Raw genomic sequence first — 87,803 nt, 5'->3', positions numbered from 1 at the left:
GGTAGTTGATCCCGACGCGTTTGCAGGCTTCGGCGCTGCTCAGGCCCTGATCCATGAGCCGGAAGTATTCCTCCCGCTCACGGACCAGGATCTTGCGGCCCTGAGCCTTGCCCCGGTTCTCCCGGATCTTGAAGTCCATCGCACCCCACCAGCTGGGGTGTTGCGACGACCACTAGAACCCAAGGATCATGGTCCGGGGCCTTTGACGTCCACCTCGACCACAGCCGGCGCCTGATCGGTCAGCGCACCCGCGCGTCAACCGTCACCCTGCTCGATGTCCAGATGGATCGGACCCCGAAGAACGGGGCTGGGCCGGTACGGAGGTGGGTCGGCGACCAGCCTGGGGCGGTCGAGCCGGCGTACCAGCTCGGTCAGCGCGATCTGGGTTTCCAGGCGGGCCAGTGGGCCGCCGAAGCACAGGTGGATGCCGCTGCCGAAGCCGAGGTGCTGGTTGTCACGCCGGTCGGGGTCGAAGCGGTCGGGATCGTGGAAGCGCTTCGGATCGCGGCTGCCCGAGGCCAACATGAGCATGATCTGCGAACCTTTGGGGATGACGGTGTCGCCGACGGTGATGTCGCTGTACGCCGCTCGCCAGGGAATGATGTGCACGGGGGGCTCGTAGCGCAGCAGTTCCTCGACGAGCGGCACGACGAGGTCCGGTTCGTCGCGCAGTCGCTGCAGCACCTGCGGGTGGCGCAGCAGCGTCAGCATTCCGTTGGTGATGAGGTTGACGGTGGTCTCATGGCCGGCGATGAGCAGGAGTTTGGCGGTGGCGACGATTTCGGCGTCGGCCATCCGACCGTCGGGCCCGTCATCGTTGGCCAGCCGGCCCAACAGACCCTCGCCCGGCCGGCCGTGGCGCTGTTCCACCAGGCCGCCGAGGCATTGGCGCAAATCCTTGCGGGCCTGTACACCCTTCTCCAGTTTCTCCTTCGGGTCGGTCTTGGGGTCGTAGTCGACCGAGTTCATGATGTCGTTCACCCAGAGGTGGAACCTCGGCTCGTCCTCGCGTGGCACGCCGAGCAAGTGACAGGTCACGGTTACGGGGAGCGGGAAGGCGAAATCGTCGACGACGTCGATCCGCTCCTTGCCCGCGAAACCGTCGATCAGGCTGCTGACCGTGGCGGTCAGGTCGCCTTCCATGCCGGTCACCAGCCCCGGGGTGTGCGGGGGGCCGAAGTGACGCATCGCCATACGCCGCAGGCGATCGTGCTCGGGCGGGTCCATGTGGATGAACGACGACGGGGCCCCTCCCTCGACCGAGGGCATCGGACACGACAGATTGCGCACGTCGGAGCTCAGATGCGGGTCATTCAGTATGTCCGTGATCTCACGGTAGGTGCTGACGACGTAGCTGCCGTCCTCCTGCCGAGCCACCGGCGTCCTGCGCAACTCGGCATACAGCGGGTACGGGTCGGCCCGGGCGGAGTAGTCGAAGATCCGTTGCAGCGTGCCGGGCGTCTCGGTCGTGGTCACCTGGCCTTCCTCCTGTCGATGCCGGTGCACGGCCGTGACGCGGCGCCCACCCGGGTCATGGCCCGTGACGACCACGGTGGCGCCCTGGGCGAGCAGGGCGGGGCCGGGGAAGTCGACGGGCACCGGTTTCATGTCGGCCGGCTGATCCGGCGTGGGGCAGGGCGGCGGGAAAGGTGCGGCCGTCTCGATCAACCGTCGGTAGTGGTCCAGCCACTTGGCGTTGTCGAAGCTCACGGCAGCCGTGACGCGGCCCCGATAGCCATATGCGGTGACGAAACGGTGGTCGTCCAGCGAGCCCTGGGTGACGGCCACCTCGTCGGCGAAGGTCGGCACGCCGACGGACTTGATGTTGACGCCGAACTGGATCGACCAGAACAGCGGGACGGACAGGTGGGGCCAGCGGTCCGCCTGGGCGCTGACCATGTTGTGTGCGGCGACCTCTGCCTGCTCCACGGCGTTGGCCCAGTGCTCCAGTGAGATGAGCCGGTATTCGTAGATGGGGTTCGGGCAACGTGCCACGTCTCCCGCGGCGAAGACGTCGTCGGTGGCGCGGCCATTGAGGTCGAGGGCGCGGCAGCCCGTGTCGCAGGTGATTCCCCACACGCCCGCCGCCAGTCCCGACTCCCGCAGCCACTCGGTGTTGCGGATGCTCCCGAGTGCCACCACCGCCACATCGGCGTCGACCGTACTGCCGTCGTCGAAGTGAGCACGGCGAAACCGTCCCCGCGCGTCGCCCTCAAGCCGGGCGACCTTGACACCGCAACGCAGGTCGACGCCGTGAGCGCGCTGCATGTCCGCCGCTACCTCACCGATCACGGCACCCAGCGCCCCGACCAGCGGGGCCGCCCCGAGTTCGGCGACGGTCACCGGGATGTCCCGCTCGCGGCAGATGGAGGCGATCTCGGAGCCGGTGAATCCCGCACCGATGACCAGAACGCGGGAAGGCCCGGCAGCGAGGGCCCGGTGCAGGCTCTCGGCATGCTCGCGGGTACGTACGACGAACACTCCGTCCAGGGCCGCCTCGGACTCGACGAACCACGGCCGTGCCCGTACGCCGGTAGAGATCAACACCCGGTCGAAGGGAACCTCGCGGCCGTCGGCGAGTCGCACGTGGTTCGTCGCGAGGTCCAGCCCGCTGGCGGGCACGCCCAGCAGCCACTCCGCATCGATGCAACGACGGCGGGGCAAAGCGGTGCCCCCGGCCGGCACCCACCCGGTCAGTAGCTGCTTGGACAGGGGAGGCCGGTCGTAGGGCTCGCCCAGCTCGTCGCCGATCATGGTCAGCGATCCGGTGAAGCCCTCGTCTCGCAGCGCCTCCGCGGCCCGCAGTCCGGCCAGCGACGCCCCTACGACCACGATGCGGCCATCGCGCTTGAACGCCTGCAGGTTGTCGGCACCGGTCATGACGGCGACGCCTCCGCCGGTGCGTGCCGCGCCTCCGGCTGGTCGACCAGGATCGCCTGGACCGGGCGGACCGCAGCGGCGCGTAGCACCTGGTCGCGCTGGGCGTCGTCGGGGTTCGGGTCGTACATGAGCGCTTCCTCACCGTGCATCCGGAACGCCTCCGGAGCCAGGAACGCGCACGGGGAAAGAATTGATCATCGCGGCTGAGGCGATCGGCGCCTGGCTAGGGACGTATCCGTGGTTGCGGCCGCATGGTGGTTACGTAAGCGGCGCTCGTTTGGATTGCCGTCTCGACGCAAACCGTGTGGCCCGGTGCGCCGGAATGCCGTCGACAACTGCCGTCAGCTCAGCAGCAGGTCAGGGCGTTGATCTCCCAGCCCGGGCAGAGCCGCCGCATCGTGGCGGTCGTCCGGTCAAGGTCCGCCGTGTCGACCTGGCGCAGCAGCGCCGGTACGTCGCCGTCGGCAAGTCAGGCCGCACGGAGCAGGCCGTGACCGCTAGTAGGCATTGGGCGACGGCGCAGGTTCCCGGCGGTGCTCCAGCCACGTGCGGCCTAGGTCATCCCAGATCGTCTGATAGCGATCGAAGACCTCTCCAAGTTGATCAAATGTGAGATCGTCGACGGCTGTCGATGCCGCGAGGTATTCCAGGTCATCGGCAAGCCGCTGGAACCGGTACTGCGCTTCCTCCATCAGAACCCACCGGGAGCGCCAGTTGAAGAACGGTTCGACGGCTCCCAGCAACGTCACCAGCGCCACAAACGGGAGGGCCAGATCGGCCCGCGCGTTGAGGCTTTGCAGGCCCAGAATGACGGTGGACGCTGCGGACAGCCCAAGCGTCAGCATCTTGGTCACGGAAGCGCCTCGGCGAAACCATTGCTTCTTGCGGTGGGCGTAATCGTTGCCCTGACGAATCTTGCTCAGCAAGAGAGCGGCTGTCTCCGTCGGGCTGAGACCGACGGGTAGGTCAGTGTCCGGCTGCACTCCGCCCCCAAAGCTCTGTCGCCATGTTCTCGCCCCCCGGGCAGACGTTGCGCCGGCACCGAGCGGTTCCCCGTCGAGGGTGTCTGAAGCCTGCTCAAGCAACTCGGCGACCGTTCCCGGTCGTACCGTCGATGTTGTCCGCCAGAGGGGACACGCAGCCGGCGTTGTCGTCGGTGTTCAGACAGCAGGGCCTGGCCTCCGCGTCGACGCGGCCCCCGGGAACACCAGAAACGCGGCCTCGACGACTCGCCCGGTGGCGTCGGTCGCGACGCGGGTGATCGCGAGGACACCCACGGCAGAGGGGAGCCGTACGACCTCGGCAGGCGACTGCGGAGGAGGCGTCACTCCTGGGCATCCAGAAGGCCGGGCTCGTCACGCACATCCGGCGGACGTACCACAGCGACCAGGGGCGGCCTGTGGAAACGGCGGACATCGTCGTGCCCGCCGCCCACTGCGAGATCGTGTTACGAGACCCCGATCAACCGCCGGCGGACAGTCGATGGCGAGCCCGCCCCCGTGCCAAGGGTCCGGTCGCGGGCGTGCCCGTTCAATGCCCGATCGATCCCCCGCGCCGGGCCGTCCCTGGGCCGTGCGAGAGTGCCGAGGCCGATCTTTGACGACCGACGGCGACAGGTGAGGTAGCGGCGCCTGCCAAGAAATGCCAGGTCAGAGCCACCAAACCAAACGGGTTAACACCCAAGGCTGGCGGTCAGGCAAGATGGGGTGTATCTGCCCACTGCCAGATTTCAAGCTGCCGGACGGTTTCTCTTGGCTGAGTTCATTTACACCATGCGCAAGGCGCGCAAAGCGCACGGCGACAAGGTGATTCTCGACGATGTCACCCTGAGCTTCCTGCCGGGTGCCAAGATCGGCGTCGTCGGCCCGAACGGTGCCGGTAAGTCGACCGTGCTGAAGATCATGGCTGGTCTGGAGCAGCCGTCCAACGGTGACGCCTTCCTCTCGCCCGGCTACAGCGTTGGCATCCTCCTCCAGGAGCCCCCGCTGAACGAGGAGAAGAACGTCCTGGAGAACGTCCAGGAGGGCGTCGCCGAGGTCAAGGGCAAGCTCGACCGGTTCAACGAGATCGCCGAGCTCATGGCGACCGACTACTCGGACGCGCTGCTCGACGAGATGGGCAAGCTCCAGGAGGAGCTCGACCACGCCAACGCCTGGGACCTCGACGCCCAGCTGGAGCAGGCCATGGACGCCCTGGGCTGCCCGCCCGGCGACTGGGCCGTCACCAACCTCTCCGGCGGTGAGCGCCGCCGCGTCGCCCTGTGCAAGCTCCTGCTCGAGCAGCCCGACCTGCTGCTCCTCGACGAGCCCACCAACCACCTCGACGCCGAGTCGGTGAACTGGCTGGAGCAGCACCTCGCCAAGTACGCGGGCACCGTCGTGGCGATCACCCACGACCGGTACTTCCTGGACAACGTCGCCGAGTGGATCCTCGAGCTCGACCGCGGCCGCGCCTACCCGTACGAGGGCAACTACTCCACGTACCTGGAGACCAAGGCCACCCGCCTCAAGGTCGAGGGCCAGAAGGACGCCAAGCGGCAGAAGCGCCTCAAGGAAGAGCTGGAGTGGGTGCGCTCCAACGCCAAGGGGCGCCAGGCCAAGTCCAAGGCCCGTCTCGCGCGGTACGAGGAGATGGCGGCCGAGGCGGACAAGATGCGGAAGCTGGACTTCGAGGAGATCCAGATCCCGCCGGGCCCGCGTCTGGGCAACGTCGTGGTCGAGGTGAACGACCTGCACAAGGGCTTCGGCGAGAAGATCCTCGTCGAGGGCCTGTCCTTCACCCTGCCGCGCAACGGCATCGTCGGCGTCATCGGCCCGAACGGCGCCGGCAAGACCACCCTGTTCAAGATGATCCAGGGCCTGGAGACGCCGGACGCCGGTGACATCAAGGTCGGCGAGACCGTCAAGATCTCCTACGTCGACCAGGGCCGCTCCAACATCGACCCCAAGAAGACGCTGTGGGAGGTCGTGTCCGACGGGCTCGACTACATCAACGTCGGCCAGGTCGAGATGCCCTCGCGCGCCTATGTCTCCGCCTTCGGCTTCAAGGGCCCGGACCAGCAGAAGCCGGCCGGTATCCTCTCCGGTGGTGAGCGCAACCGTCTCAACCTGGCGCTGACCCTGAAGCAGGGCGGCAACCTGCTGCTCCTCGACGAGCCGACCAACGACCTCGACGTCGAGACCCTGTCGAGCCTCGAGAACGCGCTGCTCGAGTTCCCGGGCTGCGCCGTGGTCGTCTCCCACGACCGGTGGTTCCTCGACCGTGTCGCCACGCACATCCTCGCCTACGAGGGTGAGTCCCGGTGGTTCTGGTTCGAGGGCAACTTCGAGTCGTACGAGAAGAACAAGATCGAGCGGCTCGGACCGGACGCCGCACGTCCGCACCGCGCCACCTACAAGAAGCTGACCCGGGGCTGATCTTGCGGCACATCTACCACTGCCCGCTGCGCTGGGCCGACATGGACGCGTACGGCCACGTCAACAACGTGGTGTTCCTCCGCTACCTGGAGGAAGCCCGTATCGACTTCCTGTTCCGCCCGGAGAAGGACTTCAAGCAGGGGTCCGTGGTGGCGCGCCACGAGATCGACTACAAGCGGCAGCTCGTCCACCGGCACGCGCCGGTGGTCATCGAGCTGTGGGTCACGGAGATCAGGGCGGCGTCCTTCACCCTCACCTACGAGGTGAAGGACGACGACCTGGTCTATGTCCGGGCGTCCACGGTGATCGTGCCGTTCGACTTCCAGGCGCAGCGGCCGCGCCGGATCACTGCGCAGGAGCGGGAGTTCCTCCAGGAGTACATGGACGACAAGACCGCCGTCAGCGAGGAGGAGGCCGTCGCCGCATGACGGTGCTCCACCTCGCCGACGAGGGGGAAGCGGCGGACCTCGCGGCCTTCCTCTCCCGGCTGCTCCACTACGACCGCGGAGCGGCGGTACGCCTCCAGGCGGCGGGGAAGGCGCTCGCCGTGTTCGGGCGGCCGCCGTCCTTCGAGGTGCTGGCGATCCGCGCGGTGCGGCTGGCGAAGCCGTACGAGAACGGGCTCGACGCCAGGCTCGACGTGACCGTGTCCGCCGGTGAGTTCCTGGAGTCCGTGGACGAGTCGGCGGCCACGGCCGCCGTCCCGGCCGCGGTGACCGGGCCGCCGTGGGCGGGAGTCCTTCCGCCGCGCGGCGGCTGGCGCGCCGAGCCGGGGCTGCCGGCACCGGACGCCCTGCGTGCCATGGTCGGCGCGGCCGTCGCCGAATTCCGGTCCCGTACGCAGGAGTTGGCGCCGGAGCGGCGTACGCGGATCGAGCTCGACCGGATCGGGCGGGACATCTGGTCCCGCACGGTCGGCGAGACCCCTCTGCCGGTGCGGGCCGTGCACGCGGCCCAGTCGCTGGGATTCCTGCGGACGTCCACCCCGTCGGGCAGCGCGCACGCGACCGGCGAGCCGCCGCTGGGGCTTTTCTCCTCCGGCGCGTGGCTGAGGCTGCGCACGCCCTACGGTTCGATCGCCGTACGCAGGGCGGGACTCGGCGCGCTGGACGTCAGCGTCCGCTGACCGGCGCTCACCCCGCGCTCGGTTCGGGCCGGTGATCATTCGCTGTCGTCCGGCCACACCCCGATGTGGTCCGGGAGTGGCGCAGGGCGGCGTCGCCGATCGCGTCCGAGTACCCGGTGAGGGTCGCCAGGACCGCCGTGGTCAGCAGGACGGTGACAGCGCGGCCGCGAGCAGCAGGCGGTGTGCCCGTGCGCGTGAGAGGACGAACCCCGTCACCCTGCCCCGTGTGTCCGGACTTCCAGACCTTCCGGCGATGCTGGCCGAGGGGACCGCCCGGGAGTAAGGGCTTGAGAACCGGACTTGACCGGATCATGACCGGATTCCGGCGTCCCAAGACCGGAATCCGACGCTCAGTCGACGGTGAGGATCGCCGTGCTCACCGTCGTGCTCACCGCCATGCTTACCGCCGTGCTCACGGCTCTGCTCACGGCCGGGCTCATTCCGGGGTGTTCACCATCGAGGCCGCCGCGTACGTCAGGTAGTTCCACAGCGTCTGCTCGTGCTCCTCGGACAGGCCGAGCTCCTCGACGGCCACCCTCATGTGCTTCAGCCAGGCGTCGTGCGCGGCCCGGTCGACCGTGAAGGGGGCGTGGCGCATGCGCAGGCGGGGGTGGCCGCGGTTGTCGCTGTAGGTCGTGGGGCCGCCCCAGTACTGCATCAGGAACAGGGCCAGCCGTTCCTCGGCCGGGCCCAGGTCCTCCTCCGGGTACATCGGCCGCAGGAACGGGTCCTCGGCCACTCCCTCGTAGAAACGGTGGACCAGCCGGCGGAAGGTCTCCTCCCCGCCGACCTGCTCGTAGAAGGTCTGCTCCTGAAGCGTGCCGCGCCGAATCTCTTTCACCCGTACATGGTCTCAGACCGGGAGACCCAGGACTCAGGGCTTAGGACCGGTGGCCGTCCGCCGTGCTCGCCTCCCGTCGTCCAGCGCCGCACAGTGGACCCATGGGCGCGCATGCTCCCGGCAGGGACCTGGACGAGATCGCCGCCTCGGCGCGGGCGGCGCTGGTGCGGGAGATCGACGCGAGCGGCGCCTGGGACGAGGACCCGGTGTGGCGGGAGGCCTTCCAGCAGGTGCCGCGGCACCTCTTCGTGCCGTACTACTACATCGGCGTCCTGGGCGGCTATGAGCGCTGCTGGGGCGAGAGCCCCGATCCGGGGGAGCGCGAGCGCTGGGTGCGCGGTGCCTACGCGGACAGCCCGCTGGCCACGCGGGTGCGCGACGGCGAGCTGGTCTCGTCCAGCAGCCAGCCCTCGCTGATGGCGGACATGCTGGCCGCGCTGCGGGTGCGGGACGGCGACCGGGTCCTGGAGATCGGCACGGGCACCGGCTACAACGCGGCCCTGCTCGCCCACCGGCTCGGCGACGACGACCTCGTCACCACCGTCGACCTGGATCCGGAGATCACCGAGTCGGCCCGGCAGCACCTGGCGGCGGCCGGGTACCACCCGGTGGTGGTCACCGGCGACGGAGCGCGCGGAGTCGCGGAACGCGCCCCCTTCGACCGGATCATCGCCACCTGCACCGTGCCGACGGTCCCGCGTGCCTGGCTCGCCCAGTGCGGCCCCGGCGCCCGGATCCTGGCACCGCTGTCCACCGGTCTGATCACGCTGACCGTGCGGGACGCCGGGCACGCCGAGGGCCGCTTCCTGCACACGCCCGCCTACTTCGTGCCGCTGCGCGGCGAGCACAGGTCAGAGGCGGAGCCGCCGCCCCTGGCCGGAGTGCCGCGCCGGGCCCGGGGACACGAGCTGTTCCGGTTCCTGCTGGCCCTGACCCGGGATGCCCTGGAGCCGCGGGAGGCGTACGAGCTCTGGGACCACGAGGGCATGCCGGAGCGCGAGCGCTACGGCATCACGGTCGGCACCGAGCGCGAGTGGGCATGGCTGGACGACCCCGAGGGGCCGTACGCCTGGCCCCTCCCGGACTGACCGGCGCTCAGCCGCGCCGGATCGTGATCGTCGTCCAGGCGCCCACGTGCACCCGGTCCCCGTCCTGCAGCGGCACCGGCACGAAGGGCTGGATCGGCTCCTCCGAGCCGTTGACCGTCGTACCGTTCGTCGAGTTCTGGTCGACGATGGCCCAGGTGCCGTCCGGCTGCTGGACCAGGACCGCGTGCTGGTGCGAGACGCCCGGGTCCTCCGGCGGCACCGCCAGGTCGATGTCGGGGGTGTCGCCGGTGGAGTGCCGGCGGCGGCCGATGGTGACCTGGTTGCCGGTGAGCGTGCGCTGCTGCTCGGGCGAGTACGCGGGCAGATTGAGACCCGTGGCCTCCGGCCCCGAGCGCTGCATCATCGCCATGAAGTACTCGCGGTCCGGGCCGATGGTCGCGGTCCAGGTGACCGGTCCCTGCGGAGCCTGCGGGAAGGCGGGGCCGGACGGCGCCTGGGTGGAACCGGGCTGGGGGTAGCCGGGCTGCGGATAGCCGTAGCCACCGCCCTGGCCGGCCGGACCCGAGGGGCCGGTGGACGGCGGAGAGATGACCCAGTCGTCGTCACCGCCGCCGAAGGACGGACCGCCGGCCGGCGCACGGCCGGTCTCCTGCGGGAAGGCCGGGGGAGCGGGCGGGCCGGGCTGCTGGAAGGCCTGCGGAGGGCCACCCGCCGTGGCACCGGGACCCGGGGGCGGCGGAACCGGCCGCGAGGGGTCGCCGCCGAAGGCGCCGGGAGCACCAGGAGGTCCGGGAGGACCGGACGGACCGGAGGGCTCACGGCCGAAGGGCGGCGGACCGCCCGGAGCCTGGCCCCCGCCGAAGTCCGGCCGGCCGGAGGGACCCTGCCCGCCGCCGAACGCCGAGGGACCGGGACCGGCGGGGCCGCGTTCGCCACCGAAGGGCGGCGGACCGCCCTGGCCGCGTTCGCCGCCGAACGGCGTCGGCCCCGACGGCTCGCTGCCGAACGGCGGGATCGGCTCGGCGGGACGATTCATCTGCGAGGGGCGCGAGCCCTGGTACTCGTACGAGTCACCGCCGCCGTAGGACTGGCCGGGCGGCGGCTGGAAACGCGGGGCCGCCGGGCCGGGCCCGCCCGGGCGCGGGGCGGCCGGGGTGTACGAGGTGGCCGTGTTGGTGAGGAAGTTCCACCGGCACTCCTCGCAGAACGGCGCACCGCCCTCGCGGGGCGTGCGGCACTGCGGGCAGAGCTCCGGCTCCAGGTCCGGCACGGCGGACAGGTTCGGTCGGCCCCCGGGCCGACCGCCGGGACCGCCCGGAGGCGGCGGCGGGAAGCCGTACCCGCCGCCGGCCGGCGGCGGCGGGGGCGGGGGCGGAGGTACGGCACCGGCCATGCGGTGACCGCAGACCTCGCACCAGTCGTCGGAACCCGACTGGTGTCCGTTCGGGCAGGTCGGCATGTCGGCGCTTCCCCCTCTCTGTCAGGATCTTCCTGAGCTCGCTCTAGGTCACTTCTTTACACGAACAGTCTTTGTGGACCGGGTCTCGAGGGTCATCTCGTCGGCCTCCGCGACCTTCGCCTTCAGTCGCACAGTACCCGTCGCGGCATCGACCACGTCCACCACCTTCGCAAGCAGTTTCGCAGTATCGGCGTTCCCGGAGGCGCTCGCGAGCTGAACGGCCCGGCCCAGTTTGGCCGTTGCTCCGTCCATATCTCCCGCTTTGCGAAGATCCAGCCCTTGCTGGATGACCTGTGCCAGTTCGGCCTGGCCGGTGTAGTGGGCGACCTGGGGGTTGATCGAGGTGGACGCGACCATGTCGTCGGTCCACACGGCCCTCACCAGACCCTGGGCGCCGAGGTTCTGCACGGTTCCGTCGGGCTGCGGTACGACCAGGGACACCCGGGCGGCCAGCATCTCCTGGCCGAGACCGGCCGAGGGGACCTCGACACAGATGTGGTAGTCACGGGACTCGTCTCCCCAGGAACCGGTCGGGTAGTCCCCGGCGCGCGGGCCCGCCTCCGTGCGACGGTCCGTCAACTCCACCACCGTCGGCGCCACTTGCTTGACGAACTTGATGGCCGTGCCGACCGGCGTCCACAAGCGCAGGGCGACGTCCGCGACCTCCTTGCCCATCGCCGTCTCCATCATCTGCGTGAAGTCCGCAGCGAGGCCCGTCGGATCGGCGACGATGTCGGCGGTGCCGAGCAGGGCGGAGGCGATTCCTGTGACTTCTTTCACTTCCCAGTCGGTGCCCACGCCCCGGGCGTCACAGGTGAAGCGTCCGGCGCAGGAGTCGAGCGCGGCGCGCAGGTCCTCGGGCGACTCGTGCTCGTTGCGGCCGTCGGTGAGCAGGATGCCGTGCCGGATGGCGACGTCCGCCGAGGACAGCAGGCGGTCGGCGAGCCGCAGCCAGGTGCCGATGGCCGTGCCGCCGCCGGCGCTGAGCTTGCGCAGCGCCTGCTTGGCCTGGTCGCGGGTGGTGGCGTCGGCGACGGCGAGCCGTCCGTTGCCGGGGTAGACCTCCTTGGCGACGTGCGTGCCGCCGATCACCGCGAAGTGCACGCCGTCGCGCAGGGTGTCGATCGCGGCGGCCGTGGCGTCGCGGGCGTTGCGCATCTTGGTCGGCGGGTAGTCCATTGAGCCCGAGCAGTCGACCATGATCGCCACGGCCGCGGACGGCCCCTGCCCGGACGAGTACAGGTGCGGCGCGCCGACCGCGCTGCCGACGGTGCCGCCGCCCGTCGCCGTCACGGTGGCGATCGCGTTGACCTCGCGGCCGCCCTCCGGCAGGTACTCGTTCTGGTACACGTCCATCGAGAACTGCGGCACGTTCGATTTCGAGAAATTGGCCATGACTGCTCTGAATCCCCCTCTGACCCCACGGGTTGCGTGGGTGACGACTGTATGCGGACCGGTCCCCTCCGGTCCGCTCAGGGTTCCCCGTATGTGGCTGTTGGGTCCGTATGCGGCCTCAGGCCGATCCTGCCCCCTGCGGCGGCACGGGGAACGGGAGGACGGCCACTGTTACGTTGTCGTGGCCCCCGCCGTCCAGCGCGTGCCCGACCAGGACCCGGGCGCTGTGCAGCGGACGGGTGGCCGCGTCCGGCGGGATGGCCTCGGACATCTCCTCCGCCGTCTCCGCGTAGTTCCACAGACCGTCGGTGCAGACCACCACCACACCCGGCCGGTCCGGCTTGAAGGCCGCGGTGTGCGGCTCCAGTTCGTAGGCGTCCGCGCCGAGCCAGCCGGTGATCGCGTGGGCGCGCTCGTCGGCGTACGCCTCCGCCTCGCTCATCAGGCCCGCGGCGACCATCTGCGCGGCCCAGGAGTCGTCCTCGGTGAGCCGGGCCGGGGGCGAACTGCGGTCCACGGGCACCCAGTAGGCGCGGCTGTCGCCGACCCAGCCGACGATCAGCAGGCCGGAGGTGACCACCGCGCCGACGATCGTGCACGCCGGGGCGTTCTGGTGCGGGGCGTGCTCACGGGCCGTCGCGGGCTCCTCGGCCAGCGCGTTGACCGCGTGCGAGGCCGCGACGATCGCCTCGTGCATCGCCTGCTGCGGATGCGTACCGCGCGGCAGGGCGGCCAGCAGCGACTCGCCGGCCGCCTGCGACGCGGCGAGCGAGGCGTCGTCGGGGCGGGTCGCCGAGGACACGCCGTCGCAGACGATCGCGACGGCCGCGGGCGTGCCGTCCGGCAGCGCGGTGTGGCCGACGGCGAAGGCGTCCTCGTTGCGGTGGTGGCGCAGCCCGCGGTCGCTGACCGCGGCGACCGGGCCGGACTCCTGCTCCATGTGGTCGCGTTCGCGCGGCTGCGCGTGCCCGCAGTTCTCGCAGTAGCCGTCGCTGTCGACCCGGCCCGCCCGGCAGGCCACGCACACCTTGCTCTCCCCGGCCGCCGCGAGGTCGGCGGCCACCCGCGGGTCCGGCGCCTGCAGCGGGTACTCCTCGGGCTCCGGCGGCCGGTCGAACCGCACGCCCGAGGCCGGGGACACGGGGGAGCCCGACGCGGGCGGCAGCGGGGAGCCGCCCGAGTCGGTCCCCGGGAGGTCCGTCGGCAGGTGCACCGCCGCCGGTGTGTCGGAGCCGGACGGCTCGGGCGCGACGGGCCAGGGCATACCGTCCGCGGACGCGCCGGCGCCGTTCATGGTGAGCGTCGGGTGGTCCTGCGGCGGCGCGGGCACCACCGACAGGTCGTACCCGCACGCACCGCAGAAACGGTCACCCGACTCAAGCGGCTCCGCGCAGCTCGGGCACTTCGACGGTGCGGCCTGCTGGGGCATCTGCGACATCAACTACACCCACGTCCGGGGGCGGTAACGGTTGGCCCGTTCCACCAGGTCGATCCTCTCCTCGCCGCCGGGCGCGAGCCGGGCCAGCGTGCGGTACGAGCGCTCCAGGCCGAAGCGCAGGCCCCGCTCGTCCAGGCCGCTGCCGAGCAGCACCCGTCCGCCGGCGGCCGGCTGTGCACCCTGGCCACCGGAGAGTATCCAGTCGAGCGCGCTGCCGAGCACCTCCGCCGACAACTGCTCGCGCCGTGCCGGGTCCAGCCCGTATGCGTCCAGGGCCTCCACCTGCTTGGCGGCGGCGGTCAGGTCCTCCAGGAACGGTGTGTCCCCGGCGGTCGCCGTGCGCCCGCGCAGCCGCGCCCGTACGGCGGCCACCCGCGCGGCGGTGTAGTGGATCGAGGACTCCGGGACCGACTCGAGCGTCCGTACGGCGCTGCGGCGGTCGCCCGCCGCGAGCTGGACGCGGGCCAGGCCGAACGCCGCGCTCACATAGCTCGGGTCGGTCGACCACACCAGCCGGTAGTACTCCGCGGCGTTGTCCAGCTGGCCGAGCACCTCCGCGCACAGGGCGAGCGCCAGCTTGGGCGCCGCCTCGCCCGGGAAGGCGTCGTAGATCGCGTCGAAGGCGAGTGCGGCGGCCTCGAAGTCACCGGTGACCAGCGAGGTCACGCCCCGGTACCACACCACCCGCCAGTCGTCGGGCTGTTCGTCCTCCAGCTTCGCCAGGGACATCAGCGCGGCCTCGGAGTCGTCGTTCTCCAGCCGGGCACGGATCTGCCGCAGCCGCGTCTCGACGGTCTGCTGCGGAGCCGCGGCCAGCGCGCCGAGCAGCTCGCCCGGCGCGGAGGTCATCAGACCCGCCAGGAAGCCGGCGTTGGGGTCCGAGGGGTCCACCAGCGGAACGGGCAGCGCCAGGGCGGCGGCAGGGGTGGCCACCGGCTTGACGAGGCCGGGGGCGCCGTTCGGGGACGCCGGGGCCGGGGCGGCGGAGGCCGCCTGCTTTCCGGACGGCACCGCTCTCGCCCCCAGCCGTGACACCTCGCCGTCCAGCTTCGGGAACAACTCCGTGTCGGTGACCTTGAGTTCGGGCCCGAACAGCGTCGACAGCGCGGGCCGCGCCCGCCCCGTCTGGAGCGACACGACCTCTCGCAGCACGCCCGTCAGCTGCTCGGACATCTCCTGGGCGGAGGCGAACCGGCGCGCCGGGTCGGGGTCGGTGGCGCGGACCAGCAGCCGGTAGAAGGACTCGTACTGGCGGAAGACCTCGATGTTGTCGGGGTCCGGCAGGGAGTCCACGAAGACGTTCGTGTAGCCCTGGAAGTCGAAGGTCAGCACGGCCAGGGTGCGGCCGACCGTGTAGAGGTCGCTCGCCACCGACGGGCCGGCCTCCGCGACCTCCGGCGCCTGATAGCCGACCGTGCCGTAGATGGCCGACTCGTCGTCGTCCATCCTGCGCACCGCGCCCATGTCGATCAGCTTGAGCTGGTCCTCGGTCTGGATCGCGTTGTCCACCTTGAAGTCGCAGTACAGCAGGTTGCGGCTGTGCAGATGGCCGAGTGCCTCCAAGGCCTCGATGCCGTACGCGCACGCCTGCTCCACCGGCAGCGGATCCCGCCGTCCGTCCGGTGTGCGGCGCGCGTTGGCGATCTCCTTCAGCGACTTGCCGCCGACGTACTCCATGACGATGTAGCCGTCGAGCGAGCCGGTGCGCTGGTCCAGGTGCTCCACGAAGTTGTAGATCCGCACGATGTTGGCGTGCTCGATCTCCGCGAGGAAGCGCCGCTCGGAGATCGCCGCCGCCATCGCGTCCTGGTCACCGGTGTCCAGCAGGCCCTTGAGCACCACCCAGCGGTCGGAGACCGCCCGGTCCACCGCGAGGTAGATCCAGCCCAGGCCGCCGTGCGCCAGACAGCCCACGACCTCGTACTGGCCGTGCACTATGTCGCCGGACCTCAGCTTCGGGACGAACGAGTACGGGTTCCCGCACTTGGTGCAGAAGCCCTCCGTACGGCCCTCCCGGTCACCTCGCGCCCGCCCCACCGGCGCCCCGCAGTCCGAGCGCGAGCAGAACCGCTTCCGCTCGGGCACCTCGGGGTTCTCCAGCACCATCGCGCGCGGGTCGGGCCGCGGCACCTGGGGCACCGACACCAGCCCGGCGCCCAGCCGGGCGCGCCCGGACGACCCGGAGGCGGAGCCGGAGCTGCGCACCGACACCGAGCGGCCGGTGGACCTGCCCGACACCGAGCGCGACAGCCGCCCCGACACCGAACGCCGCGACTTCGACGACTGCGACGACGTACGCGAACTGCGGGCGCTGGAGCGCGAACCGGCGCTGCCCGCCGAGCCCTTGCCGCTGCCGCTGATCCCGGTGGGCGGCGAACCGACCATCCCTTCCCCAAGCTCTCGGCTTCGCTCGAGCAGGGGAGACCCCAATGCAGAGACGACCGGAGCCAGACCGCACGTGTCGCAGTACAGCTCACCGCCGCCCACGTCATCGTACGTTCCCTCGCAGCCCGGCCGCTGACATGTCTGTCCTGCCTGACTCATGGCTGGCTACTCCCCCTCCGGTCCTGAGGTCCGCCCTGTCCCGGCACCCGCGGGGCGCCCAGCAGTTCGGCCGCCGCGTGCTGATAACGCAGTACGGCCTGTTCGGCCACGCGCAGGTCGCACGGCGCGCTCCACAGCATGCGGCGTGCCGCGTCGTACCGCTCGACAAGGAACGGATCCTCCGCGAGTCCGTGCCGGGCGACCTTCGCCTTGTACGCGTCGAGACGGCCGCGCAGCTCGGCGCGGACCGCCAGCGGCGCGGTGACCGCGGTCAACGACTCGCGGGCGCGCAGCAGTTCGTCCTCCGCCTTCTGCTCCAGGGACTCAAGGAGCGGGGACAGACGGTGCCACTGGGCCTGTCTGCGGTACTCGGCGGCGGTCGCCAGCTGCTCCTGCAGCACGGTCGGCGGCCCGCTGACGACCGGCACCTCCGTGGCGGCGATCTTCGCGAGGACCTCGCCGCGCGCGGTGCGCGCCTCGGCGAGCGTGCGGTCCGCGCGGGAGAGCACGTCCCGCAGTTTCACCAGGCGCTGCTCCGCGTCCTGCCGGACCGTCAGCACGGCGTCGATCTCCCGCCGTACCTCCTCCAGGGCCTGCGCCTCACGGTCGTACACGGTCGTGTCCGGCCGGCCGCCGCCCGGTGCCGAACTGCCCGGCGCCGGCACCCAGAAGGCGAGGGGGTCGGAGACGACCTCCTCGCGCAGCTTCGTCAGCGTGCGCGTGATCCGCTCCAGGTCGTCGCCGGACGGGTGCTCGCCGGGGCGCACACCGACGGAGTGCGCGAGCTTGCGGGTGCGCTGGAGCTCCGCGGCCAGTAAATCGATGCGGGCGGGCAGTGCCGACCACACCGCGTCGGCGGCCACGACCATGTCCAGTGAGCTCGCGTACAGCTCGTTCATCCGTTCCACGAGCGCCGCCAGCGTGAACTGCTGGCTGAGCCTGCCCGCCGCGGACAGCAGCGTCGGCGCGTTCGCCGTCGCCGTGGCGCTGCCCGCGACCGTGACGGACTCGCCGCGCAGCAGCTCGGTCAGCTCCGCCAGGTCCTCGCGGCTGGACCAGCGGCGCCGGGCACGGATCTCCCGGGCGTTGCGCAGCGCACCCGCGTACGCGTCGAAGTACGCCCACAGCAGGGTGATCGACGCCTCCGCGGCCGTCCAGCGCTCCTTGGTCGTGCCAGTGAGCTCGGCGCCTTCGAGGAGTCTGCGGCCCGCGTGGTCCTGCAGGGCGAGCAGCGAGCTCTCGATCGCCTCGTGCTCCGCGCCGAGCCGCGCCAGCGCACGGTCCACCTCGTCCCGGTCCATCACCGGCCCGGCGGGGTCCGTGACGCCCATCGATCACCTCTCGCTGCTGTGTGGGGTCTGTGTCGGCCTATGTGTTCACGATCCGTTCGACCGAAGGTCTTCCCGAAGATCGCCCGGGTGACGCCCGGTCAGCTCTTGCGCTGGTATTCCGGCGCGGGTGGCTTCGACGGCGTCGCGTCCTCCCCCAGTGTCGCCGACAGCCACTTGTCGTACGACGCCTGCCAGCCGCTCGCGCGGTAGCCCACCAGGATCTGATTGACCCGGCGTACCAGATCGTCGGCGTCCTTCTTCATCGCCACGCCGTAGTACTCGGTGGTGAAGGCCGAGCCCTTCAGGGCGACCGTCGGGTCCTGGGCGGCCTGGCTCGCGGCCAGCGCGCCGTCGGTGACCACGGCGTCTACCTCGCCCAGCTGCAGCCGCACCAGGCAGTCGAGCTGGTTGGGGACGTTGTGGTCGATGTCGGCCGAGGAGACCAGCTTGCCGGACTTGCGGTCCGCGTCCAGCTTGCCGAACGCCGTGGACCCCGACGCCGTGCAGATCCGCTTGCCCGCCAGCGACTTGTCGTAGCCCGTGATGGGCGAGGACTTGGGCGCCAGGACCGTCTGGCCCGTCTTGAAGTACGGTGCTGAGAAGGCGACCTGGTCCAGACGGTCGCAGTTGATGGTCATCGTGCGGACGACCATGTCGACCCGGCCGTCCTGGATCGCCGGGATGCGCTGGCTGGTCGGGATCGCCTTGAACTGGACCGCCTTCGGGTCGCCGAGGATGTCCTGGGCGATCCGGTGGACCAGGTCGATGTCGAAGCCCTCCAGCTCCGCGTCCTTGTTGTTCGGGTTGCGGTAGCCCCAGTGGTAGCTGTTCTGGTCGACGCCGACGATCAGCTTCCGCTTCGCGCCCTGGCGGGCCTTGATCGCGTCGATGGTGGGGCCGTCCGCGCCGGACGGGGACAGCGTCTGCTTCTGGGCCTCCGAGTCCTTGCAGCCGTCCGCCCGCGCCTGGGTGCCGGTGGCCACGCCCTGGCCGCCGAGGCCCGCGGCGCCGCCCCCGTCGCCGTGGGTCTGGGTCAGCGGCAGCAGCAGGGCGAACGCCAGCGCCACCGCGCAGACGACCGCCATCGCGCCCACTCCGCCCCAGCCGCGCAGGGAGGCCCGCGCACGGCGAAAGAAGCCCTTGCGTGCGTTCATCGTCATGCCCCCTTTCACCGGTACTCCGAAAGCCTGCGCCCGATGCCCAGCAGCGCGCCCGCCGCGCCCAGGACGGCCAGGACGGCCGCACCGATGGGCAGTCCGGTCATCGCGTCCCGGCCGTCACCGGCCGACTGCCCGAACTCGGTCTGCTCGTGCGCGATCGCGGTCTTCAGGTTGTCGTCGACACTGTCGAAGCATTCGCCGGTGGCGCCCTTGGCGCCGATCACCTTGTCCAGCGCCTGCTGGTAGTTGCCGTTCTCGTCCTCGGTACGGGCCGAGGTGTGGCGCTGCTTCCACACCGTCATATTGCCCTCGGCCGCCTTGACCGGCTTGCTCCCCGCCTGGTCGTCGGCGAGCCGCTCCGCCTCGGTCAGCCCCTTGCCCAGGGCCTTCATGTCCTTGTCGAAGTCGTAGTAGAACGCGTCGTACGTCGTGTCGCCGACCGTGATCGTCTCGGCGCCGCGGGCCACCAGGCTCAGGTTCTCGTTGCCCCGGGCCTTGAGGGAGGCGATCCGGGCGTCGTGCAGCACGTTCAGCGAGCGGACGCCGTGGTCGTAGGAGTCGTTCAGGCCCGCGCGGGCGACGCTGTGGCCGACGACCAGCCAGAGCAGGACCACCGTGGCGAACGCCGTGGCGCCGACCAGGCCGTGGTTCAGCACACGGTTGGTGCGCCGGTAGTTGCGGTGCTGGGCCCAGGCGAGCGCGGCGAGGACGAGGACGCCGAGGGCGATCGCCGCCCACGGGTAGGGGGTGGCGTTCCCGTAGTCGGACCTGAGCTTGTCGTTCTCCTTCTTGTAGAGGTCCTCCGCCGCCGGGAGCATCTCGCTTTGCATCTTGTCGTTGGCGTAGCGCAGATAGGCGCCGCCGACCGGGTAGCCCTGCCGGTTGTAGGTACGGGCCCGCTCGACCAGCCCCTTGTACTCCGGGAGGAGCTTGTTGAGCCTGGATATCGCGGCCTCGGAGGGCGAGCCCGGGTCGGAGGCGGCGGCCGCCGTGACCAGCTTGGCGGCGGCCGTGCTGATGTCCTTCTCGTACCGGTCGCGGGAGGCGGCCGTCTCCTGACCGCCCGCCAGGAAGCCGCTGGACGCCGCCGTGTTGGCGTCCGCGAGGGAGCGGTAGATGTCGGCCGCGTCCGAGCTGAGCGGCTGGCTGCTGTGCAGCACGTCGTCGGCGGCGGCCGCGCGGTCGGTCGTCTGCCAGGCGGTGACCGCGCCGAACGCGACGACCAGGAGGGCCAGTACGGCACCGATGAGGCGCAGCCGGCCGGGTTCCGTGGTCGCCGCGGCGCGCAGCCGCTCGGCGCTCTCGGCGAACGCCGTACGACGGGGCTGCCCCGGCCGGCCCGCGGGCGCGGAGGGTCGGGGCTGGGGCGGGACGGCCGGCATGGCGGGCATGCCGGAACCCGGTGCTGGTGGTGCCGTGCTGCTTTTCGGCGGGTGTGTCACTGTTGACCTCCCCCATGGTCATCGTTCGCCGCCAGTATCGCCGCCCGGACCGACATTCCGCACCGGCCTTCACTGGATCTTGATCGGATCGCAGTCCAGTCGACTTGCGGCGCGGTGCGGTGTCTGCACCACCCTCTGCCCATGAATACGCTGCGGGAATCTGTTCGGTTCCCTGGTGCGGGCCGCCCGGCTCAGGACTCCCAGTGGGCCCGCGCCCGCTCCTGCGCCTGCGCGCCCCCGCCGACCCGGTCCAGGCCCAGCAGCGCCGCCCCCAGCACCGGGCTCGCCGTGACCACGCGGGCCACCGCCTTCGGTGCCCGTGCCGACAGCAGGTCCCGGATGCCGTCGTCGAGTTGGGGGTGGCCGGCGGTGAGGACACCCCCGCCCAGCAGCACGGGGGTCTCCTCGTCCAGCAGGTCGAGCCGGGTCAGGGCCACGGTGGCCATGGTCACCACCTCCCCGGCCAGGCGGGCCACGACCGAGCGCGCGACGGCGTCACCGCGCGCGGCCGTCTCGAACAGCACCGGCGTCAACTCGTGGCGCCGCGCGTGCCCGACGTGCTCGAGGTGCAGGGCCTCGATGAGCGCGTACATCGAGTCGAGCCCGAAGTGAGCCGGAAGGGTCCGCGTCAGTTCCGTCGGGCCCCCGCGCCCGTCCTCCGCGCGGGCCGCGTGCCACAGCGCCTCCTCGGCCAGCCCCCAGCCGCCGCCCCAGTCGCCGGAGATGCGGCCGAGGGCCGGGAAGCGGGCGGTGCGCCCGTCGGGGCGCATGCCGACGCAGTTGATGCCCGCGCCGCAGACCACCGCCACACCACGCGGCTCGGCCACGCCCGCCCGCAGGATCGCGAACGTGTCGTTGCGGACCTCCACCGACTCGCCCCACCCGCGCGCGTGCAACGCGGTCGCCAGCTGTTCCTCCTCCACGGGCAGATCGGCGTTCGCGAGACACGCGGAGACATGGGAGACGGAGGTGACCCCGGCGTCGGCGTACGCGCGCGTGACCGCGGCGGCCAGTTCGTCCACCGCCGTCTCCACTCCCACCGCGGGCGGCCGGAACCCGCCGCCGCGTGCCGTGGCCAGGACTTCCCCGTCCCTCGTCACCACCGCGACGTCGGTCTTGCTGTTGCCCGCGTCGATGGCGAGGACACTTGCGGTCAGGCCCACGCGAGGTGCTCCCGGTTGTGCGCGACGAGTCGGTCGGTCAGGTCTTCGGCGTACTCGTACTGGCCGATCAGCGGATGGGACAGCAGTGCCTTGAAGACCCGGTCCCGCCCTCCGCGCAGCGCCGCCTCCAGGGCCAGCTCCTCGTAGGCCGCCACGTTCGCCACCAGGCCGGCGAACAGCGGGTCCACCGCGGGCACCGGCAGCGGGACGGGCCCCTTCGGGCCGACCGCCGCCTGCACCTCGATCACCGCGTCGTCCGGCAGGAAGGGCAGCGTGCCCCCGTTGTACGTGTTCACCACCTGGTACGGGCTGCCGGCGCCGCCCAGCAGTGACGCGGCCAGGTCCACGGCGGCCTCCGAGTAGTAGGCGCCGCCCCGCTTGGCGAGCAGCTCCGGCTTCTCGTCCAGGGCCGGATCGCCGTACATCCGCAGCAGTTCGCGTTCCATGGCGGCCACTTCCGCCGCCCGGGAGGGCTTGGTGCGCAGCTCGCGCACCACCGCGTCGTGGGCGTAGTAGTAGCGCAGGTAGTACGAGGGGACCACACCCAGGCGGTCCAGGAGCGGGCGGGGCAGCCGCAGGTCGTCGGCGACGGCGTCGCCGTGTTCGGCCAGCAGTTTCGGCAGGACGTTCTCGCCCTCGGGGCCGCCGAGCCGTACGCCCGTCTCCCAGGTGAGGTGGTTGAGGCCGACGTGGTCCAGATGGACGTCGGACGCCGCCACGCCGAGCAGTGCGGCGAACTTCCGCTGGAAGCCGATCGCCACGTTGCACAGCCCGACCGCCCGGTGCCCGGCCTGGAGCAGCGCACGTGTGACGATCCCCACCGGGTTGGTGAAGTCGATGATCCAGGCGCGCGGGTTGGCGCGCCGGACCCGCTCGGCGATGCCGAGGACGACGGGCACCGTCCGCAGCGCCTTGGCGAGGCCGCCCGCGCCGGTGGTCTCCTGGCCGATGCAGCCGCACTCCAGGGGCCAGGTCTCGTCCTGGTCCCGGGCCGCCTGCCCGCCGACGCGGAGCTGGAGCAGCACCGCGTCGGCGCCGTCGACACCCGCGTCCAGGTCGGACGTGGTGACGATCCGGCCCGGGTGGCCCTGCTTGGCGAAGATCCGGCGGGCCAGGCCGCCGACCAGCTCCAGGCGTTCGGCGGCCGGGTCCACCAGCACCAGTTCCTCGATGGGCAGGGTGTCCCGCAACCGGGCGAAGCCGTCGATGAGTTCGGGGGTGTAGGTCGAGCCTCCGCCGACCACGGTGAGTTTCATACGGGGTTAGCCCTTCACTCCGGTGAGCGTGACACCTTCGACAAACGCCTTCTGGGCGAAGAAGAACACGAGGATCACGGGGGCCATGACCAGCACCGTCGCGGCCATGGTGAGGTTCCAGTCGGTGTGGTGCGCGCCCTTGAACGACTCCAGGCCGTAGCTCAGCGTCCAGGCGCCCGGGTTCTCGGACGCGTAGATCTGTGGGCCGAAGTAGTCGTTCCAGGCGTAGAAGAACTGGAAGAGCGCGACGGCTGCGATGCCGGGCTTCGCCATGGGCAGGACGACCTTCAGCAAGGTCCGCAGGTCGCCGCAGCCGTCCACCCTGGCCGCGTCCAGATACTCGTTGGGGATGGTCATCAGGAACTGGCGCAGCAGGAAGATGGAGAACGCGTCGCCGAACGCCATCGGGATCATCAGCGGCCACAGCGTGCCGGACAGATCGAGCTGCTTCGCCCAGAACAGGTACATCGGGATGATGATCACCTGCGGTGGCAGCATCATCATCGAGATCACCAGCATGAGTGACAGGTTGCGGCCCCGAAAGCGGAACTTGGCGAGCGCGTACGCCACCGGGACGGACGACACGACCGTCAGGACGGTGCCCAGGCCGGCGTAGATCAGGGTGTTCTTCCACCAGGTCAGAAAGCCCGGGGTGTCGAACACCTTTTTGTAGTTGCCCCACTCCCAGGTGTGCGGGATCAGATCCCGGCTCAGGGCCTGGCTGTCGCTCATCAGCGAGGTCAGGAAGACGAACACGAAGGGCAGGGTGAAGAAGAGGGCGGCGGCGAGCCCGAGGGAGTGGACCGCGATCCACTCCAGGAGCGCCCTGCGGCGGGCGGTGCGCTCGGCGGGCGACACGGCTGGCCGCAGTTCCACCGGCTTGTCCAGTACCTGGGCCATGGTCAGTCACCTGCCTGGATGAGACCGCCCCGGCGCCGCATCAGGAGCGCGGTGAACGCCATCGACAGGGCGAAGAGGACGAGGGCGACGACGCACGCGGAGCCGTAGTCGAAGCGCTGGAAGCCGAGGTTGTAGACGAGCTGCGGGAGGGTGAGCGTGGACTTCTCCGGATAGCCGGGCTCGAACTGTGTGCCCGCGCCCTGGATCACCCCGGAGGCGACCTTTCCCGCGATCAGTGGCTGCGTGTAGTACTGCATCGTCTGGATCACTCCGGTGACGACCGCGAACATCACGATGGGGGAGATGTTCGGCAGCGTGACGTACCGGAAGCGCTGCCAGGCCGACGCGCCGTCCAGCTCGGCCGCCTCGTACTGCTCCGTCGGCACGTCGAGCAGCGCGGCCATGAAGATGACCATGAGGTCGCCGACGCCCCACAGGGCCAGCAGGGTGAGGGCCGGCTTGGACCAGGCCGGGTCGTTGAACCAGCCCGGCGCCGGCACGCCGATCTTCTCCAGGATGGAGTTGACCGGGCCCGTACCGGGGTTGAGCAGGAAGGCGAAGGCCATCGTGGCCGCGACCGGCGGGGCGAGGTAGGGCAGGTAGAAGAGGGTGCGGAAGACGCCCGTACCCGTCTTGATCTTTGTGATGAGCATGCCGACACCGAGTCCGAAGACGACCCGGAGGGTGACCATCACGAGGACCAGCCACAACGTGTTGCGCAGGGCGGGCCAGAAGAGGGGGTAGTGCTCGAAGACGTACGTCCAGTTCTTCGTTCCGCTCCACGTCGGCGGTTTGAAACCGTCGTAGTGCATGAACGAGAAATACACCGTCGAGATCAGCGGATACGCGAAGAACACCGCGAAGCCGATCAGCCAGGGCGACATGAAGGCGACCGTCCGAAGCGTCGCCCGGCGGCGCTTCGACGCGAGAGTGATGGCGCTCATCACTTCGCCTGGGCGATGTCCGTGTCGATCTGCGCGGCCGTCTTCTTCAGCCCCGCCTTCAGATCGGTGACCTTTCCGCTCTCGTAGTCGTATCCGAACTGCTGGATCGTCACCAGGTACACACCGCCGTTGATCGAGGCGGGAGTCGTCGTCGAATTCGGGTTCCCGGCGATGTCCAGGAACGTCTTGAACCGCGGGTCGTACTTCAGCTTCGGCGACTTCAGCGCGGCCAGTGTGGACGGCACGTTGTGGATGGCGTTGGAGAAGCCCACCACCGCGTCCGTGTCGGTGGTCATGTACTTGACCAACTCCCAGGCCGCGTTCTGCTTCTTGCTGGTGGCGGCGATGCCCGCGATGGTGCCGGTGATGTAGCCCTTGCCGTACTGGTCCGCCTGGTCGTCGGGGACGGGCAGCGGCGCGACGCCGATCTCGAACTTCGGCTTGGCCTCCTCGGCCATGCCCAGGCGCCACTCGCCGTCGAGCTGCATGGCGACCTGGCCGGTGTGGAAGGGGTGCTTGGCACCCCATTCGTCGCCGAGGGTGGAGCGGAACTTCTCCAGCTTCTGGAAGCCGCCGAGGTCGTCGACGAGCTTCTTCTGAAGCTTGAAACCGGCCTCGAACGCCGGGTCCTTGGCGAGGTCCGACTTTCCGCGGCTGTCGAAGTACGTGGGGGAGAACTGGGCGAAGTAGTGCTCCGTGGTGGATTCCCAGCCGTGGTAGTTCGGCATGAATCCGAGCTGCTTGTAGCTGTCGCCCTGGGTGATCGTCAGCTTCTTGGCATCGGCCTCGAATTCGGACCAGGTCTTCGGCGGGCCGGCGATGCCCGCCTTCTTGAACGCCGTCTTGTTGTAGTAGAGCCCGTACGCGTCACCCAGCAGCGGCACCGAGCAGCGATTGCCGTCGAACTGGGTGTACTCGTTCATCGCCTTCGGGAAGGTCGTCTCCGGGTCGATGCCCGACTTCTTGAAGAACGGGTTCAGATCGACCAGGGCGCCCGACGAGCAGAACTTGCCGACGTTGTTGGTGGTGAAGGAGGAGATGACGTCGGGGGCCCGGTCGCCGCCGGTGCGCAGCGCCTGGTTGATCTTGTCGTCGGTCATATTGCCGACGACATTCACATGGATGTTGGGGTGGACCTTCTCGAAGCCGGCGATCAGCGCCTTGATCCCGGCCACCTCGTTCGGCGCGCTCCAGGCGTGCCAGAAGTTGATGGTGGTGTCCTTGGAGGCGTCGTCATCGGCGCCGGAACTCGACTGGCCGGTACAGGCGGTGGTGAGCAGGACGGCGGAGGCGGTGAGGGCAAAAGCCGCCTTTCGGGCGACTTCGGGTATGGCTGTGGGCATGGCGAGGTCTCCCAGGGACGGGGCGTGGGTGAGAGGTGGAAGGGGAGGGGGGAGGGAGGTGCGGGGGCTCAGTGCGAGGTGTCGAAGACCTCGTCGCGGGTGGTCGCCAGCGCGGTCTCCAGAGCGCCGCGCAGCACGGGGTGTTCACGGACGTCGCCGACGACGAGCCGCGGACGGGGCGCGGCCAGCTCCTCCAACTCGGCCTGGACGAGAGCGCGCAGCACCTCGCCGCCTGCGCTGAGGGCGGCGCCGCTGAGGATGACGAGTTCGGGGTCGAGGACGGAGACGAGCGAGGCGAGGCCGGTGGCGAGCCGGGTCGCGTACGTCCGCAGCAGCTCGCGGTGGGGGCCGGTGGTGTGGTCGGCGGCCCGCGCCACGAGTTCGGCGGCGGCCTCCGCGTGCGGGCCCGTCGGCAGGTCCTCGATGCCGAGTTCCCGGGCCAGCCGGGGCACGGCCTGCGAACCGGCCAGCTCCTGGTAGCCGCCGCTGTTGGCCTTGGCCACCTGGCGCACCAGGGGAGTGCCCGGCACCGGCAGGAAGCCGACCTCGCCGGCGCCGCCGGTCCAGCCGCGGTGCAGCCGTCCGCCGAGGACCAGGGCGGCGCCGAGGCCCTCCTGGTTCCACAGGAGCACGAAGTCCGCGTGGCCCCGGGCCGCGCCCAGCCGCTGCTCGGCTATGGCGACGAGGTTCACGTCGTTCTCGTACTCGACCGGCATCGGCAGCGCGGCGGCGAGTTCGTCGAGCAGTGTGGGGGAGTGCCAGCCGGGCAGGTGGGAGGCGTAGCGCAGCCGGCCGGTGTTGGGGTCGAAGGCGCCGGGTGTGCCGATGACCAGCCGGTGGACGTCGGCCCGGGCCAGCCCCGCGGCCTTCACCGCGCCGTCCAGGGCGTCGGTGACCTGCTGGACGACGGGATGGGCGGGGCGCCGCCCCGGGGTCGGGAGTTCGTACTCGCCCACCGTGCGCCCGGTGATGTCGGCGACGGCGGCGCGGATGCGGCCGGGGGTGACGTCGAGCCCGGCGGCGTATGCGGCGGCCGGGTTGACCGAGTACAGCTGCGCGCTGGGGCCGGGCCGGCCCTCGCTGGTGCCGGTGGCCCGGACCAGTCCCGCCGACTCCAGGCGGGCCAGCAGCTGGGAGGCGGTCGGCTTGGAGAGGCCGGTGAGCTTTCCGATCCGGGTGCGCGACAGCGGGCCGTGCTCCAGCAGCAGGTCCAGTGCGGCGCGGTCGTTCATGGCGCGCAGGACGCGCGGGGTGCCCGGCGTGCCGGCGGTTCCAGCCATGGGGGTCGACACCTGCCTTTCCGACTGCCCAGCTTCCCAGTGACCTGGGCGGGAAGTCCACCCGGTGATCGTCGGACGGGGTACGCCGGCGATCACCGTTGATCACTGTTAAGAAAGTTTCCTATTGGGTGGGAGGAACGTAAGCCCAGGACGAAGGGGGCGTCAATAGACACCGCCCCCGAGGCAACAGACTCGTTACCTCGGGGGGCGGCGGGGGTGGCGGTGACCGGAGTGCCGGCCGGTGGTCCTGCGGCTAGTTCACCTTGACGTAGTCACCGGCGGCCTTCGCGGCGCCGGTGGTGGCCGTGCCCGCGAAGACATAGCGGAAGTAGCCGCTCTTCGACGCCTTCACCGTGGTGGACAGGGCCCCCGCGGTGCCGGAGGTCACCGTCCTGACGTCCTTGTAGGTGCTGGTGCCCGCGGCCCGGAACTGCAGGACGGCCTGCTGTCCCGTGTACCCGGAGTACTTGCCGGTCTCCCAGTCGGCCCGGGTCAGGCTGCCCTTGACCGTCAGGGTCTTGCCCTGCACCGCAGGCTCCGGAGTGGCGTTGACGGTCAGCTTCGCCGCGCGCTGCACCTTGGCGGTGGCCAGGTTGCCCCACATGGCCACCTCGGTCTCGGAGCTGAGGAAGTCGTCCGAGACCGTGCCGTCGGCGTGGGCGTACAGACCCGCCGCCTTCCAGGTGGTGGCGTCCGCGGCCTCGTACAGGGACTCCTGCGGGTCGACCGGGATCTGCTCGGAGCAGCTCTCGGTGACCGTGGTCTCCGTGGTGGCCGTCGTCGTGCAGCTGGGCATGATCTCGGGGTCCAGCTCGTTGGCGAGCGACCTCAGCGTGCCCCGGTAGAGGATGACCGCGGCGAAGGTCTTCCTGTTGTCGATGACCAGGTCGGCGGGCCGGGTCAGGGTGTACGTCACCGGCACGGTCACCGTCTTGCCGGTGCCGACGACGATCGCCTTGCCCTTGTTCACGGTCAGGTCGGAGAAGACCAGGTTCGGTGTCGCCGCCGACGCGGCGGGCGCGGCCAGGCCGGTCAGGGCCAGGGCACCGGACAGGGCGGCGCCTATGGCGAGCTTTCTCATGTATCCCCACATTCGAGAACGGGCCCCCGGGCGGCGTCGCGCTCCAGAACAAGGGCCCGTCGTGAGGGCGACCCTAGATGATCACCAGGTGCGAAGGAAACGCGATCGCCCTGTGAAGACCGTTTGAATCCAGGCGCCTGCCCCGGTTGATCACGACTGCGTCACGAACTCGGTCCTTGCTGGTCAGAGGGCTTACAGTCACAGCTTCCGCCGCTTTGATCCGCTTGCTCGGACAGACGGGTCCGACACGGAACGAGTGGAACGACGACACATGGCCCACCCGGGACGGCTCCTGCCGGCGCTCTGGCTGACCGCCCTCGCGCACTCCGTGCCCCTGATGCTGCTGCAAGCCCTGATGGGCTTCGTCGACGACGGGATCTCCTGGTCGACCGCGGCCGAGGCCGCCTCCTCCCTGCCGGTCTTCGCGGTCCTCTCGTTCGGCTATGCAGTCTGCCGGGCCCGCGCCTTGACGCGCAGGGCGCGGGGCACCGGGATCCCGGTCACCGCGGACGCCCTGAGGGACACCCAGTCGCACACCTTCCAAGGGGTCCCGTTCCCTCTCATACGGGCCGAACTTGCCGCGGCCGAGCGGGCGTTCGCCGTCCTGGGCGCGGATGCCGGGAACCCGGTACGACTGCGCTGGCGCCCGTTCCGCTCCCGGATGTCCGTACAGGCCTCGGTGACCTTCGACGAGGCCTCCGGCGACACCCGGCTGCAGGTGTCCGCCGGCGACGAACTGCCCCTGCTGCACCAGGGCGCCGCCTTCGTCGCGCTGTGCCAGATGGTCCGGTCGGCCACGCTCATGGACGCGGCGGGGAAGGCGAGGGGGAGAGCGGCATGACACGACGTCACGCGTGGGCGGCGCTGGCCCTGGTGTGCGCGGTCGTCCCGGCGGCGGCTTGTACGGCGACGTCCGGGAAGCCGAAGCCGAAGGCGAAGGTCTCCGCGTCCGCCTCCGCGCCGTCCTGCCGGGGCGGAACCATTCGGTGGTCCTCGGTGCACCGGGAGATCCGGCTGGCGGAGGTCTCCCCGGTCGTGAAGGTCCGCAAGAGCGACGGCGAGATCACGTTCCACCCCGTGCTCGTGCGCAACGTCGTGCCCCGGGTCGACACGAGCGACGGCAGCGTGCCCGCGCACCGTGTCCTCGCCGCCCTCGCCAAGCACCTCAAGTGGTGGGGCACCGAGGAACTGGCGGCTCCGGGGGAGGAGTCGGCCGACCGGGAACGTCACCCCGTCGAGTCCGACTTCCTCGGGCGCGGCGGGCGCTTCGTCGAGGCCGAGGGGATCCAGGTCGTCGAGGCGAGCTTCACCGCCGACTGCCCCGGCCATGACGTCTACGGCAGCGTGACGACGTGGTTCGGCAGCTACGGCTCCTCCCTGGCCTGCGGAGTGGACCCCGGCGACGAGGCCTGGGTCCGGGAGGCGTACCGGCTGACGTGCGGGGGCGCTTGGACCCGCTCAGCCCTTGAGGAACCGGGCGGTGTCGGGAGTGGGGTAGGGAGCCGGGAGGGGGAGTGGCTCGCCCAGGCCCACTTTGGCCTCGTCGCGGTAGTACGCCTTGGTGGGGTCGTCGCCGCGCACGACGGGAGCGGTGTAGCAGTGGGCCGACTTGGTGTTGCGGTTTACCAGGATGTACACGGGGATGCCTGCGGCAGCGTAGGTGCGCAGCTTGGGGCCGGTGCCCGACCAATGGTTGGTCGAGGTCAGATCGGTTCCGCGCTCATCGCTCGATCTCCTTGTCGCGCTGGTGCCAGGCTAAGCCCGCCCCGGGTGCCCCGGCAGAACGATGGGGCACCCAGCGCCCTCACGGCGCCGGATGCCCCGGTCGTTCACTCGAACAAGCGTGCTGAAACCGTTCCCCGGCCTCCGCCCCCTACTTCGCCGGAGGCACCGCCCGCTGCGGAGCGATGGCTGTCGCCGCCATCGACTGCGGGGAGTCCGCGTTGGAGAACACCGACGGTGCCGCGACCACCGCCGTCGGGTCGGGGGCCTCTTCCTCCATCAGGGCCGTCGCGCCGCCCACGATGCGGATCTGCGCCGCGTCGAAGGCACGCTTGATGCGCCAGCGGAGCTCGCGCTCGACGGTCACCGACTTGCCGGGCATGGTCTTGGCCGAGACACGGACCACCATCGAGTCGATCAGGACGGAATCCAGGCCCAGGACCTCGATCGGACCCCACAGGAGCTCGTTCCAGGGCTCCTCCTTGCTCATCTTCTCGGCGACCTCGTCGAGGGTGGCCTTCACCCGGTCCAGGTCCTCGGCGGACCTCACCGTCACGTCCACGCCGGCCGTCGCCCAGCCCTGGGACAGGTTGCCGATGCGCTTGACCTCGCCGTTGCGGACGTACCAGATCTCGCCGTTGGCGCCGCGCAGCTTGGTCACCCGCAGGCCGACCTCGATGACCTCGCCCGAGGCGACGCCCGCGTCGATCTGGTCGCCGACGCCGTACTGGTCCTCGAGGATCATGAACACGCCGGAGAGGAAGTCGGTGACCAGGTTGCGGGCACCGAAACCGATCGCCACACCGGCCACACCGGCGGACGCCAGCAGCGGGGCCAGGTTGATCTGGAAGGTGGACAGGATCATCAGCGCGGCCGTGCCGAGGATCAGGAACGAGGCGACCGACCTGAGCACCGAGCCGATCGCCTGCGAGCGCTGACGGCGGCGCTCGACGTTGACCAGCAGACCGCCCAGAGTCGTGCCGTCGGCCGACCCGACGGTCCGGTTCATCCGGTCGATCAGCTTGGTGATCGCCCGCAGCACGACCTTTCTCAGCACCGCCGCGATCACCAGGATCAGCAGGACCCTGAGCCCGATGGCGAGCCACGTCGACCAGTTCTGCTCGACCCAGCCGGCGGCGTTGGTCGCGCTCTCCTGGGCGTCCTGGAGCGTGGGAACCGCCGGGGTCGTCGACCCGCTGGGAGTCGGCGACGGCGACGAACCGGCGGCCAGTAGGACGGCGGGCAAGGACACGGCAGGTACCTCCAGGTGCTGCACTGCCCCGTCCGAAACGGCGGTCAAGGTCGTCAAGGTCGTCAAGGTCACGGAAAGGTCACCGGACGGGCAGAGCCACCACACTAACGGGGCATCGTGTGTGCGACCGCCGCTTACGAAAAGGAGAGACCGTGCTCACCTGCGCTTGAACAGGCCTTGATCCTGGGGATGAAGCAGGTGTGGTCGAAAACACTCCCAGCCCGTTACCGGGACATGGTGGCGCTTCCACCAGGCATGAGGGGAGACTGACTGCAGATCGTCCCGGCGCGAGCCACGCGCCGCCGACGCCCAAGGAGGCACCCGTGCCGCATGTCCTGGTCCTCAACGCGTCGTACGAGCCCCTTGGCGTCGTACCGCTCCGCCGCGCGCTCGTCCTCGTCCTCGAGAACAAGGCAGTCTGTCTCGAGGAGTCCGGCGCCTTCATGCACAGCGCAACCGTCACAGTCCCCGCACCCAGCGTGGTCCGGCTCAAGCGATTCGTACGGGTTCCCTACCGGGGGCCCGTTCCTCTCACCCGGCGGGCGCTGTTCGCCCGTGACGGGGGCCGGTGCATGTACTGCGGTGGCGTCGCAACCAGCGTCGACCACGTCATCCCGCGCAGTCGCGGGGGCAAACACGTCTGGGACAACGTGGTGGCGTCCTGCCGCCGCTGCAACCACGTGAAGGCCGACCGGCATCTCTTCGAGATCGGCTGGCGCCTGCGCCACAAGCCGGCTCCACCCACCGGCCTGGCCTGGCGCATCATCGGCACCGGCCATAGGGACCCGCGCTGGCTGCCGTACTTGCAGCCGTACGGCGCGGACGACGCCATGGCCCGGATCGACGGCATTTCCGCCTGACGACCCGGGCCTTCGCGCACCCGGGGCACGCGCGTGCTCCGGTCCCGGGGGTCCCCTGTGCCCCCGGGGCCGGACACCTGTCCGGCGATCATGCGTAGCGCAGCTGCACGGGGTGCGCCGAGCGGCGCAGCAGCGGGAGCGAGGTGGCCGCCGCCAGCAGACAGCACGCGTAGACGCCCACCGGGACCAGCAGCGCGGCGTACGGCACGGCCTGGGTGACGTATTCGTCTGCCAGCGAGCCGTACCAGATGCCGATGGCCATGCCGCCCGCGCCCGCCAGCGCGACCGCGGGGGCCAGCGGCAGTGCGGTCTCCAGGAGCAGCGCCCGGCCGAGCACCGCCCGCGGCACCCCGGCGGCGACCTGAGCGGCCAGGCCCCGGCGGCGGTCGGCCAGTGACTCGGCGGTGCCGACGGCGAGGCCGGACAGGGTGATCGCGAGGGCGACGAGGATCGCCGCGCCCGTCAGGTCGAGGCCCGTCGTGTAGAAGGACATGCGCATGCCGAGGTGGTCCTCGCGTGCCATGCCGTGCAGATCGGCGAGGAACGCCTGGCGGACGCCGACGAAGCCCGTGCCGACGATCGTGACCAGCAGCACCGCCGCATGCGTACGGGCCGCCGCCCACGGGTCGTCGCGCAGCCGTTCCGCCGCGATCAGCGTGGCCGCGGAACGGGCCCGGCCCGCCAGCAGCCGTCCGACCAGCCCGGCCGTGCCCCCGGCCAGCCACACCGTGCCCGCGCCGACCACGAGGACCAGACCGAACGCCGTCAGCGGGACCTGCCCGCGGTCCCGGCTGGATGTGTTCATGACGGCCCACAGCGCCAGCAGCAGCACGACCAGCACCCCGCCCACGAACAGGAACCCCGGCCCCCGCCCGCTGCTCGGCCGCACCCTGCGCACCCACCCGAGGGGCGAGGCCACCACCCGGCGCAGTGCCAGCACACCGGCCGCGGCGCCCAGCACCGGCACACCGAGGGCGACCAGCGCCATTCCGGCCCAGGTGACGGCGCTCGGGCTGTCCCACAGGCCCAGCAGGACCGGGATGGTGACAGCGGTGGAGAGGGCCGAGCCCAGCAGACAGGCCGGCCCCGTCTCCAGCGCGGCGATCCGGCGCACCTGGGCCGGAGTGGCCCCCGCGAGCCGCAGACCGGCCAGCCGCCGGTCGCGGTGGACGGCGCCGATCCGGGCGCACTGGCCGAGGAAGCCCAGCACCGGCACCAGCAGGAGCAGCAGACTGACGATCACGCCCGAGCGCTCACCGGGGTTGTCCAGCAGACCGCTGCCGAAGGAAACCCGGTGGTATCCGCGCACCGAGGCCAGCGCCACGGCCGCGAGGGCGAACCCGGTGGCGAGCGCCGCCCCCACCGCGGTGAGCGCGAGCCGCCACCACTCACGCCGGTCGGACCCCCGGGTCAGCTGCCAGGCGAGACGGGCGTCGGCGGCGATCACGCGGCCACCTCCAGCGGTGCCACGGTGCCGTCGCTCAGCCGCACCTCGCGGTCCGCGTACGCCGCGACCTGGGCGTCGTGCGTGATCAGCAGCACCGCTGTGCCCGACTCGCGGGCCGTGTGCGCCAGGGACGTCATCACCTGCTCGCTCGCCAGCGAGTCCAGCGCCCCCGTCGGCTCGTCCGCGAAGACCACCTTCGGGTCCGTCACCAGCGCCCGGGCCAGCGCGACCCGTTGCGCCTGGCCGCCGCTCATCTCCCCCGGCCGCAGTTCCTCCTGCCCGCGCACCCCGAACCGCTCCAGCCACTCGCCCGCCCGCGCCCGCGCCTCCGTGCGCGCCACTCCGGCCAGCATCAGCGGCAGCGCCACGTTGTCGGCGGCGGTCAGCTCCGGGATCAGCTGCCCGAACTGGAAGACCACGCCGAAGTCGGAGCGCCGCAGTTCGCTCAGCCGCTTCTCCGGCAGCTGGTCGAGGCGCAGTCCGGCGTAGGCCACCGACCCCTGGTCCGGGCGGACGATGCCCGCCAGGCAGTGCAGCAGTGTGGACTTGCCGCTGCCGCTGGCTCCGGTCACCGCGAGGATCTCGCCGGCGTGCAGCTCGACCGAGGCGCCGCGCAGCGCTCGCGTCCTGCCGTGTGCCTTGACGAGGTCCCGGCCCGCCAGAAGCGGCGCCGAAGCGTCCCCCTTGTTGCTCATGCTGCGTCGACCTCCGCGGTCAGAGTGGTCAGCCGGGCCGCCGTGGTGTTCATCCAGCGGAGGTCGGCGTCGAGGTGGTTGAGGGCGTAGTCCGCCGAGAGAACGGTCGCCAGATCGGCGGTCCCGGCGGTCTTGAGGGTCGTCAGTTCCCGCATCCGCTCCATGTGCGCGGCGCGCTGGGCGCGGAGGTAGGCGGCCGGGTCGCCGCCCGCGAGGATCGACACGACGACCTTGGCGAAGATCTCGTTCGCCACGAAGGGCGCCGGCGGGGCGATCTCGCGGGCCCACCGGGCCAGTTCGTGCGAACCGGAGTCCGTCGAGCGGTACAGCGTCCGCTCCGGTCCGCCGTCGGCGTCGGTGCCGTCGACCTCCGCGAGACCGTCGCGTACCAGGCGCTGCAAGGTCGTGTAGACCTGCCCATAGGCCAGCGGGCGAGCCTGCGGGAAGCGTTCGTCGTGGCGTCGCTTGAGGTCGTAGCCATGGCTCGGCCCCGCCTCGAGCAGCCCCAGAAGGATGTGCCGGGTGCTCATGGAGATCAGTATGCACTGGATACATGTACTGAGTGAATAGTGGGGCGCCCGTCCGACGCCCATCCGCACTCCACCGGCTGTCGAGAGTGCGTTCCCGCCCGCTGGGTAGGCCTGCCCGTATCCGGCAGACGCCGGTGTCCGACGTACCGAGAAGGAGGCCCCCGTGGCCGCACCGGCTCACATCCCGCTCCCGGCCCAGTTCAAACCCGTGGCGGAGCCGTCCGCCGAACCCGAGGACCCCCACTTCTGTGTCTTCAGCGCGGAGGGCGCCTTCGCCGAGGCCCCGCTGACCAGCGAGCCTCCGCTGCCCGACGCCGAGCCCCTCACCAGCGAGCCGCCCCTCGCCGACGCCGCCCCGCTGACCAGCGAGTCCGACGCGACCGCGGACTGCTACCGCCCGGGGTCGTAGATGACCGCGCCCGGGCCCCCCGACGAGGAGCTGTCCCGGCTCGCCGGCCTGCACGGCGTCGCCACCTCCTACAGCCCGTCCCCGGACCGCACGGTCGCCGCGTCCGCCACCGCCGTCGTCGCCGCCCTGGCCGCGCTCGGTGTCGACGCGAGCACCCCGGAGGCCGCCAGCTCCGCACTCGCCGCCCGCGAGAGCGAACTGCGCGAGCGGCTGCTGCCGCCCACGGTGGTTCACTGGACCGACACCCCCGGCGAAGGCCCCGCCGCCCTCGCCACGCTCCCGCCCGGCACCCGGCTGCGCATCGAGACCGAACACGGCGAGACCCTCACCTCCGCCGAGCCGCTCCCGGCCGGCGTCCACCGGGTGATGGCCACCGCCCCCGACGGACGTACCGCCGAGACCCATCTGATCGTCGCCCCGGCCCGGCTGCCCTCGCCCCCCGGACGCTCGTACGGACTCCTCGTCCAGCTCTACTCGCTCCTGTCCCGGCGCTCCTGGGGCATGGGCGACCTCGGCGACCTGGCCGAGCTGGCCGCCTGGGCCGGACGCACCGCCGGTGCCGGATTCGTGCAGGTCAACCCGTTGCACGCGGCCGTACTCGGCGCCCCCACCGACCCCTCGCCCTACCGGCCCTCCTCGCGCCGCTTCCCCGACCCGGTGCATCTGCGGGTGGAGAGCGTCCCCGAATTCGCGTACGTCACCGACCACGAGCGGGTCCACGCCCTGCTGGAGCGGGCGCAACGGCTGCGCGCCGCGGTACTGGACAAGGGCGCGCTGATCGACCGGGACGCGGTGTGGGAGCTCAAGCGGAAGGCGCTGGAGCTGGTGCGGGACGTGCCCCTGGGGCCCGGACGGCAGGCCGACTACGCCGACTTCCTCGCCCGGGAGGGGCAGGCGCTGGAGGACCACGCCACCTGGTGCGCGCTCGCCGAGGTGCACGGCTCCGACTGGCACCGCTGGCCCGCCGGCCTGCGCGACCCCCGCTCGCCCGCGGTCGCCCGCGCCCGCACCGAGCTGATGGACCGCGTCGACTTCCACTCCTGGCTCGCCTGGCTCACCGACGCCCAGCTCACCGCCGCCCAGCGCGCCGCCCGCGAGGCGGGCATGCCGGTCGGGATCGTGCACGACCTGGCGGTCGGCGTGCACCCCGCGGGCGCCGACGCCTGGGCACAGCAGGAGTACTTCGCCGCCGGGATGTCGGTGGGCGCCCCGCCCGACGCCTTCAACGCCCACGGCCAGGACTGGGGCCTGCCGCCCTGGCGACCGGACCGCCTGGCCGCCACCGGCCATGCCCCCTACCGCCGCCTCCTGCGCGCCCTGTTCCGCTACGCCGGCGCCCTGCGCATCGACCACGTCATGGGCCTGTTCCGGCTGTGGTGGGTGCCCCAGGGACAGCCACCGACCGAGGGCACCTACGTCCGTTACGACGCCGAGGCCATGCTCGCCCTCCTCGCCCTGGAGGCCTCCCGGGCCGGAGCCGTGGTGATCGGTGAGGACCTCGGCACCGTGGAGCCGGGAGTGCGCGAGACGCTCGAGCGGCGCGGGGTGCTCGGTACGTCCGTGCTCTGGTTCGAACGGGACTGGGAGGGCGAGGGGCACCCCCTGCCGCCCGCCCGCTGGCGCGCCGACTGCCTGGCCACCGCCACCACCCACGACCTGCCGTCCACCGCCGCCCGCCTCACCGGCGAGCACGTCGAACTGCGTGACCGACTCGGCCTGTTGACCCAACCGCTGGAAGAGGAACGCGCGGCGGCCGCAGCGGACACCGCGGAGTGGCTGGCCCTGCTCACCCGACTCGGCCTGCTCCAGGGCACGGCCGGAGGCCACTCGCCCGCCACCGAGGAGGCGGAGATCCAGGCCGTCCACCGCTTTCTGCTGCGCACACCCGCCCGCATGATCGGCGTCTGGCTCCCGGACGGCGTCGGCGACCGCCGCCCGCAGAACCTCCCCGGCACCTGGGACCAGTACCCGAACTGGCGCCTGCCCATCGCCGACACCGAGGGCCGCCCGGTGAGCCTGGAGGAGCTGACCGCCTCACCACGGCTGCACGCGCTCCTCGAGGTGCTGCGGGAGGGGCGGTGAAAGCGGGCACCGGGAGGGGTGGCGAAGAAGGGCACGAAGCCCGCGCGCCCGCGTACGGCACCCCCGGGCGCGCGCCCTGTTCAGGCGTTCGCTACTTTTGCACTGTGGACAAGAAGAACGCCCTGCGCGCCGGCGCCCTGGCCGCCGGTACGACGCTGATGATGCTGCTCATGTCGTCCCCCGCGCTCGCGCTCGCCCGCGACGACGGCGACGACCCCGGCCAGGGCCTGAGCGTCGTCGAGACGCTGGCCCTCTATGTCGTGGCCCCGATCGTCCTGTTCGTCGTCATCACCGGTCTGGTGATGATCCTGGACAAGTCCAAGATCCGCGTGACCAAGCCCGGGGCGAAGGCCTGAGCCAAAGCTGACCTGCACGCCGAGGGCGCCGTCCTCCCGCCACGTTCGCGGTGAGGCCGGCGCCCTCGGCGTGTCCGCGCCCGTCCCTCAGGGGCTGGGCGCCGTGAGGTACCGCTGCACCGTCGGCGCGAGCCACGCCACGATCTCCTCGCGGGCCAGCGCCACGGCCGGCGGCAGGCGCAGCACATAGCGGGTGAGCGCCAGCCCGAGCAACTGCGCGGCGCACAGCGCGGCCCGCGCCGGGACCTGCTCGGGGTCGGGACACACCTGCCGGGCCACCGGCAGCAACTGGTCGCGGAAGATGCCCTGCAAGCGCTCGGCCCCCGCCTGATTGGTGGCGCCGACCCGCAGTACCGCCGTGAGCTCCTCGTTCTCCTCCCACAGTGCGAGGAAATGGCCCACGAGAGCCCGGCCGACGTCGTCGCGCGGCACCGCCGCCAGGTCGGGGAGCCGCAGATCGAGCGCGACGGCCGCCGCGAAGAGGCCGTCCTTGTTGCCGTAGTACCGCATCACCATCGACGGGTCGATGTGCGCGTCCTTGGCGATCGCGCGGATGGTGGCCCGCTCGTAGCCGTCGGCGGCGAAGCGCTCGCGGGCGGCGGCGAGGATGGCGTTGCGGGTGGCCTCGGAGCGGCGCGCTCCGCTGGGGGAGCCGGAGGCGGAGCCCGTGGGGCCCGAGTCGGAGCCCGCGGGGCCGGAGCCGGCGGGACCGAAGTTGCTCACAGTCATGTCAACGATCGTAGGCCTACAGTCGTGGGCCAACAAGCGTAGGCCGGTAAGCGTGCGCCACAAACATGCGCCAACAAACGTATGCCAACAAGCGTATGCCAACAGATGCGTGCCAACAGATGCGTGCCAACAGATGCGTGCCAACAGATGCGTGCCAACGGATGTGTGCCAACAGATGTGTGCCAACAAGTGTTGACGCCCCCGCGCCCCGACCGTAGTGTTGCCAACAAGTGTTGACCAACGAACGTTGACCAACAGGTGTTGGCACTCCAGGAGGCGCCCCATGAACGGCACGACCAGCACGACCGGCACCACCCGCAGCCCGCTCCCCGTCATCGTCGTGGGCTCCGGCCCCACCGGCCTCCTCCTGGCCGGCGACCTCGCCGCCGCGGGCGTTCCCGTCACGCTCCTCGAAAGGCGCCCGCACAAAATCAGCAACCTCTCCCGGGCCTTCGTCCTGCACGCCCGCACCCTGGAGCAGCTCGACGCCCGCGGCCTCGCCGACGACCTGGAGGCCGTCGGGCAGCCTCTCGACCGGCTCCGCCTCTTCGGCCGCCTCACCATCGACCTCGACACGCTCCCCTCCCGCTTCAACCACCTGCTCGTCCTCCCGCAGTACGAGGTGGAGAAGGCGCTGGAGCGGCGTGCGGTGGAGGCGGGGGTGGACTTCCGCTATGAGACCGAGCTGACCGGGCTGGTCCAGGACGCGGACGGCGTCACGGTCGAGGTCCGCGGACCCGGCGGCGAGCCCGGTAGCCTGCGGGCCGCCTATGCCGTCGGCGCCGACGGCATGCGCAGCGCCGTGCGCGACGCGATCGGGCTGCCCTTCCCCGGCCGATCGGTTATCCGCTCCGTCGTCCTCGCCGACGTCCTGCTCGCCGAGAAGCCGGACAACCTGCTCACCGTGAACACCGTCGGTGATGCCTTCGCCTTCATCGCCCCCTTCGGCGACGGCTACTACCGTGTCATCGGCTGGCACCGCCGCCGCAACGTCGCCGACAGCGCGCCCCTCGGCCTCGAGGAGGTCAAGGAGATCACCCGGCTCGCCCTCGGCCGTGACTTCGGGATGCACGACGCCCGCTGGATGTCCCGCTTCCACAGCGACGAGCGCCAGGCCCCCGCCTACCGGGTCGGCCGGGTCTTCCTGGCCGGCGACGCCGCGCATGTGCACACCCCGGCCGGCGGCCAGGGCATGAACACCGGCCTGCAGGACGCGGCCAACCTGGGCTGGAAGCTCGCCGCCGTCGTGGGCGGACACGCGGACGAGGCGCTGCTCGACACCTACCAGGCCGAGCGGCACCCCGTCGGCAGGGCGGTGCTCCGCAGCAGTGGCGGCATCGTGCGCCTCGCCATGGCCAAGCGTCCCTGGACGCTGGCGCTGCGTGCCGCCCTCACCACCTTCTTGAACACCGTCGGCCCGGCAGGCCGCAAGGCAACGGGGCAGATCACCGGCATCGGCTTCCGCTACCCGGCTCCCCGGGGCGCCCACCGCCTCACCGGCACCCGCGTCCCGGACGTCGCCCTCGCCGACGGCCGCCGGCTCTACGAGGCCCTGCGCGGCGGGCGGTTCGTGCTGATCACCGCGGAGGCGTACGAGGACGGGCGGGACCGTGCGGACCGGCTGGCCGTGGCGCGCTGGGCGAGCGACCGGCGTACGGCCTTGCTGGTGCGCCCCGACGGATACGTCGCCTGGGCGGCCGACTCCGCCGACCCGGCGGCGGTCGGGGCGGCGCTCGCCGCCCACGTGGGCTGAACTAGGGCCGGGTGGTCCCGGCGGTCCCCGCGAGCAGTTCCCGCAGCAGGTCGGCCAGTTGGCCGGCCTGTTCGCCGTTCAGGGCGGACAGCGCGTCCGACTGTTCCGCGAGGCCGGCGCCGACCGCCTCGTCGATGAGCCGCAGCCCTTCGTCGGTCAGCGTCACCTGGAGACCGCGCCGGTCGTGCGGGTCGGGGGAGCGGCGCAGCAGCCCGGCCCGTTCCAGTTTGTCGAGGCGTCCGGTCATCCCGCCCGTGGTGAGCATCAGCGTGGCCGAGAGCTGGCGCGGGGACAGGGTGTAGGGCTCGCCGGACCGGCGCAGGGTGGCCAGCACGTCGAACTCGCCGCGTGAGATCCCGAACCGCGAGTACGCCTTCTCCATCCGGTCGCCCATCGCGCGCGAGAGCCGGAAGATCCGGCCGAAGACCTCCATCGCGGCGGTGTCGAGGTCGGGGCGCACGGCCGCCCACTGGTCGATGATCGTGTCGACGGGGTCCCTGTGCTGAGGCATGGGCAGAGTATCCGCCGGGTTACGGTCGCACGCAAGAAACTGGCTTGACGCTAAGTAGCTTGGCGCTAAGCTACTTAGCGTCGACCTACTCTGAAGGGGTCACCACGGCCATGAACCGCTCCGCCCTCATAGCCCTCACCGCCCTCGCCCCCGTCTCCTGGGGCACCACCTACGCGGTCACCACCGAGTTCCTGCCGCCCGACCGCCCCCTGTTCACCGGCCTCATGCGGGCGCTCCCCGCGGGGCTGCTCCTCCTCGCGCTCGCCCGAGTGCTGCCGCGGGGCGCCTGGTGGTGGAAGGCCGCGGTCCTCGGCGCGCTGAACATCGGCGCCTTCTTCCCGCTCCTCTTCCTGTCGGCGTACCGGCTGCCCGGCGGCATGGCGGCCGTCGTCGGTTCGGTCGGCCCGCTGTTCGTCGTCGGCCTCTCGGCGCCGCTGCTCGGGCAGCGGCCGACCGCGCGCACCCTGCTCACCGGCGTCGTGGCCGCGTTCGGTGTCAGCCTGGTCGTGCTCAGGGCGGCCGGCGCGCTCGACCCCGTGGGCGTGCTCGCGGCCCTCGCCTCCACCGCCTCGATGTCCACCGGCACCGTCCTGACCAAGCGCTGGGGTCGTCCCGACGGCGTCGGCCCCCTCGCCCTGACCGGCTGGCAGCTCACCGCGGGCGGCCTGCTCATCGCCCCGCTCGCGCTCCTCGTCGAGGGTGCCCCGCCCGCCCTGGACGGCCGGGCCGTCGGCGGCTACCTCTATCTCGCCATGGCGAACACGGCGGTCGCGTACTGGCTCTGGTTCCGCGGCATCGGCCGCCTCACCGCGACCCAGGTCACCTTCCTCGGCCCGCTGTCCCCGCTCACGGCGGCCGTCACCGGCTGGGCGGCGCTCGGTGAGACGCTGACGCCGGTGCAACTCGCGGGCATGGCGCTGGCCTTCGGGGCGACGGCGGCGGGTCAGCTGGGAGCGCGGCCCGCGCCCGTATCCGCGTCGCCGGTGCGACGGTCGTTCAGTTCTCCTGAGAAGAATGCCCGGAAAGATTCGATGGACGTGACAGATCCGTCCTTGCGACGGTAGAGCCACCGCGATCACCCGACAGCGAAGGGACCTCCGTGGCCGCCGTTCTCTCCAGGGCTCTCCCGGCACTCCCGAAGGGCATCGCCCTCGCCACGGTCGTCTGGTCCGGAAGCTTCGTCACGTCCCGCGCCCTGCACGACAGCGTGCCGCCCGTTCAACAGGCCTTCTGGCGCTGGCTGGTGGCCCTCGCGGCGGTAGCCCCCTTCGGCGCCCGACCGGCCTGGCGGCAACGGGAGGTGATCCGGCGCCACCCGGGCTTCGTGCTCCTCGCCGGCGAGCCTGGGCGTGGCGCTGGTACCGCGCCTGGCCGCCGTGCGCAGGGACGGGGTGACCATGCGGAGGCGGGCGCCGACCGCGGCAAGGAAACGCGACCGCGGCAAGGAAAGGGGCGCCCGGTGAAGCATCGGGCGCCCCCAGGACCGTACGGACGACGGCTACGACGGCTACGACGCCGCCGCGTCCGCCGCCTGTGCCTTCAGGGCCCGCTCGACGCCCGAGCGGGACTCCGAGACGAGGCGGCGCAGGGCCGCGTTGGGCTCGGCCGACGCCAGCCAGGAGTCCGTCCTGGCGAGGGTCTCCTGGGACACCTGGATCGACGGGTAGAGGCCGATCGCGATCTGCTGGGCGATCTCGTGCGAACGGGAGTCCCAGACGTCCTTGAGGACCTCGAAGAACTTCTCCGTGTACGGCGCCAGCAGCTCGCGCTGGTCGGTCTGGACGAAGCCGCCGATCACGGCCTCCTGCACGGCGTTCGGGAGCTTGTCGGACTCGATGACCGACGCCCACGCCTCCTCCTTGGCCTCGGGCGTCGGGCGGGCCGCGCGCGAGGTGGCCGCGTGCCGCTCACCGGCCGCGGTCTTGTCCCGCTCGTACTCGCCCGCGATCTCCGTCTCGTCGAAGCGCCCGACCGCGGCGAGGCGCTCCACGAACGCCCAGCGCAGCTCCGTGTCGACGACCAGACCCTCGATGGTCTGGGTGCCGTCCAGCAGGCCCTCCAGGAGGTCCAGCTGCTCCGGCGTACGGGCGGTCGCGGCGAACGCCCGGGCCCAGGCCAGCTGGTGGTCGCTGCCCGGCGCGGCGGAGCGCAGATGGGCCAGCGTGGCGTCCGTCCAGCGGGTGAGCAGGGCCTCGCGGGCGGCCGGGTCGGCGTACAGCTCGATGGCCAGCTTCACCTGGCGCTGCAGCGACTGCACGACGCCGATGTCCGACTCCTTGCCGATGCCCGACAGCACCAGACTGAGGTAGTCGCGGGTGGCGAGCTCGGCGTCGCGGGTCATGTCCCAGGCGGACGCCCAGCACAGGGCGCGCGGCATGGAGGACTCGAAGTCGCCGAGGTGCTCGGTCACGAAGGCCAGGGACTGCTCGTCCAGGCGGACCTTCGCGTACGACAGGTCGTCGTCGTTGAGCAGGACCACGTCCGGGCGACGCGTGCCGACCAGCTGTGGCACGGGGGTCAGCTCGCCGTCCACGTCCAGCTCGATGCGGTCCCCGCGGACCAGCTTGCCGCCGTCGCCGTCGAGCGCGTACAGGCCGACCGCGACCCGGTGCGGGCGCAGGGTCGGCTCGCCCTTGGCGCCGGCGGGCAGGGCCGGGGCCTCCTGGCGGATGGCGAAGGAGGTGATGACGCCGTCGGCGTCCGTCTCGATCTCCGGGCGCAGGATGTTGATGCCGGCCGTCTCCAGCCACTTCTTCGACCAGGTCTTCAGATCGCGCCCGGAGGTCTCCTCCAGCGCGCCCAGCAGGTCGGACAGACGCGTGTTGCCGAACGCGTGAGCCTTGAAGTAGGCCTGCACGCCCTTGAAGAACTCGTCCATGCCGACGTACGCGACGAGCTGCTTCAGGACGGACGCGCCCTTGGCGTAAGTGATGCCGTCGAAGTTGACGAGGACGTCGTCGAGGTCGTTGATCTCGGCCATGATCGGGTGGGTGGACGGCAGCTGGTCCTGACGGTAGGCCCATGTCTTCATGGAGTTCGCGAACGTCGTCCACGCGTGCGGCCAGCGCGAGCCGGGGGCGTAGGCCTGGCAGGCGATGGAGGTGTAGGTGGCGAACGACTCGTTCAGCCACAGGTCGTTCCACCACTCCATGGTGACCAGGTCGCCGAACCACATGTGGGCCAGCTCGTGCAGGATCGTCTCCGCGCGGACCTCGTACGCCGCGTCGGTCACCTTGGACCGGAAGACGTACTGGTCGCGGATGGTCACCGCGCCCGCGTTCTCCATCGCGCCCGCGTTGAACTCCGGCACGAAGAGCTGGTCGTACTTCTTGAACGGGTACGCGTAGTCGAACTTCTCCTGGAACCAGTCGAAGCCCTGCCGGGTCACCTCGAAGATCGCGTCCGAGTCGAGGAACTCGGCGAGCGAGGGACGGCAGTAGATGCCGAGCGGCACGCTCTGTCCGTCCTTCTCGTACACGCTGTGCACCGAGTGGTACGGCCCGACGATCAGCGCGGTGATGTACGACGAGATGCGCGGCGTCGGCTCGAAGACCCAGAGGTCGTCCGTGGGCTCCGGCGTGGGCGAGTTGGAAATGACCGTCCAGCCAGTCGGTGCCTTCACCGTGAACTGGAAGGTGGCCTTGAGGTCCGGCTGCTCGAAGGAGGCGAAGACCCGGCGGGCGTCGGGCACCTCGAACTGGGTGTAGAGGTAGGCCTGCTCGTCGACCGGGTCGACGAAGCGGTGCAGGCCCTCGCCGGTGTTGGTGTACGCGCAGTCGGCGACGACACGGAGGACGTTGCGGCCCTCCAGGAGGCCCGGCAGGGCGATCCGCGAGTCGTTGAAGACCTGGTCGGGGTCGAGCGGGTCGCCGTTGAGGGTCACCTCGTGGACCGTCGGGGCCACCAGGTCGATGAAGGACTCGGCACCGTTTTCGGTGACGTCGAAGCGCACCGTGGTCACGGACCTGTAGGTGCCGCCCTCCTGCGCGCCGGAGAGGTCGAGATCGATCTCGTACGAGTCAACGGTCAGCAGCTTCGCCCGCTGCTGCGCCTCATCGCGAGTCAGGTTTGTGCCAGGCACGCGGTCATCTCCTCGTTATGTGTGGGTTGCGCCATCCTTCCATGGGACCCGCGCGGAACGCGATGTCCGGATCCCGCCGGTCGGCCGGGCCCGATCGCGCCGGCCTGGGCACATGACGACGTACACCGCACGACCCATCGACCCGCCGGTCCTGAAGGAGCTGCGCTCCACTGACGATGCGGGACGCGAGATGGTTCCCGTGACGGACGAGGAGGGTGGTGCGCCGCTGCGCCGCTGCGCCGCTGCCTGCGCCGCAGCGTCCCTGGATGGGGGTCCCCCCCGCTCGAACGAAGTTGAGAGCTTGGGGGAGGATCGCTCTCGTCTCCTACGCGCCCGTACGCCGCTGGGCCGCCCGGACCGGCGCCGAGCCGGGCGCCTACGACGAGCGGGGTCCCGTCTTCATCCATGCCGCCGGCTGGTCGGGCACCCCGGTGACTTCGAGCCGGCCTTCACGGAGGCCTTCGCCGACCCCGAGGTGGCGCTCGTCCACGTACGGGCCTGGAGTACGGGTGCTTCCTGTACGAGGTGCGGCGGCCGGTAAGGCCCCGGGCAGGCGGAAGGGCGGCCACGCGATCGTGGCCGCCCCGTGCGCGCGGGTTGCCGCGCGTTACTTCGCGGCGAGCTCCGCCGCCACCAGCTCCGCGATCTGGACGGCGTTCAGGGCCGCGCCCTTGCGGAGGTTGTCGTTGGAGATGAACAGGGCCAGGCCGTGCTCGACGGTCTCGTCGCGGCGGATGCGGCCGACGTACGAGGGGTCCTTGCCGGCCGCCTGGAGGGGCGTGGGGATGTCGGTGAGGACGACACCCGGCGCGTCGGCGAGCAGCTCGGCCGCCCGCTCCGGGGAGATCGGGCGGGCGAAACGGGCGTTGACCTGCAGGGAGTGGCCGGAGAACACCGGGACGCGCACACAGGTGCCGGAGACCTTGAGGGCCGGGATCTCCAGGATCTTGCGGGACTCGTTGCGGAGCTTCTGCTCCTCGTCGGTCTCGTTCAGGCCGTCGTCGACGAGGTTGCCCGCGAGGGGGAGCACGTTGAAGGCGATGGGGCGCTTGTAGACGCCCGGCTCCGGGAAGTCGACCGCCTCGCCGTCGTGGGTCAGCTTGTCCGCGTCGGCGATCACCTTCTGCGCCTGCCCGTGGAGCTCCGCCACGCCCGCGAGCCCGGACCCGGACACCGCCTGGTAGGTGGCGACGACCAGCGCCTCCAGGCCCGCCTCGGCGTGAAGCGGCTTCAGCACCGGCATCGCGGCCATCGTGGTGCAGTTCGGGTTGGCGATGATGCCCTTGGGGCGGTCGGCGATCGCGTGCGGGTTCACCTCGGAGACCACCAGCGGAACGTCGGGGTCCTTGCGCCACGCGGAGGAGTTGTCGATCACCACGGCACCCTGGGAGGCGACCTTCTCGGCCAGCGCCTTGGAGGTCGCGCCGCCCGCCGAGAAGATGACGATGTCGAGGCCGGTGTAGTCGGCTGTCGCCGCGTCCTCCACCGTCACGCCGTCGAGGACGGTGCCGGCCGACCGGGCCGAGGCGAACAGCCGCAGCTCGTCCACCGGGAAGTTCCGCTCCGTGAGGATCCTGCGCATGACCGTGCCGACCTGACCGGTGGCTCCGACGATTCCGACCCTCACTGCGACTCCTTCACATGGCTTGCTGGTGCCCCCTGCGTGGCCGGGGCCTTTCCATCATGCGTCTCACCCCGGCCCGTGTGTCCAATCCTTTGCCCGAGGAATGGGACGGGTCTCACGTCAGCCGCGCAGCTCGATGCTCCACTTGCCGGACGTCCTGATCTGGAGGAATCCTCCCGGAACGCGCTGCAGACCGGAAGCCGTGCTGATCCGGCGCATCGGTTCCAGGCGTTCGTCCAGCTCCCAGAGCACCACCAGGTCCAGCATCCCGCGCGGCTCGTGCCTGACCATCACCTCGGCCTCGGGCCCGGTGTGACGTACGACTCCATAGCCCTGGCCCTCCACGAGCTTGCCGAGCACCGGGACGGAGGCCGGGTCCGCGGTCTCGATCCGCCAGCCGGTGTCGACGCTCGCGGCGAAGACATGCACGTAGCAGTACCCGGCCGCCGAGACCCACACCGGTCCGACGGCCGGGCGGCGCCGCCCCACGCTGTCGGCCGAGATCCGCATCTGCCCGTCGCTCTGCAGGGTGCGGGTCTCCAGCGACTCGGTGTCGGAGGTGGTGCGGCGCAGACCGAGCAGCGCGGGCGGGCCGTCGTAGCGGAACACCGCGCTGCCACGGCCCTCCGCAGCGCCGGTGAGCGGCGGGACCTGTTCGATCGGCAGCAGGCGCAGGCTCCAGTCGCCCCCGTCCTCCACCTTCAGCCGCACCTCCGGCTCGCCCTTGCGGAAGAGCACGGTGCGGCCGTGCCCGCCGTGCCGGGAGCCCTCCAGGACCGTCTCCTCGTCGTCGTACTCGTCGAGCAGCTTGACCCGGTACGACCCGAACGTGCCGGCGTCGGTGAAGTCGTACTCCAGCAGCGCCGGACGTCCGGGGGCCGGGTTGGCGAGGGTGACGGTCCGGTCGCCGCGGCCCGTCCAGGCACCGGCGGCCTGCGCGGCGGCTCCGTCGAACACGGGGAGCGGCCGGGCGGTGAGCTGCCAGGGGCCGTCGGCCTCCAGGAGCAGCAGTAGAGGGCCGTCGGGCAGGGGCACGGTCTGGCGGAACGGGTCGGTGTCGTTGACCAGCAGGTCGTACTCGTCGGGCCTGCCGAGATGCCGGGCCTCCAGGCACTTCAGCCCGAAGTAGCCGCCGCCGTCCTCGTCGCCCGCGAAGTCGACGTCCAGGTCGGCCGCCGGGCCGGCGTAGGCGATGACCTCCGGGCCGTATCCGCTCAGCGGGCCCTGGCCGATCCGGCGGGCCACCGACAGCGGCTGTACGGACACCGTCCAGTCGTGGTCGGCCTCCACCCGCAGCCGCAGCGGGCGGTCCGCCGGGGGCAGCACGAGGGCGCGGCCGCGGAAGTCGCGCAGGGTGCTGTTGTAGAGGAACTCGTCGTCCTTGTTGCGGCGGTTCAGGGTGTGCATCCCGAAGTAGCCGTCGCCGTCGTGCCAGGCCTCCACGATCACCGGGCCCGGCGGCAGGGGCGCGTCCACGGAGACGACGCCGTTGCCGCGGCCGCGCTGGACGTACGGGGGGAACTCGGGGCCGAAGGAGCGGGGGACGGCGTCCTGCGGCGCGGCGGGGGAGGGCCGGGCCGGTACGGCGGCCGGGGGCGCGGCCGGGACGGGCGGCGCCGGAGGGACCGTGGGCGGCGGGGGCACCGGTGCCGGGGCCACGGTCGGGACCGAGGCCGGTGCGGGGGCCGGAGTCTGCTCCTCCACCGCGATCCCGAAGTCCGTCGCCAGCCCCGCGAGCCCGGAGGCGTACCCCTGCCCCACCGCCCGGAACTTCCACTCCCCGTTGCGCCGGTAGAACTCCCCGAGCACGAACGCCGTCTCGCTCGACGCGTCGGTGACCGCGTAGTGCACCACCAGCGCGCCGTCCGCCGTGAGCGCCTGCACATACAGCCCGGGCACCTGTCCGAACACCCCGCCGTCGCAGGAGCCCGCGATCAGCACCCGCTGGATCTCCGGCTCGACGCGGGGCAGGTCCACCTCCAGCCACTCGGTGAGCATCCCCTCGCCCTCGCCCGCCCCCGTGTGCCGTACCGCCCCGGAGGGGTGCGCGGGCTGGTTGTAGAACACGAGGTCGGCGTCGCCGCGGACCTTGCCCGCCGCGTCGAGCAGCAGGGCCGACGCGTCCACGACCGGTGTCCCGGGAGCGCTCCGTCGGCAGACCGCGACCCGCAACGGACCTGCGGGGACAGGGGTGTTGGCGCCTTTGGTGATGTGCGTCATGGAGTTCATGGTGACAGTGGGGACGGTGTGAAGTCGATGCGCCGGAGACGAGTGGATCAAGTGGAGGAGCGGGGTCCGGAAGATCGCGGAAAATCGCTCCGAACGTTTCGGCCCGCCGCGGCGTCATAGGGGAAACGCGGCGAGGGGAGGGGTGGCTGTGCTGCGCAGAAAGGCCCGCCGTGGCCAGGGCGCGGATCACGGAGGGGACGATCCGCTGGACGCGGCCCAGGAACGCCGGGTGCGGGCGGTGCTCGCGCTGGGCGGGGTGCCTCAGGCGGACCTGCTGGACGGGGTCCAGCAGGTCCGCCTTCGGCTGCTGGAGCGGGCCGCGAAGGGCGAGGAGGCGCCGCGGGACGTCTCGGCCTGGGCGGCGGTCGTCGCCTCCAACCTCGCCATGGACTGGCATCGCGCCAAGCGCCGCCAGGAACGGCTCGGCGAGCGGCTGGCCTCGCTGCGGCAGGGCGACCACCCTTCCGGCGAGGACACCAGCGTGCTCTCCCTCGCGGTCGCCCAGGGACTGGACAACCTGCCCGACAGCCAGCGCCAGGTCGTCGTCCTGCGCTTCTATGCCGACCTGCCGGTGCGCGGGATAGCCGAGGAGCTCGGCATCCCCGAGGGCACGGTCAAGAGCAGGCTGCACACGGCGGTACGGGCCCTGCGCGCCCGCCTGCACGAGGACGAGGTGGTGTGACGTGACCGCCGAACACGACAAATACGACGACGGCGACGTCGGCATGGACGCGTTGATGGCCGTCCTGATGGACCGGCCGCTGCCGGACGGGGCCCGCGCCGACGCCGCGCTCATGGCCGAACACCGGGCGGCGGTGGCCGACGTGGCGCTGCTGCGGGAGCAACTCGGCGTCATCGGGGACGCGCTGGCGGAGCCCGGCGAGGCACGGAAGCCGGTTCCGGCGCCGATGGCACGTGCGCCGCGTACCCCGCGGCCCCGCGCCGCCCGTTTCGCCTTCGGCGCCTTCGCGGTGGTGGCCGTCGTGGCCGTGCTGTCGGGGATGGCCTGGCTGCTGACCCAGACGGGGAACGGCATGGTCCACGGGGCCAGTGACAGCGCCGGGGCCAAGTCCGACAACAGCGGCGGCGACGCGAAGGGGGCCTACACGGCCTGCGCCCGCCTTGTCGTCGAGGGCGACGTGACGTCCGCCGAGCGGGTGCCCGGCACCGGGAAGAGCCGGGTCACCCTGCGGGTGACCCACTACTACAAGCCGGCGAAGGGCAAGGCCGAGCTCACCTTCCTGACGGACGAGGCGATCGACCCGGCTCCCCGCGGGGGCGAGCACGTCCTGGCCGGCTTCCTGGACAACGCCTCCTCGCCGGACCTGTGGGTGAGCGGCAAGCAGGAGGTCGCGGACCAGCGGGCGGTGATCCTCCGGGAGCTGGCCCTGCCGACACCGGCGTCGGCGGCGGCCGGCACCTGCGGCTGACGGGTCATACGCGAGGGCGGGCGCCCACCAGGACGCCCGCCCCCATGTTCCGAAACGGTGTTACGGAGTGACCTTCTCGATCTTCACGCTGCCCACGCCCGCGATCGTGCCGCGCGCGTTGACCAGCTGGACCTGGCCGAAGAACTCGCGTCCCTCCGGGGCCACCGCGGCCGCCGTGACCTGACCGGTCACCGTGGCCGAGTCACCCGTGCCGAGCTTCACCGGCGCCGAGCCGTCGACGGTGACGGAGCCGAGCGCGGAGGAGAAGAACACGTCCCGGTAGTCGTAGTCGGTCGAGCCCGACGGGACCGAGTAGCCCACGACCTCGATGGTGTAGGTGCCGGCGGCCGGTGAGGCAATGGAGACCGCCTCCTCGGAGTCGCCGTCCGCGGACTGCGCGACCTGCTTGCCGCTCGCGTCGTACACCGTCAGGTCGAGGTCGGCCGCGGTGTCGGAGACACCGCCGATGGCCACGTCCAGCGACTTGGCGCCCTCGGGCACGGTCACCGTGGTGGTCCGGGTCTCGCCCTCCTTGATCGACGGCCGGGCCGTCTTCGAGGAGCCGAGCGGGCCGCCGACGAGCTTGCCGTCCAGGGCCGCGTACTTGTTGGTCACCTTCCAGGAGACGGCGGCCGGGGTGCCGACCTTGGCCTCGGGCACGGTCACGGTCTCCGGGTCGAAGGCCGCGCCGAGGACGCTGACGTCCAGCTTGTACGGGTTGTCGAGCAGCGGCGACGTCCGGCGCGACTCGACCTCGATCTCCCAGACGCCGGCCTGCGGGTCCGCGTACGAGCGCACGTCGGGCTTGCAGCCGTTGCCGTTCAGGTAGTTGTTGTAGCAGAAAGGCGTCGAGGTGTTGTCGACCGGAACGCCGTACGGGTGGATCGCGATGAACCGCGTCTGGCTCTTGTCCTTCAGGCCGCTCATCGCGACCTCGAGGGACTTGGCGCCCGCCGGGACGTTCAGGAAGTACGACTGGCTGCTGTTGCGCTGCACCGAACTCGACGCGGAGTAGGTGTAGCCGACCGGGGTCGACACGACGACCGTGGTGAGGATCTGCTTGTCGACGCCTTCGGTCCTCGGGTCGTCGACCTCCAGGATCGCGCTCTTGATGCCCGCGGACCTCGGGGCCGCCTGGACCTTGACGGTCACCGGCTGGTTCAGCGGCAGCTTCACCATGTCGTCGCCGACGATCCGGAAGGTGTCACCGGCGTTGTTCACGAAGTTCAGCTCGTGCCACAGTGCCCGGTCCGGGCCGGAGGTACGGGTGATGGTGACGTCGTACGTCTTCTTCTGCCCGGCCTTCAGACCGCCCTCGCGGTCGTACAGGCCCGTGCCGAAGCCCGGCGTCTTCAGGGCGAAGTCGATCGCGGTGTCGACGGGCGCCTTGACCGTGTATTCGTGGGCGGTCGCCTCGTCGCGGATCGCGTCCCACGCGTCCACGATGTCGATGCGACCCGAGCCCTCCTCGTACGCCTGGACCCCATGAGGGTGATGTCCTTCTGCTTGGCGGCGCTCAGCAGCAGCGCGCTCGCGCCCGCCGCCTGCGGGGACGCCATCGAGGTGCCCTGGAGCATCGAGTAGCCGGCCGGCAGCGAGTACCCCGCCTCGGCGACCGGGGAGCCCGGCAGCCAGGTCTGGGTCGTATTGATCGCGGCGCCGGGCGCGACCAGGGTCGGCGTGAAGCCGCCGTCCTCGCGCGGGCCGCGGGAGGAGAAGGGCAGCAGCGCGTACTTCTTCTCCACGGCGGAGCCGTAGTTGGCGGCCCAGGTCTCCCTTGAGATGCCCGCGCCGACCGAGATGACCTTGTCGGCCAGGCCGGGGTCGCCGATGGTGTTGGCGCCGGGGCCGGAGTTGCCCGCGGAGATGACCAGCTGGACGCCGTAGGTGTCGATGAGGCGCGTGTAGAGCTCGGCGCGCGCGTTGTTGCCGTCGTTGAGCGCCGGGAGACCGCCGATGGACATGTTGACGATGTCGACGCCGCGGTTGGCGACGAGGTCGATCATGCCCTCGGTGAGCGCGACGTTGGTGCAGCCGCCGGTCCAGGTGCAGGCACGGGAGGAGACGATCTTCGCGCCGGGCGCGGCGCCGTTCATCCTCCCGCCGAACAGGCCGTTGGCCGAGGTGATGCCGGCGACGTGGGTGCCGTGCTCGGACTCGATGACACCGATGTTGACGAAGTCGGCCTTCTTGCCGACCCAGGACCCGCCGTACGGGTCCATCGGCACGTCCTTGCGGATCTGCACGACGAACGGCTGCCGCTCGACCACGTCGGTGGCCGGGTTGTCGGTGCCGAAGTAGCCGATCTGGTAGCCGTCCTTGTACGGCTTCATCGGCGTGTCGTCGGAGAAGTCGTAGTTGTTGTTCAGGTCGACGGTGACCGTGCCCGCCGCCGCGTCGTACAGAACGCCCCAGGAGTCGGTGGTGTCGCCGTCCCGGTTGGCGTCGCCCGCCGCGTCACCGCCGGTGGTGTACGACTCCTTGAAGGTGCTGATCTGGTACGACCCCGCGGGCGCCGTCCAGGTCCTGCCGCCGTAGGTGAAGCTCGGCCCGGACACGGACGTCACCATCGGACGCCAGGTCTGGTCGCTGTCGACGATCGGGTCGGTCGCCGTCACCCAGTCGACGATCTTCCGCTCGCCGGTGGTGGTCTTCTGCAGCGCCGGGTGGCCGAGGTCGACACCGGAGTCGAGGATGCCGATGGTGATGCCGCGGCCGTCCGCCTTCGGGTGCTCCTTGACGAAGTCGACGGCGCCGGTCTCGAAGGACGGGTTGTACGGGTTCTCGGCCGGGGTGTTCTTGCCCGGTGCCGGGTAAGTGGCCGCGGTCCCCGTGCTCCCCGCGCCCTTGGCGGTGTCCGCGCTCGGCGCCGGGTCGTCGAGCTGGATCTCCTGGCGCAGATCGATGGCGTGCACCGAGGACAGCTTCGCGGCGGCGGCGATCGCCGCGTCCGCCCGGCCGGTCGGGACGGTGGCGCGGACATAGCCGAGCTTGTCGTAAGTACGGCCCACCGAGCCGCCCTTGACCGCGTCCAGCTCCTGGGCGACCTGTTCGGTCCTGCCCGGGGCGGTCGCGATCATCATCGTGACGTTCTTGTCCCCGGCGGCCTTGGCCTCGGCGAGCAGGTCGGCGTCGTCCGAACCCAACTTGTCGTGGGCCGACTTGACGCCGGGGTCGGCGGCCGCGGGCGGTGCGTCGGCGGAGAAGGCCATGGGTATCGGCCCTGCCGCGGAGAGAGCGGCCACCACGCCCACGGCCACGGCTGTGCGAGCCAGGCGTCTCGGGCCGGGTATGGGTTCGCGCTCGGGGGTGTGAGTCATCGGCATCCCTTGTAGGTGGAGACTTCCGTGCCGGACGAGCGCACAGCTTTACCCAAGGGACACAACTTTGGGGAGCGTTGACCGAATCGAAATTTATGTATGGGGAAAACCCGCTATCGGATTTGGGGGGTTGAGTCCCGAATCGATCAGGTTTCCTTGGAGCGGGCGTAATGGCGGGACGCCTTGGCGCGGTTGCCGCACGCGGCCATGGAGCACCAGCGCCGGGTGCCGTTCCTCGACGTGTCGAAGAAGTGCAGGACGCACGACTCATGGGCGCAGCCACGGATCCGGTCGGGGGCGGTGGCGAGCAGCTCCAGGTAGTTGCGGGCGGCGAGCCAGGCCGGCCCCCAGGCGGGATCACCGAACTCTGCCCGCTCGCCCGGCCCCCCGGCAGTGAGCGTGGGCCGGATCCGGCCGTGCGCGAGGACCGCGTCGACGAGCGGTGCCCCTTCCTCGGGTGACCCGTCCACCACGGCCTTCAGCGCGTCCCGCGCCTGGAGAAGGTGGCGCAGCACCTCCGCGTCGGAGGCGTACTCGCCCGCCAGGCCGTTGCTCGCGAGCCAGACCGCCAGCCCCTCGGTGTCCGTGAGCAGGTCCTGGGTGACGCCCTCCCGGCTCCACCGCGTGTTGAGCAGATCGAGCGAGAGCGGCTCGCCGGTGAGCGGACGGGGGTCGGACGTGGCGGACATCGGGCACTCACTCCTTCTCTGCTAACCGCTCAAGAGTACGTGACCGGTTGACGCTCTCGATTCTAACCTTTAATGTCAATGAAAGAGGTTAGATAATTCGAAGGGGAGAGCCATGACCTTGAGCACCGGCCACATCGGCCTGAACGTCACCGATCTCGACCGCTCGCTCGCCTTCTACCGGGACGTCCTGGGCTTCACCCTGCTCGCGGAGGGCAAGGAGGACGACCGCCGGTACGCGTTCCTGGGCGACGGCGGCGACAGCCCCGTGCTCACCCTCTGGCAGCAGGCCCAGGCGCCGTACGACGGCGGCCGGGCCGGCCTGCACCACCTCGCCTTCACGGCCGACTCGATCCAGCGGGTCGAGCGGTACGAGGCGGCGCTGCGCGCGCACGGCGTGGACTTCGCCCACGAGGGCGTCGTGGCCCACCGCGAGGGCGCGGCCTCGGGCGGGATCTTCTTCCACGACCCGGACGGCACCCGCCTGGAGATCTCCGTGCCGGACGGCGCCGAAGGTGCCCCGGCTCCCAACGCCGCCGCCCCGACCTGCGGATTCTTCTGATCATGGGGGTCTATCACCTCGGCTCCCGCGCCGTGCAGGACCGCGTCGGCGTGCGCGGGGCGGCCGACCACGTGGGCCGCGCCATCGGCGAGGGCATCAAACCGGTGGCCGCCGCCTTCCTGGAACTCCAGCCGCTGCTGATCGCGGGCGCGGCGGACCCCGCGACCGGCCGGGTCTGGGCCTCGCCCCTGGCCGGCACCCCGGGGTTCGTCCGGGCCACGGGCTCCCGGCAGATCTCTGTCGCGGGCGGGCCACCCCCGGCCGACCCGCTCGCGACGGCCCTCGCCGCGCCGGGCACCGCCGTCGGCACCATCGCGCTCGACCCGCGCACCCGCCGCCGCATGCGCCTGAACGGCCGGCTCCGGCCCACGGCCAGGGGGTTCGCGATCGAGGCGGACCGGGTGTTCTCCAACTGCCCCAAGTACCTGCAGAAGAGGGACACCTACGAGATCACCGGCCGCACACCCGGCCCGCCCGTCCGCACGGACGAACTGACGCCCGCCCAGGCCGGGTTCGTCACGGCCGCCGACACCTTCTTCATCGCCACCGTGCACCCCGCCGGCGCCGACGTCAGCCACCGCGGCGGCAACCCCGGCTTCGTGAGCGCCGATTCGCCCAGCGAACTGAGCTGGCGCGACTACCCCGGCAACTCCATGTTCCTCACCCTCGGCAACCTGACGGCCGACCCGCGCGCCGGGCTGTTGTTCCTGGACTGGACTTCGGGCACGACGCTCCAGCTCACGGGCGCCGCACGCACGGAGTTCGGCGCCGACGGGGAGCGGATGGTCCGCTTCACCATCATTGAGGCCGTGGAGACCCCGGCGGGCGTGCCGCTGCGCTGGTCCGCCCCCGAATACTCACCTGCCAATCCGGAGCGGGCGCGTTAACGTCCCCCCGTGCGCGAGAAGTTGAGGGTGGCGGCCTACGCCGTGTGCGTCCGCGACGGACAGATCCTGCTCGCCCGCTCCCCGGCCTTCGACGGAACCCCCGAGTGGGTGCTGCCGGGCGGCGGCATGGAGCACGGCGAGGACCCCTACGACACCGTCCGCCGGGAGGTGGCCGAGGAGACCGGCTATCGCATCGAGGTGACCGGTCTCCTCGGCGTGGACTCCTCCCGCCATGTGCGCGGGCGCCAGGGACTGCGTTCCGCCACGGACCACCACGGCGTACGGATCATCTACGAGGGCGAGGTCGTCGGCGGCGAACTCCGCAACGAGATCGGCGGCTCCACCGACCTGGCTGCCTGGCAGCACCTGTCCGCGGTGCCCGGACTCACCCGGGTGCGCCTGGTCGACATCGCCCTGCGTCTGTGGCGCGAGCGACCGGCCGCGGGACGAGTGGAATCCGGCTGACGGAGAGTCGGCCAAGGCTTCGCCGGCCGCGGGCCCGGGGACCGTCCCCTACCCCGAGAGATGAACACTGAGTGACCGCCCTCGGGCCACCCGAAATCCACTCCATGACCGCCCCCGTACGCCGAGATCCACGTACGGTGATCGGCGCTGCCCGTTGCCGCCTCGTTCACGCGCAGGTCATCCCCGCTGCCAACGATCCAAAGTGAGCGGGATGTTCGCGACAGCGATCGCCCGCGACCACAGCCGACGCGTTCGCACTCGGGGAGATCGCGCCATGTCGCGCATACGCTCTGTCGCCACCTCCGCGCTGGGGGTAAACCGCCGTACCGTCCTCGCCGCCGCCGGAGCGGTGTCCGTCTCCGCGGGCATCGGCTACGCCCTGCGCCCCACCGACAGCCAGGCCGCCACCACGTCCCAGGCACCGGTCGCCTCCCTCCCCCAGTCTCGGCTTCGCTCGACCGGGGGAACCCCCATGGCCCCGGCGGCCGCCCTCGCCCCCTACACCAAGGGCACCACCCTCGCCACGGTCGCCGCGCCCCGCACCAGCTCCGGATACCGCCGCCTGGGCGACGGCGCCGGCTGGAAGCGCGTCGTGCGCAGCGAGCTCGCCGCCCCCAAGTCCGGCCGCGCGGGCCGCCGTACGCCCCTCGCCGCCTTCGTACAGTTCACCGATCTGCACCTGATGGACGTCCAGCACCCGCTGCGGCTGGAGTTCCTGCGCTCCACGGACCCGCACGCCTGGCGCCCGCAGGAGGCGCTGACCGTGCAGGGCGCCATCTCGCTCGTCGAGCGGGTCAACGCGCTGCGGGGCGCCCCCGTCACCGGCTCCCCGCTGCACTTCGTCATGACCACCGGCGACAACACCGACAACAACGCCCACTCCGAACTGGAGTGGTTCATGAAGGTCATGAGCGGCGGCCGCATCACCCCCGACTCCGGTGACCCGCGGCACTACGAGGGCGTCCAGAACAGCGGTCTCAAGCTGTACTGGCAGCCGGACTCCACGCTCCGCGACGGCGACAAGGCGCTCGGATTCCCGCACCTCAAGGGTTTCTTGGCGGCCGCCGTCCGGGAGGTCCGCAGTCCCGGTCTCAACCTGCCCTGGTACTCCACCGTCGGCAACCACGACGCGCTGCCCCTCGGCTGCTACGGCTCCCACGGCGACCCCTACCTCGCCGAGGCGGCCATCGGCGGCAAGAAGCTGATGAACGTGTCCGCCGCCGACGCCAAGAAGCTCCAGGACGCCATCAAGAACGCGAAGGACCCCAAGGGCGTCGGCTACCGCGACTTCCTCAAGGCCCACGCGCGGTCCATGCACTCGGTCACTCCGGACGAGAAGCGCGCCCCGTACACCCCCGCCGACTATCTCAAGGCCCATCTGGACCCGGCCTACCAGGGCATCGGACCGGTCGGCCACGGCTACTCCTCCGCCAACCTGGACGCGGGCACCCAGTACTACGCCTTCCGCATCGCCGACGACGTGATCGGTATCAGCCTCGACACCACCGACGCAGGCGGCCACTACGAAGGCTCCGTCGGCACCGCCCAGCTGAAGTGGCTGGACAAGACGCTGCGGGACAACAAGGACTCGTACGCCATCGTCTTCAGCCACCACACCAGCAAGACGATGACCAACACCCGCCCGGACCCGGCCCACCCCGGCGAGCGCCGGCACAACGGAGCCGAGGTGGTGTCCCTCCTCAGCGGCCACGCCAACGTGCTGGCCTGGGTGAACGGTCACATCCACAAGAACGTCGTCACCCCGCACTCCGCGTCCGGCGGCCGCTCCTTCTGGGAGATCTCCACCGCCTCGCACGTCGACTATCCGCAGCTCGCCCGGGTGATCGAGCTGGTCGACAACAAGGACGGCACGCTGTCGATCTTCACCACGCTCATCGAGTCGGCCGCCCCCCACCGGACGAACTTCGCCGACCTCAGCCAGACGGGCCTGGCCGCCCTCTACCGCGAGCTCTCCTTCAACGCCCCCGGCGCCAGCAAGACCCTCGCGGGCGACGCGAACGACCGGAACACGGAGCTGGTGCTGAAGAAGGGCTGAAAGTCACTCAACCGGTTCCTCGGCAGGCAACCCGCCCCGATCTGCGCGTGTCCCTCCCCCCGACCGAGCTCGACGGCGAAGTTGGGGGAAGACATGTCCGTACGTACGACGCTGGTGGGCGCCACGACCCTGGTCCTGTCGGCCGCGCTGGCAGGACCGGCCCTGGCGGCCGGCCCCGCCAGAGCCACCGCCGAGCACTCCGCCACCCGCCGGGCCATCGAGGCGGCGGTCGGGGCGGGCGTGCCCGGCGTGACCGCGACCGCCAAGGACGCCCGCGGCACCTGGTCGGCCACGGCCGGCGTCGGCAACCTCCGCACGGGCGCCCCGCGCTCGTCGGACGACCGTTACCGCGTGGGCAGCATCACCAAGACCTTCGTGGCGACGGTCCTCCTCCAGCTGGAGGCCGAGGGTCGGCTGTCCCTGGACGACACGGTGGAGAAGTGGCTGCCGGGCGTGGTGCGCGGCCACGGCCACGACGGCCGCCGGATCACGATCCGCCGGCTCCTCAACCACACCAGCGGCATCTTCAGCTACACGGCGGACGACGACTTCGGCCGCACCTATTTCCTGGCGGACGGCTTCTTCGAGCACCGCTACGACACGCTCACCCCCGCCCAGCTCGTCGCTGTCGCGATGAAGCACGAGCCGGACTTCGCGCCGGGCACCTCCTGGAACTACTCGAACACCAACTATGTGCTCGCGGGAATGGTGATCAAGAGCGTCACGGGCCACTCGTACGCCCACGAGATCACCCATCGCATCATCGGCCCGCTGCACCTGAGGGCGACCTCCGTGCCCGGCACCCGGGCCACGGTCCCGCACCCCAGCAGCCGCGCCTACTCCAAGCTCGCGGAGACGACCACGGGCCCGACGTACGACGTCACGAAGCTGAACCCCTCCCTGGCGTCGTCGGCGGGCGAGATGATCTCGGACTCCGCCGACCTCGACCGCTTCTACCGTGCCCTCCTGCGCGGCGACCTGCTCCCGCCGCAGCAGCTGAAGGAGATGAAGACCACGGTGAAGATCGAGGGCGCCCCGAACACCGGCTACGGCCTCGGCCTCATGGACCGCACCCTCTCCTGCGGAGTCCACGTCTGGGGCCACGACGGCGGAATCCACGGTTCCACGTCCTCCGCGGTGACCACGGCCGACGGCCGGCACACCCTGGCGTTCAACTTCAACGGCGACTGGACGGGGGACAGCGACGCGGTGCTCGAGGGCGAGTTCTGCGGACGGTGAGCCACCTCCCGCCACGGTGAGTCGCGTCATCGAGAGGACCCGGAGACGAGACACGGCGTTCATCTGTACGAAACGTCCGTACCGCCTCATATCGGCTAACCCGCTGTTCACGGGGATGGCTCGATTTTGTGCAAGGCGGGTGGTCGTGTGCGCGAGAGGCACGGACTGCGTGTGCTGTCTGTCTACGAGGGTTTCTTCTCCGGCGGTGCCCGGATCGTCCACAGTGATGTCGTCCTCGGACTGGTCGAGGGCGGTCAGCAGCGCCACCAGGTGCTGAGCGTCCACGGTGAGGTGCACCGCGAGGCCACCCGCCAGCGCATGGAGGACGACGCCTGTTACCGGTCGCTCACGGCGGGTGGTATCGGGGTCACGTCACTCGGGCGCAGTGCCGGGCTGGTCGACGGCGCCGTCGCCGCGGACGTTTTCACCGGGCCCGAGCTGGCCGAAACGGCTCGGGCCATGGCCGGGGCCGACGTGATCCTGTCCCTGAAGGAGCAGCCGCTCGCCCTCCTGAACCAGGCCGGGCTGCCGCGCCGGCCGGTCGTGGTCTGTCTGCACCGGTCCGACCCCGAGAACCAGGGCCCGGCTCTGGACGAGCTGAAGGCCGCCATCGCGGACGGCACGGTCGTGGCGTGTGTGTGCTGCGCCGAGTCGACGCGGGACGCCTACCGGGCCGCCGGGATTCCCGGTGAGCTGCTGCACGTCATTCCCAACGGGGTGGACCTGCTGCGGTTCCGGCCCGACGCGGCGGTGCGGGCGGCGTTCCGGGCCTCGCTCGGGATCCCGGGGGAGGCGCCCGTGGTCGTCTTCGCCGCCCGGTACGCCACGATGAAGAACGTTCCCCTCTTCCTGCGTGCCGCGCGCGAGTGGCTGGCGCGCGAGGGCGGCGGGCACGTGGTCATGTGCGGCGCCGGAATGACGGACGACACCCCGGCGCTCTGGGCGGACATCGCGATCGCCTTCGGGGACGACGAGCCGGCCCTGCGCGGACGTCTGCACCTGCTCGGGGTGCGCCGGGACATGGAAGCGGTGTACGCCGGGGCCGATGTCGTCGCCCTCACCTCGATGTCCGGGGAGGCGGCCCCGCTGTGCCTCATCGAGGGCATGATGTGCGGTGCCGTCCCGGTGACGACCGACGTCGGCGACAGCGCCTCGATCGTGGCCGGACACGGCTTCGTCACCCCGCCGGACCCGGGCGCCATCGCCCTGGCCTGGTCCGGTGCGATCGCCGGCCGCGCCGACTTCGCACCGGCGCTGGCGCGGAGCCGGGAGCGGTTCAGCCGCACGCGGATGATCGCGGCGTACGCCGCACTGCTCGACGGGGTCCACACTCAGGGCGCGGTCGCGTCTCCGGGTGCCGGGCTGTGAAGGTCGCCGCGCAGCACGCTGTAGGAGACGCCGTCCCGCCAGTGCCCGTCGCGGAACACGATGCTGCGTAGGATCCCCTCGCGGGTGAAGCCGGCCTTCTCCAGCGCGCGCTGCTCCGCGATGTTCTCCAGCTCGGTGTCCGCCTCGATCCTGATCACAGGGGTGTGCGCGAACAGGTAGTGGACCAGGAGCCGTTGGGCCCGGGTGCCGACTCCGCGGCCGCAGGCGTGCGGCGCCAGCTGGATCCCCATGTTCCAGCAGTACGAGGCGGGCCCGGTGACCGCCTTCCGCCAGGCCACGAACCCGAGCCGGTCCGCGCCGCTCGCCACCATCAACTGCCCGCCGTCGTCCCCCAGCAGCCCGTTCTCCGCCCACCGCCGTCTGAAGCGCCCGGGATCCGACCAGCCGTACCACTGAAAGGGACCGGTGGCCCCGGGGTCCACCAGAAACTGCTCCAGCATCGGCAGATCGTCCTCACGGACGGGACGCAGCATCACGGTTTCATCGGTCACCACAGCCACCCTACGGGCAGCGACCGCCCCAGGCCCTCCGCACAACGAGGAGGGGCCCCGGCAGTTGGCCGGCGGCCCCTCTTCTCCCCTCCTGTTGCCCCCGGTCCGTCCCTATCGGGGCAGTACCAGGACATACGCGGCCGGTTCGCGGTCTCCCGCTGCCATCAGGGCCGTCCGCACCACTGCCGCCTGCTGTTCCAGGGAGTGCCTGAGCTTCCTGGGGGTGATGTGGACGACCGTGATGCCCAGGCGCTCCAGGTGCTCACGCTTGCGGGCGTACTCCGACCACAGGGCGTCGTCCTCCTGGTGCGGGGCCCGGGTGTCCAGTTCCACCGCGACCGCCTGCTCCGGCCAGTACGCGTCCAGGCCGCCGAGACGGGGGCCGCCCGGGAGCCTCAGGTCCACGTTCCAGACCGGGTCGGGGAGGCCGTACTCGCGCACCATCCGGTACAGGTGGTCCTCCGCGAGCGCCCTGCCCTCGGCCACGAGCGAGTCCACCGCGTCCACCACGTGCGGCCGGCTCAGCAGCTTCGCCTGGGTCAGCTCCCGTACCACCGCGGCCGGTTCGCAGTGACCGGCGCGTACCGCCTCGGTCAGCAGCCGGCGTACGGCGCCCCCCTCGGTCAGTTCCGCCACCGCGTCGGCCAGGGCGCGCGCGACCGGGGCGACCGGGAGCCCGGTGACCTGGCGGGGGGCGGGCAGATCCGGGGTGCGCAGGATGCGGACGTAGCCCGTCGTGCGCAGCCGGCGCAGCCGCGGGACCAGCACGTCGATGCGGTCCAGGGAGGTGAGCGGGGGAGCGGCGGCGAAGCCGTACAGGGCCAGGGCCGCCAGGCCCGTGATCACCGCCTCCTGGTACACCGGGCGGTGCGGTTCGTCCGCGCTCGGCTGGGACGGCACCCCCGGCATCCCCGCCGCCGACTCGCGCGCCGCGTACAGCAGCGCCGCGTGCAGGCGCTCCTCGCTGGTGGCCGGACCGGGGTGGAGCAGGACGATGCCGGGGAGGAGCTGCCGCCAGGGGCCGCCGGGGCGGCACTGCTCGTTGAGTTCGGCCGTCGAGATGCCGTGGGCGCGCAGACGGGCCGTCGACATCACCCGGCGGTGCACCTCGGAGAGGCGGCGTACGGGGCGGGGGGAGAGCGGGGTGTTGTGGGTCATGCCGTCGAGATTCCCGCGCCTCGTCCGCCCCTTAACCGTTGTTACACGCCCGTCGAAAAATGCGGACAAGACGGTACTAAAGGACGAGTGTTCGGGTGCCGAATAGGCACGGAAAACCCCTGGTCCGTTCGGGGGTGGACCAGGGGTTACGGCTGTTATTGCCTGAATTCCGTAACGGTCACGGACGGGCCGGGCTTTGGCCAGAGGTCGCCGCGTCGCACGCCTGTCCACGCAGCGCCCGAGCGAGGTCGTCCCGTGCCTCGACCACCAGTCGGCGCAGCGCGGGGGCCGCGTCCCGGTGGGCGTCCAGCCATGCGTCCGTCGCGTCCAGCGTCTCCGGAGAGTCCTGGAGGGACGGGAACAGGCCCCGGACCACGTCCATGCCGATCTGGATCGACCGGTCCGTCCACACCCGCTCGATCGCGGCGAAGTACTTCTCCGTGTACGGCGCCGTCAGCTCCCGCTGCGACGGCTGCGCGAAGCCCGCGATCGTCGCCTCGACCAGCGCGTTGGACAGCGCGTCCGACTCCACCACCTGCGCCCACGCCTGTGCCTTCACCGCGGCCGAGGGGCGGCCGGCGAGGCAGCGGACCTGGTGGCGTCTGCCGGAGGCGGTGTCGTCGCGGGCCAGCTCGGCCGCCAGGGCCGACTCGTCCGCGACCCCGTGGGCCGCGAGCGGCTCCAGGAACGCCCAGCGCAGCTCCTGGTCCACCTCCAGCCCGTCGATCTTGGCCGTGCCCTCCAGCAGACCCTGGAGCAGCCGGAGGTCCGCCTCGCCCGACGCGACCGTCGCGAAGAACCGCGCCCACGCCAGCTGATGCTCACTGCCCGGCTCGGCCTGCCGCAGCTCCGCGAGCGCCCCGTCCGCCAGCAGGCGCTCGCCCGTGGTCCGCCACTCGGGCACCGCGTAGTGCACCAGCGCCGAGTTCGCCCATGCGTGCAGCATCTGCAGGACGCCGATGTCCGACTCGCCGGCCGCGTGACGGAGCACCAGGTCCACGAAGTCCCGGGCCGGCAGCAGCGCGTCCCGCGTCATGTTCCACAGCGCCGACCAGCACAGTGCCCGGGCCAGCGGATCGGTCACCGTTCCCAGGTGGTCGCGCAGGGTGGAGAGCGAGGTCTCGTCCAGCCGGATCTTGCAGTACGTCAGGTCGTCGTCGTTGACCAGGACGAGCTCCGGGGCCTCGGCGCCCGCCAGTTCAGGCACGACCGTGCGCGCACCCTCGACGTCCGCCTCCACGCGCGCGTACCGCTCCAGCGCCCCCTGCGGCGTGCGGCGGTACAGGCCCACCGCGACCCGGTGCGGACGCAGCTCGGGATGCACCGCCGGGGCGATCACGGCGGCCTCCTGGAGCACCGCGAGCTCGGCCACCCGGCCCTCCGCGTCCAGCAGCACCTGCGGGGTCAGCGAGTTGACCCCGGCCGTCTGGAGCCAGGAGCGGGCCCAGGCTGCCATGTCCCGGCCGCTCGTCTCCTCCAGCACCGACAGCAGGTCGCCCAGGCGCGTGTTGCCGTAAGCGTTCCGCTTGAAGTAGCGCCGCGCGCCCTCCAGGAACGCGTCCTGGCCGACGTACGCCACCAGCTGCTTCAGCACCGAGGCGCCCTTGGCGTAGGTGATGCCGTCGAAGTTCAGCTTGGCGTCCTGCAGGTCGCGGATGTCCGCGGTGATCGGGTGGGTGGAGGGCAGCTGGTCCGCGCGGTACGCCCAGGCCTTGCGGCGGTTGGCGAAGGTGGTCCAGCCGTTGGCGAAGCGGGTCGCGCCGACCATCGAGAACGTGCCCATGAAATCGGCGAAGGACTCCTTGAGCCACAGGTCGTCCCACCACTGCATGGTGACCAGGTCGCCGAACCACATGTGCGCCATCTCGTGCAGGACGACGTTGGCCCGCGCCTCGTACGAGGCCTGTGTCACCTTCCCGCGGAAGATGTACTCCTCGCGGAAGGTCACCAGACCCGGGTTCTCCATCGCGCCCAGGTTGTACTCGGGCACGAACGCCTGGTCGTACTTCCCGAAGGGGTACGGGTAGTCGAAGTGGTCGTGGAAGAAGTCCAGGCCCTGCTTGGTGATCAGGAAGACGTCGTCGGCCTCGAAGTAGGGCGCGAGGCCCTTGCGGCACATGGCGCCGAGGGGGACCTCCAGACGCGTGCCGTCCTCGAAGACCCGCTCGTAGGAGTCGGTCACATAGTGGTACGGGCCCGCCACCACGCAGGTGATGTACGTCGAGATCGGCTTCGTCTCCGCGAAACGCCAGACCCCGTCGGTGAGTTCGCCCTCGCCGTTGCTCCACACCCTCCAGCCCTCCGGGGCGCGCACCTCGAAGCGGAACGGGGCCTTGAGGTCCGGCTGCTCGAAGTTCGCGAAGACACGGCGGGCGTCGGCCGGCTCGTACTGGGTGTAGAGGTAGACCTCGCCGTCCTCGGGGTCGACGAAGCGGTGCATGCCCTCACCGGTGCGGGAGTAGGCACACCGGGCGTCGACGATCAGCTCGTTCTCGTCGGCCAGATCCTCCAGGGCGATCCGGGAGCCGTCGAAGACCTCGCTCGGGTCGAGGTCCTTGCCGTTGAGCGAGACGGCGGTCACGCTCGGGGCGATCAGGTCCGCGAAGCTCGACGCGCCCGGCTCGTTGCAGCGGAAGCGGATCGTGGTGACCGAGCGGAAGGTGCGCGGTTCGCCGTCCCCTTCGCCGACGGCGGAGCGCAGGTCGAGGGACACCTCGTACCCCTCGACCGACAGCAGGGCGGCCCGCTCCCGGGCCTCGTCGCGGGACAGGTTCTCACCGGGCACGGGTGCACTCCCTCGTGGTCGCGTGCAAGGACGGCTTGCCGAAGACGGCTGAACAGGACCGATCCTGCCATGTGCCCCTGACAGGGGGCAGCAGGGAATGGCCGGGTGGACCGGCACGTTCTCACGGGAATACGGGTAAGCGTTCCCCTTGAGGAGAGACATGTCGGAGAAGACCCCCGTCGACTTCTGGTTCGACCCGGTGTGCCCCTGGGCCTGGATGACCTCCCGCTGGGTCCTGGAGGTGGAGAAGGTCCGCGACGTAGAGGTCCGCTGGCATGTGATGAGCCTGTCGGTGCTCAACGAGGACAGGCTGGACGAGCTGCCGGAGGACTATGCCGAGAACATGCGGCCCGGCGGCAAGACCTGGTGGCCCGTCCGGGTGGTGATCGCCGCCCAGCAGCTGCACGGCGACGACGTGGTCGGCAGGCTCTACACCGCGCTCGGCACCCGCTTCCACAACGAGGGCCTCGGGGTGAACCGCGACAGCATCGCCGCCGCCCTCGCCGACGCGAACCTGCCCGCAGACCTGATCGAGTACGGCGACAAGGACACCTACGACGCCGAGCTGCGCGCCTCCCACAAGGAAGGCATCGACAAGGTCGGCCAGGAGGTCGGAACCCCGGTCATCTCCGTCCCCGGCCCCGCCGGCGAGGAGATCGCCTTCTTCGGCCCGGTCGTCACGCCCGCCCCCCAGGGCGAGGAGGCCGCCCGCCTCTGGGACGGCACCCTCGCGGTCGCCTCCGTCCCCGGCTTCTACGAGATCAAGCGGACCCGCACCAAGGGCCCGGACTTCAGCAACCTCTGATCCTCACGCCGGCTCGGGAGGGGGGAAGTGTCCGCCGTCGTTCCACTTCGGCTTGCGCTGGTAACGACGGCACCCCTCCCGGGTGCAGCGGATGTACGCCTCCGGCGCGAAGTCCGGCTTCTCCTGCGGACGTACTTCTTCTCCTCCTCGGTGAGGTCACGGAACGCCTGAAGGGGCCCGCCGCAGCTCGGGCACCGCTTGAACTCCATCTGTGCTCCCTACAGCCGTGCTCCCCGCGACCGGGCCAGCCGCGCCAGGTGCTCCTCGTACCCCTTCGCGTAGTACGCGGCCCGGCCCGGGTCCGGTTCGACGACCGCCGCCGGGCCGGTCCAGGCGGCGGTGTCGAGGGTGATCCCGTACCGTTCCGCCGCCGCGAGGACCGCCCCCCGGGCGCCCACCTCGCCCTCCACGACCCGCAGCGGGCGGCCCAGCACATCCGCGAGCAGACGCATCCACGCGGGACTGCGGGTGCCCCCGCCGCACACCGCCAGCGTGCCCGTCAGACCCGCCGCCGCCAGACAGTGCCGGGCCGCGTAGCCGATGCCCTCGCAGGTCGCGCGGATCAGATCGGCGGGCGTCGACTCCAGGGAGACCCCGGCGAGTTCGGCGCGCAGACCGGGGTCGACGAAGGGGGCGCGCTCGCCGGACGGCGCGAAGTACGGGAGCACCCGGACGCCGTGAGCACCGGGCGGGGTCTCGGCCAGCAACGCGTCCACCTCGTCGTGCCGGACGCGCGTCGTGGACAGCACCCAGTCCAGGGCCGCCGTGCCCACCATCGCGGGCATGGCGCGCAGCCAGTGCCCGGGGCGGTCGGTGGAGATGTACAGACCGGCCGGCTCGCCGGTCAGATCCAGCTCGGCGGTGGCCACCAGGGCGGCCAGACAGGTGCCGACGATCAGCAGGCCGTCGCCGGGGGCGGTGACTCCGGCGCCCAGCGCGCAGGCGGGCAGATCGTACGGGCCGTTCGCCAGCCGGGTGCCGGGCGGCAGGCCCGTGCCGCGGGCTCGAGCCGTCGCCACCGGATCGCTGATCGCGGGCAGCAGGCCCCGGCGGTGGGGCAGGCCCAGGAGCTCGACGACCCGGTTGTCGTACGACCGGGTGCGCGGGTCCAGGAACGGCATCGAGGCGTCCGAAACGTCCGTCGTGGCCCGTGCCCCGCCCGTCAGCCGCTGGAAGACCATGTCCTTGCAGTAGACGGCCGCGGCCGCCGCGTCCAGGGACTTCGGCTCGTAGCGGTCGAGCCAGGCCAGCAGCGGGCCGGGGCAGCCCGGGAACATGGCACTGCCGGTCCGCCGGAACACCGTCTCGAAGGTGCCGTCCGCCAGCCACTGGTCCAGCAGTTCGTGCGCCCGGCCGTCCATCCAGGAGGCCGCGGCCCGCACCGGGCGCCCCTCCCCGTCGACCAGCCACACCCCGTCGCCCTGCCCGGTGAGCCCCGCCAGCTCCACCGGCTCCGGCACCCGCGCCGTCAGACCGTCCAGCACCGCGACGACCGCCGCGTACACCTCCTCCATGTCCTGCTCGACCGAGCCCTCGTGCAGATCGAGCCCCACCGGCCGTGCCTCGACGGCAAGTTCACGTCCGCCGCCGTCGAACGCGGCGGCCTTCACCAAGGACGTGCCCACATCTATTCCCACGTACATGTGCCACTCTCCTCAGCTGCGAGGTGTTCAGGTCAGACAGTGCGTCAACGGCTCGCCGCGCACCCAGCGCCCCACCTCCGCGGCCGCGATCCGAGCGGCCTTCTCCGCCACCGCGCGGCTGGCACCGCCCAGGTGTGGGGTGAGGACCACGCGTCCGGCGAGGGCGACCAGCCGTGAGCCCGGCGGCAGCGGCTCATGGGCGTAGGTGTCCAGGGCGGCCGCCGACAGCCGGCCCGCCTCCAGCGCGTCGCACAGCGCTTCCTCGTCCAGCAGCGGACCGCGGGCCGCGTTCACCAGCACCGCGCCGGGCGGCAGCAGCGCCAGCTCACGGGCGCCGATCAGGCCGCGTGTCTCGGGCGTGAGCCGGGCGTGCAGGGTGAGCACCCGGGAGCGGCGCAGAAGTTCGTCGAGGGAGGCGACGCGCAGGCCGTGGATCTCACCGCGCACATACGGGTCGTACACCATCACCCGCGCCCCGAACGCGCACAGCGCCCGGGCCACGCGACTGCCCACCGCCCCGTAGCCGACCAGGCCGACCGGCAGGTCCTCCAGCTCCAGGCCGCTGTGCTCATAGGTGTAGTAGGCGGCCCCGGCCCAGCTCCCCTCCCCGGCGAGGAGCCCGTGCACCTGCGGGATGCGGCGCAGGGCCGCCAGCAGCAGGCCGACGGTGAACTCGGCGGTGGCGGCGGCATTGCGGCCGGGCGCGAAGCACACCCGCACGTCGTGCCGCTTCGCCGCGTCCAGGTTGACGTTGACCGGGCCGCCCCGGCACACGACGACCAGCCGCAGCTCCGGGCAGGCGGCCAGGACGCGCTCCGTCACCGGGCCCATCTGGGTGACCAGCACCCGAGCGCCCGCGAGCGCGTCGATCAGCTCGTCCTCGGCGTCGCTCGCCTCCGTCACCTCGGCCACCGGGCCGAAGGGTTCGAGCGGCCAGCCGAGGGTCAGTTCCCGTACCTCACAGGGGTGTTCGCGCAGGACCGCCTCCCTGATCAGCGACGGCAGGACGAAGTGGTCGCCGGCGGCCACGACACGCACGCTGGTCCCGAAGGTCATCGCAGGGAGTCTCCCGTCTCGGCGTCGAAGACATGGGTGAGCCCGGCCGCCACCCGGACGTGCTCGTCGTGCGCCAGGCGCACCTCGGGGCCGGTGAGGACGACCAGGGGGCGCTCCACCCCGGCGAGGACGACAGTGGCGATGCCCGATTCGAGCAGCGGCTCGTGGGCCACGACCCGGGCGGGCACGCCCTTCGTGCCCGTGATCTCCAGGTCCTCGGGGCGTATCCCGAGCACCACTTCCCGGCCCGCCGCGACCTTCACCGCCAGCGGCATCCGCACGGCGGCCGACAGGCGGGCGTGGCCGTCGGCCGTGGCGAGGGCGGGCAGCAGGTTGATCGCGGGCTCGCCCACGAAGTCCGCGACGAACGTGTTGGCGGGGCTGTCGTAGATCTCGTACGGCGTGCCCAGCTGCTGGACCACGCCGTCCCTCATCACCGCGATCCGGTCGGCGAGGGAGAGGGCCTCCTCCTGGTCGTGCGTGACCAGGATGGTGGTGTGGCCCAGGTCGCGCTGGATGCGCTTGAGTTCACGGCGGGTGGTGTCGCGCTGGGCCGCGTCCAGATGGGACAGCGGCTCGTCGAGCAGGAGCACGTCCGGTTCGCGGATCAACGCCCGGGCCAGACAGACGCGCTGCTTCTGCCCGCTGGACAGACCGGCCGGACGGGCGTCGAGGATGCCGGTGAGCTCGACCCGCTCGGCGATCTCGGTGACCTTGCGTGCCACGTCACCCCGTGCGCCCCTGCGGCGGGCCTTCAGCCCGAACGCCAGGTTCTCCGCGACCGTCAGCGGCGGATACAGCGCGTAGTTCTCGAACGCCACCCCGATGTTGCGGGCCTGCGCGGGGCGGGCGATCACCGACGCACCACCGACCAGGATGTCCCCGCCGGTCACCGTCTCCAGGCCCGCGATCATCCGCAGGGTGGTGGACTTGCCGCAGCCGGAGGGACCGAGCAGCCCGAGCAGCTCCCCGGAGCTCAGCGAGAGATCGATCCCGCGCACCGCGTCCACGGCCGGGTGCCCCCGGGACCGGTAGGTCTTGCGCAGCTCACGTAACTCCAGCGCGGTCATCGTCCTCCTTCGGGTTCGTCGCGCACACCTCGTAGGGCACCTTGTGTTCGTCCAGGTCGCGCAGCGCCTGCGGCGACGCCCCGTCGTCGACCAGGAGCAGGTCGAAGCGGGAGAGGGGAGCGACCCGGTGCAGGGCGACCCGGCCCAGCTTGGTGTGGTCGACCAGCAGGACGTTGCGGGCGGCCGAGTCGAGCATCGCCCGCTTCACCGAGACGATGTGCTGCTCCTGGTGGTAGGCGTACCCCCCGTGCACGGCCGAGGTCGACGCGAAGCACACGTCCACCCGCAGTTGCTGCACCGCCTCCACGCAGGACACCCCGAGGAAGGAGGAGTGCAGCGGGTCGTAGTCGCCGCCCAGCGCCATCAGATGGATGCCCCGCTGGCCGGACAGAAGGTTGATCGCCTCGAGAAAGTTGGTGACGACCGTGAGCGGGGTGATCTCGCCGAGCCGGAGCCTGCGCGCCATCTCCAGGGTGGAGGTGGAGTCGTCGAGGAGGATCGCCATCCCGGGCTCTATCGACCGCAGCGCATGCTCGGCGACGGCGGCCTTCTGCGCCCGCATCGTCTTCAGCCGGTACTGCACATTGGACTCGAACACCCCGGACGGCTGGGCGGTCACCCCGCCCCGGAACTTCCGCACGATGCCCTGCCGTTCGAGTTCGTCGAGGTCGCGGTGGATGGTCATCAGGCTCACCCCGAAACGCTCGGCGAGCTCGGCCGCGGTCGCCGAGCCGTCGGCCAGTACGAGTTCGGCCATGGCGGCCTGCCGGGCCGCGGGCCCCTGCTGCTGTGCACTGCTGCTGCTCATCGCGCGCTCTTCCCGATCCGTCGTCCCGGGCCCGTGGGCCCGTCGGCCTCGAACAGCAGCAGGTTCTCAGGCCGGACGGTGAGCCGTACCGGATCGTCGGGACGCAGTTGCGCGGCCGCGCTCCGGGGCGCGACGAGCGACAGGTGCTGCCCGCCGAGCCGTACGGTGACCTCGACGGCCCGCCCGAGCACCTCGGTGACATAGACGGTGCCGGTGAGCTCGTGCCCCTCTCCGCCCAGCGCGATGTCCCGGGGGCGCACGCCGACCAGCACGTCGGCGCCCACCGGAGCACGCTCCCGCAGCGGCAGCCCGACCTTTCCGTCCGCCGACCGGAAAGCCCCGTCGGCCGTCACCGTCCCCGGCAGCAGATTGATCCGGGGCCGGCCGAAGGCCCGTGCGACCTCCGTGTCGCAGGGCCGGTACCAGATGTCCTCCCGGGTGCCCGTCTGCACGATCCGCCCGTCACGGATCACCCCGATCCGGTCCCCGAGCGCCAGCGCCTCGACGGAGTCGTGGGTGACGTACAGCGTGGTCGTGCGCCGCACCGCGCCGATCGCCTTCAGCTCGGCCCGCATCTGCTGGCGCAGTTTGGCGTCGAGGTGGGAGAGGGGCTCGTCGAGGAGGAAGGCGCGGGCCGGGCGGACCAGCACCCGGCCCAGGGCGACGCGCTGCCGCTGCCCGTTCGACAACTGGCCCACCGGACGGTCCAGCAGAGCGCCGATGCCGAGGAGCTCGGCCACGGCGCCGACCCGCTCGCGTGCCTCGGCGGCGGGCAGCCGGTGCCGGGGCGAGCGCAGCGGCGAGACCAGGTTGTCGTACGCCGAGCGGTGCGGATAGAGCGCATAGCTCTCGAAGCACATGGCCACGCCACGGTCGTACGGTTCCACCCCGCGCATGTCCCTGCCGTCGATCTCGACCGTGCCGGAGTCGGGCGGTTCGAGGCCGGCGACGGTCTTCAGCGTCGTCGTCTTGCCCGCGCCCGACGGACCCAGGAGGCAGAAGAACTCGCCTTCTCGCACGGCGAGTTCGAGTCCGTCGAGCGCGGTGACCTTGCCGTATGCCTTGCGCACTCCCCGCAGTCCGATCACCGTGCTCATGACTTCACCGCCCCGAAGGACAGCCCCCGCACCAGATACCGCTGGATGGTGAGGGCGAGCAGCAGCGGCGGTACGACGGACACCAGCGCGGCCGCGGCCGTGAGGTTGTACTTGGGCCGGTCGCCGCCCAGGAAGGACAGCGCGCCCACGGTCACGGTCTGGGCCTCGTTGGAGGTGAGGATGAGCGGGAAGACGAAGTTGTTCCAGGCGAAGATGAAGGCCAGCAGCGACACGGCCGCGATGCCGGGCTTGACCAGCGGCAGCGCCACCTTGAAGAAGGCCTGTTTGCGTGTGTAGCCGTCGAGCAGCGCCGCCTGCTCCAGCTCCGGGGTGAGATCGGCGAAGTACGACCGCATGATCCATACGATCAGCGGCAGGGTGACCAATTGCAGCACCCACACCATGCCGACGTAGGTGTCGAACAGCCCCAGCTTCTGGTACAGCACGAACAGCGGGATGATCACGGTGAGTTCGGGCGCGAACCGGAACGACAGCAGGGTGAACATCAGGTTCTCGGAGCCCTTGAACCGCCAGCGCGCCGAGGCGTACGCGGCCGGCAGCCCGACGACGAGGGACAGCGCGACCGCGCCCAGCGAGACGACCAGGCTGTTGACGAAGAAGCGGGTGAAGGGGATGCCCTCGCTGTCCCCGAGCACCGTCCGGTAGGAGCCGAGGGTCGGGGTGAAGGAGAAGTACGTGCTGAAGAGCTGGTTCGCGGGCTTCAGGGAGAGGATCACCATCCAGGCGACGGGGAAGAGCGCGAAGACGAAGTAGAGGATGAGGGCCGCGTCGGCCAGCCATCCCGCCCAGCGGTGCTTCACCTGGCCGCCACCTCCGCCGCCTTCCGCTGGATCCGGCCCAGATGGCGCACCAGCACCATGGCCGCCAGATACACCACGGCCCACAGCACGATCGTGTAGCTGATCCCGAAGCTGTAGCGCTGGAAGCGGATCGCCTCCAGATAGGCGCGGATCTGGAGGACGACGGTGGAGTCACCGGGGCCGCCCTCGGTGAGGGTGTAGATGATGTCGAACACCTTCAGCGAGTCCATGAACCGGAAGATCACCGCGACCAGCACATACGGCCACAGCATCGGCAGGGTCAGCCGCCGGAAGGTGTACCACCGGCCCGCGCCGTCCACGGCCGCCGCCTCGAAGGGGGAGGCGGGCAGCGACCGCAGTCCGGCGAGGGCGAGGATCGCCACGAACGGGGTGTAGACCCAGACGTCCACGACGATCGACGACAGCAGCGCACCCGTCGGGGTGTCGGTCCACTGGACCCCACCGAGACCGAAGGGTTTCAGCAGGTGGTTGACCACCCCGACGGACGGCTGGAGCATCAGTTTCCACATGATCGCCGCGATCACCGGGGCGATCATCAGGGGCAGGATCAGGATCTTCTCCAGGATGCGGCCGACGAGCGAGGAGCGGTGCAGCAGGAGGGCGACGGCGACCCCGAGCACGGTCTCGACGGCGGCCGCGCCGACCGCGTACAGCACCGTCACCCATGCCGAGTTCCAGAAGGCTTCCTGGGTGAAGACCGTCTCGTAGTTGTGGAACCGGACCATGTCCGGCTGCGGCTTGCTCGCCGAGAAGTCGAACAGCGTGTAGTACAGCCCGAGCCCGAAGGGATAGAGGATCCCGCAGGTCAGCAGCAGCGCGGGGACGATCAGGAGGTACGGGCGCAGGGTGAGCCGGAGGGGCGCGCCGGTGGCGAGGGCGCGAGCGCGCGGGCCCATCGCCGCTCAGCCCACCTTCGAGGCGAGGTCGCTCGCCAGCCCGTTGAGGACGGACTTGGCGTTCTTGCCGCCGTAGATCTCCTGGAGGGCCGCGGCCCAGCTGGTGGTGGCGTCGAAGAACTGGGCCTGCGGGGTGAACTGGATCTTCGTCTGGTCGACGACCGTCTCGAAGGTCTCGATGAAGCCGGGCAGATGCTTCATCTTGTCCTTGTAGGCGCCGTCCTGGCTGATGGACTTCCGCACCGGGTCGATGTGGTTGTACGTGATCGCCGCCTTGCGCAGGTGCTCCTTGCCCGTGGCCCACTGCAGGAACAGCCAAGCGGCGCTCTTCCGCTTGCTCTTGGCGTTCATGCCGAGCGACCAGATCCACATGTTGGTGGCCAGCGACCCGTCCGGACCCTTCGGGCCGGGGTGGAAGGCGATCTTCCCGGAGGCGGGGCCGGCGCCCTTCACGGCCTGGAAGTAGGCGGCCGTGTCCGCGTCGAACAGCATCCCGGCCTTCTTCGCGCCCAAGTCGCTCGAGCACTGGTACCACGTGTACGACGTCCAGGACGGCGGCCCGCCCTGCTTGACCATGCCCGCCCAGTCCTGGGTGAACGCAACGGCCTCCGGAGTGTTCATGGCGGGTGTGAGCTTCTCGCCCGAGACCGTGAAGTCGTGGAGGCCGTTGCGGGCGTACATGGTCATGAAGCCGGGGTGGATGGTGGCCCAGCTGCGCGAGCCGCGCACGGCGATCCCGTACATCCCGTCGAAACCGGCCCCCGGCGCCTTCCTCTTGATCACCCCGGCGAGTTCGCGCAGCTCGTCGAAGGTCTCGGCGGGTCTGAGCCCCAGCTTTCCGAACACCTCGGTGTTGTAGGCGACGACGTTCGTCTCCCAGCCCCACGGCAGCGCGTACTGGCCGCCCCGCCCGAGCGGGGCGCCCGCCTTCAGCGACCACTGGTCGGCCTGGAGGAGGTTGGGGAAGAAGTCGCTCTGGTCCCATTCCGCCCCGGTGGCCGACGAGTTGCGCATCCACGGGCCGAGGTCCTCCAGCCAGCCCGGCGGCCCGTACTGCCACACCATGTACGCGCCGAGCATGAAGACGTCGTACGCGGCACGCCCGCTGGAGAGGTCGACGGTGAGCTTGTCGAAGTAGTTGTCCTCGGGGAAGACGTCGTACTCGACCTTGATGCCCGTCTTCGCGGTGAACGACTTCAGGTCGGCGATCAGGGCGTCCGTGTAGGGATGCTTGTTGAGCAGCGCCTTCACGGTCTTGCCCCGCTCCCGCTGCCAGTCGAACGAACCGGTGACGTCGTCGGCGGCGGAGCCGTCGCCCTTCTTGTCGTCGCTGCCGCCGAATCCGGCACCGCAGGCCGTGAGCAGCGGCGCCGCGGTGGCGGCCGCGCCGAGGACGAGGAAGCGTCGGCGGTCGTGCACGTGCCTGTCCATCCGTGACCTCCGTGGGGGTCGGGGCCGGTCGGGTTAACACGTCGAATCGACTCGCTAACAGAGGGTGTAACGGCCGGGGAGGGGCGTCAATCCCTCGTGCAGGACGAAATATCGGTGCAGAGTGGGAAGTTCACAGCTCGCATCGCGATATGTGGGAGGTCCGGATGGGGTCCGAGGGCGCTGCATGGCTGGGGATCGACCTGGGGACACAGGGCGTCCGCGCGCTGCTCGTCACCGCCGACGGCAGGGTCCTGGGCAGTGGCTCGGCCGTGCTGCGCGGGCGGCGGGAAGGGGTACGGCACGAGCAGGATCCCGGAGAGTGGTGGGACGGGGTGTGCATCGCCTCCCGGGGCGCGTTGCGGGGCGGGCACCGGGTGGGCGGGGTCGCGGTGTGCGGCACCTCGGGGACCGTGCTGCTGACGGATGCGAAGGGACGGCCGCTCGGCGCCGGGCTGATGTACGACGACGGGCGGGCGGGGGCTCAGGCGGCGCGGCTGCGGGAGGCGGGGCTCGCGGTGCAGGACACCTGGGCGCTGCCGAAGGCGCTGTGGCTGCTCGCCGCGCACGGCTCCGGGCGGGTCACCCACCAGCCGGACGTGGTCAACGCACGTCTGGTCGGGCATACGGTCCCCACCGATTCCAGCCATGCGCTCAAGACGGCGTACGACGTCGAATGCAGCGTCTGGCCGGACGGCACCGGCGTTCCGGCGGACGCGCTGCCCGGCGTCGTCCGGCCCGGCACCCGTCTGGGCGAGGTCTGTCCCTCCGCCGCCGAGGCCACCGGCATCCCGGCCGGTACCCCCGTCATCGCCGGCATGACCGACGGCTGCGCGGCACAGATCGCGTCGGGCGCGCTGAGCGAGGGTGCCTGGAACTCGGTGCTCGGTACGACGCTCGTCCTGAAGGGCGCCTCCTCGGTCCCCGTCCGTGACGAGGCGGGGGTGGTCTACAACCACCGCGCACCGGACGGGAGCTGGCTGCCCGGGGGCGCGTCGAGCGTCGGTGCCGGAGCGCTGGCGGCCCGCTTCCCGGACGCCGACCCGGTCGCGCTGGACGCCGCGGCCGCCGCGTTCGAGCCGTCGGGCGCGCTCGCGTACCCCCTGGTGTCGCGGGGCGAACGCTTTCCCTTCCGGGCCCCCGACGCCACCCCGCTCCTGCTGGGCGAGCCGGTGTCGGACGCCGACCACTGGGCCGCACTCCTCCAGGGGGTGGCCATGACCGAACGCCTCTGTCTGGACTATCTGCACCACCTCGGCGCCCCGCTCGACGGCCCCCTCGCCCTCACCGGCGGAGCGGCCCGCAGCGCCTACTGGAACCAGTTGCGCGCCGACGTCCTGGGCCGCCCGGCCCGCGTACCCGAACAGACCGAACCGGCCCTGGGAATGGCCGCGTTGGCCGCCCATGGCACGGGCGCGGCCCGCAGCCTCGCGGACGCCGCCTGCCGCATGGTCCGCATCCGTACCGTCGTCGAACCCCGCCCCGACCGCACGGCCCGCTTCACCGAGCCCTACGTCCGGCTCCTGGACGCGCTGGAGTCGAGGGGCTGGCTGCCCGCACCGGTCGCGGCGCATGCGCGGGGCCGCGTCGACCCGGATACTTCGCAGTCATGAGCACCACCCTTCTCCTCGCCCGTCACGGCCAGACCGTCTGGCACGCCGAGAACCGCTACGCCGGGGTGAGCGACGTCGCCCTCACCGACACCGGGCGGGAACAGGCCGAGAGGCTGGGCCGGTGGGCCGCCGCGCACCCGGTCGACGCGATCTGGACCTCGACCGTCTCCCGGGCGATCGTCACCGCCGAGCCCGCCTGCCGTGCCCTGGGACTCACCGCGCGGCGCGAACCCGACCTGCGGGAGTGCGACTTCGGGGTGCTGGAGGGCCGTACCCTCGCCGAGCTCGCCGCCGAGGACCCGGATGCCGCGGAGGCCTTCCGCGCCGATCCGGTGGCCCATCCCTTCCCCGGCGCCGAGGACCCCCGCTGCGCCGCGGCCCGGGGCACCGCCGCCCTGCGCCGTATCGCCGCCGCCCACCCCGGCGGGCGCGTCCTCGTCGTCGCCCACAACACCCTGCTGCGGCTGGTGCTGTGCTCGCTGCTGGGCATTCCGCCGGCCCGGTACCGCCGGGTCTTCCCGCAGCTGCGCAACGCGGCGGTCAGCGAGATCCGCATCGACGGGGAGTCCACGGCCCTGCTGTCGCTCAACATTCCCTGCCCCTGAACAGGACCGGCCCGCGAGTCACGTCCTCGCGGGGCCGGTCCCTTCCTCCGCCTGCCGACGTGAAGGGTGAGAAGACGATCACGAGGCAGGGCGTCTCAGGGTGCCAGGAGCAGGACGTCGGCGCGGGACCTCGCGGCCGCGTACCGCCTGGCCACGTCCTGCCAGTTCACCACCCGCCACATCGCCTCGACGAAGTCCGCCTTCTGGTTGCGGTACTGGAGGTAGAAGGCGTGCTCCCAGGCGTCGAAGACCAGGATCGGGGTCGATCCCTGGCCGGCGTTGCCCTGGTGGTCGTAGACCTGCTCGACGATCAGCCGCCCGCTGAGCGGCTCGTACGCGAGGACACCCCAGCCCGAGCCCTGCGTGGTGGCCGCCGCCCTGGACAGCTGGGCCTTGAAGCCGGCGAAGGAACCGAACGACTCGGTGATCGCGTCCGCCAGCTCGCCCACGCCGTCCTGCGCGAGAGGTTCGCCGCCGCCGTCGCCCGTCATGTTGTGCCAGTAGATCGAGTGCAGGATGTGGCCGGAGAGATGGAAGGCCAGGTTCTTCTCCAGGCCGTTGACCGAGCCCCACTGTTCCTTGTCCCGTGCCTCGGCGAGCTGCTCCAGCGCGTCGTTGGCGCCCTTCACATACGCCGCGTGGTGCCTGTCGTGGTGCAGCTCGATGATCTCGGGGCTGATCACGGGGGCGAGCGCGGAGTAGTCGTACGGGAGTTCGGGCAGCGTGTAGACGGGCATGGGTGGTGGTCCCCTCCGAGGCTCTTATTGCGAACTACTTGCAACTACACGCTAGCAACAAAAAGACCCCCGCGGGTGCACCGTGGGGGTCTTTCGGGCGTGTGGCGAGCGGACGCGATCGTCAGGCCCTGGCGCGCACCTTCTGCCAGGCGTAGCCCACGACCGCCAGAACCAGCGTCATCCCGCCGGTCGAGTACAGCTGCACGCGCGTGTCCGGCTCACGGGCCATCAGGACGAAGATCGCCACCATGCCCGCCAGCGCCACCCAGGTCAGCACCGGGAACGCCCACATCCGCACGACCAGCTTCTCCGGGGCCTCGCGCTCCACACGGCGGCGCAGCAGCAGCTGGGAGACCGCGATGAACATCCAGACGACGAGGATGACCGCGCCGATCATGTTCAGCAGCCAGGGGAAGACGTCGTTCGGCCGCCAGTAGCTGAGCAGCACGCACACGAAACCGAACACGCACGAGGTGAGGACCGCGACGCGGGGCACGCCGCCGGACACCCTGGCCAGCGCCTTCGGGCCCTGGCCGCGCGCCACCAGCGAGTAGGCGATGCGCGAGGAGCCGTAGATGTTGGCATTCATGGCGGACAGCAGGGCGACCAGGACGACCACGTTCATCAGCCGGCCGGCGCCGGGGATGCCGAGGTGGTCCAGGGCGGCGACGTACGGGCCGTTCTCGACGACCTCCTCGGAGTCCCACGGGACCAGGGTGACGATGACCGCCATGGAGCCGATGTAGAACAGCGCGATGCGCCACATCGCGGTGCGCACGGCGCTCGCCACGCCCCGCACCGGGTTCTCCGACTCGGCGGCCGCGATGGTGACCGTCTCCAGACCGCCGTAGGCGAAGACCGAGGCCAGCAGGCCGATGACCATGCCCTCGCTGCCGTGCGGGAGGAAGTCCGTCAGGTTCGAGGTACCGGGCGAGTCCGTGCCCGGCAGCACCCCGGCGATGGCCAGCCCGCCGAGGATCAGGAACAGGCTGATCGCGCCGACCTTCAGCGCGGCGAACCAGAACTCGAACTCGCCGAAGTTCTTCACCGCGGCCAGGTTCGCGCCGCAGAAGACCACCATGAACAGCGCCACCCACGCCCACTCGGGCGTGCCGGGCAGCCAGCCCGTGACGATGTGCGCGGCGCCGATGCCCTCAAGTCCGACCGCCGTGCACAGCAGCACCCAGAACGACCAGCCCGCGGCGAAGCCGGCCCACGGACCGATCGCCCGCTCGGCGTGCGCGGAGAAGGAGCCCGACGACGGGTAGGCGGCCGACATCTCGCCGAGCATCCGCATCACGAGCATCACCAGGAGGCCGGAGACGGCATAGGCGACGACGATCGACGGTCCGGCGGCGGCGATGCCCGCGCCGGAGCCGACGAACAGACCGGCGCCGATCACCCCGCCGAGGGCGATCATCGACAGATGGCGCTGCTTGAGGCCGTGGGAGAGGGCGGCGCCGTCGCGCTGTTCTTGCGGCGGCGTCTCGACAGTGGTGCTGCTGGGCATGGATGCGGCTCGTTCATTGCAATGGATGGGCAAAAACGCCCACAGTCTGGGCGGCCTCTCCGCTCAGCCGGAGAGGCCGCCCAATATCCGGACATGCCCGCTACGTCACGTGGTGGACCGGTTACGCGGCGACGCTCGTGTAGTGCGTGGCGTCCCCGGCGATCGAGTAGCTCTCCTTGCCCTCGATGCCGACCGGGACGTCACCGGCGACGGTCACCCGGTGCAGGCGGCGCGGCTGCCCGTCGTAGTTGTCGATGGCGTAGTGCTGGGTGATGCGGTTGTCGAACAGCACCAGCTGGTTCTGCGACCAGCGCCACCGCAGCACGTTCTCCGGGCGGGTGACGTACGACTGGAGGAGATCGAGGATCCTGCGGGACTCGCTCACCGACAGGCCGACGACACGCTGCGCGAACCCGCCGATGAACAGCCCGCGCTCACCGGTCAGCGGGTGGACGCGGACGACCGGGTGCGCGGTGCGGTACTTGATGGACGTGAACTCGGCACGCTGGGCGGCCAGCTCCTCGTCGATCTCCTCGTCCGGCACCGCGTAGTCGTAGTCGTTGGTGTGCTCGGCCCACAGGGTGTCGGCCAGGCGGCGCAGCGGCTCGGGCAGGTCGCGGTAGGCGGCCGCCGAGCTGGCGATCAGGGTCTCGCCGCCGTACGGCGGGATCGTGATGCTGCGCAGGGTGCTGGCCTGCGGCGGGTTGAGGACGAAGGTGACGTCGGTGTGCCAGTGGTTGGCGGCGCGGCCGCGCTCACTGTCCACGGGGAGCACGTTCGGGACCCCGTCGACCGAGGAGACGGTCGGGTGGGCGGTGGTCAGGTCGCCGAAGTGACGGGCGAAGGCCTGCTGGCCCTCGTCGTCGAGGTGCACGTCGTCGAAGACCAGGGCCTTGTGGACGTTGAGGGCCTCGCGGAGCGCGGCGACGGTCCCCTCGTCGAGCGGCTTGGAGATGTCGACGCCGGAGACCTGGGCGCCGATGTTCGCGGTGACCTTGCGGATCTCGATGGACATGCGGGGGGTCCTTTCAGACGAGGAGGGCGGGGGTGGTGTGCTGGTTGGCGGGGCGGGGGAGGCCGTATCTCGCCCGCAGGGTCCGGCGGGGGCCGTATTCCGTGCGGAGCAGTCCGCGGGCGCGCAGGACCGGGACGACATGGTCGACGAAGGTCTCCAGGCCGGACGGCAGGACCGCGGGCATGATGTTGAAACCGTCGGCGGCGCCCTGCGTGAACCAGGTCTCGATGGCGTCGGCGACCTGCTCGGGCGTCCCTGCGAAGGTGAGGTGCCCGCGCCCGCCGCCGAGCCGCCCGATCAGCCGGCGGACGGTGAGCCGCTCGCGCCGGGCGAGTTCCACGACGAGTGTGTAGCGGCTCTTGGCGCCCTCGATGGCGTCCTCGGGCGGGAGATCGGCGGGCAGTTCGGCGTCCAGTTCCAGGGTGCCGGGGCTCAGCTGCAGCAGCCGCTCCAGGTTGGCCACCCCGTGCGTGTGCACGATGTGCTCCTCCAGGACCTGCTCAGCCGCCCGCGCCTCGGCCTCCGTCGAGCCGATCACCGGGACGATGCCGGGCAGCACCTTGATGTGGTCGGGGTCGCGGCCCGCCGCGGCCGTACGGGACTTGAGGTCGGCGTAGAAGGCCCGTGCGTCCTCGATGGTCTGCTGGGCGGTGAACACCGCCTCCGCGTACCGGGCCGCGAAGGCCCTGCCGTCCTCGCTCGACCCCGCCTGCACGAGCAGGGGGTAACCCTGGGGCGCGCGCGGCACGTTGAGGGCGCCCTCGACGCTGAAGTACGTCCCGCTGTGCCGGGGCGGATGGATCTTCGCGTCGTCGCCCCAGACGCCGGCGGCCTTGTCGGCGACGATCGCGTCGTCCTCCCAGCTGTCCCACAGCTTGAGGGCCACGTCGAGGAACTCGGCGGCGCGGACGTACCGGTCGAAGTGCGCGGGCTCGGCGTTCAGACCGAAGTTGCGGGCGGCCTCGGCACCTGCGGTGGTGACGATGTTCCAGCCCGCCCGGCCGCCGCTGATGATGTCCAGCGAGGCGAACTTGCGGGCCAGGTTGTAGGGGGAGTTGTAGGACGTGGAGGCGGTGGCGATCAGGCCGATGTGCTCGGTGGCCGTCGCCAGCGCGGTGAGCAGGGTGAGCGGCTCCAGGGCGCCGGCCGGTCGCTGGGCGACACTGCCCCACAGCTGCGGGCTGTCGGCCAGGAACAGGGAGTCGAAGGTGCCGCGTTCGGCGATCCGGGCCAGGTTGACGTAGTGCGCGAGTTCGACGTGCGCGTACGGGTCGCTCTCCGGAAGACGCCACGACGCCTCGTGGTGTCCGGTGTTCATCAGGAACGCGTTGAGGTGGAGTTGCCTGGTCATGCGTGGTCCTCCGTGACGCCGAGGGCGGCGAGGAGCCGCTCCCGGTATTCGCCCAGTACCGGTTCGCGGTAGGAGCGGGGGTGCGGATGGTCGATGGTCAGGTCCAGGCCGATGCGGCCGCCGGAGTCGAGGACGAGGACCCGGTCGGCGAGCACGATCGCCTCGTCCACGTCGTGGGTGACCAGCAGGACGGAAGGCCGGTGGCGTTTCCACAGCTCGCGCAGCAGGTTGTGCATCCTGATCCGGGTGAGCGCATCCAGGGCGCCGAACGGCTCGTCGGCCAGCAGGAGTTCGGGTTCGCGGACCAGGGAGCGGGCGAGCGCGGCACGCTGGGCCTCGCCGCCGGACAGCTCCCCCGGCCAGGCCCGCTCACGGCCCTTCAGACCGACCTCCTCCAGCGCGGCCCGGCCGCGCTCCTCGGCGTCCTTGCCGTCCAGGCCCAGCAGGACGTTGTCCAGCACTCGGCGCCATGGCAGAAGCCGTGAGTCCTGGAAGACCACGGACACCCGCTCCGGTGCGGTGAGCCGGCCGCTCCCGGCGACGCCGTGATCCAGCCCGGCGACCGCCCGCAGCAGGGTGCTCTTGCCGGAGCCGCTGTGCCCGAGCAGGGCGGTGAACTGGCCGGCGGGCAGGTCGAGGTCGATGCCGTCGAGGACTGTACGGCCCTCGAACGACCGGGTCAGGCCCCGCAGCCGGACGGCGGGCCGGGTCAGCTGCTCAGTGTGCGGCGCCACGACAGCACCCTCCGTTCGACGAGACGGACCACGCTGTCGGAGAACAGACCGAACACGCCGTAGATCAGCAGGCCGACCAGGATGACGTCCGTCTGGCCGTAGTTCTGGGCCTGGAACATCATGTAACCGAGGCCGCTGGTGGCGTTGATCTGCTCCAGGACGACCAGGCCGAGCCAGGACCCGGTCACGCCGAGCCGGAGTCCCACGAAGAATCCGGGCAGCGCGCCGGGGATCACGATCTGCCGGATGAACCGGAACCTGGACAGTTGCTGCACCTCGGCGAGTTCGACGTAACGGCTGTCGATACCGGACAGCGCGGCATGCGTGTTCAGATAGATCGGGATGTAGACGACGATCGCGATGATGGCGATCTTGAAGGTCTCGCCGATGCCCAGCCAGAGGATGAACAGCGGGATCAGACCCAGGGTCGGGATCGCCCGGTTGAGCTGCACGGTCCCGTCGATGAGCGCCTCTCCGGCCCGGCTGAGGCCGGACGCCAGCGCGAGGACGACCCCGGCCGTGAGGCCGATCAGGAAGCCGTACGCGGCGCGTTCGAGCGAGGTGAGGACATCGGTGGGCAGGGTGCCGTCGGTCCACAGATGACCGGCGGTCCTCAGGACGGTCCAGGGCGCCGGGATCGCGCCGGGGTCGAGCTGTCCGGCGGCGGAGGCGACGGCCCACAGGGCGACGACGAGGGCGGGACCGGCGAGCCGGGCGGCCGGCAGGCGTCTGCCGGGGGAGAGACGGCGGCGCCTGCGGACCGGTTGGGTCTCGTCCTCGGGGGAGACGACGGCCGTCGTGTGCACGGTGGTGGTCATGGCCGTCACCTCCGGTACTCCGCCGGCGCGGCCTTGGCCGCGATGCCCTCGAAGCGGTGGTCGAAGAGCGAGGACACGTCGAACTTCTTCACGAAGCCGCCCTCCGCGAGCAGATCGGCGGTCTCCTGCTCCCACCTGATCGCCTCGTCCCAGCTCGGCGGGAACAGCGGCTTGTTGGCGAGCGCGCTGATCGACCTGGCCTGGTCGATGGTCAGGTTCTGCGTCTTGACGTAGAACTCCTGGTTCCAGATGTCCGGGTTCTCGTACTGCCACACCTGGCCCTTGGCCCACTGCGGTATGTACGCGGCGATCGCGGCCGCCTTGGCGGAGTCGTTCAGCACCGACTGCGGCGCCCACAGCAGGTTGAGCAGGTCGACGACGTCGGTGGCGACGGTCCGGGCCCCCTTCGACCCGTACTGCTTCAGGTACGCCGGAGCCTGGCTGTTGGCGAGGGGGGCGATGTCGACCTGCCCTGACTGCAGGGCGGTGAGGAACTGGTTGCTGGTCAGCGGGACCAGCTTCACGTCGTCGTACTTGAGGCCCGCCTTCTTCAAGGCCCGCAGGAGCACGACCCCCTGGGCCTGGCCCTGCGAGAAGGCCAGCTTCTTGCCCTTGAAGTCCTCGACCGTGTGGATGTCACTGCCGGGCTTGGTGGCGAAGAGGTAGTTGGGCTTGCGGGTGATGCCGAGCGCGACGATCTTCGCGTCGAAGCCCTGGTAGTGCGCCTGGATCGGCGGGATGCCCGCATTGTTGGCGAGGTCCAGGGACTTGGCGCGGAACGCGTTGATGACATCCGGACCGGCCCCGATGTTCGCCCAGCTCGACACCGTGAACGGCAGCGCGGGCAGCTTCGCCAGCTTGAACTGCAGCTGCTGGATGCCCTGGTAGGAGGCGATCTTCAGGCTGGTACCCGACGGGACCTCGTCGGCGAGCGGCGCCGAGGAGGCGCCCTTGGAGTCGGCGGCGGCACTGCTGCCCGCGCAACCGCTCAGTCCGGCGGCAGCGGCGGTGACGCCGAGCAAGGAGGTGAGAAAGAGCCGGCGGTCAAAGCCGGAAGCACGCAGAGAAGACATGGGAGGACCCCTTGAGTTCATAGGGCAGGAAGGCAGGCGGAATTCCGGGCGGAAGAAATCCGGAAAGGGGGAATTCGCACAGGTAGAAATGCGCGCTCCGGGCGCGTCAACGCGTCAGCAACAATGGGTGCGACAGCTCATGAGCAGGATGTTCCCGGTCATCAGTGATCCTTGTCAACATTCCGAGTTTCTGAATTAAATAGCCTCAGGTGAAGCACTCAGCGGATCCCGGTACAGCACGTCCAGAACCACTGAACCACCCGCCACGGCGAGTACGGAATCCGGAAAACCGGTCGGCACGACGGTCGCGGCGCGGTCGTCGCCCACCGCTTCCCGCAATGCCGCGAGGCAGTCCTCACGGTGAATGGTCCCGACCTCGGTCACCACGACCGTCTCCGGATTGAGCACGTCGAGCAGCAGCCCCGCCGCCCGCCCGGTCATCCGCGCCCGCTCCACCAGCAGCCGTGCGGCCGCCCCGTCACCGGCCGCCGCCGCGGCGACCACGTGCATCGGGTGCGTCCCGTCGGTGATCCCGGCCTCCCGGGCCCGCCGGCACAAGGTTCGTTCGCTCAGCTCCGCTTGGAGGCAGCCGGTCCGCCCGCAGTCGCAGGGCTCGGTGCCGCCCGGCACGGGGAGGTGGGCGATCGCGCCCGCCTGGGAGCGGGGGCCGTGGTGCACCTCGTCGTTGGTGGCGAACGCCGCGTCGACCACGTTGCCGACGAACAGGTGCAGCAGGCTCCCGCTGCCCCGGGCCCGCCCGAACAGCCGCTCGCCGTTGACCAGAGCCCGCGCGTGCCCGTCGACGTGGACGGGCAGCCCGGTGCGCGCGGAGAGCACCTCCCGCACCGCCACGTCCCGCCAGCCCAGCAGCCCGTGCTCGACGATCGTCCCGGAGTCCCGGTCCACCCAGCCCCCGGCGGCCACCCCCACCCCCAGCGGCCGGCTGCCCCGCACCTCGGCGAGCAGCGCCGCGAGACCGTCCGCGGCCCGTGCCAGCACCCGTCCGGGATCGCTGTGCTCGTGAGTCAACTCCCGCTGCGTCACCACCCGTCCGCGCAGATCGAGCAGCGCGACCGTGGTGTACTGCACGGCGATGTGCACCCCGCCGACCACGAACCGGGAGTCGTCCAGATCGACGGGCACATGGGGGCGGCCCACCCCGTTCGACCGCCGGGGCGCGGCTGCCTCGCGGATGAAGCCGAGTTCGGCGAACCGGGCGCAGTAGTCCGTCACGGACGCGGGGGACAGCCCGGTCAGCCGGGCGATGGTGCTGCGGGCCACCGGCCCGTGCTCCAGCACGGACCGCAGCACGACGCTGGCGCTGGTCCGCCGCCGGTCGCTGTCGGCGGCACGGGGGACGGGGGAGGCGAGAAGGAGTGCCGTGGCACGGGGCATGGTTGACCGTCCTCGGGAACGGGGGCCGACACGTCTCGGACGTCGAGGCGCGCCGTAACCGTGCGACCGCGCCTCAGACCGGGCGGCGACAGGTGGCCGTGCCCTGGCGTCGCAGGTCGACATAGCGACGCGACGTGAAGTTCCGGGCCTGGGCAACCATGGCTGGAAGAGTACGGCAGGGAAGGTGAATCCGACCAGAGCACTAGGATTCCATTGGTGAAAACCCACAATCCTGTAGTCGGTCCGCAAGGTGAACGAAACATCCCCACCTCAGTGATCGGTGTCACGTTGAGTCCGGTGTAACCGCCACGCTTTGTGTGGAGCCCACCAAGCCCCCGTTCCCCGCTTTGTCGAGCGCCGACGGTGATCAGTTCCGCCGCGCCGGGATAGCGTCACCGTGTCCCCACGTGCCCTCACCAGCGGAGTCCCCATGAGCACCGCCACTGTCGCCGCCACCGCCCGTCCCGGCGCAGTCCTCGCCGACCTCCTGCCTGCGTCCCGTGTGCGCGATCTCGCCCTTGTGGCCGGCGGTGCCGCGCTCACCGGCCTCGCGGCCCAGATCTCCGTCCCGGTGCCCGGGTCCCCGGTGCCGGTGACCGGCCAGACGTTTGCCGCCCTGCTCGTCGGCACGTCCCTCGGCGCCGGTCGCGGCTTCCTCTCCCTCGCGCTGTACGCGTTCGCGGGTGTCGTCGGCGTGCCGTGGTTCGCGAGCGGTACCTCCGGCTCGGGCGCCGTCTCCTTCGGCTACATCCTCGGCATGATCCTCGCCTCCACCGTCGTCGGAGCCCTGGCCCGCCGCGGTGCCGACCGCTCCGTACTGCGCATGGCGGGCACGATGCTGCTCGGCGAGGCGATCATCTATGCCGTCGGCGTCCCCTACCTGGCCTACGCCGCCGACATGCCCGCTTCCACCGCCATCGCGAACGGCCTCACCCCGTTCCTCATCGGCGACGCCCTGAAGGCCGCCCTGGCGATGGGCCTGCTGCCTGCGGCCTGGAAGTTCGCCAATAAGCGGTGACGTGGTAGTTCGTAGGGCGAAGTTCCTCGTACGCCCGTAGGTACGGCCGCGTTGCCCGACAGACTTCGTCGGGCAACGCGGCCGTTCGCGTCAGCCCTGCCGGCGAGCGGCCCGCGGCAGCCGCTGCGACCACCACAGCCCCGCCGTACCGGCAGCGATCAGCGCCGCGCCGGCCGCGCCGAGCGGCAGGACGTCACGGCCCACGCCGGTCTTGGGCAGCTGGTCGCCGCCCGGAGCCACCGGCTTGTTGTCGGTGCCGAGCAGCAGCGGGGTGGCCGGCGCGTTCGGTGACGGGTTCGTCGTGCCGAAGGGCACCGGGCCCTGCTGCCAGTAGGTCTTCTTCCCGTCGGTGGTCTGCACGGGCAGACAGATCTTGCCCGTCTTGCCCAGGTCGTAAGTCGCCGCTACGTCATACGACTTGGACTTGCCCGCAGCGAGATTCCCGACCGGGCAGCTGAAACCGCTGTTCGAACCCGCGGGCAGATCCTTTTTCGCGAGGGCGTCACAGCCCTGAACATCTGTCACCTTCAGGCCGTCGAAACCGACCACCAAAAGCCTGATGTCACCGCTTTCCTTGCTTCCGTCGTTCTTGACGGTGGCGGTAATCGCCGTCTTTTGCGAGCTGTTGTCGACCGAGATCTTCCCGGGCAGCAGCGTGCTCAGCTTCACGCCCGCCGGTGCCTCGTCAACCGCCTTTCCCCCCTTGCTGCTTCCTGATCCCTGGTCATCGGCGGCGGCCGTGAACGGAAGGATCATCACGGCCGAGAAAGATGCCGTGACCAGCGATCCAACGACGACCGTCAAACGACGAGAACTCATGTTCGCCCCCCTTGCAACCCCCTGGACTGCGCCTGAATTCGCAGTACTTGAAGAGGTACCACAAGATTTCTCCGCACTATGCTGGTGCGGCACGAAGTGTGACCATTGTGTTTCCATTGGCACGGTCGTCGGGGGGTGTGTTGGATTGCCGGGGAATGCGCGGAGTGGTGGTGTTCCAGGGTTACTGGTGACGGGGCGGTACCGGCTGGTCGAAAGCATCGGCCAGGGGGGAATGGGGCGTGTGTGGCGGGCCGCCGACGAAATGCTCGACCGGCAGGTCGCGGTCAAGGAAATGCGCATAGACGGGCTGGACGCGGAGGACACGCGCACCCGCCGTGAGCGCACGCTGCGCGAGGCCAGGGCGACGGCCCGGATCGACCACCCCAATGTCGTGCGCGTGTACGACGTCGTCGACGAGGGCGAACGTCTGTGGATCGTCATGGAGCTGGTCGCCGGGCGCTCGCTGGAGCAGATCATGGTGGAGGAAGGGCCACTGGGTCAGCCCGAGACGGCTCGGATCGGGCTTGGGCTGGTGGCGGCGCTGCGTCAGGTGCACGCCGGGGGAGTGCTGCACCGGGACATCAAGCCCGGGAACGTCCTCGTCGAGCGGGGCGGCGGGCGTGTGGTGCTCACGGACTTCGGCATCGCGGCCATCCAGGACGCCAAGGCGCTCA

At 71.1% G+C, this 87,803-nt stretch carries 74 protein-coding genes and 6 pseudogenes (1 of these 80 cut by a window edge); 27 read left to right on the top strand and 53 right to left on the bottom strand.

The genetic code is table 11. The annotated features are described in order from the left end of the window. From Q8A52_RS49490 to Q8A52_RS39445, 5 genes and pseudogenes are all read right to left on the bottom strand, one after another. Positions 1–139, bottom strand: a pseudogene (locus tag Q8A52_RS49490) (IS30 family transposase); the annotation flags it as partial. Positions 140–255: 116 nt separating this feature from the next. After that, complete coding sequence (locus Q8A52_RS39460) at positions 256–1,377, bottom strand: cytochrome P450 (protein ID WP_408649334.1); 1,122 nt, start codon at positions 1,375–1,377, stop codon at positions 256–258. A gap of 132 nt (positions 1,378–1,509) precedes the next feature. After that, positions 1,510–2,880 (bottom strand): annotated as a pseudogene (locus tag Q8A52_RS39455) (NAD(P)/FAD-dependent oxidoreductase); the annotation flags it as partial. After that, entirely contained in the window at positions 2,877–3,029 is a 153-nt protein-coding gene (locus Q8A52_RS39450; protein WP_316760897.1) for a ferredoxin reductase, read from the bottom strand. The gene Q8A52_RS39450 and the pseudogene Q8A52_RS39455, both read right to left, overlap by 4 nt. Positions 3,030–3,377: 348 nt before the next feature. Further along, the gene (locus Q8A52_RS39445) at positions 3,378–3,806 is read right to left on the bottom strand and encodes an SLATT domain-containing protein (protein WP_316760894.1); all 429 of its coding nucleotides are present in this window, start codon (positions 3,804–3,806) and stop codon (positions 3,378–3,380) included. 371 nt (positions 3,807–4,177) lie between these two features. Here Q8A52_RS39445 and Q8A52_RS49310 point away from each other — a divergent pair. From Q8A52_RS49310 to Q8A52_RS39425, 4 genes and pseudogenes are all read left to right on the top strand, one after another. Continuing rightward, positions 4,178–4,349 (top strand): annotated as a pseudogene (locus Q8A52_RS49310) (UTRA domain-containing protein); the annotation flags it as partial. Positions 4,350–4,631: 282 nt separating this feature from the next. Next, a complete protein-coding gene (ettA, locus tag Q8A52_RS39435) occupies positions 4,632–6,296 on the top strand; it encodes an energy-dependent translational throttle protein EttA (protein WP_316760892.1) in 1,665 nt (554 codons plus the stop codon). 2 nt (positions 6,297–6,298) lie between these two features. After that, positions 6,299–6,724 (top strand): acyl-CoA thioesterase, encoded by a 426-nt coding sequence (locus tag Q8A52_RS39430; protein WP_316760891.1) that lies wholly within the window; start codon positions 6,299–6,301, stop codon positions 6,722–6,724. Next, positions 6,721–7,422: a hypothetical protein gene (locus Q8A52_RS39425; RefSeq protein WP_316760889.1), complete on the top strand. Its 702-nt coding sequence runs from the start codon at positions 6,721–6,723 to the stop codon at positions 7,420–7,422. The genes Q8A52_RS39430 and Q8A52_RS39425 overlap by 4 nt, the downstream gene beginning before the upstream one ends. Before the next feature lie 436 nt (positions 7,423–7,858). Here the strand turns inward: Q8A52_RS39425 and Q8A52_RS39420 are convergent, their stop codons facing one another. Then, on the bottom strand, positions 7,859–8,263 hold the full coding sequence (locus Q8A52_RS39420; RefSeq protein ID WP_316760887.1) for a globin: 405 nt from the start codon (positions 8,261–8,263) through the stop codon (positions 7,859–7,861). A 101-nt stretch (positions 8,264–8,364) separates the two neighbouring features. Here Q8A52_RS39420 and Q8A52_RS39415 point away from each other — a divergent pair, with 101 nt between their 5' ends. Beyond that, complete coding sequence (locus Q8A52_RS39415) at positions 8,365–9,351, top strand: methyltransferase domain-containing protein (RefSeq protein WP_316760884.1); 987 nt, start codon at positions 8,365–8,367, stop codon at positions 9,349–9,351. 7 nt (positions 9,352–9,358) lie between these two features. Here Q8A52_RS39415 and Q8A52_RS39410 read toward each other — a convergent pair whose 3' ends face one another. From Q8A52_RS39410 to Q8A52_RS39345, 14 genes are all read right to left on the bottom strand, one after another. Beyond that, positions 9,359–10,771, bottom strand: coding sequence for an FHA domain-containing protein (locus Q8A52_RS39410; RefSeq protein WP_316760881.1), 1,413 nt, complete (start codon positions 10,769–10,771; stop codon positions 9,359–9,361). A 48-nt stretch (positions 10,772–10,819) separates the two neighbouring features. After that, complete coding sequence (locus Q8A52_RS39405) at positions 10,820–12,166, bottom strand: vWA domain-containing protein (RefSeq protein WP_316760878.1); 1,347 nt, start codon at positions 12,164–12,166, stop codon at positions 10,820–10,822. A 118-nt stretch (positions 12,167–12,284) separates the two neighbouring features. Continuing rightward, on the bottom strand, positions 12,285–13,604 hold the full coding sequence (locus tag Q8A52_RS39400; protein ID WP_316760876.1) for a PP2C family serine/threonine-protein phosphatase: 1,320 nt from the start codon (positions 13,602–13,604) through the stop codon (positions 12,285–12,287). A gap of 3 nt (positions 13,605–13,607) precedes the next feature. Next, a complete protein-coding gene (locus tag Q8A52_RS39395; protein ID WP_316760874.1) occupies positions 13,608–16,148 on the bottom strand; it encodes a serine/threonine-protein kinase in 2,541 nt (846 codons plus the stop codon). Continuing rightward, positions 16,145–17,479 (bottom strand): coiled-coil domain-containing protein, encoded by a 1,335-nt coding sequence (locus Q8A52_RS39390; RefSeq protein WP_316760871.1) that lies wholly within the window; start codon positions 17,477–17,479, stop codon positions 16,145–16,147. The genes Q8A52_RS39395 and Q8A52_RS39390 overlap by 4 nt, the downstream gene beginning before the upstream one ends. Positions 17,480–17,577: 98 nt before the next feature. Then, complete coding sequence (locus Q8A52_RS39385; RefSeq protein WP_316760869.1) at positions 17,578–18,639, bottom strand: glutamate ABC transporter substrate-binding protein; 1,062 nt, start codon at positions 18,637–18,639, stop codon at positions 17,578–17,580. A gap of 8 nt (positions 18,640–18,647) precedes the next feature. After that, on the bottom strand, positions 18,648–20,021 hold the full coding sequence (locus Q8A52_RS39380) for a hypothetical protein (RefSeq protein WP_316760909.1): 1,374 nt from the start codon (positions 20,019–20,021) through the stop codon (positions 18,648–18,650). A gap of 251 nt (positions 20,022–20,272) precedes the next feature. After that, a complete protein-coding gene (locus tag Q8A52_RS39375) occupies positions 20,273–21,244 on the bottom strand; it encodes an N-acetylglucosamine kinase (protein ID WP_316760867.1) in 972 nt (323 codons plus the stop codon). Then, positions 21,235–22,500, bottom strand: coding sequence for a 6-phospho-beta-glucosidase (locus tag Q8A52_RS39370; RefSeq protein WP_316760865.1), 1,266 nt, complete (start codon positions 22,498–22,500; stop codon positions 21,235–21,237). The genes Q8A52_RS39375 and Q8A52_RS39370 overlap by 10 nt, the downstream gene beginning before the upstream one ends. Positions 22,501–22,506: 6 nt before the next feature. Next, positions 22,507–23,400: a carbohydrate ABC transporter permease gene (locus Q8A52_RS39365; protein WP_316760862.1), complete on the bottom strand. Its 894-nt coding sequence runs from the start codon at positions 23,398–23,400 to the stop codon at positions 22,507–22,509. A gap of 2 nt (positions 23,401–23,402) precedes the next feature. Further along, the gene (locus Q8A52_RS39360) at positions 23,403–24,344 is read right to left on the bottom strand and encodes a carbohydrate ABC transporter permease (protein ID WP_316760860.1); all 942 of its coding nucleotides are present in this window, start codon (positions 24,342–24,344) and stop codon (positions 23,403–23,405) included. Then, the gene (locus tag Q8A52_RS39355; protein ID WP_316760858.1) at positions 24,344–25,687 is read right to left on the bottom strand and encodes an ABC transporter substrate-binding protein; all 1,344 of its coding nucleotides are present in this window, start codon (positions 25,685–25,687) and stop codon (positions 24,344–24,346) included. The genes Q8A52_RS39360 and Q8A52_RS39355 overlap by 1 nt, the downstream gene beginning before the upstream one ends. Positions 25,688–25,755: 68 nt before the next feature. Next, entirely contained in the window at positions 25,756–26,967 is a 1,212-nt protein-coding gene (locus Q8A52_RS39350) for an ROK family transcriptional regulator (RefSeq protein ID WP_316760856.1), read from the bottom strand. A 253-nt stretch (positions 26,968–27,220) separates the two neighbouring features. After that, positions 27,221–28,048, bottom strand: a complete 828-nt coding sequence (locus Q8A52_RS39345; protein WP_316760855.1) for a hypothetical protein — start codon at positions 28,046–28,048, stop codon at positions 27,221–27,223. A gap of 271 nt (positions 28,049–28,319) precedes the next feature. On the opposite strand from Q8A52_RS39345, the gene Q8A52_RS39340 reads away from it, so the two are divergent. After that, positions 28,320–28,889, top strand: a complete 570-nt coding sequence (locus tag Q8A52_RS39340) for a hypothetical protein (protein ID WP_316760853.1) — start codon at positions 28,320–28,322, stop codon at positions 28,887–28,889. Between the two features lie 7 nt (positions 28,890–28,896). Here the strand turns inward: Q8A52_RS39340 and Q8A52_RS39335 are convergent, their stop codons facing one another. The 3 genes from Q8A52_RS39335 to Q8A52_RS39325 all read right to left on the bottom strand — a co-directional run bounded on the left by Q8A52_RS39335 (position 28,897) and on the right by Q8A52_RS39325 (position 31,022). Next, complete coding sequence (locus Q8A52_RS39335; RefSeq protein WP_316760852.1) at positions 28,897–29,031, bottom strand: hypothetical protein; 135 nt, start codon at positions 29,029–29,031, stop codon at positions 28,897–28,899. A 475-nt stretch (positions 29,032–29,506) separates the two neighbouring features. Further along, on the bottom strand, positions 29,507–29,686 hold the full coding sequence (locus Q8A52_RS39330) for a hypothetical protein (RefSeq protein ID WP_316760849.1): 180 nt from the start codon (positions 29,684–29,686) through the stop codon (positions 29,507–29,509). A 235-nt stretch (positions 29,687–29,921) separates the two neighbouring features. Continuing rightward, positions 29,922–31,022, bottom strand: coding sequence for a mechanosensitive ion channel family protein (locus Q8A52_RS39325; RefSeq protein WP_316760846.1), 1,101 nt, complete (start codon positions 31,020–31,022; stop codon positions 29,922–29,924). Between the two features lie 323 nt (positions 31,023–31,345). On the opposite strand from Q8A52_RS39325, the gene Q8A52_RS39320 reads away from it, so the two are divergent. Next, the gene (locus Q8A52_RS39320) at positions 31,346–31,882 is read left to right on the top strand and encodes an HNH endonuclease (RefSeq protein ID WP_186280906.1); all 537 of its coding nucleotides are present in this window, start codon (positions 31,346–31,348) and stop codon (positions 31,880–31,882) included. A gap of 88 nt (positions 31,883–31,970) precedes the next feature. Here the strand turns inward: Q8A52_RS39320 and Q8A52_RS39315 are convergent, their stop codons facing one another. The 3 genes from Q8A52_RS39315 to Q8A52_RS39305 are packed head-to-tail and all read right to left on the bottom strand — an operon-like array spanning position 31,971 to position 34,554. Further along, the gene (locus Q8A52_RS39315) at positions 31,971–33,326 is read right to left on the bottom strand and encodes an FtsX-like permease family protein (protein WP_316760908.1); all 1,356 of its coding nucleotides are present in this window, start codon (positions 33,324–33,326) and stop codon (positions 31,971–31,973) included. After that, complete coding sequence (locus Q8A52_RS39310) at positions 33,326–34,024, bottom strand: ABC transporter ATP-binding protein (RefSeq protein ID WP_316760838.1); 699 nt, start codon at positions 34,022–34,024, stop codon at positions 33,326–33,328. Before Q8A52_RS39310 ends, Q8A52_RS39315 begins: the two co-directional genes overlap by 1 nt. Continuing rightward, positions 34,021–34,554: a PadR family transcriptional regulator gene (locus tag Q8A52_RS39305; RefSeq protein ID WP_316760835.1), complete on the bottom strand. Its 534-nt coding sequence runs from the start codon at positions 34,552–34,554 to the stop codon at positions 34,021–34,023. The genes Q8A52_RS39310 and Q8A52_RS39305 overlap by 4 nt, the downstream gene beginning before the upstream one ends. A 163-nt stretch (positions 34,555–34,717) precedes the next feature. Here Q8A52_RS39305 and Q8A52_RS39300 point away from each other — a divergent pair, with 163 nt between their 5' ends. From Q8A52_RS39300 to Q8A52_RS39290, 3 genes are all read left to right on the top strand, one after another. After that, entirely contained in the window at positions 34,718–34,963 is a 246-nt protein-coding gene (locus Q8A52_RS39300) for a hypothetical protein (RefSeq protein ID WP_316760832.1), read from the top strand. Then, the gene (malQ, locus tag Q8A52_RS39295; RefSeq protein ID WP_316760829.1) at positions 34,964–37,045 is read left to right on the top strand and encodes a 4-alpha-glucanotransferase; all 2,082 of its coding nucleotides are present in this window, start codon (positions 34,964–34,966) and stop codon (positions 37,043–37,045) included. 104 nt (positions 37,046–37,149) lie between these two features. Further along, on the top strand, positions 37,150–37,401 hold the full coding sequence (locus tag Q8A52_RS39290) for a hypothetical protein (protein WP_316760827.1): 252 nt from the start codon (positions 37,150–37,152) through the stop codon (positions 37,399–37,401). An 87-nt stretch (positions 37,402–37,488) separates the two neighbouring features. On the opposite strand, the gene Q8A52_RS39285 is transcribed toward Q8A52_RS39290, so the two are convergent. Further along, on the bottom strand, positions 37,489–38,130 hold the full coding sequence (locus Q8A52_RS39285) for a TetR/AcrR family transcriptional regulator (RefSeq protein ID WP_316760824.1): 642 nt from the start codon (positions 38,128–38,130) through the stop codon (positions 37,489–37,491). A gap of 283 nt (positions 38,131–38,413) precedes the next feature. Between Q8A52_RS39285 and Q8A52_RS39280 the strand changes: the two genes are divergently transcribed. Next, a complete protein-coding gene (locus tag Q8A52_RS39280; protein WP_316760822.1) occupies positions 38,414–39,883 on the top strand; it encodes an FAD-dependent monooxygenase in 1,470 nt (489 codons plus the stop codon). Between the two features lies 1 nt (position 39,884). On the opposite strand, the gene Q8A52_RS39275 is transcribed toward Q8A52_RS39280, so the two are convergent. Further along, the gene (locus Q8A52_RS39275) at positions 39,885–40,394 is read right to left on the bottom strand and encodes a MarR family winged helix-turn-helix transcriptional regulator (protein ID WP_316760819.1); all 510 of its coding nucleotides are present in this window, start codon (positions 40,392–40,394) and stop codon (positions 39,885–39,887) included. 110 nt (positions 40,395–40,504) lie between these two features. Here Q8A52_RS39275 and Q8A52_RS39270 point away from each other — a divergent pair, with 110 nt between their 5' ends. After that, a complete protein-coding gene (locus Q8A52_RS39270) occupies positions 40,505–41,458 on the top strand; it encodes an EamA family transporter (RefSeq protein ID WP_316760817.1) in 954 nt (317 codons plus the stop codon). A 35-nt stretch (positions 41,459–41,493) separates the two neighbouring features. Next, positions 41,494–41,730: pseudogene (locus Q8A52_RS39265) on the top strand (EamA family transporter); the annotation flags it as partial. Between the two features lie 171 nt (positions 41,731–41,901). On the opposite strand, the gene pepN (Q8A52_RS39260) reads toward Q8A52_RS39265, so the two are convergent. After that, complete coding sequence (gene pepN / locus Q8A52_RS39260; RefSeq protein ID WP_316760814.1) at positions 41,902–44,475, bottom strand: aminopeptidase N; 2,574 nt, start codon at positions 44,473–44,475, stop codon at positions 41,902–41,904. Between the two features lie 112 nt (positions 44,476–44,587). Here pepN (Q8A52_RS39260) and Q8A52_RS39255 point away from each other — a divergent pair. Beyond that, a pseudogene (locus tag Q8A52_RS39255) lies at positions 44,588–45,009 on the top strand (DUF1203 domain-containing protein); the annotation flags it as partial. 73 nt (positions 45,010–45,082) lie between these two features. Here Q8A52_RS39255 and Q8A52_RS39250 read toward each other — a convergent pair. Next, positions 45,083–46,102 carry an aspartate-semialdehyde dehydrogenase gene (locus Q8A52_RS39250; RefSeq protein ID WP_316760810.1) on the bottom strand — a complete coding sequence of 340 codons (1,020 nt, stop codon included), beginning with the start codon at positions 46,100–46,102 and terminating at the stop codon, positions 45,083–45,085. A 117-nt stretch (positions 46,103–46,219) separates the two neighbouring features. Beyond that, a complete protein-coding gene (locus Q8A52_RS39245; protein WP_316760807.1) occupies positions 46,220–48,319 on the bottom strand; it encodes a TerD family protein in 2,100 nt (699 codons plus the stop codon). A 151-nt stretch (positions 48,320–48,470) separates the two neighbouring features. On the opposite strand from Q8A52_RS39245, the gene Q8A52_RS39240 reads away from it, so the two are divergent. Both Q8A52_RS39240 and Q8A52_RS39235 read left to right on the top strand, forming a co-directional pair. Continuing rightward, complete coding sequence (locus Q8A52_RS39240; protein WP_316760805.1) at positions 48,471–49,010, top strand: sigma-70 family RNA polymerase sigma factor; 540 nt, start codon at positions 48,471–48,473, stop codon at positions 49,008–49,010. Between the two features lies 1 nt (position 49,011). After that, the gene (locus Q8A52_RS39235; RefSeq protein ID WP_316760803.1) at positions 49,012–49,758 is read left to right on the top strand and encodes a hypothetical protein; all 747 of its coding nucleotides are present in this window, start codon (positions 49,012–49,014) and stop codon (positions 49,756–49,758) included. 60 nt (positions 49,759–49,818) lie between these two features. Here Q8A52_RS39235 and Q8A52_RS39230 read toward each other — a convergent pair. Both Q8A52_RS39230 and Q8A52_RS39225 read right to left on the bottom strand, forming a co-directional pair. Next, a pseudogene (locus tag Q8A52_RS39230) lies at positions 49,819–53,078 on the bottom strand (S8 family serine peptidase). A 146-nt stretch (positions 53,079–53,224) separates the two neighbouring features. Continuing rightward, positions 53,225–53,767, bottom strand: a complete 543-nt coding sequence (locus tag Q8A52_RS39225) for a CGNR zinc finger domain-containing protein (RefSeq protein WP_316760800.1) — start codon at positions 53,765–53,767, stop codon at positions 53,225–53,227. Between the two features lie 112 nt (positions 53,768–53,879). Here Q8A52_RS39225 and Q8A52_RS39220 point away from each other — a divergent pair, with 112 nt between their 5' ends. The 6 genes from Q8A52_RS39220 (at position 53,880) to Q8A52_RS39195 (ending at position 60,341) form a co-directional block, all read left to right on the top strand. Beyond that, a complete protein-coding gene (locus tag Q8A52_RS39220) occupies positions 53,880–54,326 on the top strand; it encodes a VOC family protein (protein WP_316760797.1) in 447 nt (148 codons plus the stop codon). A 2-nt stretch (positions 54,327–54,328) separates the two neighbouring features. Next, positions 54,329–55,213, top strand: coding sequence for a pyridoxamine 5'-phosphate oxidase family protein (locus Q8A52_RS39215; RefSeq protein WP_316760795.1), 885 nt, complete (start codon positions 54,329–54,331; stop codon positions 55,211–55,213). 9 nt (positions 55,214–55,222) lie between these two features. Beyond that, a complete protein-coding gene (locus Q8A52_RS39210; protein ID WP_316760792.1) occupies positions 55,223–55,678 on the top strand; it encodes an NUDIX hydrolase in 456 nt (151 codons plus the stop codon). A 274-nt stretch (positions 55,679–55,952) separates the two neighbouring features. Further along, positions 55,953–57,734: a TIGR03767 family metallophosphoesterase gene (locus tag Q8A52_RS39205; RefSeq protein WP_316760789.1), complete on the top strand. Its 1,782-nt coding sequence runs from the start codon at positions 55,953–55,955 to the stop codon at positions 57,732–57,734. A gap of 93 nt (positions 57,735–57,827) precedes the next feature. After that, a complete protein-coding gene (locus Q8A52_RS39200) occupies positions 57,828–58,973 on the top strand; it encodes a serine hydrolase domain-containing protein (RefSeq protein WP_316760787.1) in 1,146 nt (381 codons plus the stop codon). A gap of 171 nt (positions 58,974–59,144) precedes the next feature. Then, a complete protein-coding gene (locus Q8A52_RS39195; protein WP_316760906.1) occupies positions 59,145–60,341 on the top strand; it encodes a glycosyltransferase in 1,197 nt (398 codons plus the stop codon). On the opposite strand, the gene Q8A52_RS39190 is transcribed toward Q8A52_RS39195, so the two are convergent. From Q8A52_RS39190 to pepN (Q8A52_RS39180), 3 genes are all read right to left on the bottom strand, one after another. Then, a complete protein-coding gene (locus Q8A52_RS39190) occupies positions 60,305–60,853 on the bottom strand; it encodes a GNAT family N-acetyltransferase (RefSeq protein ID WP_316760784.1) in 549 nt (182 codons plus the stop codon). The genes Q8A52_RS39195 and Q8A52_RS39190 overlap by 37 nt on opposite strands. 111 nt (positions 60,854–60,964) lie before the next feature. Continuing rightward, on the bottom strand, positions 60,965–62,011 hold the full coding sequence (locus Q8A52_RS39185) for a hypothetical protein (RefSeq protein ID WP_316760781.1): 1,047 nt from the start codon (positions 62,009–62,011) through the stop codon (positions 60,965–60,967). 178 nt (positions 62,012–62,189) lie between these two features. After that, on the bottom strand, positions 62,190–64,796 hold the full coding sequence (pepN, locus tag Q8A52_RS39180) for an aminopeptidase N (RefSeq protein ID WP_316760778.1): 2,607 nt from the start codon (positions 64,794–64,796) through the stop codon (positions 62,190–62,192). 160 nt (positions 64,797–64,956) lie between these two features. Here pepN (Q8A52_RS39180) and Q8A52_RS39175 point away from each other — a divergent pair, with 160 nt between their 5' ends. Continuing rightward, the gene (locus Q8A52_RS39175) at positions 64,957–65,601 is read left to right on the top strand and encodes a mycothiol-dependent nitroreductase Rv2466c family protein (protein ID WP_316760775.1); all 645 of its coding nucleotides are present in this window, start codon (positions 64,957–64,959) and stop codon (positions 65,599–65,601) included. 218 nt (positions 65,602–65,819) lie between these two features. Here the strand turns inward: Q8A52_RS39175 and Q8A52_RS39170 are convergent, their stop codons facing one another. Genes Q8A52_RS39170 through Q8A52_RS39135 form a run of 8 tightly spaced genes read right to left on the bottom strand, consistent with a single transcriptional unit; the run spans position 65,820 to position 74,444 of the window. Then, complete coding sequence (locus tag Q8A52_RS39170; protein WP_316760772.1) at positions 65,820–67,244, bottom strand: FGGY-family carbohydrate kinase; 1,425 nt, start codon at positions 67,242–67,244, stop codon at positions 65,820–65,822. 27 nt (positions 67,245–67,271) lie between these two features. After that, positions 67,272–68,300 (bottom strand): 2-hydroxyacid dehydrogenase, encoded by a 1,029-nt coding sequence (locus Q8A52_RS39165; RefSeq protein WP_316760771.1) that lies wholly within the window; start codon positions 68,298–68,300, stop codon positions 67,272–67,274. Continuing rightward, on the bottom strand, positions 68,297–69,370 hold the full coding sequence (locus tag Q8A52_RS39160) for an ABC transporter ATP-binding protein (protein ID WP_316760768.1): 1,074 nt from the start codon (positions 69,368–69,370) through the stop codon (positions 68,297–68,299). The genes Q8A52_RS39165 and Q8A52_RS39160 overlap by 4 nt, the downstream gene beginning before the upstream one ends. Then, the gene (locus tag Q8A52_RS39155) at positions 69,348–70,178 is read right to left on the bottom strand and encodes a DeoR/GlpR family DNA-binding transcription regulator (protein ID WP_316760766.1); all 831 of its coding nucleotides are present in this window, start codon (positions 70,176–70,178) and stop codon (positions 69,348–69,350) included. Before Q8A52_RS39155 ends, Q8A52_RS39160 begins: the two co-directional genes overlap by 23 nt. Beyond that, positions 70,175–71,275 (bottom strand): ABC transporter ATP-binding protein, encoded by a 1,101-nt coding sequence (locus tag Q8A52_RS39150; RefSeq protein WP_316760763.1) that lies wholly within the window; start codon positions 71,273–71,275, stop codon positions 70,175–70,177. The genes Q8A52_RS39155 and Q8A52_RS39150 overlap by 4 nt, the downstream gene beginning before the upstream one ends. Next, on the bottom strand, positions 71,272–72,096 hold the full coding sequence (locus tag Q8A52_RS39145) for a carbohydrate ABC transporter permease (protein WP_316760761.1): 825 nt from the start codon (positions 72,094–72,096) through the stop codon (positions 71,272–71,274). The genes Q8A52_RS39150 and Q8A52_RS39145 overlap by 4 nt, the downstream gene beginning before the upstream one ends. Further along, a complete protein-coding gene (locus tag Q8A52_RS39140; protein WP_316760760.1) occupies positions 72,093–73,013 on the bottom strand; it encodes a carbohydrate ABC transporter permease in 921 nt (306 codons plus the stop codon). The genes Q8A52_RS39145 and Q8A52_RS39140 overlap by 4 nt, the downstream gene beginning before the upstream one ends. 6 nt (positions 73,014–73,019) lie before the next feature. Beyond that, positions 73,020–74,444, bottom strand: a complete 1,425-nt coding sequence (locus tag Q8A52_RS39135) for an ABC transporter substrate-binding protein (protein WP_316760758.1) — start codon at positions 74,442–74,444, stop codon at positions 73,020–73,022. Between the two features lie 164 nt (positions 74,445–74,608). Here Q8A52_RS39135 and Q8A52_RS39130 point away from each other — a divergent pair, with 164 nt between their 5' ends. Further along, positions 74,609–76,054 carry an FGGY-family carbohydrate kinase gene (locus Q8A52_RS39130; protein WP_316760757.1) on the top strand — a complete coding sequence of 482 codons (1,446 nt, stop codon included), beginning with the start codon at positions 74,609–74,611 and terminating at the stop codon, positions 76,052–76,054. After that, positions 76,051–76,659 carry a histidine phosphatase family protein gene (locus Q8A52_RS39125; protein WP_316760754.1) on the top strand — a complete coding sequence of 203 codons (609 nt, stop codon included), beginning with the start codon at positions 76,051–76,053 and terminating at the stop codon, positions 76,657–76,659. Before Q8A52_RS39130 ends, Q8A52_RS39125 begins: the two co-directional genes overlap by 4 nt. Before the next feature lie 95 nt (positions 76,660–76,754). Here the strand turns inward: Q8A52_RS39125 and Q8A52_RS39120 are convergent, their stop codons facing one another. From Q8A52_RS39120 to Q8A52_RS39085, 8 genes are all read right to left on the bottom strand, one after another. Then, on the bottom strand, positions 76,755–77,396 hold the full coding sequence (locus Q8A52_RS39120; RefSeq protein WP_316760753.1) for a superoxide dismutase: 642 nt from the start codon (positions 77,394–77,396) through the stop codon (positions 76,755–76,757). Positions 77,397–77,517: 121 nt separating this feature from the next. Then, positions 77,518–78,906 carry an amino acid permease gene (locus tag Q8A52_RS39115; RefSeq protein WP_316760750.1) on the bottom strand — a complete coding sequence of 463 codons (1,389 nt, stop codon included), beginning with the start codon at positions 78,904–78,906 and terminating at the stop codon, positions 77,518–77,520. A 121-nt stretch (positions 78,907–79,027) separates the two neighbouring features. Continuing rightward, positions 79,028–79,921, bottom strand: coding sequence for a TauD/TfdA dioxygenase family protein (locus tag Q8A52_RS39110; RefSeq protein ID WP_316760747.1), 894 nt, complete (start codon positions 79,919–79,921; stop codon positions 79,028–79,030). Positions 79,922–79,934: 13 nt separating this feature from the next. Beyond that, entirely contained in the window at positions 79,935–81,272 is a 1,338-nt protein-coding gene (locus Q8A52_RS39105) for an LLM class flavin-dependent oxidoreductase (protein WP_316760744.1), read from the bottom strand. After that, on the bottom strand, positions 81,269–82,006 hold the full coding sequence (locus Q8A52_RS39100; protein WP_316760742.1) for an ABC transporter ATP-binding protein: 738 nt from the start codon (positions 82,004–82,006) through the stop codon (positions 81,269–81,271). The genes Q8A52_RS39105 and Q8A52_RS39100 overlap by 4 nt, the downstream gene beginning before the upstream one ends. Beyond that, positions 81,982–82,824 carry an ABC transporter permease gene (locus Q8A52_RS39095; RefSeq protein ID WP_316760739.1) on the bottom strand — a complete coding sequence of 281 codons (843 nt, stop codon included), beginning with the start codon at positions 82,822–82,824 and terminating at the stop codon, positions 81,982–81,984. Before Q8A52_RS39095 ends, Q8A52_RS39100 begins: the two co-directional genes overlap by 25 nt. A 5-nt stretch (positions 82,825–82,829) precedes the next feature. After that, positions 82,830–83,897, bottom strand: coding sequence for an ABC transporter substrate-binding protein (locus Q8A52_RS39090; RefSeq protein ID WP_316760736.1), 1,068 nt, complete (start codon positions 83,895–83,897; stop codon positions 82,830–82,832). Positions 83,898–84,092: 195 nt separating this feature from the next. Continuing rightward, positions 84,093–85,292 (bottom strand): ROK family transcriptional regulator, encoded by a 1,200-nt coding sequence (locus Q8A52_RS39085; RefSeq protein WP_316760735.1) that lies wholly within the window; start codon positions 85,290–85,292, stop codon positions 84,093–84,095. Positions 85,293–85,722: 430 nt separating this feature from the next. Here Q8A52_RS39085 and Q8A52_RS39080 point away from each other — a divergent pair, with 430 nt between their 5' ends. Then, entirely contained in the window at positions 85,723–86,310 is a 588-nt protein-coding gene (locus Q8A52_RS39080; protein ID WP_316760733.1) for a biotin transporter BioY, read from the top strand. Positions 86,311–86,400: 90 nt separating this feature from the next. Here the strand turns inward: Q8A52_RS39080 and Q8A52_RS39075 are convergent, their stop codons facing one another. Further along, on the bottom strand, positions 86,401–87,129 hold the full coding sequence (locus tag Q8A52_RS39075; RefSeq protein ID WP_316760731.1) for a hypothetical protein: 729 nt from the start codon (positions 87,127–87,129) through the stop codon (positions 86,401–86,403). A gap of 232 nt (positions 87,130–87,361) precedes the next feature. Between Q8A52_RS39075 and Q8A52_RS39070 the strand changes: the two genes are divergently transcribed. After that, positions 87,362–87,803: the beginning of a serine/threonine-protein kinase gene (locus Q8A52_RS39070; protein ID WP_408649332.1), read on the top strand. Its footprint extends 1,706 nt past the window's final position; only the first 442 of its 2,148 coding nucleotides appear in the window; it begins with the start codon at positions 87,362–87,364; its stop codon lies off the right edge, out of view.

The sequence above is a fragment of the Streptomyces herbicida genome (assembly GCF_032656585.1).
GTDB classification, from domain to species: domain Bacteria; phylum Actinomycetota; class Actinomycetes; order Streptomycetales; family Streptomycetaceae; genus Streptomyces; species Streptomyces herbicida.
Note: the sequence above shows the minus strand (reverse complement) of the source record. Positions and strands in the feature narration are given on the sequence as shown.

Excerpts from the sequence above, each read along its gene's own strand:
- Q8A52_RS39130 (WP_316760757.1), top strand. The coding sequence starts at position 74,609 with ATGGGGTCCGAGGGCGCTGCATGGCTGGGGATCGACCTGGGGACACAG.
- Q8A52_RS39080 (WP_316760733.1), top strand. The coding sequence starts at position 85,723 with ATGAGCACCGCCACTGTCGCCGCCACCGCCCGTCCCGGCGCAGTCCTC.
- Q8A52_RS39090 (WP_316760736.1), bottom strand. The coding sequence starts at position 83,897 with ATGTCTTCTCTGCGTGCTTCCGGCTTTGACCGCCGGCTCTTTCTCACC.
- Q8A52_RS39125 (WP_316760754.1), top strand. The coding sequence starts at position 76,051 with ATGAGCACCACCCTTCTCCTCGCCCGTCACGGCCAGACCGTCTGGCAC.
- Q8A52_RS39085 (WP_316760735.1), bottom strand. The coding sequence starts at position 85,292 with ATGCCCCGTGCCACGGCACTCCTTCTCGCCTCCCCCGTCCCCCGTGCC.
- malQ (WP_316760829.1), top strand. The coding sequence starts at position 34,964 with ATGACCGCGCCCGGGCCCCCCGACGAGGAGCTGTCCCGGCTCGCCGGC.
- Q8A52_RS39305 (WP_316760835.1), bottom strand. The coding sequence starts at position 34,554 with ATGAGCACCCGGCACATCCTTCTGGGGCTGCTCGAGGCGGGGCCGAGC.
- Q8A52_RS39390 (WP_316760871.1), bottom strand. The coding sequence starts at position 17,479 with ATGGGCGTCACGGACCCCGCCGGGCCGGTGATGGACCGGGACGAGGTG.
- Q8A52_RS39115 (WP_316760750.1), bottom strand. The coding sequence starts at position 78,906 with ATGCCCAGCAGCACCACTGTCGAGACGCCGCCGCAAGAACAGCGCGAC.
- Q8A52_RS39120 (WP_316760753.1), bottom strand. The coding sequence starts at position 77,396 with ATGCCCGTCTACACGCTGCCCGAACTCCCGTACGACTACTCCGCGCTC.
- Q8A52_RS39135 (WP_316760758.1), bottom strand. The coding sequence starts at position 74,444 with ATGGACAGGCACGTGCACGACCGCCGACGCTTCCTCGTCCTCGGCGCG.
- Q8A52_RS39075 (WP_316760731.1), bottom strand. The coding sequence starts at position 87,129 with ATGAGTTCTCGTCGTTTGACGGTCGTCGTTGGATCGCTGGTCACGGCA.
- Q8A52_RS39340 (WP_316760853.1), top strand. The coding sequence starts at position 28,320 with ATGGCCCACCCGGGACGGCTCCTGCCGGCGCTCTGGCTGACCGCCCTC.
- Q8A52_RS39415 (WP_316760884.1), top strand. The coding sequence starts at position 8,365 with ATGGGCGCGCATGCTCCCGGCAGGGACCTGGACGAGATCGCCGCCTCG.
- Q8A52_RS39140 (WP_316760760.1), bottom strand. The coding sequence starts at position 73,013 with ATGGGCCCGCGCGCTCGCGCCCTCGCCACCGGCGCGCCCCTCCGGCTC.
- Q8A52_RS39405 (WP_316760878.1), bottom strand. The coding sequence starts at position 12,166 with ATGGCCAATTTCTCGAAATCGAACGTGCCGCAGTTCTCGATGGACGTG.
- Q8A52_RS39355 (WP_316760858.1), bottom strand. The coding sequence starts at position 25,687 with ATGCCCACAGCCATACCCGAAGTCGCCCGAAAGGCGGCTTTTGCCCTC.
- Q8A52_RS39345 (WP_316760855.1), bottom strand. The coding sequence starts at position 28,048 with ATGAGAAAGCTCGCCATAGGCGCCGCCCTGTCCGGTGCCCTGGCCCTG.
- Q8A52_RS39380 (WP_316760909.1), bottom strand. The coding sequence starts at position 20,021 with ATGCCGGCCGTCCCGCCCCAGCCCCGACCCTCCGCGCCCGCGGGCCGG.
- Q8A52_RS39400 (WP_316760876.1), bottom strand. The coding sequence starts at position 13,604 with ATGTCGCAGATGCCCCAGCAGGCCGCACCGTCGAAGTGCCCGAGCTGC.
- Q8A52_RS39205 (WP_316760789.1), top strand. The coding sequence starts at position 55,953 with ATGTCGCGCATACGCTCTGTCGCCACCTCCGCGCTGGGGGTAAACCGC.
- Q8A52_RS39280 (WP_316760822.1), top strand. The coding sequence starts at position 38,414 with ATGAACGGCACGACCAGCACGACCGGCACCACCCGCAGCCCGCTCCCC.
- Q8A52_RS39370 (WP_316760865.1), bottom strand. The coding sequence starts at position 22,500 with ATGAAACTCACCGTGGTCGGCGGAGGCTCGACCTACACCCCCGAACTC.
- Q8A52_RS39285 (WP_316760824.1), bottom strand. The coding sequence starts at position 38,130 with ATGACTGTGAGCAACTTCGGTCCCGCCGGCTCCGGCCCCGCGGGCTCC.
- Q8A52_RS39275 (WP_316760819.1), bottom strand. The coding sequence starts at position 40,394 with ATGCCTCAGCACAGGGACCCCGTCGACACGATCATCGACCAGTGGGCG.
- Q8A52_RS39425 (WP_316760889.1), top strand. The coding sequence starts at position 6,721 with ATGACGGTGCTCCACCTCGCCGACGAGGGGGAAGCGGCGGACCTCGCG.
- Q8A52_RS39270 (WP_316760817.1), top strand. The coding sequence starts at position 40,505 with ATGAACCGCTCCGCCCTCATAGCCCTCACCGCCCTCGCCCCCGTCTCC.
- Q8A52_RS39175 (WP_316760775.1), top strand. The coding sequence starts at position 64,957 with ATGTCGGAGAAGACCCCCGTCGACTTCTGGTTCGACCCGGTGTGCCCC.
- Q8A52_RS39185 (WP_316760781.1), bottom strand. The coding sequence starts at position 62,011 with ATGACCCACAACACCCCGCTCTCCCCCCGCCCCGTACGCCGCCTCTCC.
- Q8A52_RS39225 (WP_316760800.1), bottom strand. The coding sequence starts at position 53,767 with ATGTCCGCCACGTCCGACCCCCGTCCGCTCACCGGCGAGCCGCTCTCG.
- Q8A52_RS39395 (WP_316760874.1), bottom strand. The coding sequence starts at position 16,148 with ATGAGTCAGGCAGGACAGACATGTCAGCGGCCGGGCTGCGAGGGAACG.
- Q8A52_RS39245 (WP_316760807.1), bottom strand. The coding sequence starts at position 48,319 with ATGACGCACATCACCAAAGGCGCCAACACCCCTGTCCCCGCAGGTCCG.
- Q8A52_RS39365 (WP_316760862.1), bottom strand. The coding sequence starts at position 23,400 with ATGGCCCAGGTACTGGACAAGCCGGTGGAACTGCGGCCAGCCGTGTCG.
- Q8A52_RS39220 (WP_316760797.1), top strand. The coding sequence starts at position 53,880 with ATGACCTTGAGCACCGGCCACATCGGCCTGAACGTCACCGATCTCGAC.
- Q8A52_RS39155 (WP_316760766.1), bottom strand. The coding sequence starts at position 70,178 with ATGAGCAGCAGCAGTGCACAGCAGCAGGGGCCCGCGGCCCGGCAGGCC.
- Q8A52_RS39095 (WP_316760739.1), bottom strand. The coding sequence starts at position 82,824 with ATGACCACCACCGTGCACACGACGGCCGTCGTCTCCCCCGAGGACGAG.
- Q8A52_RS39160 (WP_316760768.1), bottom strand. The coding sequence starts at position 69,370 with ATGACCGCGCTGGAGTTACGTGAGCTGCGCAAGACCTACCGGTCCCGG.
- Q8A52_RS39410 (WP_316760881.1), bottom strand. The coding sequence starts at position 10,771 with ATGCCGACCTGCCCGAACGGACACCAGTCGGGTTCCGACGACTGGTGC.
- Q8A52_RS39200 (WP_316760787.1), top strand. The coding sequence starts at position 57,828 with ATGTCCGTACGTACGACGCTGGTGGGCGCCACGACCCTGGTCCTGTCG.
- Q8A52_RS39360 (WP_316760860.1), bottom strand. The coding sequence starts at position 24,344 with ATGAGCGCCATCACTCTCGCGTCGAAGCGCCGCCGGGCGACGCTTCGG.
- Q8A52_RS39335 (WP_316760852.1), bottom strand. The coding sequence starts at position 29,031 with ATGGTTCCGCCCCGGCAGGACGGCGCGGAGGCGGACGCGGAGACCTTC.
- Q8A52_RS39110 (WP_316760747.1), bottom strand. The coding sequence starts at position 79,921 with ATGTCCATCGAGATCCGCAAGGTCACCGCGAACATCGGCGCCCAGGTC.
- Q8A52_RS39215 (WP_316760795.1), top strand. The coding sequence starts at position 54,329 with ATGGGGGTCTATCACCTCGGCTCCCGCGCCGTGCAGGACCGCGTCGGC.
- Q8A52_RS39310 (WP_316760838.1), bottom strand. The coding sequence starts at position 34,024 with ATGAGCAACAAGGGGGACGCTTCGGCGCCGCTTCTGGCGGGCCGGGAC.
- Q8A52_RS39170 (WP_316760772.1), bottom strand. The coding sequence starts at position 67,244 with ATGTACGTGGGAATAGATGTGGGCACGTCCTTGGTGAAGGCCGCCGCG.
- Q8A52_RS39165 (WP_316760771.1), bottom strand. The coding sequence starts at position 68,300 with ATGACCTTCGGGACCAGCGTGCGTGTCGTGGCCGCCGGCGACCACTTC.
- Q8A52_RS39450 (WP_316760897.1), bottom strand. The coding sequence starts at position 3,029 with ATGCACGGTGAGGAAGCGCTCATGTACGACCCGAACCCCGACGACGCC.
- Q8A52_RS39105 (WP_316760744.1), bottom strand. The coding sequence starts at position 81,272 with ATGACCAGGCAACTCCACCTCAACGCGTTCCTGATGAACACCGGACAC.
- Q8A52_RS39385 (WP_316760869.1), bottom strand. The coding sequence starts at position 18,639 with ATGACGATGAACGCACGCAAGGGCTTCTTTCGCCGTGCGCGGGCCTCC.
- Q8A52_RS39150 (WP_316760763.1), bottom strand. The coding sequence starts at position 71,275 with ATGAGCACGGTGATCGGACTGCGGGGAGTGCGCAAGGCATACGGCAAG.
- Q8A52_RS39350 (WP_316760856.1), bottom strand. The coding sequence starts at position 26,967 with ATGGCTGGAACCGCCGGCACGCCGGGCACCCCGCGCGTCCTGCGCGCC.